This window comes from Saccharothrix sp. AJ9571 (genome assembly GCF_021725495.1).
Lineage (GTDB): Bacteria > Actinomycetota > Actinomycetes > Mycobacteriales > Pseudonocardiaceae > Amycolatopsis > Amycolatopsis magusensis.
In genome coordinates, this window is the sequence record NZ_CP091382.1 from 6,866,416 (window position 1) to 6,981,758 (window position 115,343).

Here is a 115,343-nt window from a genome sequence, read left to right on the forward strand (position 1 = left end):
GGCGGAGGTGTGGCGGCGACGGTTGGCCGGCGTGGCCGAGGCTGAACGGGAACAGATGTTGGTTGAGCTGGTCCGTACGCACGTGGCCGGTGTACTGGGCTTCACCGAGCCCGAGGCGATCGGGGCGGGTCGGGCGTTCGCCGATCTTGGTTTCGATTCGTTGACCGCGCTGGAACTGCGCAATCGCCTGAACACCGGCACCGGCCTGAGGCTCCCCGCGACTCTCGTTTTCGACTACCCCACGCCTACCGCCCTCGCCCGCTACCTGTATACCCGACTCGTCGGCTCCGACACCCGGCCTGCCGCACCGGCTGTGGTGGCCAAGTTCACCGAGGAACCGATCGCCATCGTGGGAATGGCCTGCCGCTTCCCCGGCGGAGCGAGTTCGCCGGAAGCGCTCTGGGAGCTGGTGTCCGCTGAGCGAGACGCGATTTCTGGGTTTCCGGACAACCGGGGCTGGGAGATCGCTGAATCCGAGAACGGTTATGCCCGTGTGGGTGGGTTCTTGTATGACGCGGTGGAGTTCGATCCGGGGTTTTTCGGGATTTCGCCGCGTGAGGCGTTGGCGATGGATCCGCAGCAGCGATTGTTGCTGGAAACGTCGTGGGAGGCATTCGAACGGGCCGGGATCGACCCGGAGTCGTTGCGCGGTAGCGCGACAGGGGTTTTCGCGGGCGTGATGAACCACGAACACGGCCTGCGCTCCTGCGTGATGCCGGAGGGTGTTGAGATGTACCTCCCCAGCGGGAACGCGGCGAGTATCGCTTCGGGTCGTATGTCCTATGTGTATGGATTCGAAGGTCCCGCGATCACGGTGGACACCGCCTGTTCTTCTTCTCTCGTGGCATTGCACCTGGCGATGCAGTCCCTCCGCCAGGGCGAATGTTCGCTGGCTTTGGCTGGTGGGGTGACAGTGCTGCCGACCCCCGCGATCTTCGCGGAGTTTTCTCAGCAGCGCGGGCTGGCGTCGGACGGCCGGTGTAAGCCGTTCGCCGATGCGGCTGATGGGGCTGGGTTCTCCGAGGGTGTTGGGTTGTTGTTGGTGGAGCGGTTGTCGGATGCACAGGCCAATGGGCATGAGGTTCTGGCTGTGGTGCGTGGTTCCGCGGTGAACCAGGATGGTGCGTCGAATGGGTTGACCGCGCCGAATGGTCCGTCACAGCAGCGGGTGATCCGCCAGGCGCTGGCCAACGCCGGGGTGTCGGCTGATCAAGTCGACGTCGTGGAGGCGCACGGGACGGGAACGACTCTCGGTGATCCGATCGAGGCGCAGGCGTTGCTGGCGACCTATGGTCAGGATCGGCCTGCGGATCGTCCACTGTGGCTCGGTTCGGTGAAGTCGAATATCGGCCATACGCAGGGAGCTGCTGGTGTGGCCGGGGTGATGAAGATGGTGCAGGCGATGCGACACGGCGTGCTACCGAGGAGCCTGCACATCGATGAGCCATCGTCGCACGTGGACTGGAGGGAAGGTTCGGTCGAGCTGTTGACCGAATCCCGGCGGTGGCCGGAGGCGGAGTGGCCGCGGCGTGCTGGTGTGTCGTCGTTCGGGGTCAGTGGCACGAACGCGCATGTGATCCTGGAGCAGGCGCCGCAACCGGAAGAGGTGCCGAATCCGGAGCAGGCTCCCGTCGAAGCGGAGTCGAGTCGTTACCTGGACGTGGTGCCGTGGGTGTTGTCGGCGAAGAGCGAGTCGGCGTTGCGGGAGCAGGCTGGGCGTTTGCGTTCTTTTGTGGATTCGCGGGGTGAGTTGCCGGCGGTGGATGTGGCGTTTTCTTTGGCGACGAAGCGGGCTGCGCTGGAGTACCGGGCCGCTGTCGTGGCCAGTGACCGGGACGCCTTCTTGAGGGGCTTGGATGGGGTGGCTGCTGGTGGTGCGCCGGTGGTGGCGGCGCACGGTTCTGGTGGTGTGGTGTTGGTTTTTCCTGGTCAGGGTTCGCAGTGGGCCGGTATGGCCCTGGAACTCATGGAATCGAGTCCGGTTTTCGCGGAGCGGTTGACGGAGTGTGCGGCGGCGTTGGAGCCGTTCGTGGACTGGTCCCTTCTGGATGTGCTGCGTGGGGTGGAGGGTGCGCCGTCGTGGGAGCGGGTGGATGTGGTGCAGCCGGCGTTGTGGGCGGTGATGGTGTCGTTGGCCGAGCTGTGGCGGGCGCATGGTGTGCGGCCGGCGGCGGTGGTGGGTCATTCGCAGGGGGAGATCGCGGCGGCGTGTGTCGCTGGTGCGCTGTCGTTGCAAGACGGGGCGCGGGTGGTGGCGTTGCGCAGTCAAGCGTTGCTGGCTTTGTCGGGTGCGGGTGGGATGGTGTCGGTGGCCGAGCCGGTGGCGCGGGTGTGGCAGCGGATCGAGCCGTTCGGGGGGCGTATTTCGGTGGCGGCGGTGAATGGCCCTGATTCGGTGGTGGTCTCGGGTGATGTGGGTGTGTTGGATGAGTTGATCGCCGCGTGTGAGGGCGAGGGTGTGCGGGTTCGCCGGGTTCCGGTGGACTATGCGTCGCATTCGTCGCATGTGGAGCAGATCCATGACGAGTTGCTGGATGTACTGGCACCGATTACGCCAACCTCTGGTGATGTGCCGTTGTATTCGACGGTGACCGGTGGGCTGGTCGATACCGCTGCTCTGGACGCTGAGTACTGGTTTCGGAATCTGCGGCAGACGGTGAAGTTCGAAGAGACCACGCGTGCGTTGCTGGCTGATGGGTATCGGGTGTTCGTGGAATCCAGCCCGCACCCGGTGGTCACGGTCGGAATCCAGGAAACCATCGACGACACCGGTATCGCCGCGGCGGCTATCGGCACACTGCGTCGTGATGATGGCGGGTTGGCCAGGTTCATGACCTCGCTGGGCGAGGCACACTCCCACGGTGTCGCCATCGACTGGACCACTTTCTTCGCCGGCACCGGCGCCCGCAAAGTGGACCTGCCGACGTATGCGTTCCAGCGGCAGCGCTACTGGCTGGATGCGGCGACGCAGGTCGGCGATGCCGGAGGCCTCGGGCTGACCGCGACCGAGCACCCGCTGCTGGGTGCGGCCGTTGGGCTGCCCGATTCGGATGGCGTGTTGTTCACCGGGCGGCTGTCGGTGGAATCGCAGCCGTGGTTGGCCGATCACGTGGTGTTGGGGCCGGTGTTGTTCCCCGGGACGGGGTTCGTTGAGCTCGCCTTCCAGGCCGGTGATCAGGTTGGTTGCGATGTGCTCGAGGAACTGACCCTGGAAGTTCCGCTGGTGCTACCGGACAAGGGCGGGGTTCAGGTCCAGGTTGTGGTCGGTGGCATCGAGGAGTCCGGTAACCGGACGCTGAGTGTCTACTCCCGAGCCGATAGCCACGCAGGTCTGCGGGAGGCGTGGACCCGGCACGCCACCGGTGTGCTGGGAACGGGAGCCGAGGCACCCTCGTTCGACTTCACGGCCTGGCCACCAGCGGGAGCCGAGCCGGTGTCACTGGAGATCGGTGACTTCTACGAGCGGTTCGCCGATTTCGGAATCCACTACGGCCCGAACTTCCAGGGATTGACGGCGGCCTGGCGCCGCGGGAACGAGACCTTCGCGGAGATCAGGCTTGGCGGGGATGCGGCCGCGGAGACGGGTTCGTTCGGGATCCATCCGGCGCTGCTCGACTCGGCACTGCATGCGATGGGTCTTTCCGCCGATGGGCAGGAGGGCGGCACGCAGCTGCCGTTCGCGTGGACCGGCGTCACACTGTTCGCTTCGGGTGCCTCGGAACTGCGGGTGAAGATCGTGTCGGCGGGTTCGGACGGAGTATCGCTGGAGATCGCGGACGGTGGCGGCACCCCGGTGCTGGCAGCGGATTCACTGGTTCTGCGTCCGGTGTCGGCCGAGCAGGTCCGCGCCGCGCGGCCGGACGGTGCCGGCTCGCTGTTCCGGTTGAGCTGGACGGACCTGCCGGGTTCCCAGCCGCCTGCGGGTGGGGCGGTCCGGCTGGCTGTGCTCGGCGAGCAGGTTGGCCGGCTCGAGAACTTGTTCGGCCTCGGCGACATCGAGGTCACCCAGCACACCGAGCTGGCCGCGGTGGCTGAGGTGCCGGATCTGGTGCTCGTCGAATGCGGGTCCGGCGGCAGCGCGACGGCCACCGCCGCGCACATCACCGCGCGACAGGCCCTCGCGCTGGTGCGGTCGTGGCTGGCGGACGAGCGGCTGACCGCCGCCCGGTTGGTGTTCGTCACGAGGGGCGCGGTGGTCACGGAGGACGGTGAAGACACCGGTGACCTGCCCGGCGCCGTGGTGTGGGGGCTCATCCGCTCCGCGCAGTCGGAACATCCCGGCCGGTTCGTCCTGCTGGACATGGATGACCACGACGCCTCGATCCGGGCACTACCAGCCGCGCTCACGCACGACGAGCCACAGCTCGCGCTGCGTGGCGGTACGGTCCGGGTGCCGAGGCTCGACCGGGTTCCGGTGCCGGAGACGCGGCCGACGGCGTTCGATCCGGACGGCACGGTGCTGATCACGGGCGGCACCGGCACCCTCGGCGGGCTGCTGGCCCGGCATCTCGTCGCGGAGCACGACGTGCGGCACCTGGTCCTGGCCAGCCGACGAGGCGATGCGGCGCCGGGCGTCGCCGAACTGGTGGCCGAGCTGGGCGAACTCGGCGCCGAGGTCACGGTCTCGGCCTGCGACGCGGCCGACCGGAAGGCCCTGGCGGATCTCCTGGCACGGATTCCGGCGGAGCATCCGCTGACCGGTGTGGTGCACACCGCGGGCGTCCTCGATGACGGCACGGTGGAATCGCTGACCTCGGCGCGGATCGACGCGGTGCTGCGTCCGAAGGTGGATGCGGCGCTGAACCTGCACGAACTGACCAGGGACCTCGAGCTCGGCGCATTCGTGTTGTTCTCCTCCCTCGCGGGTGTGCTCGGCTCTCCGGGGCAGGGCAACTACGCGGCGGCGAACGCCTTCCTGGACGCGCTCGCGCAGCACCGCCGGGCGCATGGCCTTCCGGCGCTGTCGCTGGCGTGGGGACTGTGGTCGCAGGTCAGCGAGATGACCGGCAATCTCGAAGGTTCCGATGTCGACAGGTTGCGGCGGTTCGGCATGACGGCGTTGTCCTCGGCGGAGGGCGTCGCATTGTTCGACGCCGCACTTGGTGCGGATGAGGCTGTCCTCGCCCCGGTGCATCTCGACGTCGCGTCGTGGAGGTCGCGGCCGGACGGGATTCCGGCAGTGTTGCGGGGGTTGGTGCGCGCCCCGTCGCGACGCACAGCGAAGGCCGGGGCGGGCTCGGCGGATGCTTTGCGGCAACGGCTTACCGGACTGGACGAGGCAGCCGAACAGGAGAAGGTGCTGGTCCAACTCCTGCGAGAGCAGGTTGCCGGCGTGCTCGGATTCGACACCCCGAACGCGGTGAACCCGGAGCGGGCGTTCACCGAAATCGGATTCGATTCGCTGACGGCGCTGGAACTGCGCAATGGTTTGAACGCGGCAACCGGGCTGCGGTTACCGGCCACCCTGGTGTTCGACTACCCCACGCCGAGCGCGCTCGCCAAGCACCTCCGGACGCAACTTGCCCCGGACATCTCCAGCGACACGGGCGAAGAGAAGGTCCGTCAACTGCTGCTGAACATTCCCATGACGCGCTTGCGTGACGCGGGGGTATTGGACACGCTGCTGGAACTGGCCGGCGTGCGTCCTGACTCGACTGAACCGGGCAAGTCCGCCGAGTTGGTTGATTCGGTCGATTCGATGGACGCCGGCAGCCTCATCGAGCTGGTGCTGCAGAACCCCGGCCACCAGGGCATTTGACGAGAAGGGTGGTTTGGCGATGACTGATCTCGAGGCCAAGGCCGTCGAAGCACTCCGACTGTCGGTCAAGGAAGCGGAGCGGCTTCGCGAGCAGAACCGGAAGCTCACCGCGGCGCTGCGTGAGCCGATTGCCATCGTGAGTATGGCTTGTCGTTTTCCTGGTGGGGTGGGTTCGCCGGAGGCGTTGTGGGATTTGGTTTCTTCGGAGAAGGACGCGATTTCTGGTTTTCCAGCGGATCGGGGCTGGGAAACGGATGATTCTGAGGGCGATTACGCCCGTGTGGGTGGGTTCTTGTACGACGCGGCGGAGTTTGATCCGGGGTTTTTCGGGATTTCGCCGCGTGAGGCGTTGGCGATGGATCCGCAGCAGCGGTTGTTGCTGGAAACCGCGTGGGAGGCTCTCGAGCGTGCGGGCATTGATCCGCGGTCGTTGCGGGGGAGTGCGACTGGTGTGTTCGCGGGTGTGATGTATCACGACTATGGCATGCGTTTGAGTGTGGTGCCGGAGGGCGTTGAGGCGTATCTCGGGAACGGGAACGCCGGGAGTGTCGCCTCGGGCCGGGTGTCGTATGTGTTCGGTTTTGAGGGTCCTGCGGTGACGGTGGATACGGCGTGTTCGTCGTCGTTGGTGGCGTTGCATTTGGCGGTGCAGTCGTTGCGGTCGGGGGAGTGCTCGTTGGCACTGGCCGGTGGCGTGACGGTGATGTCGATGCCTCATCTCTTTTCCGAGTTTTCGCGGCAGGGTGGGTTGGCGTCGGACGGCCGGTGCAAGTCGTTCGCCGATGCGGCTGATGGTGCTGGGTTTTCCGAGGGCGTTGGGTTGCTTTTGGTGGAGCGTTTGTCGGATGCGCGGCGCAATGGCCACGAGGTTCTTGCGGTGGTGCGGGGTTCGGCGGTGAATCAGGATGGTGCTTCGAATGGTTTGACGGCGCCGAATGGTCCTTCGCAGCAACGGGTGATTCGGGCGGCTTTGGCGAATGCGGGTTTGTCGGTGGATCAGGTCGATGTGGTGGAGGCGCATGGGACGGGGACGACTCTGGGTGATCCGATCGAGGCGCAGGCTCTGTTGGCCACCTATGGGCAGGATCGGTCTGCGGATCGTCCATTGTGGTTGGGGTCGGTGAAGTCGAACCTCGGTCATACGCAGGCGGCTGCCGGTGTGGCTGGTGTGGTGAAGATGGTGCAGGCGATGCGGCGTGGTGTGTTGCCGAAGAGCCTGTACATCGATGCGCCGTCGTCGCATGTGGACTGGTCTGCCGGTGCGGTGGAGTTGTTGACCGAAACGAGGTCCTGGCCGGAAGTGGGGCGGCCGCGTCGGGCTGGGGTGTCCTCGTTCGGGATCAGTGGCACGAATGCGCATGTGATCTTGGAGCAGGCGCCCGAGCCGGAGCCTGCCGACGAGTCACCGCGTCGTTCGCTGGGTGTGGTGCCGTGGGTGCTGTCGGCGAAGAGCGCGGAAGCACTGCGGGACCAAGCTCGTGCGTTGCGCGCACGGGTTCGGGGTGATGAGCATCTTTCGTTGGTGGATGTGGCGTACTCGCTGGCGATGACTCGGGCGGCGTTGGAGCATCGCGCGGCGGTGGTGGCCGGTGAACAGGACGGATTCCTGCGTGGCCTGGAGGCGGTTGCTGCGGGTGAGTTGTCCCATGGCGTGGTGCAGGGGTCTGCTCAGGGTTCTGGGGATGTGGTGTTTGTGTTCCCGGGTCAGGGGTCGCAGTGGGCCGGGATGGCGGCGGGGTTGTTGCAGTCGTCTCCGGTGTTTGCGGAGCGGTTGGGTGAGTGTGCGGCGGCTTTGTCCGGCTTTGTGGAGTGGTCGTTGGTGGATGTGGTGCGTGGGGTTGTGGGTGCGCCGTCTCTGGAGCGGGTGGATGTGGTGCAGCCGGTGTTGTGGGCGGTGATGGTGTCGTTGGCGCAGGTGTGGCGTTCGCATGGGGTGGTGCCGTCGGCGGTGGTGGGGCATTCGCAGGGTGAGATCGCCGCGGCCTGTGTGGCTGGTGGGTTGTCGTTGGAGGACGGGGCGCGGGTGGTGGCGTTGCGCAGTCAGGCGTTGACCGTTCTGGCTGGTCGTGGCGGCATGGTGTCGGTCGCGGAGCCGGTGGAGCAGGTGCGCGAACGGCTCGCTGCGTGGGGCGAGCGGGTGTCGGTGGCGGCGGTGAACGGGCCGTCTTCGGTGGTGGTGTCGGGTGATCCGGATGCGCTGGACGAGTTGATCACCGTGTGTGAGGGGGAGGGGGTTCGGGCTCGCCGGATTCCGGTGGATTATGCCTCGCATTCGGTGCAGGTGGAGCAGATCCACGAGAAGCTGCTGGAGGTCCTGGCTCCGGTGTCTCCGGTGTCGGCGTCCATCCCGATGTATTCGACGGTGACCGGTGCGCTGATCGACACCGCGAGCCTGGACGCGGAGTACTGGTTCCGCAACCTGCGGCAGACCGTGGAGTTCGAGCAGGTGACCCGCATGCTGCTCGCCGATGAGCGCCGGGTGTTCGTGGAGGTCAGTCCGCACCCGGTGTTGGTGGCCGGGTTGCAGGAGACCATCGAAGACGCCGATGTTCCTGCCGCGGCCATCGGGACGTTGCGTCGTGACGATGGTGGGTTGGACCGGTTCCTGCTCTCGCTGGGTGAGGCTCACGCTCACGGCGCCACGGTGGATTGGGAGACCTTCTTCGCCGGGACCGGCGCACGCCGGGTGGACCTGCCCACCTACGCCTTTCAACGGCAGCGGTACTGGTTGGACGCGGGTGCTCCGGCCGGTGATGCGCGGGGTCTGGGGCTGACCGCGGCGGAGCACCCGTTGTTGGGTGCAGCCGTCGGGCTGCCCGAATCGGACGGTGCGTTGTTCACGGGACGGCTGTCCGTGGAATCGCAGCCTTGGCTGGCTGACCACGCCGTCATGGGTTCGGTGTTGTTCCCGGGGACGGGGTTTGTCGAGCTTGCGTTGCAGGCTGGTGCGCGGGTGGGTTGCGATGTGGTGGAGGAGTTGGTGATCGAGGCTCCGTTGGTGTTGCCGGAGCGGGGTGGTGTGCAGGTTCAGGTCGTGGTCGGTGATGCCGGCGACTCCGGTAATCGGCCGTTGAATGTCTACACGCGACCGGACGACTTCGCCGCCGAGGATGCGCTCGCGCGGCCGTGGACTCGCCATGTCACCGGTGTGCTGGGTGCGGGGACCGAGGCGCCGTCGTTCGACCTCACGGCCTGGCCGCCAGTGGCAGCCGATCCGGTGGAAATCGGTGGTGCCTATGAGCGGTTGGCCGGCTTCGGGCTGGACTACGGTCCGGCTTTCCAAGGTCTGGTCGGTGTCTGGCGACGCGGAAGCGAGATCTTCGCTGAAGTCGCGTTGGGTGAGGATGCGATTGAGGAGAGTGGTTCGTTCGGGATTCACCCGGCACTGCTGGACGCCGCCTTGCACGCGATCGCGGTGAGCACGCCGGCGGACGCCGACGAGACCAGGTTGCCGTTTTCCTGGTCAGGTGTTTCGTTGCACGCGACGGGCGCGTCGGTGTTGCGGGCGCGGATTTCGCCTGCCGGTTCGGACGGTGTGTCGGTAGAGCTCGCCGATGGCGATGGGGCGCCGGTCGCGGTTGTGGAGTCGTTGGTGACGCGTCCGGTGTCGGCCGAGTTGCGGGCTGCGAGTTCTGGGAGTGATCACTCGTTGTTCCGGTTGGCGTGGGTTGAGCCGCCGGGTGTTGAGCGTGGTGGTGTGCCGGCGCGGTGGGGTGTGGTGGGTGGTCGGTGTGCTGAGTTGTCTGGTGTGGATGGTGTGGATGTTGTCGGTCATGGTGACTTGGCGGCGTTGGCCGAGGCTGGGGATGTGCCGGGGGTGGTGTTGGTCGAGTGTGGGTCGGATGGGGTGACTCAGGGTGTGGTGCGTGGTGTGCTGGGTGGGGTGTTGGGGTCAGTGCAGTCGTGGCTTGCGGATGAGCGTTTTACGGGTTCGCGGTTGGTGGTGCTGACGCGGGGTGTGGTGGATGGTGGGGATCTGGCTGGGGCTGCGGTGTGGGGTTTGGTGCGGTCGGCGCAGTCGGAGCATCCGGGTCGGTTTGTGCTGGTGGATGTGGATGGGAGTGCGGGGTCGTGGGCGGTGTTGCCGGCGGCGCTGGAGTTGGATGAGCCGCAGGTGGCGTTGCGCGACGGTGTGGTCCGGGTGCCCCGGTTGGAACGGGTCCCGGTGGTGCCGGGTTCCGGGGGTTCTGTCTCGGGTGGCACGGTGTTGATCACCGGTGGTACCGGGACCTTGGGCGGCCTGGTGGCGCGCCATCTTGTGGTGGCCCACGAGGTGCGGCACCTGGTGTTGACCAGCCGCCGCGGGAGGGAAGCACCAGGCGCCGGGGACCTGGTGGAGGAGCTGACCGGGCTGGGCGCCGAGGTGAGCGTGGTGGCCTGTGACGTGGCCGACCGGGACGCATTGGCCGGCCTGCTGGCACGGATCCCGGCGGAGCATCCGCTGACCGGCGTGGTCCACGCGGCAGGGGTGCTCGATGACGGGGTGGTGGAGTCCCTGACGCCGGAGCGGCTGGACACGGTGTTGCGCTCGAAGGTGGACGCGGCGCTGAACTTGCACGAACTCACCCGTGAATACGACCTGAACGCGTTCATCCTGTTCTCCTCGATGGCCGGACTCCTCGGCGGCCCCGGCCAAGGCAACTACGCCGCGGCGAACGCATTCCTGGACGCGCTGGCGTTGCGCCGCCGCGCGCAAGGGCTTCCCGCGGTGTCGCTGGCGTGGGGCTTGTGGGAGCAGGCCAGCGCACTGACCGGCGATGTGGACGTCGACCGGATGGCCGCTCACGGTGTGGCGCCCTTGACCACGGAGCAGGCACTGGCCCTGTTCGACACGGCTTTGGCGACGCGGGAGGGGGTGCTGGTTCCGGCTCGGGTGGATACGGCCGTGTTGCGGTCCAATGCTCGGATCCCGGCGTTGTTGCGTGGGCTGATCGGTGGATCGGTGCGGCGTGCGAGCAGGGCGGGGTCTGGTTCGGCGGGGACGTTGCGGCAACGGCTCGCCGGTCTGAGCGAGGCCGAGCGGGAACGGATGTTGATCGAACTCGTTCGCACCCAGGCGGCGGGCGTGTTGGGCTTCACCGAGTTGGACGCCATCGGGCCGGACCGGGCGTTCACCGGTCTGGGGTTCGACTCCCTGACCGCGCTGGAGCTGCGCAACCGCCTCAACACCGTTACCGGGCTACAACTTCCCGCCACCCTCATCTTCGACTATCCGAACCCCACCGTCCTCGGCAGGTACCTGCACATCCAACTCACCGGCACCGACACCCACCTGGCCACCGCAACCCCGGCCACGTCGGCGCGAGCCGATGAACCCATCGCCATCGTGGGAATGGCCTGCCGCTTCCCCGGCGACGTGCGATCGCCCGAGAGTTTGTGGGACCTGGTCTTCACGGGGAAGGACGCGGTTTCCGACTTTCCGGTGGATCGTGGTTGGGACGTCGAGCGGCTTTACACCGCGGATCCGGGAAATGGTGGTGCCGATTACCTCAGCGAGGGCGGATTCCTCTACGAAGCAGTCGACTTCGATGCCGCGTTCTTCGGGATCTCGCCACACGAGGCGTTGGCGATGGATCCGCAGCAGCGGTTGTTGCTGGAAACCGCGTGGGAGACCTTGGAGCGCGCCGGGATTGATCCGCGTTCGTTGCGGGGGAGTGCGACCGGTGTTTTCGCTGGCGTGATGTATCACGACTACGGTATGCGCGCTGGTGCGGTACCCGAGGGTGTCGAGGCGTATCTCGGCAGTGGTAGTGCGGGGAGTGTCGCGTCGGGCCGGGTGTCGTATGTGTTCGGTTTCGAGGGTCCTGCGGTGACGGTGGATACGGCGTGTTCGTCGTCGTTGGTGGCGTTGCATCTGGCGGCGCAGTCGTTGCGGTCCGGTGAGTGTTCGCTGGCACTGGCCGGTGGGGTGACCGTGCTGTCCAACCCCGGGCTTTTCGAAGACTTCTCGCGTCAGGGCGGGTTGGCGTCGGATGGGCGGTGTAAGTCGTTCGCGGAGTCGGCGGATGGTGCTGGCTTCTCTGAGGGTGTGGGTTTGTTGTTGGTGGAGCGTTTGTCGGATGCTCGGCGGAATGGTCACCAGGTGTTGGCGGTGGTGCGGGGTTCGGCGGTCAACCAGGATGGTGCTTCGAATGGGTTGACGGCGCCGAATGGTCCTTCGCAGCAGCGGGTGATTCGGGCGGCGTTGGCGAATGCGGGGGTGTCGGCTGATCAGGTCGATGTGGTGGAGGCGCATGGTACGGGCACGACTCTCGGGGATCCGATTGAGGCGCAGGCACTGTTGGCCACCTACGGTCAGGATCGGCCCGAGGATCGTCCTTTGTGGTTGGGGTCGATCAAGTCCAACGTGGGGCACACGCAGGCGGCTGCTGGGGTCGCTGGGGTGATCAAGATGGTGCAGGCGATGCGGCACGGGGTGTTGCCGCGGAGCTTGCACGTTGATGCGCCGTCGTCGCATGTGGACTGGTCGGCGGGTGCGGTCGAGTTGTTGACCGAAACGAGGTCCTGGCCGGAGGTGGGGCGCCCTCGGCGGGCTGGGGTGTCCTCTTTCGGGATCAGTGGCACGAATGCGCATGTGATCTTGGAGCAGGCGCCCGAGCCGGAGGCCACCGACGAGTCACCGGGTCGTTCGCTGGGTGTGGTGCCGTGGGTGCTGTCGGCCAAGAACGAGACCGCGTTGCGGGATCAGGCTCGTGCGTTGCATGCGCGGGTGCGGGGTGATGAGGATGTTTCGTTGGTGGACGTGGCGTACTCGTTGGTGACGACTCGGGCGGCGTTGGAGCATCGCGCGGTCGTGGTAGCGGCTGAACGGGACGGATTCCTCCGTGGCCTGGACGCGGTTGTGGGTGGTGAGCTGGCTGCTGGTGTGGTGCAGGGCTCGGCCACGGGTTCTGGGGGTGTGGTGTTTGTGTTCCCCGGGCAGGGTTCGCAGTGGGCCGGGATGGCGGCGGAGTTGTTGCAGTCGAGTCCGGTGTTTGCGGAGCGGTTGGGTGAGTGTGCGGCGGCTTTGTCCGGCTTTGTGGAGTGGTCGTTGGTGGATGTGGTGCGTGGGGTTGTGGGTGCGCCGTCTCTGGAGCGGGTGGATGTGGTGCAGCCGGTGTTGTGGGCGGTGATGGTGTCGTTGGCGCAGGTGTGGCGTTCGCATGGGGTGGTGCCGTCGGCGGTGGTGGGGCATTCGCAGGGTGAGATCGCCGCGGCCTGTGTGGCTGGTGGGTTGTCGTTGGAGGACGGGGCGCGGGTGGTGGCGTTGCGCAGTCAGGCGTTGACCGTTCTGGCTGGTCGTGGCGGCATGGTGTCGGTCGCGGAGCCGGTGGAGCAGGTGCGCGAACGGCTCGCTGCGTGGGGCGAGCGGGTGTCGGTGGCGGCGGTGAACGGGCCGTCTTCGGTGGTGGTGTCGGGTGATCCGGATGCGCTGGACGAGTTGATCACCGTGTGTGAGGGGGAGGGGGTTCGGGCTCGCCGGATTCCGGTGGATTATGCCTCGCATTCGGTGCAGGTGGAGCAGATCCACGAGAAGCTGCTGGAGGTCCTGGCTCCGGTGTCTCCGGTGTCGGCGTCCATCCCGATGTATTCGACGGTGACCGGTGCGCTGATCGACACCGCGAGCCTGGACGCGGAGTACTGGTTCCGCAACCTGCGGCAGACCGTGGAGTTCGAGCAGGTGACCCGCACGCTGCTCGCCGATGGGCGTCGGGTGTTTGTCGAGGTCAGTCCGCACCCGGTGCTGACGCCGGGCATCGAGGAGACCATCGAGGACACCGGGGCCGCGGCGGCGGCCGTGGGCACCCTGCGTCGTGACGATGGTGGGTTGGACCGGTTCCTGCTCTCACTGGGTGAGGCCTACACCCATGGCGCCACGGTGGACTGGAGCACGTTCTTCGCGGGGACGGGTGCTCGTCGGGTGGAGTTGCCTACTTATCCGTTCCAGCGGCAGCGGTATTGGTTGGAGGCGGGTGCTCCGGTTGGTGGGGTGGAGCCGGTGGAGGGGGAGTTCTGGCGGGCGGTGGAGCGGGTGGATGTTGACGCGGTGGTTGCGGAGTTGGCGGTGGATGGTGCTGAGGTGCGTTCGTCGTTGGATGTGGTGCTTCCGGTGCTGTCTTCGTGGCGGGAGCGGCGTCAGCAGAAGTCTGTTGTGGATGGTTGGCGGTATCGGGCGCGGTGGAAGCGGTTGGCCGATGCCGTGCCGGTGACCCCGTCGGGGACCTGGCTGGTGGTCGTTCCGGACTACCCCGACGACGAATGGACCGGTCGTCTGCTGCATGGGCTTGCCGAGCGCGGCGTGCGGACCCGGCAGATCGTGTTGCCGCGCACCGGCAGGGACCGCGCCGCGATCGCCGGACAGTTGCGCGCGGCTGCCGAGGATCAGGTGACCGGTGTGCTGTCGCTCCTCGCGTTGGACGAACTGCCGCATCCGGAGGCGTCTTCGGTGCCCGGCGGCCTGGCCGGCATCGTGGCTCTCCTGCAGGCGATCGGTGAGGTCGAACTCGGTGCCCGGATCTGGTCGGTGACCAGGAAGGCCGTGTCGGTGACGGCCTCGGACGCCGTCGAGAACCCGGTGCAGGCGCTGGTGTGGGGCTTGGGCCCGGTGGCGCGGCAGGAACTCCCGGACCGGTGGGCGGGCGTGGTGGACCTGCCGGACGACATCGACGACCCGATCGTGAGCAGGCTGTGCGAAGTACTGGCCGGTGCGGGCGATGAGGACGAAGTGGCGTTGCGGCACGACGGGGCCTTCGCCCGTCGACTGGTCAGGGCCGAACAGGCCGTGCCCACCGAAGGAGCGGGGTGGACTCCTAAGGGGACCGTGCTGGTGACGGGTGGCACCGGGGCGATCGGTGGCCACGTTGCCAGGTGGCTCGCCGGACGGGGTGCCGAGCACCTGCTGCTGACCAGCCGTCGCGGGCAGGAGGCGCCGGGAGCCGTGGAGCTGGCGGCCGAACTCACCGCCATGGGGACGAAGGTGACCGTTGTCGCCTGCGATGTGGCGGACCGGGACGCCCTGGCGGAGCTGCTGCTCCAGATCCCGGCCGAATACCCGCTGACCGCGGTGATGCACACCGCGGCGATGCTCGACGACAGCGTGCTCGATTCGCTTTCCGTCGACCAGATGGGCCGCGTGCTGCGGATCAAGGCGGAAACCGTGCTCAGCTTGCACGAGCTCACCCAGGACTTCGAGCTGTCCGCGTTCGTCCTGTTCTCCTCGGCCGCGGGTCTGATGGGCGGCGCCGGCCAGGGCAACTACGCACCGGGCAACTCCTTCCTCGATGCATTCGCCAGGTACCGGCGGGCCAACGGGCTGGTCGCCACCTCGGTGGCCTGGGGGCACTGGGCAGGCGGTGGTATCGGTGAGGGAGCGGTCGAAGAGGGTCTTCACCGCAGCGGTGTGCGCTCCATGGCACCCGACCTGGCGATCAAGGCCCTGCAACAGGTACTGGACGACGACGAGACCTTCCTCGCCGTGGCGGACATTGAGTGGGACCGGACGGTGGAGGTCGCGACCGGTGGATCGCTGAGCCCGATCCTCCGCGACATCCCCGAAGTCCGGCACCTGCTGGACCGCCCGGCCGACCCGAGCGGCGTGGTGGACTCGGACACGTTGGCCGAGCGCCTCGCGGGCCTGGGTGCGGCCGAACGGGAGCGAACAGTGCTCGATCTGGTGCGGACGGTGGTGGCCGCCGTGCTCGGTTATCCGACACCCGAAGACGTCGAGCCGAAACGCGCCTTCCAGGATCTCGGCTTCGACTCGCTGTCCGCGGTGGCGCTGCGGAACCGCCTGAACGGTATGACCGGCCTGAAACTGCCGGCGACCCTGGTGTTCGACTACCCGACGCCGTTGGCGCTCACCAAGCACGTCCTGACCGAGGTCACTGACAGCGAGGACGGGATGGAGGGCGACCGCGTGCTGCGCGAGCTCGACCGGTTGGACGGCGTCTTCGCGATGCTGAACGCGGACGGGCTCGAGGACGGCGCTCGCACGGACATCACGGCGCGGTTGAAGGGCCTGCTTTCGACGTGGAACCGGAAGAGCGAGAAGAACGAAAAAGGCTCTTCGGTCGGCGTTGCCGATTCCGCGACGGATGACGAACTCTTCAGCTTCATCGACGAGCGATTCGGAAAGTCATGAACAACGACGCGCGCTCTTGCTCCGTCACCAACCAGGAGGTGTTCTGATGGCGAACGACGAAAAACTCCGGGAATACCTCAAGTTCGTGACCACCGAATTGCAGGAGACGCACGAACGGCTGCGCGACGTCGAGGAGAAGTCGCGGGAACCGATCGCCATCGTGGCGATGAGCTGCCGGTACCCGGGTGGCGTCAGCTCGCCGGAACAGTTGTGGGACCTCGTCTCCGGAGAGATGGACGCAATCTCCGAATTTCCCTCGGATCGCGGCTGGGACACGGCGAAACTTTACCACCCCGATCCCGACAAGCCCGGCACGAGTTACGTGCGGGCCGGTGGATTTCTCGCCGGAGCGACCGAATTCGATCCCACTTTCTTCGGGATTTCGCCGCGTGAGGCGCTGGCGATGGATCCACAGCAGAGGTTGGTGCTGGAGACGTCGTGGGAGGTGTTCGAACGCGCCGGAATGGAACCCGAATCGTTGCAGGGCAGTGCTACCGGGGTATTCGTCGGAAGTAGCGGTCAGGACTACATGGGTCTGCTCTCGAACAGCGCGGAAGGTGCGGAAGGCCATGTCGTAACCGGGAACGTCTCCAGCGTGCTGTCCGGTCGGGTGTCGTATGTGTTCGGGTTCGAGGGTCCTGCGGTGACAGTGGATACGGCGTGTTCGTCGTCGTTGGTGGCGTTGCATTTGGCGGCGCAGTCGTTGCGGTCCGGTGACTGTTCGCTGGCACTCGCCGGTGGGGCGATGGTGATGGCGACCCCGGGGGTGTTTGTCGGGTTCTCGCGGCAACGCGCAGCCTCGCTGGACGGTCGGTGCAAGTCGTTCGCGGAGTCGGCGGATGGTGCTGGTTTCTCCGAGGGTGTTGGGTTGTTGCTGTTGGAGCGGTTGTCGGATGCCCGGCGGAATGGGCACGAGGTTTTGGCGGTGGTGCGTGGTTCTGCGGTGAATCAGGATGGTGCTTCGAATGGGTTGACGGCGCCGAATGGTCCGTCGCAGCGGCGGGTGATCCGGGCGGCTTTGGCGAATGCGGGGGTGTCGGCGGATCAGGTTGATGTGGTGGAGGCGCATGGGACGGGCACGTCTCTCGGTGATCCGATCGAGGCGCAGGCTTTGTTGGCGACCTACGGTCAGGATCGGCCTGAAGGTCGTCCGTTGTGGTTGGGGTCGGTGAAGTCGAATATCGGTCATACGCAGGCGGCTGCTGGTGTGGCTGGGGTGATCAAGATGGTGGAGGCGATGCGGCACGGGGTGTTGCCGAAGAGCCTGCACATCGATGCGCCGTCGTCGCATGTGGACTGGTCGGCGGGTGCGGTGGAGCTGCTCACCGAAGCAAGGCCCTGGCCGCAGGTGTCACGTCCGCTCAGGGCTGGAGTGTCCTCGTTCGGCATCAGTGGCACCAACGCGCATGTGATCTTGGAGCAGGCGGCGGAGCACTCGCCCACTGACGAGACGCCGGGTCGTCCGCTGGGTGTGGTGCCGTGGGTGTTGTCGGCCAGGACGCCGGATGCGGTGCGTGAGCAGGCTGGGCGTTTGGCAGCGCGGGTGCGGGGTGATGAGGGTCTGTCGCTGGTGGATGTGGCGTACTCGTTGGCTACTGGTCGTGCTGGGTTGGAGCATCGTGCGGCGGTGGTGGCCGGTGATCGAGACGAGTTCCTGCGTGGTTTGGACGCGGTTGCTGCGGGTGACTGGCCAGTAGCGGCGGCTGCCGGTTCTGGGGGCGTGGTGTTCGTGTTCCCTGGTCAGGGGTCGCAGTGGGTCGGGATGGCGTTGGGGCTGCTGGAGTCGAGTCCGGTGTTTGCGGAGCGGTTGGGTGAGTGTGCGGCGGCGCTGTCGGCGTTTGTGGATTGGTCGCTGCTGGATGTGGTGCGTGGGGTTGTGGGTGCGCCGTCTCTGGAGCGGGTGGATGTGGTGCAGCCGGTGTTGTGGGCGGTGATGGTGTCACTGGCCGAGGTGTGGCGCTCGTATGGGGTGGTGCCTGCGGCCGTGGTGGGGCACTCCCAAGGCGAAATCGCCGCCGCCTGCGTGGCCGGCGGGCTGTCGCTGGAGGACGGTGCGCGGGTGGTGGCGTTGCGTAGCCAGGCGTTGACTGTTTTGGCTGGTCGTGGCGGCATGGTGTCGGTCGCGGAGTCGGTGGAGCGGGTGCGTGAGCGGATCGTTGCGTGGGGTGACCAGATTTCGGTGGCGGCGGTGAACGGTCCGGCTTCGGTGGTGGTGTCGGGTGATCCGGATGCGTTGGGGGAGTTGATCGCGGCGTGTGAGGCGGGGGGTGTGCGGGCTCGCCGGGTTCCGGTGGATTATGCGTCGCATTCGGTGCAGGTAGAGCGGATCCGTGAGGAGTTGCTGGAAGTCCTGGCTTCGGTGTCACCGGTGTCGGCTTCGGTCCCGATGTATTCGACGGTGACCGGTGCGCTGATCGACACCGCGAGCCTGGATGCGGAGTACTGGTTCCGCAATCTGCGCCAGACTGTGGAGTTCGAGCAGGCCACCCGCGCGCTGCTTGCTGATGGACGTCGGGTGTTCGTTGAGGTCAGTCCGCATCCGGTGGTGGTGACCGGATTGCAGGCAACCATCGAGGACACCGGGATCGCGGCGGCGGCCGTGGGCACGTTGCGTCGTGACGATGGTGGGTTGGACCGGTTCGTGGCCTCGTTGGGTGAGGCCCACGCCCATGGTGCCGCAGTGGACTGGGAGACGTTCTTCGCTGGGACCGGCGCTCGCCGGGTGGACCTGCCTACTTATCCGTTCCAGCGGCAGCGGTATTGGTTGGACGCGGTCGCTTCGGCTGGTGACGTGCGTGGTTTTGGCTTGGGTGCGGCTGAGCATCCGTTGTTGGGTGCGGTTGTCGGGTTACCTGATTCCGGTGGGGTGTTGTTGACGGGGAGGTTGTCGGTCGAGTCGCAGCCGTGGCTGGCCGATCACGCTGTCATGGGTTCTGTGTTGTTTCCGGGGACTGGTTTTGTCGAGCTTGCGTTGCAGGCTGGTGCGCGGGTTGGTTGCGATGTGGTGGAGGAGTTGGTGCTGGAGGCTCCGTTGGTGTTGCCGGAGCGGGGTGGTGTGCAGGTTCAGGTCGTGGTCGGTGATGCCGGCGACTCCGGTAATCGGCCGTTAAATGTCTACACGCGACCGGAGGACTTCGCCGCCGAGGATGTGCTCGCGCGGCCGTGGACTCGCCATGTCACCGGTGTGCTGGGTGCGGGGACCGCGGCGCCGTCGTTCGACTTCACGGCTTGGCCGCCAGCGGGAGCCGAGCCGGTGTCGCTGGAGATAGACGACTTCTACGAGCGATTGGCCGGCTCTGGGTTGGACTATGGGCCGAGCTTCCAGGGTTTGACGGCGGTCTGGCGCCGCGGGAACGACATCTTCGCTGAAGTCGCGTTGGGTGAGGATGAGACTGAGCAGGGGGGTGCGTTCGGGATTCATCCGGCGCTGTTGGATGCGGCGCTGCATGCGACGGGTCTTGCTGCCGATGGGCAGGAGGGTGGGACGCGGTTGCCGTTCGCGTGGACGGGTGTCGCGTTGTTCGCTTCGGGTGCGTCGGTGTTGCGGGTGCGGATCTCGCCTGTGGGTTCTGATGGTGTGTCGGTGGAATTCACTGATGGTGAGGGCTTGCCGGTGGGGGTGGTCGGGTCGTTGGTGACGCGTCCGGTGTCGGCTGAGCAGTTGCGGGCCCGGGATGCGCACGACTCGTTGTTCCGGCTGGGGTGGGTCGAGTCGTCGGTTGTGGGGCGTGGTGGTGTGCCGACCAGGTGGGGTGTGGTGGGTGATCAGCTGGGGGCGTTGTCTGGTGTGGATGGTGTGGACATCGTCCGCCACGGCGACTTGACCGCGCTGGCTGAGGGTGGGGATGTGCCGGAGGTGGTGTTGGTTGAGTGCGTGGCGGACGGGATGAGTGGGGGTGTGGTGCGTGGTGTGCTGGGTTGGGTGTTGGGGGTGGTGCGGTCGTGGCTTGCTGATGAGCGTTTGGCGGGTTCGCGGTTGGTGGTGGTGACGCGCGGCGTGCTGGGTGGTGGGGATCCGGTGGGTGGTGCGGTGTGGGGTTTGGTGCGGTCGGCGCAGTCGGAGCATCCGGGTCGTTTTGTGCTGGTGGATGTGGATGGGAGTGCGGGGTCGTGGGGGGTGTTGCCGGCGGCGCTGGAGTTGGATGAGCCGCAGATAGCGATTGCTGATGGTGTGGTGCGGGTGCCGCGGCTGGAGCGGGTTCCTGTGGTGTCGGGCGAGGGCGATGCGGGGTTCGATCCGCGGGGCACGGTGTTGATCACGGGCGGTACTGGCACGTTGGGTGGCTTGGTGGCGCGGCACCTGGTGGTGGAGCACGGGGTGGTGCATTTGGTGTTGACCAGTCGTCGCGGGGTGGAAGCGCCTGGCGCGGAAGAGTTGGTGGCCGAGCTGACAACGCTGGGTGCTGAGGTGACGGTCGCTGCGTGTGATGTCGCCGATCGGGAGGCGTTGAACAGTCTTCTGGCGCAGATACCGGCAGAGCACCCGTTGACCGGTGTGGTGCACGCGGCGGGAGTGCTGGATGACGGTGTGGTGGAGTCGCTGACGCCGGAGCGGCTGGACACGGTGTTGCGCCCGAAGGTAAATGCGGCGTTGAACCTGCACGAACTCACCCGTGAGCATGATGTGAGTGCGTTCATCCTGTTCTCTTCGATGGCTGGCCTGCTGGGTGCTCCTGGTCAGGGCAACTACGCGGCGGCGAACGCCTTCCTGGATGCGTTGGCGTTGCGCCGTCGGGCGCAGGGGCTTCCCGCGGTGTCGCTGGCGTGGGGTTTGTGGGAACAGACCAGTGAGCTGACCGGCGATGTGGATACCGAGCGGATAGCCGCACACGGTGTGGCGCCGTTGGCCACCGAGCAGGCACTAGCCCTGTTCGACACGGCCTTGTCCACGCAGGAAGGGGTACTGGTTCCAGCTCGGATGGATATGGTCGCGTTGCGATCTACTACTCGGATTCCGGCGTTGTTGCGTGGCCTGGTGGGCGGACCGGTGCGGCGTGCGAGCAGGGCGGGGTCCGGTGCGGCGGGGTCGTTGCGGCAGCGGCTGGCCGGTGCGGGCGAGGCCGAGCGGGAACGGATGTTGATCGAGCTGATCCGTAAGCAGGTGGCGGGCGTATTGGGCTTCACCGACCCGAACACCATCGGGGCGGACCGGTCGTTCACCGAGCTGGGGTTCGACTCCCTGACCGCTCTGGAACTGCGCAACCGCCTCAACACCGTCACCGGACTACAACTTCCCGCCACCCTCGTTTTCGACTGTCCCACCCCCACCAAACTCGCCCATCACCTCCAAATCCAACTCGCCGGCACCAACAATCATCCAGCCACCGCAACCCCGGCCACGCTGGCACAACCCGACGAACCCATCGCCATCGTGGGAATGGCCTGCCGCTTCCCCGGCGGCGTGCGGTCGCCCGAGGACTTGTGGGAGCTGGTCGCCGGCGGGGTCGATGCGGTTTCCGCGCTCCCCGAGGACCGGAACTGGGACGTGGAGGGGCTGTACGACTTCGCGTCCGCGCCGGGCTACGAGGGAGTGAGCCGGGCCCGCGAGGGCGGTTTCCTGTACGACGCGGCGGACTTCGATGCTGACTTCTTCGCCATTTCGCCGCGTGAGGCGTTGGCGATGGATCCGCAGCAGCGGTTGTTGCTGGAAACCGCGTGGGAGGCGCTTGAGCGTGCGGGAATTGATCCGCGGTCGTTGCGGGGTAGTGCGACTGGTGTGTTCGCGGGTGTGATGTATCACGACTACGGCATGCGTTCGAGTGTGGTGCCGGAGGGTGTTGAGGCGTATCTCGGGAACGGGAACGCCGGGAGTGTCGCGTCGGGCCGGGTGTCGTATGTGTTCGGTTTCGAGGGGCCGGCGGTGACGGTGGATACGGCGTGTTCGTCGTCGTTGGTGGCGTTGCACCTCGCGACGCAGTCGTTGCGGTCCGGTGAAAGTTCGCTGGCGCTCGCCGGTGGCGTGACGGTGATGTCCAACCCCGGTATTTTCTCCGAGTTTTCCCGCCAGCGCGGTCTGTCGACGGATGGCCGGTGCAGACCGTTCGCGTCGGCGGCGGACGGCACCGGCTGGGGCGAAGGCGTGGGGCTCTTGCTATTGGAGCGGTTGTCGGATGCTCGGCGCAATGGTCACCAGGTGTTGGCGGTGGTGCGGGGTTCGGCGGTGAATCAGGATGGTGCGTCGAATGGGTTGACGGCGCCGAATGGTCCTTCGCAGCAACGGGTGATTCGTCAGGCGTTGGCCAATGCGGGTGTGTCGGCTGATCAGGTCGATGCTGTGGAGGCGCACGGGACGGGCACGACTCTGGGTGATCCGATCGAGGCCCAGGCGCTGTTGGCCACCTACGGTCAAGGCCGGCCAAGCGATCGCCCGCTCTGGATTGGGTCGATCAAGTCCAACATGGGGCACACCCAGGCGGCTGCTGGTGTGGCTGGTGTGGTGAAGATGGTGCAGGCGTTGCGGCATGGGGTGTTGCCCAAGAGCCTGCACATCGATGCGCCTTCCCCGCATGTGGACTGGTCCACCGGTGCGGTGGAACTGCTGACCGAATCGACGCCGTGGCCGGACGTGGAACGGCCTCTTCGTGCGGGCGTGTCGTCTTTTGGCGCGAGTGGCACGAATGCGCATGTGATCTTGGAGCAGGCGCCCGAGCCGGAGCCCGCCGACGAGTCACCGCGTCGTTCGCTGGGTGTGGTGCCGTGGGTGCTGTCGGCGAAGAGCGCGGAAGCAGTGCGGGACCAAGCTCGTGCGTTGCGCGCACGGGTTCGGGGTGATGAGCATCTTTCGTTGGTGGATGTGGCGTACTCGCTGGCGACGACCCGGACGGCGTTGGAGCATCGCGCGGTGGTGGTGGCCGGTGAACGGGACGAATTCCTGCGTGGCTTGGACGCGGTTGCTGCGGGTGAGTTGCCCCAGGGCGTGGTGCAGGGGTCTGCTCAGGGTTCTGGGGATGTGGTGTTTGTGTTCCCGGGTCAGGGGTCGCAGTGGGCCGGGATGGCGGCGGGGTTGTTGCAGTCGTCTCCGGTGTTTGCGGAGCGGTTGGGTGAGTGTGCGGCGGCGTTGTCCGGCTTTGTGGATTGGTCGTTGGTGGATGTGGTGCGTGGGGTTGCGGGTGCGCCGTCTGTGGAGCGGGTGGATGTGGTGCAGCCGGTGTTGTGGGCGGTGATGGTGTCGCTGGCGCAGGTGTGGCGTGCGCACGGCGTAGTGCCGTCGGCGGTGGTGGGGCATTCGCAGGGTGAGATCGCCGCGGCCTGTGTGGCTGGCGGGCTGTCGCTGGAGGATGGGGCCCGGATTTCCGCGTTGCGCAGTCGAGCCCTGCTGGCCCTGGCGGGCCACGGTGAGATGTTGTCGATCGTGGCGTCGGCGGAGTGGGTGCGGGAGCGGATCGAGCCGTTCGGCGAGCGAATCTCGGTGGCGGCGGTCAACGGCCCGAAGTCGGTGGTGGTCACCGGTGATCCGGTTTCCTTGCGGGAGTTCGAGCGCGTATTGCGCAAGGCGGGGGTGATGCGGTGGACGGTTCCCGGAGTGGACTTCTCGGCGCACTCACCGCATGTGGACGACGTTTACGACGTCGTGTCGCAGGCGCTGGCGCCGGTCACCCCGATGCCCGGTGATGTTCCGTTCTACTCCGCGGTGACCGGTGCGCTGATCGACACCGCAAGCCTGGATGCGGAGTACTGGTTCCGCAATGTGCGGCAGACCGTGGAGTTCGAGCAGGCCACCCGCGCGCTGCTCGCGGATGGGCATCGGGTGTTCGTGGAGGTCAGTCCGCATCCGGTGTTGGCCACCGGGTTGCAGGAGACCATCGAAGACGCCGATGTCCCTGCCGCGGCGGTCGGGACGTTGCGTCGCGATGAGGGTGGGTTGGATCGGTTCCTGCTCTCGTTGGGTGAGGCTCATGGTCATGGCGCCGCAGTGGACTGGGAGACGTTCTTCGCTGGGACGGGTGCCCGCCGGGTGGACCTGCCTACCTACGCCTTTCAACACCACCGTTACTGGCTGGACGCGGTCGCTCCGTCCGGTGATGCGCGGGGCCTGGGGCTGACCGCGACGGAGCATCCGTTGTTGGGTGCCGCTGTCGGGTTGCCTGATTCCGGTGGGGTGTTGTTGACGGGCAGGTTGTCGATCGAATCGCAGCCGTGGCTGGCCGATCATGCGGTGTTCGGGTCGGTGTTGTTCCCGGGGGTGGGGTTTGTCGAGTTGGCGTTGCAAGCCGGCCGTCAGATTGGCTGCGACGTTCTCGACGAGCTGATCGTGGAAGCCCCACTGGTCCTGCCGGAGCGGGGCGGGGTCCAGGTCCAGGTCGTGGTCGCCGATGCCGACGACTCCGGTAACCGGGCGCTGAACATCTATTCCCGACCGGACGGCATGGACGAACTGGCGGAAGCCTGGGTCCGGCGCGCCACCGGAGTGTTGTCCGCCGCGACCAGGGAGCCGTCGTCGGACCTGAACACGTGGCCGCCGGCGGATGCCGAGGTGGTGCCGGTGGACGAGGTGTACGACCGGATGTCCGCGTTGGGGCTCTACTACGGGCCGGCGTTCCAGGGACTGTCCGCGGTGTGGCAGCGGGACGACGAGATCTGGGCCGAGGTGAGGCTTCCGGAGGGTGTGGAACCGGGCTCGTTCGGAATTCACCCGGCACTACTGGACGCCGCGTTGCACGGGATCGTCGCCGGGAATGGCGGCACGGATACCGAGACCTCGGGCCAGGCGCGACTGCCGTTTTCCTGGTCAGGGGTGTCGCTGAGGGCGACCGGGGCTTCCGTTCTGCGGGCCCGGCTGTCGCCGAACGGGTCGGGCAGCGTGACGCTGGCGCTCACCGATGGCGATGGTGTGCCGGTTGCGGTTGTGGAGTCGTTGGTGACGCGTCCGGTGTCGGTCGAGCAGCTGCGGGCTGCGAGTCCTGGGAGTGATGACTCACTGTTCCGGCTGGGGTGGGTTGAGACGTCGGTTGTGGGGCGTGGTGTGCCGGCGCGGTGGGGTGTGGTGGGTGGTCGGTGTGCTGAGTTGTCTGGTGTGGATGGTGTGGATGTTGTGCGCCGTGGTGACTTGGCTGGATTGGCTGAGGATGAGGTGCCGGGGGTGGTGTTGGTTGAGTGTGTGGGGGGTGAGGTGGCCGGCGCGACCCGCACCGCGACCGGGGATGTCCTGGAGCTGGTGCAGTCGTGGCTTGCGGATGGGCGTTTTGGGGGTTCGCGGTTGGTGTTGGTGACGCGGGGTGTGGTGGGTGGTGGGGATCTGGCTGGGGCTGCGGTGTGGGGTTTGGTGCGGTCGGCGCAGTCGGAGCATCCGGGTCGGTTCGTGCTGGTGGATGTGGATGTGGATGGGAGTGCGGAGTCGTGGGCGATGTTGCCGGGCGTTTTGGAGCTGGATGAGCCGCAGGTGGCGTTGCGGGACGGTGTGGTGCGGGTGCCGCGGCTGGAACGGGTTCCTGTGGTGTCGGGCGGTGGTGGTGCGGGGTTCGATCCGCAGGGCACGGTGTTGATCACGGGTGGTACTGGGACGTTGGGTGGGTTGGTGGCACGCCACCTGGTGGTGGAGCACAGGGTGGCGCATTTGGTGTTGACCAGCCGTCGCGGGATGGACGCGCCGGGTGCGAGGGAGTTGGTGGCCCAGCTCGTTGAGTTGGGCGCTGAGGTGTCGGTGGTGGCGTGTGATGTGGCTGATCGGCAGGCGCTGACGAGTGTGCTGGCTGGGATACCGGCGGAGCATCCGTTGACGGGTGTGGTGCATGCGGCGGGGGTGCTGGATGACGGTGTGGTGGAGTCGTTGACGCCGGAGCGGCTGGACACGGTGTTGCGGCCGAAGGCGGATGCGGCGTTGAATCTGCACGAACTCACCCGTGAGCATGATGTGAGTGCGTTCGTCTTGTTCTCTTCGATGGCTGGGCTACTGGGTGGTCCCGGTCAGGGTAATTACGCGGCGGCGAACGCGTTTTTGGATGCGTTGGCGTTGCGCCGTCGGGCGCAGGGGCTCCCGGCCGTCTCCCTGGCATGGGGACGGTGGGAGCAGGCCAGCGAACTGACTGGCGGCTTGGCCGCAACCGACGTGGGACGGATGCAGCGCGCCGGAGTGGACGGCCTGTCCACGAAGGACGGTCTGGCGTTGCTCGACACAGCACTCGGACTCGACGAAGGGGCGCTGGCCGCGGCTCGGATCGACCTGCGTGCACTGCGGTCCGGTGAGCTTCCGACTTTGTTCCGCGGCCTGGTGCGCACCCGTCCCCGGAGCGCGGCCAAGTCCGGCGATTCGGCCGACGCCTTGCGGCAGCGGTTGGCCGGCGTGGGTGGTGTCGAGCGCGAGCGGATGCTGGTGGAGTTGGTGCGCAAGCACGTCGCGGGTGTGCTCGCCTTCACCACACCGGAGACCGTGCAGCCGACCCGGGCGTTCAGCGATTTCGGCTTCGACTCGTTGACCGCCCTGGAATTGCGGAACCGGCTGAACACGGCCACCGGACTGCGGCTTCCGACCACGCTCGTTTTCGACTACCCCACCCCGACCGCGCTCGCCAAGCACCTGCGTACCGAATTCGACGAGGACGAAGCGGTCGGCCAGGTCACCGGCCTGGTCGAGCTGAACCGGCTGGAAGCCGCGCTGGCCGGGGCAACCCCTGGCGAGACCGTTACCCAACGGCTCGAAGCGTTGCTGGCCAGGTGGAAAAAGGCCGAGGGCCGTGAGCGGATCACTGTCGACGAGGAAATCGAGCAGGCGAGTGATCAGGAGATCTTCGACCTCATCAACAAGGAACTGGACCTGTCCTGACCGGCCTGGCTGACTGAGCTTTCGTAGGAAGGGATTCACCATGCGCGTTCTGTTCGTGACTTCCCCCGGTGTCGGGCACACCTTCCCCACCGTGCCGACCGCGTGGGCGTGCCGGCTGGCCGGGCACGACGTCCTCCTCGCCACCGGCCACTACCGCGGCTACGACGAAACCCCAGCGAAGGCGGGCCTCCAGGTCGTCGACGCCGCACCGGACGTCGACTTCACCGGCGTGTTCAGCAAGGTCCTGCGGGATTCCGCCGATCTGGTCCCCCATCTGCACGAGCCGTCCGTCGCCACCGAAATCTCGATCCGGCTGTTCGCGGAGTGCAGCAGGAACATGCTGTTCGGCACCATGAAGCTCGCCGAGCGGTGGCGCCCCGACCTGGTCGTGCACACACCGATGGACGGCGCGGGTCCGCTGGTCGCCAGGAAGCTGGGTATTCCCTCGGTGATGCACGGCATCAACTTCGGTATCCCGATCGACATGAGCCGGTCGATGTACGAGCGGATGACGCAGGATTACGAGCGTTTCGGCGTCGTCCCCGGGGCACCGACCGCCTCGATCGACGTGGCGCCGCCGAGCATGCGCTCGAGCTATTCGCACGGGTGGCCGATGCGCTTCCAACCGTACAACGGTGGCGCGCTGATGCCGGAGTGGCTCTACACCCCGCCGAGCAAGCCGCGTATCACGGTCACCCTCGGCTCGGTCATCCCGCAGATGCTCGGTAGCGGCGCGCTTCGGCAGTTCGTCGCGGGCGCCGGGGAGATCGACGCCGAGTTCGTCCTGACGATCGGCAGTGCCAACCCGACCGAGCTGCGGGGGTTGCCCAAGAACATCCGCCTGGTCAAATGGGTGCCGCTGAACGCACTGCTGGCCACCTCGGATGCGGTGATCCACCACGGTGGTGCGGGCACCGCCCTGACGGTGATCGACGCGGGCCTGCCGCAGATCGTGCTGCCGCAGGCCGACGACCAGTTCCTCAACGCCGGCGCGATCAACAAGCGCGGCCTCGGCATGGTGGTGCGGCCTGGCGAGCTGGATGCCGAACAGGTGCACAAACTGTTGGCCGATACCGCGATGCGGGCCGAAGCCAGTAACGTCGCGGCGGAAGTGAAAGCGTTGCCAGGTGCCATCGAGGTGGTTCCGAAAATGGTCGAACTGGCCGGATAGCTGTCCGCGCCGGCGGTACCGCGAACAAGTGAACACCTTGCGAAACAGCGTTCGACACATCGGTGCTTGACCACGACTTCGACGGGATGATGGAGATGGCGGACGAGGAGAAGCTCCGGGAGTACCTGAAACTGGTTACGACCGAGCTCCGGCAGACGCGGAAGCGGCTCCAGCAGGCCGAGGAACCGGAACCGATCGCGATCGTGGGTATGGCGTGCCGGTTCCCCGGCGGTGTGAGTTCCCCCGAGGAGTTGTGGGACCTGGTTTCGTCGAAGAGGGACGCGATTTCCGGGTTTCCGGCGGATCGCGGCTGGGATGTTGAGCGCTTGTACCACCCGGATCAGGAAAATGTCGGTACCAGCTACGTCAACGAGGGCGGGTTCGTCTATGACGCGGCGGAGTTCGATCCGGGGTTCTTTGGGATTTCGCCGCGTGAGGCGTTGGCGATGGATCCGCAGCAGCGGTTGTTGCTGGAAACCGCGTGGGAGGCGCTCGAGCGTGCGGGGATTGATCCGCATTCGTTGCGCGGCAGTGCGACCGGTGTGTTCGCGGGCGTGATGTACCACGACTACGGCGTGCGGCCCGGTGGAGTTCCGGACGGCGCCGAGGCGTATCTCGGCAACGGTAGTGCCGGGAGTGTCGCGTCGGGCCGGGTGTCGTACGTGTTCGGTTTCGAGGGTCCGGCGGTGACGGTGGATACGGCGTGTTCGTCGTCGTTGGTGGCGTTGCACCTCGCGGCGCAGTCGTTGCGGTCGGGGGAGTGTTCGCTGGCACTCGCCGGTGGGGTGACTGTGTTGTCCAACCCCGCGGCGTTCATCGATTTCTCTCGTCAACGCGGTTTGGCGTCGGACGGGCGGTGCAAGCCGTTCGCGGAGGCTGCGGACGGTGCCAGCTTTTCCGAGGGTGTCGGGCTGCTGTTGGTGGAGCGGTTGTCGGATGCCCGGCGGAATGGGCATGAGGTGTTGGCGGTGGTGCGGGGTTCGGCGGTCAACCAGGATGGTGCGTCGAATGGGTTGACGGCGCCGAATGGTCCGTCGCAGCAGCGGGTGATCCGGGCGGCGTTGACCAATGCGGGTTTGTCGGCGGATCAGGTCGATGCCGTGGAGGCGCACGGGACGGGCACGACTCTGGGTGATCCGATCGAGGCGCAGGCGTTGCTGGCCACTTACGGTCAGGATCGGCCCGAGGGGCATCCGCTCTGTTTGGGGTCGATCAAGTCGAATATCGGGCACACGCAAGCGGCTGCTGGAGTCGCTGGTGTGATGAAGATGGTGCAGGCGTTGCAGCACGGGGTGTTGCCCAAGAGCCTGCACATCGATGCGCCGTCGTCGCATGTGGACTGGTCGGCGGGTGCGGTGGAGTTGTTGACCGAAACGAGGTCCTGGCCGGAGGTAGAGCGGCCCCGGCGCGCTGCGGTGTCCTCGTTCGGCATCAGCGGCACCAACGCACACGTCGTCCTGGAACAGGCGCCGGAGCTTCCGGTTGAGCAGGCACCGGGTCGTTCGCTGGACGTGATCCCGTGGGTGTTGTCGGCCAGGACGCCGGATGCGTTGCGGGCGCAGGCTGGGCGTTTGGCTGCGCGGGTGCGGGGTGATGAGGGTCTGTCCCCGGTGGATGTGGCGTACTCGCTGGCTACTGGTCGGGCTGCGTTGGAGCATCGTGCGGCGGTGGTGGCCGGTGATCGAGACGAGTTCCTGGGTGGTTTGGACGCGGTTGCTGGGGGTGACTGGCCGGTAACGGCGGCCTCGGGTTCTGGGGGCGTGGTGTTCGTGTTCCCCGGTCAGGGGTCGCAGTGGGTTGGGATGGCGGCGGGGCTGTTGGAGTCGTCTCCGGTGTTCGCGGAGCGGTTGGGTGAGTGTGCGGCGGCGTTGTCGTCGTTTGTGGAGTGGTCGTTGGTGGACGTGGTGCGTGGGGTTGTGGGTGCGCCCTCGTTGGAGCGGGTCGACGTGGTGCAACCCGTGTTGTGGGCGGTGATGGTGTCACTGGCCCAGGTGTGGCGTGCGCACGGTGTGGTGCCTGCGGCGGTGGTGGGCCATTCCCAGGGCGAGATCGCCGCGGCCTGTGTGGCTGGTGGGCTGTCGCTGGAGGATGGGGCCCGGATTTCCGCGTTGCGCAGTCGAGCGTTGACTGTTTTGGCTGGTCGTGGCGGCATGGTGTCGGTGGCGGAGTCGGTCGAGCGGGTGCGGGAGCGGATAGCTGCGTGGGGTGAGCGGCTCTCGGTGGCGGCGGTGAATGGCCCGGCTTCGGTGGTGGTGTCGGGTGATCCGGATGCGCTGGGCGAGTTGATCACGGCGTGTGAGGCGCAGGGTGTGCGGGCTCGCCGGGTTCCGGTGGATTATGCGTCGCATTCGATGCAGGTGGAGCGGATCCGTGAGGAGCTGCTGGATGTCTTGGCGCCGGTGTCGCCGGTGTCGGCTTCTGTCCCGATGTATTCGACGGTGACCGGTGCGCCGGTGGATACCGCGACCCTGGACGGCCAGTACTGGTTCCGTAACCTGCGGCAGACCGTGGAGTTCGAGCCGGTGACCCGCATGCTGCTCGCTGATGGGTATCGGGTGTTCGTGGAGGTCAGTCCGCATCCGGTGCTGACGTTGGGCATCGAGGAGACCATCGAAGACGCCGATGTCCCTGCCGCGGCGGTCGGGACGTTGCGTCGTGACGATGGTGGGTTGGACCGGTTCGTGACCTCGTTGGGTGAGGCCCACGCCCACGGTGCCGCAGTGGACTGGGAGACGTTCTTCGCCGGGACCGGTGCCCGCCGGGTGGACCTGCCTACCTATCCGTTCCAGCGGCAGCGGTTCTGGTTGGAGGCGGGTGCTCCGGCTGGTGATGCGCGGGGTCTGGGGCTGACCGCGACGGAGCATCCGTTGTTGGGTGCGGCTGTCGGGTTGCCTGATTCCGGTGGGGTGTTGTTGACGGGCAGGTTGTCGATCGAATCGCAGCCGTGGCTGGCCGACCACGCCGTCATGGGTTCCGTGCTGTTCCCGGGGACCGGGTTTGTCGAGCTTGCGCTGCAGGCTGGTGCGCGGCTGGGATGTGGCGTGGTGGAGGAGTTGGTGCTGGAGGCTCCGCTGGTGTTGTCGGAGCGGGGTGGTGTGCAGATTCAGGTCGTGGTCGGTGATGCCGCCGATTCGGGTAGTCGGTCGTTGAGTGTCTACACGCGACCGGAGGATGGTGCCGAGGATGCGTTGGCGCGGCCGTGGACCCGACACGCCACCGGAACCCTCACCCCTGACATCCCCGCCCTGGCATTCGACCTCGCGACCTGGCCGCCGGCGGGTGCTGAGGCGGTGTCGGTCGACGAGGTGTATGAGCGGTTGGCTGGGGTCGGTCTTGATTACGGGCCTGCCTTCCAGGGGCTTTCCGGCGTCTGGCGGCGTGGGGCCGACGTGTTCACCGAGGTGAAATTGCCCGGCGAGGCGGGTTCGGGGAGGTTCGGGCTACATCCGGCCTTGTTGGATACGGCACTGCACGGGATCACGGCTGGGGATTTCGTGAGCGGTGCGGCTGATGTCGCCCAGGCCCGGTTGCCGTTTTCCTGGTCGGGGGTGTCGGTGTTCCCCTCGGATGCGTCGGTGTTGCGGGTGCGGATTTCGCCTGCCGGTTCGGACGGTGTGTCGGTCGAGCTCGCCGACGGCGAGGGCCTGCCGATAGGGGTGGTCGGGTCGTTGGCGACCCGTCCGGTGTCGGCCGAGCAGCTGCGGGCGGTGAGTCCTGACGACGATTCGCTGTTCCGCGTGGCCTGGACCGAATCGTCGGTGGCCGGCGTGGACGCGGAGTTCGCGCGGTGGGCCGTGGTCGGCGATACCGCCGGTGTGTTGCGGCCGTTGGACGAAATGGCCGACGTGGAGATCACCCGGTGCCGCGATGTGGCTTCGCTGGCCGAGGGCATGGAGGTGCTGGAGGCGGCGCTGGTCGGGGTCGTCCCCACCGATCTGTTCAGCGGCGAGCTGACCAACGAGACCCACACCGCCACCGGAGATGTCCTGGAGCTGGTGCAGTCGTGGCTTGCGGATGAGCGTGTGGCGGGTTCGCGGTTGGTGGTGGTGACGCGAGGTGCTGTTGCGGCAGCGGCTGGTGAGGGTGTGGGTGATCTGGCTGGGGCTGCGGTGTGGGGTTTGGTGAGGTCGGCGCAGTCGGAGCATCCGGGTCGGTTTGTGCTGGTGGATGTGGATGGGAGTGCGGGGTCGTGGGCGGTGTTGCCGGCGGCGTTGGAGTTGGATGAGCCGCAGGTGGCGTTGCGCGACGGTGTGGTGCGGGTGCCCCGGTTGGAACGGGTTCCTGCGGTGCCCGGTGGTGTTTCCGGGGGCTTTGCCAAGGGTGGCACCGTGTTGGTGACGGGCGGTACTGGCACGTTGGGTGGGTTGGTGGCGCGGCACCTGGTGGTGGAGCACGAGGTGCGGCATCTGGTGTTGACCAGTCGTCGCGGAATGAGCGCGCCGGGTGCGGGTGAGTTGGCGGCCGATCTGACGGGGCTGGGTGCTGAGGTGTCGGTGGTGGCGTGTGATGTGGCTGATCGGCAGGCGCTGGCGAGTGTGCTGGCGCGGATTCCGGCGGAGCATCCGCTGACGGGCGTGGTGCATGCGGCGGGGGTGCTGGATGACGGGGTCATCGAGTCGCTGACGCCGGAGCGGTTAGACGCGGTGCTGCGGCCGAAGGTGGACGCCGCGCTGAACCTGCACGAACTCACCCGAGACCAGGACTTGGCCGCCTTCGTCTTGTTCTCCTCGATGGCCGGGTTGCTCGGTGGTCCTGGCCAGGGCAACTATGCGGCGGCGAATGCGTTCTTGGATGGGCTGGCGTTGCGCCGTCGGGCGCAGGGGCTTCCCGCTGTCTCCCTGGCGTGGGGTTTGTGGGAGCAGACCAGTGAGCTGACCAGCGATGTGGACGTCGACCGGATAGCCGCTCACGGTGTCATGCCGTTGACCACCGAGCAGGCACTGGCGCTGTTCGACGAGGCTTTGGCCGTGCGGGAGGGGCTGCTGGTCCTGGCCAGCCTGGACACCAACGCGCTGCGGGTGGCCGCGCAGGCCGGTGCGGCGCCCGCGATGTTCCGCAAGCCGGCCAGGAGAACCGCCCAGCAACCCACCGTCGACGGCGCGGAATCCCTCGTCGCCCGGCTGGCCGGACTGTCCACGGAAGACCAGCACGGGGTGCTGCTGGAAGTGGTGCGCACGCACACCGCCTCGATCCTCGGGCACAGCGGGGTGGAGGGGGTCGAACCGGGCCGGGCGTTCACCGAACTGGGGCTGGATTCGCTGACCGCGGTGGAACTGCGCAACCGGCTCAGCTGGGCCACCGGCATCTCCCTGCCGACGAGTCTGATCTTCAACCACCCCACGCCCATCGCGCTGGCGCGGCACCTGCGACCGCAGGTTCTGGCGGGCGGTCAGGAAGCGGTGGAGGGAGTACCGGCTGCGCAGGGTGCTGGCGACGGTTCGTCGGATGTGATCGCGTCGCTGTACCGGAGGGCCAACGAACTTGGCCGGTACGACGAGGGGTTCGACCTGCTACGGGCGGCCGCACGCCTGCGGCCGGTCTTCCGCGCCGGCTCGGCGGAGGCGCAGCAGCCGAGACTGGTGCGACTGTCCGGTGAAGACAGTCGGGCGAGCGTTTTCTGCTTCACCTCTCCCATGGTCGAGCAGAGCCCGTACCAGTACACCAGGTTCGCCGCCGCGTTCCGCGAGCTGCGCAACGTATCCGTGCTGCTGTCGCCCGGATTCGTCGGGGACGAACGGTTGCCGGCCACCCTTGACGACGTTCTCGAGGTCCACACGGAGACGGTGGCGCGGTCCGCGGCGGGTGCGCCGATCGTGCTCGTCGGGCATTCGGCGGGAGGCTGGTTCGCCCAGGCCGTCGCGAGCAGGCTGGAAAGCCTCGGCACCCAGCCCGCCGCGGTGGTGATCATCGATACCATCCTGCCGCGGAGTGAAATGGTCCCATCGCTGCGGGCGATGTGGGCGGACGACCAAGTCGAGCGCGAACGGCGGTTCGGGCAGTACGACCACGTGCAGCTGACCTCGATGGCCGCATACGCCGACCTGTTCCTGGAGTGGCAAGCGGACAAGATATCCGCGCCGACTCTCTTCGTTCGTGCTCTGACGCCGCCGGTTTCCGGTGAGCCGGAGGCGAACGCGGAAGAACTGCGAACTTCGTGGAAACTCGAGCACACCGCCGTCGACGTGCCCGGTGACCACTGGAACATGATGGACGAATTCGCCGGGTCCACCGCGCGGGCGGTAGAAGACTGGTTGTGCGGGATCGTGTTGCCGGACGATGACGGGTATGCGCACGACTGACCGGGTGGTCGAAGCAGACGGCCGAATCCCGTGGCCGACTCGAACAGCTATACAGCCTGGATGGTGGATCATTTCTGGGATATCGTGCCGGTAATCCGGTGATGTCACCACCCGAGGCTCGAAAGAAGCGGAAGCTGGGAGGCAGTGTGACCGATCCACGCGAGGCCGAGTCGATTCTGTGGGACGTCATCGTCATCGGAGCGGGTATGGGTGGGGGGACGATCGGCTACGAACTCACTCGACTCGGCCGGCGCGTTCTCTACCTCGAAAAGGGCCTTTCCGGCTTTTCCTCACCCGGCACGATCGCCGGAGTTTTCCCCGAGCAGACCTTCGACATAGCCGAGCTGACCGACGCCGAGCACCGCGATCGCCTCGCCCGTGCCGGGCGGAACACCGAGCAGGTCCTCGACACCACCCGGAAAGGAAAGCCGCAACCGTTCACGCCGACCATCGGATCCGGCACCGGCGGTTCCTCCGCCCTCTACGGAATGGTCACCGAGCGATTCTTCCGGGAGGACTTCGAGCCGCGCGCCGCGTTCGCCGACCTCGGTGACTCCAGCGTTCCGGAAGCCTGGCCGATCAAGTACGACGAAATGGCCCCCTGGTATCGGAAAGCCGAGCAGCTCTACCGGGTCCGGGGGGCAGCCGATCCGCTCCGCCCCGAGGACGACACCGACTCGCTGCGCCAGCCGCCCCCCATGACGGCCGCCAACGCCGAGATCGCCGAGTTCCTCACCGAACGCGGCATGCATCCCTACAACCTGCACGTTGCCTGCGAGTACAAGGACAACTGCCAAGCCTGTCAGGGTTTTCTCTGTGCCTCGAAGTGCAAGAACCATTCCGGCAACATCTGTGTCGAGCCCGCCGTGCGCGACCACGACGCCGCGCTGCTCGACCAGACCACCGTGGTCCGGCTGGAGGCGAGCCGGACGAAGGTGACCGGTGTGGTCGCCCGACGACACGGCGAAACGCTCCACCTCCGGGGAAAGGTGGTCGTTCTCGCGGCCGGCGCGCTGTGCACGCCCGTGCTCCTGCTCGACTCGAAATCCAAGGAATGGCCGCACGGCCTGGCCAACGACAACGATCTCGTCGGCCGCAACCTGATGCGCCACTTCATCGACCTTTTTCTCTTCCGCGTACGCGCGGCACCCGTGTCCGGTCAGACCAAGGAAATCGGAGTCAGTGACTTCTACCTGGGCGACGGCCGGAAGTTCGGTGCGCTGCAGTCGCTCGGGCGGGTCTTCCCGTATGAAACGCTGATGAACGGCAGCCGCCAGGGACGGCGCATCTTCGGTCCCTTCCGCCGGCTCGCCGGCAGGTACTGGAAACGCGAACTGGAGGATCGTGTCATCGTCATGGCGTCGATCGCCGAGGACCTGCCCTATGAACGAAACCGCGTCCTGCCGGGCTCCGGCAAGATGCTGCTCGAAATGCAGTACCGGGCCGGCGAAGCGGACCTGGAGCGGCACGGGAGTTTCATGCGAACGATCAAGACGGCGCTGGGGAAGTACCCCGGTTCGCGGATCTACCCGGTTCACCTGCCGGGGGCGCAGTCCAACGGTGTCTTCGGCCACGAGTGCGGCACCTGCCGCTTCGGTGATGACCCCGGGACCAGCGTGCTCGACCCCGACAACCGCGCCTGGGGCCTGGACAACCTCTACGTGGTCGATGCTTCGATGTTCCCTTCGAGCACCGGCATGAACCCCAGCCTCACCATAGCCGCCAACGCGCTGCGGGTCGCTCAGGTGGTGCAAGGCTCGTTGTAGTCGGGAGCGCGGACAACCGGAAGGAGACGATCTTGACTGATCGGGTGCGAATCGGTGTTCTGGGGGCAGCCCGGGTCGTGAAGCAGGCGCTGACGGACCCGGCGCGGAACGTGCCGGAGATCCTGGTGACGGCGATCGCGGCCAGGGACACCGGCCGAGCGCGTGAACACGGGGAGAAACTCGGTATCCGGAAAGTTCACAACAGCTACGAGGCGCTGCTGGCGGATCCGGACATCGACGCGGTCTACGTTCCGCTTCCCAACGCATTGCATGCGGTGTGGAGCACCAGGGCGATGGAGGCAGGCAAGCACGTTCTCTGCGAGAAGCCGATCACCAGCAACGAGGCCGAGGCTCGGCTGCTCTCCGAGGTCGCGACCAGGACAGGCCGTGTCATCTGCGAGGCGATGCACCCGCTCTACCACGGGCTCTTCGACCGGATCGCGGAGATCATCGCGGACGGCTCGATCGGTGAGATCCGGCATGTCGAGGCACAGGTGAGCTTTCCCGTGCCGAACAGCAAGGACATTCGCTGGCAGTACGAACTCGGCGGGGGTGCCGCTATGGATTTGGGCGTGTATGCGGTGTCGGTGCTGCGCGCGCTCGCCGGTATGGAACCCGTGGAGGTGACCAGGGCCAGGGCGAAGACCCGGGCGCCCGACGTGGACCGGTGGATGGATGCCCGCCTGCGCTTTCCCCACGGCGCGACGGGCCGGATCCGGACCGTGATGTGGGGCTGGCCGGTCCTCGCGATCAAGGGACGAGTCGAGGGATCCGCGGGCACGTTGACGGTGGTCAACCCGATCGCGCCGCAGGGGTTCAACAAACTCGTGCTGCAGGCGGGTGGGAAGAAGACCGCGGAGAGGGTGGCGAAGCAGCCGGACACCTACACGTGCCAACTGAAGGCGTTCGCCGGCGCGGTGCTGCGTGGTGAGCCCCTGCGGACCGGGCCTGAGCACTTCATCCCCACCATGGGGGTGATCGACGCGATCTACCGCCGAGCCGGTCTTTCGCCCCGCGGCACACCCCAGACCGCGCGCCACGAATGAAGCAGTTGCCAACAGCTCTACCAGACCGAGCGATGGGGAGAAGTGGTAATGGTCAATACGAAGTCAGGCCAACTGAGCCCGGCGGGCACCGGGACCGACGGCGACGAGGAAGCCGCGAAGACCAAGGCAGCGGTCTCTTCCACGTACGACATGATCGCCGCCAACTGGAATTTCGGTATTCTGTGGAACTGGGGATACCACGATCCCGGACTGCAGCAGGAACTCGAAGAGATCATTCCCGGTTTCAACAGTTTCGACACCGATGGTTTCTCTGAGCTGTTGTATTACTACGCGCTTCGCCAGGTTCCGCTGAGCATCGCGGACTACCGCGGCAAACGCGTGCTCGAGGTCGGCAGCGGTATCGGTGCCGGGCTCGCCTTCCTGTCTCGGGTGATCGACGGGGCGGAGATGTCCGGGATGGACATCTCCAAGACCGCGGTCGATCGGGCGAATGCACGTTATTCGCGTGGGAAGACGCTCTCCTTCACTGTTGGCGACGCCGAGTCCATGCCCTTCGACGATGGCGTTTTCGATGTCGTCGTCAACGTGGAGAGTTCGCATCTTTACCCGCGTCTGGACGGCTTTTTCAACGAGGTCGCACGGGTGCTCAAGCCCGGGGGGCACCTATCTATGGTCGATCTCTTCACCGATCAGCAGATGACCACCTTCGACAAGGCGGCGTCCGAATGCGGGCGGTTGGACTGGGTGGCGGAGAACGACATATCACCGCAGGTCAAGGCTTCCGTCCGGCAACGTATGACGGCGGGGAGCTACCTCCTCCGGTCTTTCTCGAAGGAGAAGATGTCACCGCTGAAGCGGGTAGTCGTCAAGCACGGCTTGATGGCGTCGCTCGGGGCGGCGTTCACCGGCGAAGCCAGTACGAAGCCGCTGGCGAAGTGGGCGCGGAAGGTGACCGGACTGTCCACGGTCGACACGGCACCGGTGCGGGCGTACCGCCACCACTTGGCGACCCGCATTCCCTGAGCTACCTTCATCAATCGTGCCCGGCCAGCCGCCACCGATGTTGGTGGGGCGTCAGGAAGAGAGGTCCGATGAGTGCAGCGCCCACCGAAATGGTCCCGGTGTGTCCTGCCGGTGAGCTGGCGTTGGACGAGCCCCGGGGAGTGGAGACCCCGTGGGGGCCGGTCGTGGTGGTGCGCGCCGCCACCGGTATCTACGCCGTGACCGATCGGTGCACGCACGACGATGTACCGCTCTCGGACGGTTTCGTCGATGGCGACACGGTGGAGTGCCCGGCGCACCTTTCCCTGTTCTGCCTGCGCACCGGGGCCGCGCTCACGATGCCGGCCACCGAGCCCGTCGAGACCTGGACGGTCGCGGTGATCGACGAGGTGATCTACCTGAAAGCTCGGCGATGACCCTGCCCCCGATCGATCGGGACGTCCTGGTTCTCCCGGTCGAACTCGCGATTTCCGTTACCCGTTGACCGCCCCGATTCCCTGAGGGAGTCTCCGCATGACCGCGTCCACCGAGCCCGTCATCTCCACCCAGGCATACCGGCCTCGTTCAGCCGATGCACCGGCGGTGCGGCCACCGCGTCGTGTCCAACCCTCGGTGCTGTACGAGGTCGAGCAGTTCCTGTACTTCGAAGCACGGCTGCTCGACGAAGCTCGCTACAACGACTGGTTCGACCTGATCGCCGACGACATACACTACTTCATGCCGTTGCGGCGTACCCGGCTGCACCGCGATCTGCTCGCGGAATCCAGTGGACTCGACGAGTTCAACCACTACGATGACAACAAGGGCACCCTGGCGCTCCGCGTGGCACGGCTGCAACAGCCAACGGCGTGGTCCGACAACCCACCGGCCCGCACCGTCCGGTCGATCACGAACATCACCGCCGAACCCACCGGCATGACGGACGAATACCTCGTTCGCAGTGTGTTCCGCCTCTACCGCAACCGGCTGGCCGACGACGTCGACTCCTTCTCGGGGCGGCGAACGGACACGCTGCGTGCCCATGCCGACCTGGGTTTTCAGATCGTCAACCGCACCATCCATCTCGCCGAGAGCGTGGTGCAGGCCAACAACCTCGGCCTGTTCTTCTGACAGCAGCCGATCCGACATCGACTTATGACGGGAGCGTGGCGCGGATGTATGCGGATCTGATCGATTTCGACAAAACCGGGACAGTCTCTGCTGACATCTTCCACTCGGAAGAAATCTATCGACGGGAGCTGAGCACGGTTTTCGCCCGCTCGTGGCTGTTCCTGGCGCACGAGTCGCAGCTGCGCTCGCCGGGGGACTTCGTCACCGCGACGATGGGCGAGGATCCGGTCATCGTCTCAAGGCAGCGCGACGGCGGCATCCGGGCCGTGCTCAACGTGTGCAGGCACCGGGGGATGCGGGTGTGCCGGCAGGAGCAAGGCAACACCAAACGGTTCACCTGCGCCTTCCACGGCTGGTCCTACGACACTTCGGGCTCGCTGGTCCAAGTACCGCGCGAGGACGAGGGCTACCACGGCAGGCTGGACAAGGCAGGCTGGTCACTGATACCGGTCACCCGTGTCGAATCCTACCGCGGCATGATCTTCGGCTCCTGGGATCCCGAAGTCGCCGACCTGGTGGACTACCTCGACACCGCCCGGCCCGCCCTGGATTCGTTCATCGACACGCTGGGCGGTGACATCGAGCTGGTCGGTCCGATGAAGTGGCGGGTCAAGGGCAACTGGAAGCTGCCGGCCGAAGGGTTCGCCACCGATGGCTACCACACCGACACCACGCACGCCTCCGCATTGCAGGCCATGGGAGGAATTCCCCAGCCGGACGGGAAGATCTTCCAGTATTCCAGCGATGCCGGGCACGGTGGGGCGATGGTCAACCTGTCCGGCGAACCCACGGTCGCGCACGCCACGGTTTTTCCCAATTTCTCCGTACTCGGGTTCGCCGGTCCGATCCGGTTGTGGCAGCCGCGTGGCCCCGAGGAGATGGAAATCTGGGCTTGGGTCGCTGTTCCGGTCGGACTCGACGCGGAGACCCGGCGGCAGAAACTCAACGGCATCACTCTGGTGTTCTCGACGTCTGGCATCTTCGAGAGCGACGACAACGAGAACTGGTCGGAGATCTCCGTGGTGGGCCGGGGGTTCGCCGCTCGCAGTACCCCGCTGAACTACCAGATGGGCATGGGCTTCGAGGACCCCACCGGAGCCGAGATCCCCGGCTTCGACGTCCGCACCGGGCACCTGTTCAACGACATCGGTGCCCGCGGTTACTACACCCGCTGGGCGCAGCTCATGGACGGAGCCGAACTCAAACTCACACCTTCGGCGCCACCGCCGAGCCCCGGAATGCCCGAGGCCACCTGATCCCACGCCTCCGCGAGCACACGGGCAAGCCGAACGGCTGGTGTTCACACGTACGAGATTTCGATCGGCAGGCGCCCGTCCTGCCGATCGAACCGTTCTCTCGTCACTTCTGACGCCTGTCGCCGAGCCGGGTCACGAGGCTCTTCGGCCCGAGCAGGTTCGTGTGTTCGTGGAATTCCGCTCGAACCAGTTGCAAATCGGGGTACCGGGCGAACAGAGTCTCCAACGCGATCCGGGTCTCCAACCTGCTCAACGGGGCGCCGATGCAGAAGTGGATCCCATGCCCGAAGCCCAGATGAGGGTTGGGGTTGCGGGTGATGTCGAACACCTCGGGCTGCTCGAATTGCTGCTCGTCGTGGTTGGCGGCCACGGTCCAGGTCGCGACCACGGTTCCGGCCGGGATGTCGAGGCCGCCCAGCGTGACCGGTTTCGTGGTCAACCGGTAGGTCGTGGCCGTGGGCGGGAAGTAGCGGACCGCCTCCTCGATGGCCCCCGGAATGGCGGAGGGATCGGCGCGCACCGCGGCCCCCGCGGCTGGGTTCTCGTGCAGGAGCCGGACGGTGTTGCCGAGTACCAGCGTCGTACTGATGTGGCCGGCCATCAGCAGCACAGCCGGGATGCTGAACAGTTGCCGGTCGGTGAGCCGTTCACCGTCGATCTCGGCCGCCAGCAAGCGGCTGACCAGGTCGTCGCCCGGCTGTACCCGTCTGCGGTGGATGTAGGTGGCGAAGTAGTCCAGCATCTCGGATAACGTCGCGTCCATTGACTCCAGCGACACAGCCTCCTCGTGGATGCTGCCGCGCGGGTCCGCCGCGAGGAGTGTGTCCGCCCAGCCCTGGATCAGTGGCCGGTCCGTGGTGGGCAGGCCCAGTAGTTCGGTGATGACGAAGACGGGGAGTGCGTGGAACAGTACCTCGACCAGGTCGACTTCGTCGTTGCCGGCTGCGTTGTCCAGCAGTTCGTCCGTCAGCTGGGCGATCCGCGGCGCTAGCCGCTGCACGGCGCGCGAGGAAAAGCCTTCGCCGATAAGGGTGCGGAGTTTGCGGTGGTACGGCGGATCGACGACGCCGACGTGCCCTTCCACCAGGCTCGGCCCGTCGGCGCCGGCGGGCATCTGTGAGCTGAAGTCCGAGGAGAAGGTGGCCGGATCCAGCAGTACGCGTTGTGTTTCGCTGTAGCCGAACACGTGACAGATCCCGGAGTTGTCGTACTGTACGCGACCGGCGTGTCGGGTTTCCGCTGCCCATTTCAACAATTTCCGGCCCCCATCGGAATTGTCCGGGGGCTGCGTGATCGACGGCTGGTTCATGATTTCCTGAAAGAATTGCTCACTGTGGACTCCTCCAGCTGTGGAGCTTCGGACTTGGCTGTCATCCTAAGGGGAACGGCCTCGCCGCGCAGTCACTGTTCATTGGTGACAGTTGAGCTGAACGACGGTTCGAAAGTAAGGTGGGTCTTATGTTACCGGATCGCAGTGAGTTCGCCTCGATCCGGCCATGAGGGCGGTGGGGAGCGGCTCGCCTCGACTTCTGGCGTCGACGCTGGAGCAGGGACTCTCGGCTCACGACCGTGCCGGGTGCGGTCTCGGCTGGCGCGGCGGCTCGTGCGACCACGGCGGCGCGGGTGATCGACGAGGCGCCGGCGCCGGCGCCGGCGGTGGAGCATCGCCGGTGAGGAAGCTGGCCGCGCAGTCGCCACCACCGTGCCCGCCTGCCGCTGAGGAACCGGTGCCGGCTCCGAAACGGCGTCGCCGAGGGCCGAGGCAGGGGTCCGCCGCTCGGCGGCGTCCCGCGAGGGCGGTACGGCTGGGCTTCCTGGTGGCGCGCGGTCGCCGACGGCTGTCAGAAGGCGGAGATCTCGCGGCGACCAGGAAGGCCCTGGCCTGCGGCTTGCACTCGTCCGATATGGCGCTTGCCATCCCGGGCGAACCAGGATACGCGCGGCCTGACCAGTGGTATTCCTGTGTTCGCACAGGCGTTCATCGCTCACTGAATCGCCCGAACGGACGAGTCATTCATCACTGGTTGCGGTGGAGAGTTTTCCGCTGCTAGGGTTAGTTTGTTGGTTTACGCCGAAAGTGTAAGAAAATAAACTGGGGTCCAGTCGTATGCCGAGCTCGCCGTAGCGCTTTTTTCAGGTCTGAGAACCTTTCCGTGTTGTTGACCGGAATGTGGAGCCCGACTCGGGTGACCATTTGTTCCCTTGTCCTTCCTGTCCTGATATCCGAATACCTTATGGAGTGCTGATGGTGCAGCCGGGTCGCCCGCCGGGGGGCGTGGTTCGTGTTGAGTCCGGGGCGTGCGCGGATTGGGTGCAGGCCGAGTTGGCGGGTTGCCCGGTGGACCTGGTGGAGGTCGCCGGCTTGTCGGCGTCGGGATGGGTGCGCAGCGGGGGTGCGGACGACGCCCACATCGGCCTGCTCGCGGAAGCGGAGGCGGAATTGCCGCCGATCGTCGTACACGATCCGTCCATGCGGATCATCGACGGAGTGCACCGGGTGCGCGCCGCCGTGGAGCGGGGTTGTTCGCGAATTGCCGCAGTGCGTTATTCGGGCAGCGAGGAGGACGCTTTTGTGCTGTCGGTGTGGCTGAACCGGGCGCACGGGCTGCCGCTGGGCCGCGGTGACCGGCGGGCGGCGGCCGAGCGGATCCTCGCCTCACACGGACACTGGTCGGACCGCCGGATCGCCGCGGCGGTCGGACTGGCCGCGGGCACGGTGGCCGGCTTGCGCGAGTGTTCGACTGGGCAGAGCGATCAGTTGGACAGGCGGGTGGGCCGGGACGGCCGCGCCCGGCCGGTGAACGCGGCGGTCGGCCGCCGCCTGGCCGGGAAACTGCTGGTGGAGGAGCCGGGCGCGTCGCTGCGCTCGGTGGCTCGCCGAGCCGGGGTCTCGCCCGCGACGGTGCAGGACGTGCGGCGGCGGCTGCGGGCCGGGAACGATCCGGTGCCCGCGCAGCGGCGCGGGTCCCGGCCCGCACCGCCGCGGCCAGGGCAGTCCTGGGTGGTTTCGGCCGCGGAGATGCGCCGGGCGCTGGAGCAGATGAAGCGGGATCCGGCGCTGCGCTTCAGCGAATCCGGCCGGATGCTGCTGCGGTGGCTGGACCGGCACGCCACCGGCATCGCCGAATGGGGCCAGCTGGTGCAGGCGGTGCCCAGCCACTGCCGGGCGCTGGTGGCGGAGTTCGCCAGGGTGTACGCGGCGGCCTGGGCGGATCTGGCCGGTTCGCTGGAGGACAGCGGTTCGGCCGGATTCGAAGTCGCCCAGGGCTGAGGAGAACCATGCTTCACCTGATCCCGCTGACCGGTGCCACCGCCGCGGAACTCGAGGACCGCACCGCCGCGCTGGTCACCGAGCTGGAGACCGCCGCCGGCGGGCCGGCCGCGGTGGCCAAGGCGATGCCGCTGGACCCCGCGCACCGCCACCGGCGCTGCGTGCTCGCCTACGACACCGCGCACGCGCTCGCCACCGTCCGAGATCGGGACACCCGCTGGCTGCTGACCCGGTCACCGGCCGACGACGAACCGGCCACCGCGACGCCGTCGGTGGCGGTGTTGTTCGCCGGATTCGGCAAGCTGTCGGTGGTGCGCGGGTCCGATTTGTACGACCGGCTCGGCCGGTTCCGCGCGGTGGCCGACCGGCTCAGCGACCTGCTCGTGGCCGAGTTCGGCGTGGACCCCCGGCAGGCCATGTTCGCCCCCGCCGACGACCCCCGGTCCGCGGAGTACGAGGAACTGCTGCGCCGCAACACGATCGGGCACCCGGCGCTGTTCGTGCTGGAGTACGCGCTGCTGCGGGTGTGGCAGGACTGGGGCGTCGAACCGGCGACGATGCTGTCCCACAGCCTCGGTGAGTACGTCGCCGCCACGGTCGCGGGCGTGCTCGACGCCGAGGACGCACTGCGGCTGATCGTGCGCCGTGCGCTGATGGTGGACGAACTGCCGCAGGGCCGGATGCTCGCGGTCTCGCTGTCCAGGGAAGAGCTGGAACCCTACCTGCGCGAAGGGCTCTGGCTGGCCGCGACGAACGGGCCGGACGTGAGCATCGCCGCTGGCGGCACCGCCGACACCGAGGAGCTGCGCGCCCGGCTGACCGCGGACGGCATCCGCTGCGGGCTGCTCGACACCACCCACGCCTTCCACACGCCGAAGCTGGAGCCGGTGCGCCCGCGCCTGGTCGAACTGGCCGCGTCGATGACCAGGAAACCACCGCGCCTGCGGTACGTGTCGTGCCTGACCGGTACCCGGCTGAACCCGCGCCAGGCCACCGATCCCGAGCACTGGGGGCGCCACATGTGCTCGCCGGTGTTGTTCAACGAAGGGCTGCGCGCGCTGTGGCGCCGCCCGCCCGGGGTGGTGCTGGAGATCGGGCCCGAGCAGACAGCGCTGAACATGGCCACCCGCTTCCTCGCGTCGAGCGGCGCCGAACCGGCGCCCGTGGTGGCTTCGCTGGCGCCGTCGCCGTATTGGGAGTCCGACACCGACAGCCTGCTGGCGGCCGCCGCCCGCCTGTGGCTGGAAGGCGTGCCGGTGAACTGGGACGCGATCCGGTCCGACCGGGCCGCAGCGGAGCGCTGAGTACCGGAGAACTGAGAACAGGAGTGCACGGCATGGCCGGATCGACCCGCAATCCCTGGGTGCTCACCCCGCAGCCACGGCCCGGCGCGGCACTGCGGCTGATCTGCCTGCCGCACGCCGGCGGCGGCGCGGCGGCCTACCGGGACTGGCCGGGCTGCTTCAGCAGTGACGTCGAGGTCAACCTGGTGCAGCTGCCCGGCCGCGAGAACCGGATGTTCGACACCCCGCACTCCCGGATGGACACCCTGGTCCCGGCGCTGGCCGAGCACCTCGGCTCGCTCACCTCGGGCCGGTACGCGTTGTTCGGGCACAGCATGGGCGCGCTGGTGGCGTTCGAGCTGAGCCGGTACCTCGGCGCGGACCGGCGGCCGGAGGTGCTGATCGTGTCCGGGCACCACGCCCCGCACCTGGAGCGCACCGGCCCGCACCGGCACGCGCTGTCGGAGGCCGAGCTGGTCGACGCGCTGCACGAGCTGGGCGGGCTGTCCCCGGAAGTGCTCGACAACCCCGAATACCTGAAGCTGGTGCTGCCCACCGTCCGCGCCGATCTGGCCGTGGTGGAGGAGTACGCGTGGCCGGGCGGTGAACCGCTGACCCACGACCTGGTCGCGCTGGGCGGGGCCGATGACCGGATGGTGCCGCCCGCGGACCTGCGCGCGTGGGACCGCCACACCACCGCGCGGTTCACCCACCGGATCTTCCCCGGCGGGCACTTCTACCTGCAGGACCAGCTCGTCGACGTGATCGACGAGGTGCGCCGCGCGCTCGTCCCGGCGGACCAGCGCGCGACGCGGTAGTCAGCGTTCTTCCAGCGAACGGGCCAGCTCGCCCGCGGTTTCGGCGAGCAGGAGGTCGGCGAGCGCGATCGGCAGCCCGGTCGCCCGCCGCAGTTCCGCGGCGACCCGGTTCATCCGCAGCGAATCGCCGCCGAGCTCGAAGAAGTTGTCGCCCATGCCGACCGCGTCCACGCCGAGCACCGCCTGCCAGGTCTCCGCGACCAGCTTCTCGGCCGGGGTGACCGGGGCGGGACCCGACTCGGTCACCGGCTCGCCGGGTACCGGCAGCGCCGCGGTGTCCACCTTCCCGTTCGGGGACAACGGCAGCGCCGGTAGCTGGAGCAGCGACGACGGCACCAGGTGGGCGGGCACCCGCTCGGCCAGCCACGCGCGGAGCGCGGTCAGGTCCACCTCGCCGGTTTCGGGCACCACGTACGCGAGCAACCGGGCGCCGCCCGCCTGGTCCGGCACACCGAGCGCGGCGGCGGCACGGACCTCCGGATGCGCGCCGAGGCAGGCTTCCAGTTCACCGGGCTCGACCCGGAACCCCCGGATCTTCACCTGCCGGTCGGCTCGGCCGCAGAACTCCAGCGCGCCCTCCGGTAGCCGCCGCACCAGGTCGCCGGTGCGGTAGCGCCGCGTGCCGTCCGGACCGGCCACGAACCGGGTGGCCGTCGCGCCCGGCCGGTCGTGGTAACCACGGGCCAGGTTCACCCCGCTCACGTAGAGCTGGCCGATTTCCCCGTCCGGCACCGGAACGAGCTTGTCGTCCAGCACGTGCGCGGTGACCCCGGACAGCGGCCGCCCGATCGGCACCGTGTTCCGGCCGTCCGCGGCCAGTGCGCCGAGGCCGGGCTGGAGGGTGGTGAAGGTGGTGCACTCGGTCGGGCCGTAGCCGTTCACCAGCCGCGTTCCCGGCGCGAGCGCGGCGGCCTGGCGGACGACGTCGGCGCGCACGGTGTCACCGCCGGCGAACAGCAGGCGCAGCCCGCCGGGCAGCCGCTTCTCCGCGGTCACCAGCTCGTGGAACAGCCCCGCGGTGAGCCACGCGACGCTGACCTGCGCCCACTCCAGGAACTCGAGCAGCTCGCCGGTGCCCAGCGCACCGGGCGGCGCGATGGCGAGGGTGGCGCCGCGGGTGAGCGCGCCCCAGACCTCGAAGGTGGAGGCGTCGAAGGCCAGCGGCGCGTACTGCAGGACCCGGTCGCCCGGCTCGATGCCGAGGCCCGGCTCGGTCACCAGGTTCACCACGGCCTCGTGGGTGGCGACCACGCCCTTGGGCACGCCGGTGGAGCCCGAGGTGTAGACCAGGTACGCGGAGTTGCCGGGCAGCGGTGCCTCCGGAACCGCGCTGTCCACAGTGTCCAGTTCGGCGGTGCCGGTGAGCACGAGCCGCGCACCCGAGTCGGCGAGCACCCGATCCCGGTGCGCGGGCGGGTGACCCGGATCCAGCGGGACGTAGAAACCACCGCACTTCAGCACGGCGAGCATCAACACCACGGCTTCGGCGCCGCGCGGGACCTGGAGCGCGACGGGGATCTCGCGGCGCACCCCCTGCGCGGCCAGCGCGCCGGCCAGCTCGTCCGAGCGGGTCTTCAGCGCGGCGTAGGTGAGCGTGCCGCCGGGATGCCGCAGGGCGATCGCGTCAGGAGTGACCGCGGCCTGGCGGTCGACGAGTTCGGGCACGGTGTTGCCGGTCATCGGACCACCTCCGGTTCGGCCGCCGGGCGAAGGGTTTCGCCGACGAGCTGGCTGAGGAAACGCAACTGGGTGTGGTCGGCCACGGCGCCGTACACCGTGCCGATCCGGCTGCTCGCGCCGGTCGCGACGGCGGGCAGCACGCGGGGCAGGTCGGCGAGGTCGACCTTGCTCACCCCGGGCAGGGCGCGGACGGCGCCCGCCCCGCTGACTCGCCGCACCACCCTCGCCCCGTCGGGCGGCAGCACGAAGTACTGGAAGGACACCCGGTCCCAGCGCGGCCGGTCCGGGGCGGCGCCGGTGCCGAGCGCGGCCAGCAACGCCAGCCGGATCAGGTCCGGGCCACCGGCGCGGCGGACCAGATCGGCCACGTGCCCGCCGAGCCGCCCGTTGACCTCGATCAGCCGCGGCCCGGCCGCGGTGAGCTTGAGTTCGGTGTGCGTGAGGCCGTGCCGGAGCCCGAGCGCGGCGAGCGCGCGCCGGGTCAGGTCCTCGATCTCGGCCCTCAGATCGCCAGGGAGATCCGCCGGGACGAACATGCCGGTCTCCCGGAACCCGGTGGTGAGCGGGAACTTCCCGGTGACCGCGAGCGGCACGGTGGCGCCGCCGGAGGTCAGCGACTCCACACTGACGTAGTCGCCCCACGCGCCGAGCGGTTCGCCGACCAGGTATTCCTCCAGCACCAGGTTTTTCTCCGCACCGGCGAGCAGGCGCCCGGCCAGTTGCCTGCCTTCCTCGGGGGAGCTGATCAGGTAGGTGTTCCGGCTGGAGCCGCCGACCGCGGGTTTGAGCACCGCGGGCAGGCCCACCGCGGTGAGCGCGGCTTCGAAGTCGTCCGGGGTGTCGACGCGCGCGATGCGGGTGGTGTCCACACCGGCCGCCGCGAACGCGGCCCGCTGGGCGGCCTTGTCGGTCAGCCGTTCCGCGGTTGCCTTGTCCTGGTAGGGAAGTCTCAGCAGTTCGGCCAGTTCGGCGGTGCGCCGGAGCTGGTACTCGGCGAAGGTGACGATCCCGGCCACGTCCCGCCGCCGCAGCTCCGCGGCGGTGCGCCGGGTGTCCCAGCCGGTGGTGTCGAGGGTTTCGCCGAGGTCGGCGAGCAGGCCGGCCACCTCGGCCGGGTGCTCGTCGGCCCGGTCGTAGACGAAGAGCGGGGTGCACAGCCCCCGCGCGGCCCGCAGCACGTCGGCGGGCCCGGCAGAGCCGAGGTCGTAGACGACTGCGAGCCGGGGCGGTGCGGACATAGTTCACTCCCGTGCGCTTTTCTGGGGGATTTGCCCGGCCGACTCTATCGGCGTTCCCCGGTTCTTGTCATGGACCGGGAAAGGCGGGAAATGGCTGGCCGATGAACACGATTGCCCGATCGCGGGGTGTGGTGCGATGGTCCGTTCCATGGCCGATGCGTTGATGCGTAGATTGGTTCCCGACGAGGTGTGGGAATTGGTGGAACCGTTGTTGCCGAAAGCCCCGAAACGCCCGCAGGGCGGCGGCCGGGCCCGGGCCGAGTCGCGCCGGGTGTTCGCCGCGGTGGCGCTGGTGCTCAGCGGGCAGACCTCGTGGCGGTCGGTGCCGCCCGCGTTCGGGGTGGCCGTGCCGACCGCGCACCGCTGGTTCGCGCGGTGGACCGTCGCCGGGGTGTGGGACCGGCTCGCGCTCGCCGCCGAAAGCCCGGAAATCGATCCCGAGCTGGCCGAATGGCTCAGTGTGCTGGTGGAAGCCGCGGTGCGCCGTGCCGGGGCGACCGACCAGCGGAGCCTGTCGGCGATGGCTGCGGGCGCACCGGCCGAGGTGCCGGTGCGGCTGACCGCCACGGTGCCGTGCGGGGATGTCCAAATGAGACGGCGCGAGGCAGAGCACGTCCGCGTCGCGGTCTGAGCCGACCTGCGGAAATGCGCCCCGTCAATGGTGTCTTGGATCGCCGCCGGCCGTGTTCGACGCGGCTTGCGCCCGCGCTTTCCGGTGGTAGTGTCGACGCCGTCCGGTGGTCGTCGGTTGCAGATCACCGGCATTTTCCTTACCGGCGCGGCCGCATCTGTTCCCTTTGTCGGCGCGCAATTCATGGTTCGGTTTGTTCCCATGCTTGCGGCACTAATACCTCGGAGGTTGCTGGCGTGTGCGGCGGTCGGATGGAGCTTGCCGATCCGGAACTGGGCGGCGTGCCGCGTTTCGACATCGCGCGGGCACGGGCGGAGACCACCGGCTGTGCCGGGGTGATCCATCTGAACAACGCGGGTTCGGCGCTGATGCCGGGGCCGGTGCTGGACCGGGTGGTCGGGCACCTGGAACTGGAAGCGCGGATCGGCGGTTACGAGGCCGCCGAACTCGCCGAGTCGGCGGTGCTCGGGGTCTACGAGTCGGCGGGCGCCCTGCTCGGCTGCCTGCCCTCGGAGGTCGCGCTCACCGAGAACGCCTCGCGCGCCTGGCAGGCAGCGGTGCAGGCGGTCCCGCTGTCGGCGGGGGACCGGATCGTGGTCGGCGCGGCCGAGTACGTGAGCAACCACCTGGCGCTCCAGGCGGTCCGCCAGGCCACCGGGGCCAGGGTCACCGTGGTGCCGGACGACGAGCACGGCCGGTTCGACCTCGAGTTCTTCCGCGAAGTGTTCGACGAGCGCACGAAACTGGTGGCGCTGACCCACGTGCCGGTCTACGGCGGGCCGGTGAACCCGGTGCGCGAGGTGGGCAGGCTGCTCCGCGACGCACCGGCGTTCTACCTGGTCGACGCCTGCCAGACGGCTGGGCAACTGCGGCTGGACGTGGCCGACATCGGCTGCGACCTGCTGACCACCGCGGGCCGCAAGTACCTGCGCGGCCCGCGCGGCACCGGGCTGCTCTACGTGAACTCGGCGAGGATGCCCGAACTGCGCGGCGCCTGCCTGGACACCCGCGGCCTGCGGTGGTCCGGCAACGGTGAGGTCAGCGCCCGCCAGGACGCCAGGCTGTTCGAGAGCTGGGAGGCCAGCTTCGCGGTCCGGCTGGGCCTCGGCGCGGCCATCGACTACGCGCTGGACTGGGGCCTCGACGCGATCTGGGACCGGATCCTGCTGTTGTCGGCTCGGCTGACCGAACGGCTGGGGTACGTGCCGGGGGTGCTGCTGCCGGACGACGCCGGGGTGGCGCCGAGCGGGCTGGTCCGGTTCCGGCTCCCTGACGGCGATCCGCACCACATCCGCCGGGAGCTGCGGCGCGCCGGGGTGAACGTCTCGGTGTCCGAGCGCGAGCTGGCGCCGCTGGATCCCGCGCAGCGCCACGAAACCGCGCAGCTGCGCGCCTCGGTCCACTACTACAACACCGAAGACGAGATCGACCGCTTCGGTGACGCACTCGAACTGCTGCTCAAAAAAGACGCCTGAGAACAGGGGAAGACTCGATGGAGCAAGGAACCGGGCTGGAGATCGCCGTGGTCGGCCTCGGCGGCAGGTTTCCCCAGGCGCCGGACGTCGCGCGGTTCTGGTCCCTGCTGTGCGCCGGTGCCGAAGGCGTCCGCGAGCTGACCGACGACGAGCTGCACGAGTCCGGTGTGGACAGTACGGAAGCCGAGTCCGCCGGGTACGTTCGCGCGGCCGCGGTGGTCGACGGGGAGGACCGGTTCGATGCCGGTTACTTCGGCTGCACCCCGCGCGAGGCCGCGCTGCTCGACCCGCAACAGCGCCTGTTCCTGGAATGCGCGGCGGAGGCGCTGCAGTCGGCCGGGCACGATCCGGACCAGGAACCGGGCGCCATCGGCGTGTTCGCCTCGGTCAGCGTCAACGAATACGGCCTGCGCAACGTCTACCCGCACCGCGGTCTCGACGACGTGGTCGGTTACCTGCAGAAGTTGCTGGCCAACGACAAGGACTTCATCGCCAGCCGCACCGCGTACAAGCTCGGCCTGCGCGGGCCCGCGGTGACCGTGCAGACCGCGTGCTCCAGCTCGCTGGTCGCGATCCACCTGGCGTCCCAGTCGCTGCTGGCGGGGGAGAGCGATCTGGTGCTGGCCGGCGGCAGCACGGTCCGGGTGCCGCAGCGGATCGGGTACCACGGCGGGGAGAACGGCATCGCCTCACCGGACGGGCACTGCCGCCCGTTCGACAAGCTGGCGGCGGGCACCATTCCCGGCAACGGCGCCGGGGTGGTGGTGCTGCGCCGCCTGCAGGACGCGCTCGACGACGGCGACCCGATCCGCGCGGTGATCCGCGGTTCGGCGATCAACAACGACGGCGCGGCGAAGATCGGTTACACCGCGCCGAGCGTGACCGGGCAGGCCGAGGTGATCCGCGCCGCGCTGGCCGCCGCGGAGGTGCACCCGGACACCGTCGGCATGGTGGAGGCGCACGGCACGGCCACGCCGCTGGGCGACCCGATCGAGGTCACCGCGCTGACCCAGGCCTACCGGTCGGCGGGCGCCACCGGCGCCGGGTACTGCGCGCTGGGCTCGCTCAAGGGCAACATCGGGCACCTCGACTCGGCGGCGGGTGTGGCTGGGGTGATCAAGGCGGTGCTGGCGGTCGAAGCGGGTGTGATCCCGCCGAGCCCGCACTTCACCGAGCCGAACCCGGAGATCGACTTCGACGGCAGCCCGTTCTACGTGAGCACCGGCTTGCACGAGTTCCCCGGCCACGGTCCGCGCCGGGCCGCGGTCAGCTCGTTCGGCATCGGTGGCACGAACGCGCACCTGCTGCTGGAGCAGCCGCCCGCGAGGGTGGCGCACAAGCGGGGGCGTGCGGCCGAGACGATCGTGGTCTCCGCGCGGTCGGCCGCCGCGCTGGCCCGGTCGAGCGAGCGGCTCGCCGAACACCTGGCCACGCACGACGGGCTGAACCTGGCCGACGTCGCGCACACGCTGCAGACCGGCCGGACGGCGATGACGCACCGGCGAGCCTTCAGCGCCCATGACGTCGAGGAGGCCGTGCGCGCGCTGCGTGATCCCGAGGCGGGCACCACGGCCGAGGCGGGAGACCGCACGGCGTCGGTGGCCATGCTGTTCCCCGGCCAAGGCAGCCAGTACGCGGGCATGGGCAGCGGACTGCACGCCGAGGAGCTCGCGTTCCGCGAAGCGCTGGACGACTGCGCGAGCCTGCTGGACTTCGATCTGCGCGCGCTGCTGTTCACCACCGGCGACGAAGCGGCGGAACGCCTGGGGCGCACCGAATTCACCCAGCCCGCGTTGTTCGCCGTGCAGTACGCGATCGCGCGGTTGTGGGAGTCGCGGGGGGTGCGGCCGGCCGCGATGCTCGGGCACAGCATCGGTGAGTTCGTCGCCGCGCACCTGGCGGGAGTGTTCAGCCTCGAAGACGCGCTGCGGCTGGTCGTCCGGCGTGGCGAGCTGGTGCAGCGGATGCCGGGCGGGGCGATGCTGGCGACCCGGCTGCCCGCCGCCGAACTGGCCACCCTGCTCGACGGTGACCTGTCGCTGGCGGCGGACAACGGCCCGGCCGATTCGGTCGCCTCCGGTCCGGTGGCGGCCGTCGAAGCCCTGCGGGACCGGCTGACCGAGCGCGGCGTGCGCACCCGGTTCCTGCGCACCGCGCATGGTTTCCACTCCTCGCTGGTGGAGCCGGTGCTCGACGAGTTCCGCGCCGCGTTCGACGGCGTCGAGCTGCACGCGCCCCGAATCCCTTACGTCACCAACGTGACCGGCACCTGGGTGCGGCCGGAGGAGGCGACCGATCCCGCGCACTGGTGCCGCCACCTGCGGGGCACGGTGCGCTTCGCCGAGGGCGTCCGCGCGCTGCGCGAGGAGGTCGGCGGCGTGCTGCTCGAAGCCGGGCCGAGGCGGACGCTCAGCTCACTGGCCGCCGCGCAGACCAGTGCCGAAGGCGTGGTGCCCACGCTGCCCGCCGCCGATCCCGGGACCGAGGGCGCGCAACTGGCCGCCGCCACGGGCGCGGTCTGGGCCGGGGGAGTGCCGGTCGACTGGGCCGGGCTCCGCGGTGCCGAACGCCGGTCCCGGGTCGAGCTGCCCACCTACCCGTTCGAACGGCGGCGGTACTGGATCGACCCGCCGGAAGACACCGCGCGGCCGGACGGCCCGCAGGTCCGGACCTGGGAGTCGGGCACCGCACCCGCCGAGGGCGGCCCGTTCCTGCTCCTGGCCGACGACCCGCTCACCGCAGAACTCTCAACCGCCGCCGTGGCCACAAATCCCGACGACGTCGAGGCGGCCGCACGCGAACACGGCCCGCTGCGCCTGGTGACGTCGGCGGCGCCAGAACGCTACGAGAACCTGAACGCGGACGGACTGCTCACCGGCATCACCGTGCTCACCCACGGCGGACTCGCGGTGGAGAGCGCCGACCGCGCGAAGGAATCCGCGGTCACGCTGGCCGCCATCGGTGCGCACCGCGTGGTGGACGTGGACCGGCTCCCCGCCGGTGGACGCCGCCGAGCGGCCGTGCTGCGTTCCCTGATCGCCGACGCCTCGGCCGCCGAGGGACCGGATGTCGTGGCGTACCGCGGAGAACAGCGGTACGTGCCGGGCCTGCGGCCGGTTGGCGCCACCGGCTCGGGCTGGATGCGGGCCGGGACCACCTTCGCCGTGGCAGGCGCCCGCGGGCCGCTCGCCGACGTCCTCACCGACGTCACAGTCCGTCCTGCCGCCGAACTGGACACCGCCGACGGGGTGTTGTTCGAGGGCGCCCCAGCCGAGGACGTCGAGCAGATCGCGCGCGAACTGCTCGAGACCGCCGCCCGGCTGGACGCGGAATCCGTGCTGCTGGCGCTGCCGTGCACCACCAGCCAGGAACGGGTTTTCGCCCGGCGCCTCGGCATGTTCGCCCAGGACGCGGACGTGCACTGGATCGTGCTGGAGTGGGACGGCGAACGTCGTCCGGCCGAATGGGCCGCCGCGCTGGCCACCACCCGCGCGACGACGCTGAGCGCGTCCGCCCCCGCCGTGGCATGGCTGGACACCGGCGACGAAGCCGAAGCGCCGGTGGTGACGCCGAAGCGGACCGCCACCGAAGAACAGGTCGCCGGGCTGATGGCGAACCTGCTCGGCGTCCCGGATGTGGGTCTGCGCAAGGACTTCTTCGCGCTCGGCGGGCATTCGCTGCTGGCCACCCAGCTGGCCGCCCAGCTCACCGACCGCTTCGGCGTGGAGCTTTCGGTGCGGGACCTGCTCACCGAGCCGACGGTGGCGGGTATCGCCACCGTGCTCGACGGCCTGCGCGCGGCACCTGCCGGGCACGCGCTCCCGGAGCTGTGCCCGACCCCCGCCGACGGTCCCGCTCCCGCGTCCTCGACCCAGGAAAGCCTGTGGTTCCTCCAGGAGCTCGATCCGGACAGCGCGTTCTACGTGATGGCCAACGACGTCTGGCTCACCGGCGAACTCGACATCGGCGCCCTGCGCGCGGCACTGGACGAGTTGGTCCGGCGGCACGAAACCCTGCGCACCGCGATGCCGCTGGCCGATGGCCGGCCGGTGCAGGTGGTCGGCCCGCCGCGGGCGCAGCCGCTGCCGGAGCTGGATCTGTCCGCGTTCCCAGACCCCGAGGCCGAGGTAGCGCGGATCGCCGCCGAGTTCTGCCGCGAGCCGTTCGACCTGCGTGGGGGCGATCTGCTGCGGACGCGGCTCCTGCGCCTGTCGCCGACGCGGCACGTGCTGCTGGTCTCGACCCACCACATCGTCTCCGACTACTGGTCCAGCGGCCTGCTGTTCCACGAGATCTTCCGGTTGTACGAGTCCTTCGCGGCCGGTCGCTCGCCGGAGCTGCCCGAACTGGCCGTGCAGTACCGCGACTACGCGCGTTGGCAGGCCGCGGCGCACGAGGGCCACCACCTCGACGACCAGATCGCGTACTGGAAGCGGCGGCTGGCCGGCGCCGCGCCCCTGCTGGAACTGCCCGCCGACCGCCCGCGTCCCGCGGTGCAGAGCCGCCGCGGCGGCTGGCAGGAGTTCTCGCTCAGCCCGGCGGCCACCGAACGCCTCAAGGAACTGGGCCGGGAGTCCGGCGCGGCGCCGTTCATGGTGCTGCTGACCGCGCTGAAGGCCGTGCTGCACCGCTACACCGGCCGCGAGGACCTGCTCGTCGGCACGTTCAACGCCAACCGCACGAAGGCCGAGCTGGAGCCGGTGATCGGGCTGTTCGCCAACACGCTGGTGCTGCGCACCGAGGTCGGCGGAGAGCTGAGCTTCCGCGAACTGCTGGCCAGGGTGCGTGACACCTGCCTCGGCGCTTACCAGCACCAGGACGTGCCGTTCGAACGGCTCGTCGACGAGATCGCGCCCGGCCGCGACCTCAGCAGCAACCCGCTGTTCCAGGTGATGCTGGTGCTCGAATCCGCCCCGGTGGGCGAGATCGGCGCCAGCGGGCTGGAAGTCGACGTCCGCGCGCTGGACAACAACACCGCGAAGTTCGACCTGCTGTTCATCGTGTTCCCCGGAGAAGAGCGCGGCGCGTTCCACGGCCTCGTCGAGTACAACGCCGACCTCTTCGACCGCGAAACCGTGGAGCGGATGGCCGGGCACTTCACCACCCTGCTCACCGCCGCCGTCGAAGCGCCGGACACCCCGGTCGGTCACCTGCCGCTGATCAAGGGTGCCGAGCAGGCCCTGCTCACCGAGTGGGCCGGGAACCCCGACCCCGAGCCCGCCGAGGAAACCCTCGTCGACCTCTTCGAGCGCGAGGCCGCCGCGAACCCCACGCGAGCCGCGGTGCGCACCGCGGACACGACGCTTTCCTATGGCGCACTGGACGAAGCGGCCAACCGGCTCGCGCGGCGGCTCGCCGAACTCGGCGCCGGGCCGGAAGCACCGGTCGCGGTCTGCCTGCCGCGGGACGAGCACCTGGTCGTCACGCTGCTCGCGGTGCTCAAAGCCGGATCCGCCTACGTCCCGCTCGACCCGGCCTACCCGGCCGAACGGCTGAGCTTCATGCTCGCCGACTCCGGCGCGTCCGTGGTGGTCACGACCGAGGCGAACGCGGCGGCGCTCGACGGCTCACCCGCTTACGTGCTCCGGCTCGACGACCCGGCCGAGGCGATCGGAATCGCCGGGCACGCGGTCACCGCGCCCCCGCGGCGGCTCACCCACCGGTCGGCGGCCTACCTGCTCTACACCTCCGGCTCGACCGGTCGGCCGAAGGGCGCGATCACCGAGCACGGCGGCCTGCGGGTACTGCTGGACTGGGGCCGCGGCCTGTTCGGTGACGACCTGCTCGCCGGCATGCTCGCGTCCTCGTCGGTCTGCTTCGACTCGTCGGTGTGGGAGTTGTTCCTCCCGCTGTGCCACGGCGGCTGCGTGGTGCTGGTGGAGAACGTGCTCGCGTTGCCCCGGCTGCCCGAGCCGGTGGCCGCCGGGGTCCGGATCGTCAACACCGTGCCGTCGGCCGCCGCCGAACTGGCCAGGACCGGCGGGATCCCGCGCGGGGTCGAGGTGGTCGGCATGGCCGGGGAAGCGCTGCCGAACGCGGTGGTCACCGACCTGCACCGGCTGCCGGGCGTGCGCCGGGTGCTCAACCTGTACGGGCTGACCGAGGCGAGCGTCTACTCGACCTTCGCCGACCTGCCGGGCGGACCGGAGGACGGCAACGCCACCATCGGCGGTCCCGTGCCGGGTGTCCGCGTCTTCGTGCTCGACGGCAACCTGGAATCGGTGCCGCTCGGTGTGCCGGGTGAGCTGTACGTGGCCGGACCGGGTGTCGCCCGCGGTTACCACGACCGGCCGGGGCTGACCGCCGAGCGGTTCCTGCCGGATCCTTCGGGCACGCCGGGATCGCGCATGTTCCGCACCCGCGACCTCGCGCGCTGGCGGCCGGACGGCACGCTGGAGTTCCTCGGGCGCGCCGACCACCAGGTCAAGGTCCGCGGTTTCCGGATCGAACTCGGCGAGGTCGAATCCGCCCTGCGCAGCCGGGCCGGGGTGCTCGAAGCGGCGGTCACCACGACCACCGAACGGGGTGGCACCCAGCTCGCCGGGTTCTACGTGCCGGACGGCGAGGACCCCGGTGAGGACGCGATCCGGGCCGCGCTGCGCGAGATCCTGCCCGAGTACATGGTGCCCGCGCACCTGCGGCGCCTCGCCGCGCTGCCGCGCACGCCGAACGGCAAGTTCGACCGCGGCGCGCTGCCCGAGGTGTCCGCGCCCACCCATGGCGGTGGCCGTGGTGCCGCGCGGACCGCGGCCGAAGAGGTGGTCAGCGGGATCTGGGCCAAGGTGCTCGGGGCCGGTGAAGTCGGGCCGGAGGACAACTTCTTCGCGCTCGGCGGTGACTCGCTGCGCAGCCTGCGCGTGCTGGGCCTGTTGCGGGAGCGGGGGTTCGCCCTCGAACTGCAGGACCTGTTTCGCTGCCAGACCGTGGCCGAGCTGGCCGCCGCGCTCGAACACGGCGGCCGGGCGCCCGAGCCGACCGCGCCCTTCGACCTGGTGTCCGAAAAGGACGGTGAACTGCTGCCGTCCGGGCTGGCCGACGCCTACCCGATGGCCGCGGCGCAGGCGGGCACGCTCTACCACAGCACGATCGACCCGAACACGCCGATCTACCACGACCTGATCGGCTACCACGTCCGTGCGCCCTATGACGAGCAGGCGCTGGGCGCGTCGCTCGCCGCGGTGGTCCGGCGGCACCCGGCGCTGCGCACCTCGTTCGACCTGGTCACCTACAGCGAGCCGATGCAGCTGGTCTGGGCCGAAGCGGAACTGCCGCTGGAGTTCGGCGATCTGCGCGAGTTCGCCGACGCCGAGCAGGAGGAGCGGATCGAGGCGTGGATGGAGGAGGAGAAGACCCGCGGCTTCACCTGGACCCGCGCGCCACTGGCCCGGATCAGGGTGTTCCGCCGGGCGGCGGACCGCTTCACCATCGTGGTCAGCTTCCACCACTCGATCCTCGACGGCTGGAGCATCTCGACCCTGTTCGGCCACTGGCTCGGCGACTACCGGCGCCGCCTGCGGGGTGAGCCCGGTGGTCTGGACGAGCGGGACACCGGTGCCTACCGCGAGTTCGTCGCGCTGGAACGCCGTGCCGCCCGCGACCCGGAGCAGCGGGACTACTGGTACCGCAAGACCAGCGCGCTGCCGTCGCTGCGCCTGCCGGAGACCGCGGGCACGGTGGCCGGACCGCGTGGCGCGGCCCGCCAGTACCTGCTGGACGGCGGCGTCGCCGACCGGCTGCGCGAGGCCATGCGGGCCGAAGGACTCACGGTCAAGTACGCCTGCCTCGCCGCGCACCTGTGGGTGCTCGGCCAGGTGACCGGGCACGCCGAGGTCTACACCGCGCTCGCCGCGAACGGGCGGCCACCGCAGTCGGGCGTCGCCGAGGAATGCGGGCTGTTCGTCAACGGCGCGCTGGTGCGCACCACCCTCGCCGACGGCAGCTGGACCGACCTCGCGCGCACGGTGTTCGACGCCGAATGCGAGCTGATGCCCTACCGGCACTTCCCCTACGCCGAGGTGCACCAGCTCGCCGGGGCGGGCCTGGCCGTGGAGACCGGCGTCAACTTCGTCCGCTACCTCGCCTACGAATCGTTGGCGGACAAAGAAGACGTGCACGTGCTCGATTCGACCCTGTTCGAGGAGACCGAGTTCCCGTTCGCGGTCTACTTCGTCGCGGACCCGCAGAACGCCGAAATCCTCATCCGGGTCCAGTACGACGGGCACCGCTTCGGCGCCGACTGGATCGACGAGGTCGCCGGGAAGTACCTAACCGCGCTGGAGCGGTTCGCCGCCGACCCCGCGGCGCCCTACGGCAGGCCGACCGGGCTCACCGACCGGGTGGCCGAGCGGTTCGGGCTGCCGCCGGGCGGGATCGAGCGGATCTCCGCGTTCACCCCGGTGCAGCGCGACCTGTACCTCGAACACGCCGCCCGGCCCGACGTCGGCGCGTTCATCCCGGCCTTCTCGCTGGACCTCGGGCCGGACGGGGACGCGGACCGCTGGCGTGCCGCCGTGCGATCGGTCACCGCGGCCGAGGAGCTGATGCGCTCCGCCCCGGTACTGCTCGACGGCGAACCGGCGCTGGCCGTACTCGCCGCATCCGATGTGGACTGCCCGCTGCTCGACGTGCGGGAGGCGGCCGAGCAGCCGTACGGCCTGCTCGACGCGATCCCCGAGCACGCGCAACGGCCCTACGCCCCGGAGGGCGAGCCGTTGATCCGGCACCTGCTGGTCCGCGACGAGCACGGGCACCTGCAGGCGGTCGTCGGCGCGCACCACGCGGTGATCGACGGGCCGTCGGTGCCGCTGATGTTCCGGCGGCTGGTCAACGCCTACCACGGGACGTCTTCGGACCGGAATGCCACCGAGTCCTTCCTCGACCGCGTGCCCGAGATCGCCGCACGCTTCGACCGCCCGGAAACGCTGGACTACTGGCGTGACCTGGCCGCGAGTTCGGCGGCGCTGGAGATCCCGCCGGTGCCCGAGGGCGACGGCCGGGCCGTGCTGCGGCCGATGGCCTCGCTGGAAGGCGACGACCTGGCCGCGCTCCGCACCTGGTGCGAGGCCAACGGGCAGCGGCTGCCGGGCTTCCTGCTCGCGTTGTTCGCCGCCTTCGCCGGCCGGCATTCGGCGGGGGAGGACGACTACTTCGTCTACACGCTCGCCGGTGGCCGGCCGCCGGAACAGGCTGATTCGCTCGGCTGCTACCTGCACGTCCTGCCGGTGCACGTGCCCCGGCCGGAGCCGGCCGAATCGGCGGCCGAGTACGCCGCGCGCTTCCGGCAGCGGCGGCGGGACGCCCGTGGGCACGAGGCCGTCTCCGCTTTCCAGCAGCGCCGGATCCTCCCCGAGGACAACCTCCGGTTCGTCTTCAACTTCCTGCCCGCCAATCTGGTCGCGAAGGTGGGTGGCGACGTCGCGTACGCCACCTACGAGGACGTGCCGTTCGACGAGGCGCACCTGACCCTGCGCGAGTACGACGACCACATCGAACTGCTCTTCCAGTGCGCGCCGGATCTGCTGTGGGGTGAGCACTTCGCCGCCGCGTTCGTCCGCTTCGCGGTCGCCGCGGTCTCCGGCGGCCCGTTGTCCGCGGTGCCGTCGGTGCACGGTGAAGCCGAAGCCTGGCTACGGCAGGTCAGCGCCGGTGCCGCGGTCGAACCGGGGTGGGACACGGTGCTGGAGTGGGTCGAGCACACCGCGGCGGCCCAGCCGGACACCGTCGTCCTGGCCGAAGGGGACCGGCAGCTCACCCACCGCGAATTGGGCGAGCAGGCGAACCGGCTGGCCCGCGGGCTGGTCGCGCTCGGTGCCGGGCCCGGCGAAGTGGTCGCCGTGGCGGTGCCGAGGTCGGCCGAACTGGTGGTCTCGCTGCTGGCCGTGGTCAAGACCGGTGCCGCGTTCCTGCCGGTCGACCCGGAACTGCCCGCCGAGCGGGTGGCGATGATGATCGGCGACGCCGGGGCGAAGCTGGGCCTCACCGTCACGGGCACCCTGCCGGTCCTGCCCGAGCTGAAGTGGCTGGTGCTCGACGACGCGTCCGCGTCGGCACGCCTGGCCGAACTGCCTTCGCACGACGTGAAGCCGGAGATCTCCGGCCGGACGCCGATGTACGTGTTGTTCACCTCGGGGTCCACGGGACGGCCGAAGGGCGTGGTCGTCGAGCACCGCGGTGTGGTGAACCGGCTGCACTGGATGCAGGAGGAGTTCGAGCTGACCGGCGCTGACGTGGTGGCGCAGAAGACACCCGCCGGGTTCGACGTCTCGGTCTGGGAGTTCTTCTGGCCACTGGTCGCCGGGGCGCGGCTGGAGGTGCTGCCGCCCGGCGCCCACCGCGATCCCGGTCAGCTGGTGAAGGTCGTCCGCGCCGCCGGGGTTTCGGTACTGCACTTCGTGCCCTCGATGCTGAGCGTGTTCGCCGAAGATCCCGAAGCACCGGAGTGCACGAGCGTGCGTGACATCGTGTGCAGCGGCGAGGTCCTGCCGGGTTCGCTGCGGGACCGGGTGGCCGAGGTGCTGCCGACGGCTCGCCTGCACAACCTGTACGGGCCGACCGAGGCTTCGATCGACGTGACGCGCTGGGCGTGTGCCGAGGATTCCGGACCGTCGGTGCCGATCGGCCGGACCGTGCCGAACACGTGGCTGCACGTGGTCGACGCGGCGGGCAGGCTGGTGCCGCCCGGGGTGGCAGGCGAACTGTGCATCGGCGGGGTGCAGGTGGCGCGCGGGTACGCCGGGCGCCCCGGGCTGACCGCCGAACGGTTCGTGCCGGACCCCCACGGCCTTCCGGGAGCCCGGGTGTACCGCACCGGGGACCGCTGCCGGTGGCGGGCGGACGGCGCGCTGGACTACCTCGGCCGCGACGACGGCCAGCTCAAGATCCGGGGTCAGCGCGTGGAACTGGGCGAGATCCAGGCCGTGCTGGCGCGGCACGAGGACGTCCGGGAGGCGGTGGTCCGGGCCCGCGACGGCGGGCGCGGTGAAGGCGACGTGCTGCTCGACGCCTACCTGGTGCCCGCCGGCGCCGAACTGTCCACTGAGGACGTCCGGGCACACGCCAGGGTGGTGCTGCCGGGGTACATGATCCCGGCCACCTGGACCGTGCTGGACGCGCTCCCGGTCACCGCGAACGGCAAGCTGGACCACCGCGCGCTGCCTGCCCCGGACGACGTCACCGAGAGTTCGGCCGCGGTGGTGCCCGCCACCGAGCTGGAGGCGACGATCGCGGCGGTGTGGGCGGAGACGCTGGACCGCCCGGTACCCGGGGTGACGGACAACTTCTTCGATCTGGGCGGGCATTCCCTGTTGCTGCTGCGGGTGCACGCCAAGCTGCAACGGGCCCTGGACCGTCCACTTCGGATCGTCGATCTGTTCAGCCATCCGACGGTGCGCGCGCTGGCCGCGCACCTGGGCGGCGGGGACGGCGGCGAGCCCGCCGCGCGACCGCGGGCGGGCAGGCGGCGGGCCGCCGCCGAACTGCGGCAGAAGCGACTCGGGGCCAGGGGCGCGCGATGAACGACGGAATGACTACGAGACGGTCAGGTGAGGTTTGTGAGTGATCCGGTAGACGCGATCGCGGTCGTCGGCATGAGCTGCCGGTTCCCGGGCGCGGACGACCCCGAGCGGTTCTGGGCCAACCTGACCGCGGGCGTGGAGTCGATCTCCACCTTCGACCCGGCCGAGCTGCGGGCCGCCGGGGTCGATCCCGCCCTGCTGGAGCACCCGGGCTTCGTGCCGCGCGGCGGGGTGCTCAGCGACATCGACCGGTTCGACGCCGCCTATTTCGGGTACAGCCCGCGCGAGGCCGAGCTGATCGACCCGCAGCAGCGGCTGTTCCTCGAATGCGCGGCGAACGCGCTCGACGACGCCGGTTACGACCCGGCGCGCTTCGACGGCGTGGCCGGGATCTACGCCGGGGTCGGGCTCAGCTCGTACATGTGGAACAACATCTACCCCAGCGAGAGCGAACTGGCCGACGTCAGCCAGATGCAGATGATCCTGTCGGTGGACAAGGACTACCTGGCCACGCGGGCGGCCTACAAGCTCGACCTGCGCGGGCCCGCTGTGACCGTGCAGAGCGCCTGCTCCACCTCGATGGTGGCCATCCACCTGGCCTGCCAGGGCCTGCTCACCGGTGAGTGCGACATCGCGCTGGCAGGCGGGGCTTCGCTGATCCTGCCGGAGGTCCGCGGGTACGTGTACGAGGAGGGCGGCGTGCTCTCCCCGGACGGGCACTGCCGCTCCTTCGACGCCGACGCCAAGGGCACCGTGCCCGGCAGCGGGGTCGGCGTGGTGGTGCTGAGGCGCCTGGAGGACGCGCTGGAGGACGGCGACGTGATCCACGCGATCGTCCGCGGTTCGGCGATGAACAACGACGGTTCGGCGAAGGTCGGCTACACCGCGCCCGGCACACGCGGGCAGACCCAGGTGATCACCGACGCGATCAGCGCCGCCGGTGTGGACGTGGACACCATCGGCTACGTCGAGACGCACGGCGCGGCCACCCCGCTCGGCGACCCGATCGAGATGACCGCGCTCGCCGACGCCTTCCGCGCGCTCGGTGCCGACCAGGGGCGTCCCTGCGCGATCGGCTCGCTGAAGTCGAACATCGGGCACCTCGACTCGGCGGCCGGGGTGGCCGGCTTCATCAAGTCGGTGTTGATGGTCAAGCACGGCAAGGTCCCGCCGAGCCTGCACTTCCGGGCGCCGAACCCGAACATCGACTTCGCCTCGATGCCGTTCTACGTCAACCGCGAACTCGGCGACTGGCCGGTGACCGGGGCACCGCGCCGGGCGGGCATGAGCTCGTTCGGCATCGGCGGCACCAACGCGCACATCGTCGTCGAGCAGCCACCGCCACCGCGGCGGCGGGCGCCAGGGGGTGGGGAGCAGCCGATCCTGCTCTCCGCGCGCACCCCCGCCGCACTGGAGCGGGCCACCGACCGGCTGGCCGAGCACCTGCGGGCGCACCCGGAGCTGGATCTGGCCGACGTGGCGGGCACCCTCGCCACCGGCCGCCGGGTGCACGCCCACCGCCGGGCCGTGGTGGCGGCCGACACCACGGGCGCGGCGAAAGCGCTGGAAAGCCGGTCACCGGAGGTGTTCACCTCGGCCGGGCCCGCCGGGAGCCGATCGGTGGTGTTCCTGTTCTCCGGCGTCGGTGACCAGTACGTGAACCTGGGCGCCGGGCTGTACCGGGACGAGCCGGTGTTCCGCGCCGAACTCGACCGGTGCGCCGAACTGTTCACCCCGCACCTCGGATTCGACCTGAGGGAGCGGTTGTTCGACACCGCGGCCGAACCCGGTGAGCTGCCCGCCGACCCGTTCGCCCGGCTGCTCCAAGAACGCGAGGCGGGGCCGCTCGACGAGACGATCGTCGCGCAACCGCTGCTCTTTGCCGTCCAGTACGCGATGGCGCGGTTGTGGATGCACTACGGCGTGCGCCCGGACGCCCTGCTCGGCTACAGCGTCGGCGAGTACGTCGCGGCCGCCATCGCCGGGGTGTTCTCGCTAGCGGACGCCACCTGGCTGGTGGCCCGCCGCGCGCGGCACATCGGCGGCCTCCCCGGCGGCGCGATGCTCGCGGTGATGAGCGCGGCCGAGCGGGTCGAGCCGCTGCTGGGCGACCGGCTGTCACTGTCCGCTGTGGACGCTCCTTCGCTGTGCGTGGTCGGCGGCCCGGCGGAGGAGGTCGACGCGCTCGCCGAACGCCTGCTTGCCGACGGCATCGCCGGCCGCCGCGTGCCCGCCGAGCACGCGTTCCACACGTGGATGATGCGCCCGCTGGAGGAAAGCCTGCGCGCCGATTTCGACGGGGTGAGCCTCAAGGCGCCGGAGATCCCGTACCTGTCCAACGTCACCGGGCAGTGGGTCACCCCGGCCGAGGCGACCGATCCCGGGCACTGGGCCCGGCACAGCGTGGCCACCGTTCGCTTCGCCGACCAGGTCGAGGCGATGTGGCAGCTGACCGCGCCGGTGGTGGTCGAGCTGGGGCCGGGCCGCGCGCTGGGCAGCCTGCTCGTGCAGCACCCCGGCCGCGCCGACGACGGCCTCGTGCTGGCCACCTCGCCCGCCGCGCACGATCGCGCGGACGACCGGACGGTCCTGCTCGAAGCGCTGTCCAGGGCCTGGCTCGCCGGGGTCGAGGTGGACTGGCCGAAACTGCGTCCGAGCGGTGAGTGGGGGCGGGTGAGCCTGCCCGGCTACCCGTTCGAGCGCAACAGCTACTGGCTGTCCGCGCGGGCGCCGGGCAAGGCCGTCCCGGTCCCGCGGGCCACCGGCAGGCAGGCCGATCCGGCGGACTGGTTCCACCTGCCGAACTTCTCCCGCGGCCTGCCGCCGGAGGCCGCGGCGGACGCGGCGGCCGGCGAGACCTGGCTCGTCGCCGGGGACGCCGAGTCGATCGCCGGTGAGGTCGCCGCGCGCTCGGCCGCCCGGGTGATCCGGGTGAACTGGGGCGAGGCGTTCATCGACCACGGCGGCGACCGGTACACGCTTGATCCCGGCGACCTGGACGGCTGGCTGACCCTGCTCCGGGGGCTGAACGCGTCCGTGCCCGGCCGCGTGGTGTTCGGTGCGGACGGCCCGCAGTGGGACTTCACCGCGTTCCACGGCCTGGTACTGCTGATGCGCGCGTGGACCGAATGCGGACTGGTCGACGACGTGGAGATCGGCGTGCTGTCGGTGTCCGGGCTGGCCGTGTCCGGGGAGACCGAGGTACGGCCGGAACGCGGCATGGTGGCGGCGCTGTGCCGGGTGATCGGCCAGGAACTGCCGCAGGCGCGCTGCCGGTTCATCGACACCGCCCCGGCGGTCTGGGCCCGGCAGCGCGAACGGCTGCTGACCCGCCTGCACGCGGAAATCGTGGCGGGTGCGGATGATTGTGTCGCCTACCGCGGTGACACCCGCTGGGTGCGCGGCTTCGTGCCGGCCCGGCTGGAGGCCACCGGTGCCACGCGCCTGCGTGACGGCGGGTGCTACCTGGTTTCCGGCGGGCTCGGCCGGATCGGCGCGGTGATCGGGGACCTGCTGGCCACCCGCAAGGCCCGGATCGGCGTGATCCGGCGTTCGGTGGTGCCCGCCCGCGACCAGTGGGACGACTACCTGGCGAAAACCGATCCGGACGACTCGGTCGCCGCGGAGATCACCACGATCCGGCGGCTGGAAGCGGCGGGCGCCACGGTGGCCACCGCCTCGGCCGACGTCGCCGACGAGGAGGCCTTCACGGCCGCGGTGTCGCGGCTGGAACAGGAACTCGGCCCCTTCGATGGCGTGTTCCACGTGGCCGGGGTGGTGACCGCGGACGGCGTGGTGCCGCTGGCCGAGGCGACGCCGGAAAGCGCGGAACCGCACCTGGCCGCGAAAGCGCGGGGCGTGCGGGTGCTGGCCGGGGTGTTCGCCGGGCGGGAACTCGACTTCGTGCTGCTGTGCTCGTCGATCGCGTCGGTGCTCGGCGGGATCGGGTTCGCCGCCTACGCCGCGGCCAACCTGTACACCGAGTTGTTCGCGGCCGGTAGGTCCGCCGCCGACGGGACTCCGTGGACGGCACTGGCCTGGGAGGGCTGGACCGTCGAAGGCGACGACGACGCCGCAACCACCCTGCGTGAGTACCTCATCGACGAGGACGACGCGATGGGCGTGCTGGACCGGGTGCTCGCCGGGAGCCTGCCTGCCCAGCTGGTCAACTCGACCGGCGACCTGGGATCCCGGTTCGACCAGTGGTCCGGCGACGGTGACGGCGGTGAGCCCGCACCCCGCCACGGGGGCGGGCACGCGCGCCCGGACCTGCAAACCCCTTACGTGGCCCCCGCCACCGACACCGAGAAGCTGCTCGCCGGGGTGTGGGCGGGCCTGCTCGGCATCGACCGGGTCGGCGTGCACGACAACTTCTTCGAACTCGGCGGCCACTCGCTGCTCGGCACCAGGGTGATCTCGCGCGTGCTGAAGGAACTGCGGGTCCAGGTGCCGCTGCACACCCTGCTGACCAGCCCGACGGTGGCCGAACTCGCCGCCGCGGTGGCGGAACTGAAGGCCGCGCCGGCGGCGCCGTCGATCACCCGCGTCGACCGCGGTGGTTACCGGCAGCGCCGCGAAGCGGCCGAGCCGACAGGAGCGATGACCCAGTGAGCGCGGAGAACGAGCAGATCCACCGGTTCCCGGCGTCCTTCGCCCAGCGGCGGCTGTGGCTGGTCCAGCAGGTCGATCCGGGCAACCCGTTCTACCTGATCCCGATGGGGATGCGGTTGCGCGGTGAACTCGACGTGCCCGCGCTGCGGCGGGCGCTGGCCGCCGTGGTCGACCGGCACGAGGCGCTGCGCACCGGGTTCGCCGTCGAGGACGGCGAGCCGGTGCAGGTGGTGCGTGGCCGGGTGGACGTGCCGCTGCCGGTGACCGATCTGCGCCAGCACGCCGATCCGGAGGCGGAGCTGGCCCGGCTGGAGGCCGAACTCGGCTCGCGCCCGTTCGACCTGGCCGAGCCGCCGCTGCTGCGCGCCCTGCTGGTCCGGTTGGGTGAGGCCGACCACCAGTTGCTGATCACCATCCACCACATCGTGTGCGATGCGTGGTCGCAGGACATCTTCTTCCGCGAGCTGGGCGAGTGCTATGCCGCCTTCGCCAGGAACGAGACGCCCGAACTGCCCGAACTCGCCGTGCAGTATCCGGATTTCGCGATCTGGCAACGGGAGCTGGCCGACACGCCGGAGTTCGCCCGCCAGCTGGACCACTGGCGCGAGCACCTGCGCGACGCGCCCCGCCTCTCCGCGCTGCCCCTGGACCGGCCGCGCCAGGCCAAGCGGGACCACCGCGGTGCCTGGCACGACTTCGTGGTCCCCGCCGAAGTGCTCGACGAGCTGCGCGCGCTGGCCAGAGCGCACAACTGCACGCTGTTCATGGTGGTGTTCGCGGCCTTCTCGGTGCTGCTGTCGCGTTCGGCGGGCCAGGACGATCTGGTGATCGGCTCGCCGATCACCGGCCGGGGCCGCCCGGAACTGGAGGACCTGGTCGGGTTCTTCGTCAACACGCTGCCGCTGCGCGCCGACCTCTCCGGCGATCCGGCGTTCACCGATCTGCTCGCCAGGGTGCGCCGGACCTGCCTGGACGGGGTGGCCAACCAGGACGTGCCGTTCGAGAAGCTGGTCGAGGAGCTGGCGCCGGACCGCGACCCCAGCCACGACCCGCTGTTCCAGAACATCCTGGTGTTCCAGGGACCGGCGAGCGCCGAGGTCGGCGTCGGCGACCTCTCCCTGGAGTACCAGGGGAAGAACAACAACACGGCGAAGTTCGACCTGTCGCTGTACGCGGGCGAGGCCGAGGACGGGCTGCGGTGTTCCTTCGAATACGCCACCGCGTTGTTCGACCCCGAGACCGTCGAACGCCTCGGCCGCCGCTTCACCACGTTGCTGGCCGGGATCACCGCGGATCCCGGCACCCGGCTGTCCGCACTGCCGCTGCTGGACGACGGCGAGCGCGATCGCCTGCTGGAGTGGGGGCAGCGCGGCTGGCCCGAGGTGCCGGTGCCGGAAGCCACCCTGCCGGAACTGGTGCTCGAGTCCGATCCGGACTCCACTGCGGTGTGGCACGAGGACCGCGTGCTGACCTACCGCGAGCTGGAACGGGAATCCGGGCGCCTGGCCCGGCGCCTGCGGGCGGCCGGGGTCGGGCCGGACGTGCGCGTCGGCGTGTGCCTGCCGCGCACCCCGGACCTGGTGATCGCGTTGCTCGCGGTGCTGCGGGCCGGAGGTGCCTACGTGCCGCTGGACCCGGAGTACCCGGCTGAGCGGCGGCGGCTCATGCTCACCGACGCGGAAGCTCCCGCGCTGGTGACCGACGATCCCGGCGCCTTCGACGGCTACGACGGACAGGTGCTCGCGGTCGGCGGCGATGGCGTGGAGGCGCCACTGCCGGAAACGCCGCCGTCCGGGCAGAGCGCCGCCTACGTCATCTACACCAGCGGCTCCACCGGCCGTCCGAAGGGGACGGTCATCTCCCACGACGCGGTGCGGCACCTGTTGTCCTGGGGCCGGGACCTGCTCGACGACGACGAACTGGCCGGCGCGGTCGCGACCTCCTCGGTCTGCTTCGACGCTTCCGTGCTCGACCTGTGGGTACCGCTGGCCTTCGGCGGCCGGGTGGTGCTGGTGGACAGCGCGCTGCACGTCGGCACGCTGCCGGAAGAGGCGGCCGCGATGGCGCGGTACTTCTTCGCGGTCCCCTCGGTGGTCGGTGAGCTGCTGCGGGCCGGGAGCCTCCCCGACGGCCTGCGCACCTACATCGCCGGGGGCGAGGAACTGCCCGCGACCACCGCGCGCGCCATGTTCGACGCCGGTGCCCACCGGGTGGTGAACGTGTACGGCCCCACCGAAACCACGGTTGTCGCCACCAGCCTGGAACTGACCGCCGGCGAGCAGCCGGACGTGCACCTGGGTCAGCCACTCGGCCACGCCAGGGTCTCCGTGCTCGACGAAACGGGCGCCCTCGCGCCGACCGGGGTCTTCGGTGAGCTGTACATCGCCGGTCCGGGGGTCGGGCTCGGCTACCTCGGCAATCCGGCGCTGACGGCTTCGCGGTTCGTGCCCGATCCCTTCGGTGAGCCCGATGAAACCGCGGCGCGCAGCGGCTCCGTGGGGGGCGGTGGCCGGGTGACGGGCGGGCGGATGTACCGCACCGGCGACGTGGTGCGCTGGCGGTCCGACGGTGGACTGGAGTACCGGGGCCGGGCCGACCACCAGGTGAAGATCCGCGGGTTCCGGATCGAGCTGGGCGAGGTGGAAGCGGCGCTGGCCGAGTTCCCCGGCGTCACCGAATCGGCCGCGAAGGTGGTCACCACCGAGGCGGGGGAGCGGCTGCTGGCCGGGTACCTCACCGGAGCCGTGGACACCGACGCGGTGAAGGCGTTCCTGCGCGAACGCCTGCCCGCCTACCTGGTGCCCGGCGTGCTGGTCCGGCTGGACGAGCTGCCGCGCACGGTCAGCGGGAAACCCGATCGCTCGCGGCTGCCGGAACCACGGCCCGCCGCCCGCTCCGACGCCAAGCGGGTGGCCCCGCGCAACCGGATGGAACGGCTGGTTCTCGGCATCTGGCAGGACGTGCTGTCCCGACAGGACGTCGGCCCGCACGACAACTTCTTCGACCTCGGCGGGCATTCGCTGCTGCTGATCCGCATGCACACCGCGCTGACCGAGGCGTTGCCGGTGACCGTGCCCTTCGCCGAGCTGTTCCGCCACACCACCGTCAGCACACTCGCGGCCTACCTCCGCGAACTCACCGAACCGGCCACGCCGAAAACCGCCCCGAAGGAGGAAGAACCGGTGCGCAGCAGCGAGAACCCGAGCGGCACCGACATCGCGGTGATCGGCATGGCCTGCCGGTACCCGGGCGCGAGCAGCCCGGAGGAGTACTGGCGGGTGCTGCTCGACGGCCTCGAAACGATCACCACCGCCACCCCGGACGAGATCCGCGCGGCGGGGTTCGGCGACGACGCCTTCGCCGAGGACTTCGTGCCGCGCGGCGGCGCGCTCCAGGGAATCGAGTACTTCGACGCGGGCTACTTCGGCTACAGCCCCAGCGAAGCGGAGTTGATCGACCCGCAGCAGCGGCTGTTCCTGGAGTGCTCGGCCGAGGCGCTGCAACGCGCCGGGCACGACCCGGAGCAGTTCGAGGGCGGCATCGGCGTCTACGCCGGGGTCGGGCACAGCGATTACATGTGGCACAACACCTTCGTCAACCAGGAGACGGTGCCGAACTCCAACGGCGCGCACCTGCTGATCTCCTGGGACAAGGACCACCTGGCCACCCGGGTGTCCTACAAGCTGAACCTGCGCGGCCCGGCGATGACCGTGCAGACCGCGTGCTCCACCTCGCTGGTGGCCACCCACGTCGCGGCCCGTGCGCTGCTCGCCGGTGAATGCGACATGGCGCTGGCCGGTGGTGCGTCGATCCTCATCCCGAACGTCGGCTACAAGTGGGTCGAAGGCGGGATCTTCAGCCCGGACGGGCACTGCCGCCCGTTCGACGCGGCTTCGCAGGGCACGCTGCCGGGCAGCGGCGTCGGGGTGGTGGTGCTCAAGCGGCTGGCCGACGCGCTCGCCGACGGCGATCCGGTGCACGCGGTGATCCGCGGTTCGGCGATCAACAACGACGGTTCGGCGAAGGTCGGCTACACCGCGCCGGGCGTGGCCGGGCAGGCGGAGGTGATCCGCAAGGCGCTGGCCGCGGCGGGCACCGAACCGGGCAGCATCGGGCTGATCGAGGCACACGGCACCGGCACGGTGCTCGGCGACCCGATCGAGGTGACCGCGTTGACCCAGGCGTTCACCGAGCACGGCCCGCTGCCGCCGGCGTCGTGCGCGCTCGGCTCGGCCAAGTCCAACTTCGGCCACCTCGGGACCGCGGCCGGGGTCGCCGGGCTGATGAAGGCGGCGCTCGCGGTGGAGCACGGCGTCGTGCCGCCGTCGCTGCACTTCGAACGCCCGAACCCGAACACCGATCTCGACGGCAGCCCGTTCTTCGTCAGCAGCGAACCGGCCGCCTTCCCCGGTGACGGCCCACGCCGCGCGGGCGTCACCGCGCTCGGCATCGGCGGCACCAACGCCCACGTCGTGCTGGAGCAGCCACCGGCGCGACAGCCGTCGACGCCGGGCCGGGGCTGGCAGATCCTGCCGCTCTCGGCGCGCAGCCGCGGCGCGCTGGACACCGCGACCAAGGAACTGGCCGACCACCTCGCCGGCACGCCGGACACCGACCTCGCCGACGTGGCGTACACGCTGCAACTCGGCCGGACCGCGCTGGACCAGCGCCGGGTGGTGCTGGCCAAGACCACCGCCGAGGCCGCCGAGCTGGCGCGTGATGGTGGTGAGGAGTTCCTGCGGGTGCGCGAAAGCGGTGACGCGCAGAGTTCCTGGACGCTCGTGCTGCCGGGTGCTTTCCCGGTCGCGCCGGGCAGGCTGGCGAAGCTGTACTGGCGGCTGCCGGTGATCCGGTCGGCGGTCGACGAATGCTGCGAGCTGCTCACCCCGGGCCTCGGTGCCGACCTGCGCGAGTCGGTGTTCCTGGCACCCGCCGGCGAACCGGTGGAGCCGCGGTTCGAGCGGTCCGCGCGGTTCGTCACGCTCTACGCCCTGGCCCGCGGCCTGACCGAACTGGGCCTGCGGCCGGACGAGATCGCCGCGTCCGGCGCCGGTGAGCTGGTGGCCGCGTGCCTGACCGGCGTGCTGGACCTGCCGCGGGCGGTGTCCGTGCTGCTGGGCCAGGGCGCGCCGGAGATCGGTGCCGCGCCGGAGACGCCGTGGAGTTCCGTGGCGTGCGACGGTTTCGTCACCGAGGACGAACTGGCCGATCCTGAGTTCTGGACGGACGGCATCTGGGCCGGTGGCGACTTCGGCGAGGTGCTGGAACCGCTGCTGGACGACCCCGCGCAGGTGCTGGTGGTGGCCGGGGCGACCGCCTCGGTGCCGGGCTGGGAACCGCCGTCGGGTGAGCTGGTCGAGGTGCTGCCGGAGGACTCGGCCGACGCCGAGTACGACTTCGCCGCGGCGCTGGGCAGGCTGTGGCTTTCCGGGACCGTGGTGAGCTGGCGGTCGCTGTTCGAGGGGCAGCGGCGGGCGCGCCTGCGGTTGCCGACCTATCCGTTCGAACGGCGCCGCTACTGGCTGGAACCGCCCGCGGAGGTCAAACCGTCGGCCATCGCGGTACCGGCGGGGGAGCGGGTCACCGATCCGGCCGACTGGTTCTACGCGCCCTCGTGGAAGCGCGCCGCCCGCCCGGCGGCGACCGGCACCGGGGGCACCTGGCTGGTGGCCGGAATGGACACGATCGCCGGTGACGTCGCCGAACTCGGTGCCGACCGGGTGATCCCGGTCCACTGGGGACGGTCGTTCGCCGATCTCGGCGAGGACGGCTACCTGGTCGACCCGGAATCGCCCGCGGACTGGGAAAGCCTCACCGCGGCGTTGCGGGAGGCGGGCGAGACGCCGGACCACATCGTGCACGGCGCCGGGGTGATGGACGACGACGCCGCTGCCGGTGGTTACGACTCGTTCCTCGCCGTGCTGTTCCACGCCAGGGCGCTCGCCAAGGCCGGGGTCACCGGTGTGAACCTGTCCGTGCTCACGGTCTCCGGGCTCGCCATCGCCGACGAGCCGCGCGTGCTGCCCGAACGCGGCATGATCTCCGGACTGCTGCGCGTGGTCGCGCAGGAGGTGCCGGGCCTGCGCTGCCGGTTCGTCGACGCGGGTCCGGTGGGGACCGGGAAGCGGCGTTCGCGGTTGCTGGGCAGGCTCGCCGCCGAACTGCTCGCCGGGGACGAGCCGTGCGCCGCCTACCGCGGTGAGCACCGCTGGGTGCCCGGCCACGTCGCGGTTCCCCTGCCGGAAGCCGGCTCCTCGATGGTGCGGCCCGACGGCTGCTACCTGATCGTCGGCGGGCTCGGCCGGATGGGCACGGAGATCGCGCGGGTGCTGGCCGGGGCCCGGATCGGCCTGATCCGGCGTTCGGCCCCGGCCACCGACGAGATCCGGGTGATCCAGGAACTGGAGTCCGCCGGTTCGGAGGTGGCCGCGATCGCCGCCGACGTCGCCGACGAGGCCGCGTTCAGCGACGCGGTGGCCCAGCTGGAGGAGCGGCTCGGTCGGTTCGACGGCGTTTTCCACGCCGCCGGGGTGGTCTCCGGTGACCGGCTGGTCCCGGTGGCCGACGCGACCGCCGAATCGGCCAGTGCCCACCTCGCCGCCAAGGCCGACGGTGCCGCCGTGCTGGCCAGGGTGTTCGCCGGGCGGGAGCTGGACTTCGTGTTCCTCTGCTCGTCGATCTCCTCGGTGCTCGGCGGTGCCGGTTTCGCCACCTACTCGGCCGCGGCCGTCTACGCCGAACTGTTCGCCGCGCGCCAGTCGATGGCCGGGGAGACGCCGTGGATCGCGGTCGCCTGGGACAGCTGGCGGAACACCGGCAAGCTGGGCCTGGACGGCGGTGAGGCGCGGGAGGTGCTGCGCCGGGTGTTCGCCGCCGATCCGCTCCCGCAGCTGGTGGTGTCCACCGGGAACCTGCCCGCGCGGATCGCCGAAGCGGCGGGTGGCCCGGAAACCGGTGGCACGGCTCAGGAAACCGGTGAAACCGTCTACCCCCGGCCGGACCTCGCCACCGAGTACCTGGCCCCGCGCGACGAGACCGAACGCCGGATCGCCGGGCTCTGGCAGGGGCTGCTCGGCATCGACCGGGTGGGCGTCCGGGACAACTTCTTCGAGCTGGGCGGGCATTCGCTGCTGGCGGTCCGCCTGGTGAGCGCGTTGCAGGCGGAGTTCGGCGACACCACGGTTTCCCTGGCCACCGTGCTCAAGGCGACCACGGTGGAGCTGCTCGCCGGGGCGGTCGCGGGCACCCCGTCCGGCGGGGACGCCTCCTGTGTGGTCCCGGTGCGCACCACGCCGGGCGCACCGAAGTTGTTCCTGGTGCACCCGCTCGGCGGCACGGTCCTCTGCTACCACGCGCTGGCCGGTCAGCTGGCCCCCGAGTGGTCGCTGTACGGGTTGCAGTCGCCGTCGGTGTCCGGCAACGGCCCGGCTGGGCCGTTCTCGGTGCCGGAACTGGCCGCCCGGTACGTCTCCGACCTGCGTGCCGAGCAGCCAGAGGGCCCCTACCACCTCGGCGGGTGGTCACTCGGCGGCGCGATCGCCTACGAGATGGCGCGGCAGCTGACCGCCGCCGGGCATCGGGTGGCCGAAGTGGTGATCATGGACGTCGAGCCGCCCGACCCGGACCAGCCGGTGCGCACCACCGAGGCCGAGATCGTGCTGGCCCTGCTCGACGCCCGCGACCTCGCGGTGACCGACCTTCCCGAGCCGGGCACCGGCACGGTGGCCGAGCGGATGCGCGCCTACGCCGACTGGGCTGGTGAACGCGGGCTGGTCAAGCCCGGTCCGGACACCGACCGGCTGGTGCGGTTGTTCGTGGCCGCGCACCACAACCTGACCGCCTGGCAGTCTTACCGGCCCGAGCCCTACCCCGGGCGCGTGGTCTTCCTCCAGGCTGAGGAGAGCGGCGCGGATGGCGCGGACTGCTACGGCTGGCGGTCCTACGCGAGCGCGATCGAACCGCACAAGGTGCCCGGCGGCCACGAGACCATGCTGCGCGAACCGCACGTAGCCACGGTGGCGAAGGTGCTGTCCGGATCGCTGGTCGAACCGTGACGGGGTACGACTGCCGGCTGATCGGCTGGGGCGCGCTGCTGGTGGAAAGCGCCGAGCTGCTCACCGCGCGTGGGCACCGGGTGACCGGCGTGGTCACCCGGTACCCACCCGCGCTCGACTGGGCTCGCGAGCACGGCGTGCCGGTGGCGACCCGCCTCGACGAGCTACCCGGCCGCCCGGACTACCTGTTCAGCATCACCAACGACGTGGTGCTCCGGGACGCGGACCTGGCGCTGCCCCGGCGGATGGCGATCAACCTGCACAGCTCGCTGCTGCCCAAGTACGCGGGTGTGCACCAGACGACGTGGGCGCTGCTGCACGGCGAAACCGAACACGGTGTGACCTGGCACGAGATGGTCGCCGAGGTCGACGCGGGCCGCATCCTCAAGCAAGCCGGGTTCCCGGTCGAACCCGGCGACACCACGCTCGCGCTGGACGTGCGCTGCCACGAGTACGCGTTGCTGTCGCTGAAGGAACTGCTGGACGACCTGGAGTCGGACGCGCTCACCCCGATCGCGCAGGATCCCGCCGAGCGCACGTACTTCCCGGCCCGGCGGTTGTTCCCGGACGGTGGCCTGGTCACCGGCGAGCAGACGGCGGCGGAGCTGGACCGCTGGTGCCGGGCGGGCGAGTTCGGCCGGTTCGACAACCGGTTCGGCAGGCCACGGCTGGTCGTCGGCGACGAGGCGTTCCTGGTCACCGGGCTGCGGCCGCGGCCGGGACCGGTCGAGGCCGAGCCGGGCACGGTGCTGGACACCGAGCCGGAGGTGCGCGTGAGCACCGTGGACGGGGCGGTCGAGCTGACCAAACTGTCCACTGTGGATGGCGAGGCGGTGTCGCCGGATGCGGTGCTGAGTGCGGGTGACCGCCTTGGCGCGCCGAAGGAGGAGTTCACCCGCTGGTTCGAGGAATGGGCACGCCGCGAAGGCGCCTGGCTCGACCGGCTCACCACGTGCACCGGCGTTCCGGACCGGGTGGTTCGTCCGCTGTGGACGCCCTCGCCGGTGACGCGGGGGACCACGCTGGTCCGGCGTGCGCTGGTGGACCGGCTGCGCGACCCGGCGACCGAGTTGCTGACCGCCTGGCTGGCCTGCCTCGGCACCCGGTACGGGACCGTCCGGTACAGCGACGACGACCGGCGGGCGGCGGTGGCCGGGCTGGAGGCACTGGTCACCAGGGACGTGCCCCTACCCGTCGAGCTGCCGCCGGAACTCGGCTTCGCCGGGGCGACGGCCGCGGTCGGACGGGCACTGGCCGGACCGCGCGGCAGCTACCTCCGCGACCTCCCGGCGCGGTACCCGCTGCACGGCCTGGCGAACCGGCCGATGCCGCTCGCGCTCGCGGTCAGCACCACCGGCGCCCGGCTCGACCCGGCGCCCGGCACCGCGGCGGTGCTGGTCATCGATACCGCGACCCCGGCGTTCCACTTCGCGGTGACCGAGCACCTCGGGCCACCGCGCGAGGTGGTCCGGGAGTTCGCCGGGCTGGCGCAGTCGGTGCTGACCCTGATCGAGGCGGTCGTGGAACGGCCCGCCACCCCGCTCGCCGCCCTGCGCTGAGCGGCCCACCCGAAGCGAAGGAGAAGGACATGGCTTTCGAGGACGACGACCGCACGACCGTCTACACCGTGGTGGTCAACGACGAGGAGCAGTACTCGATCTGGCCGCGCGAGCGCGACCTGCCCGCCGGCTGGCGCGACGCGGGGTACCACGGGCTCAAGACCGAATGCCTCACCCACATCGAAGGCGTCTGGACCGACATGCGCCCGCTGAGCGTGCGCCGCCAGATGGACGGCGTGGCCTGAGCCCGGAATCCCCCAGTGAGGAGTCCCCTGCGATGAACCTGTCCTTCGGTCAGGAACGCCTGTGGTTCACGCATCAGCTCGACGCCACCGGGCACGCGCAGAACGTGCCGGTGGCCGTCCGGGTCCGCGGCGAACTCGACGTCGCGGCGCTGACCAGGGCGTGGGCGCGTGTGGTGGCCAGGCATGAGGTGCTGCGCACGGTCGTCCGCGCCGACCACGGCGAGCCGCGCCCGGAGCTGCTGGACGCCGCCGACGTCGCCGCGGTCCGGACGGGCGACCCGTCGCGGGCGGCAGAGGAGCTGCGCGCGGAGGCGGCCTACCGCTTCGACCTGGCCGCCGAGCCGCTGGTGCGGGTCACCGTGTGGCGGCTGGGGGAGCGCGACCACCTGATCGGCGTCGTGCTGCACCATCTCGTGTGCGACGCCTGGTCGCTGTCCCTGCTGTTCGACGACTGGGCACGCGCCTATCGCGGCGAGGAACTTCCGCCGCCACCGGCCGCCGGGTATGCGGATTTCGCGGCCACGCAACGGGAAAACGACGCGTTCACGGAACAGCTGGAGCACTGGACGTCGACGCTGGCCGACGCGCCGGCGGACACCGGCCTGCGGCCCGATCGGCAGCGCACCGGGGCCCCCTCGTTCCGCGGCGCGCAGCTGCGGTTCACCTTGCCCGGTGAGGCGGCCGGGCGGGTGAAGGACCTCGCGCGTGCCCAGCGGTGCACCCCGTTCATGGTGCTGCTGGCCGCTTTCCAGGCGGCGCTGGGCGCACGGACCGGGGCCGAAGACGTGGTGACCGGTACGCCGATGGCCGCCCGCACCGATCCCGACTTCGAGCGGGTCGCGGGGTACTTCCTGAACACGCTCCCCATCCGGGTTTCCCTGGCCGGTGATCCGGACTTCCGCACCTTGCTCGGCCGCGTCCGCGAAGCCTGCTTCGGCGCGTACCGGCACCAGGACGTGCCGTTCGAGAAACTGGTCGACCGGCTCCGGCCGGATCGCGCGTTCGGCGCGAACCCGTTCTTCCGCACCATGCTCGTGGTCCGGGACGAAGGCGCGGAACTGGCGTTGCCCGGTGCCGAGACCGAGGTCTCGTTCGTGCCGAACGGCACCGCCAAGCTCGACCTGACCCTCTACCTGTCCGAACAGGACGGTGAACTGACCGGGGAACTCGAGTACGACACCGATCTCTACGACGAGGACACCGTGCGCGCCTTCGCCGCGCACTTCGGCAGGCTGCTCGACGCGGTGACGGCGAACCCGGACGGCAAGCTGTCCGCGGTGCCGGTGCTCGACCCCGCCGAAACCCGCCGGGTGCTCGACTGGGGCACCGGCGAGCGGACGGATCCGGGCGACGCCTCGCTCACCGAGCGCTTCGCCGAGGTCGTGCACCGCCGGCCCGACGCCATCGCCGTGGTCTCCGGCGAAGAACGGCTCTCCTACGCCGAACTGGACCGGCGCGCGGACCGCGTGGCGAAAGTGCTGGCCGCCCGCGCGAAGGGCTCGGTGGTGGCCGTGGCGCTGCCGCGGTCGGCGGAGCTGATGGTCGCGCTCTGGGGCGTGCTGAAGGCGGGTTTGGCCTACCTGCCCGTGGATCCCGAGCTCCCGGCCGAGCGGATCGCGGCCATGCTCGCCGACGCCGGTGCGACGACCGGACTGACCCTCACCGGGCTCCGGGACGACCTGCCCGGCGAAGGGTGGCTCGCGGTCGACGACCTGCCCGAGGACGCGGCCGCCGTGGGCGAACGCCGCGACCGGGCGCTGTACGTCATGTTCACCTCCGGCTCCACGGGACGGCCGAAGGGCGTGGTCGTCGAGGAACCCGGGGTGGTCAACCGCCTCGACTGGATGCAGCGCGCGTTCGAGCTGACCGTGGACGACGTCGTGCTGCAGAAGACGCCGATCGGCTTCGACGTGTCGGTGTGGGAGCTGTTCTGGCCGCTGATCACCGGCGCCCGGCTGGTGCTGGCCGAACCCGGCGGGCACCGCGATCCCCGCTACCTGGCCGGGCTCATCCAGGACGAAGGCGTGTCCGTGCTGCACTTCGTGCCGTCGATGCTGGGCGTGTTCGCCGAGGAGCCGTCGGCGGCGGGCTGCACGAGCGTGCGCGACATCGTGTGCAGTGGTGAGGTCCTGCCGGGTTCATTGCGGGATCGGATGGCCGAGGTGCTGCCGGGGGCGCGGCTGCACAACCTGTACGGACCGACCGAAGCCTCCGTGGACGTGACCTGGTGGCCGTGCGGTCGCGAGCGCGACCCCGACGTCCCGATCGGCTTCGCCGCGCCCAACACCCTGCTCTACGTCACCGACGCCTGGGGCCGCCTGCTCCCGCCAGGGGTCGACGGCGAACTGTGGATCGGCGGCGTGCAGGTCGCCCGCGGTTACGCCGGGCGACCGGACCTGACCGCCGAACGGTTCGCACCGGATCCTTTCGGGCCTGCCGGAGCGCGGATGTACCGCACCGGCGACCGCTGCCGCTGGCGCGCCGACGGAAGCCTCGCCTACACCGGCCGCGGTGACCGGCAGGTGAAGATCCGCGGCCTGCGCGTCGAGCCCGGGGAGATCGAGGCGGTGCTGCGGGCGCACCCGTCGGTGCGGCAGGCCGTGGTGCTCGCCCGCGACGACGGCCGGGGTTCCCTGCGCTTGGACGCCTACGTGATGCCCTCGACCACGGTCGACTCGGCCGAACTGCGGGCGTTCGCGCGATCGAGGCTGCCGGAACAACTGGTGCCCGCGTCCTGGACTTCGGTGGAAACCGTGCCGGTCACGGCGAACGGGAAGCTCGACGTCTCGATGCTGCCGGATCCCGAGCCGCCGGAGACGGCCGTCGCGTCAGGTGTGATGACCCCGCTCCAGGAGACCCTGTGCGGCATCTTCGCCGGTGTGCTCGGGGTGCCCGAAGTGGGCATCCACGACGATTTTTTCGCGCTGGGCGGGCATTCCCTGCTGGCGACCAGGCTGGTCAGCCGGATCCGGCCGGTGCTCGGCGCGGACGTGCCGATCCGGGTGTTGTTCGAGGCGCCGACCGTCGCCGCGCTCGCCCCGCGCATCGCCGAGTACCGCACCGACGACACCGGACTGACCGCCGTGCCACGGCCGGAGCGCGTGCCGCTGTCCTCGGCGCAGCGCCGGTTGTGGTTCCTGCACCACGCGTCCGGGCCCAGCGCGGCCTACCACATGCCGCTCGCTTTCCGGCTCCGTGGCGAACTGGACGTCGACGCTCTCGAGCAGGCGCTGGCCGACCTCGCCGCGCGGCACGAAAGCCTGCGCACGATCTTCCCGGAAACGGATGGAGAACCGGAACAGCTCGTGCTCGCCGACGCCCGGCCCCGGCTGCACACGGCCGAAGTCGATCCCGCCGACCTCACCACGGCACTGGAAACGGCCGCGCGCGAGAGTTTCGACCTGGCGGCCGAGCCGCCGTTGCGCGCCTACCTGTTCACCACCGCGCCCGGTGAGCACGCGTTGCTGCTGTCGCTGCACCACATCGCCGGGGACGGCTGGTCGCTGGCACCGCTGTGCCGTGGCCTGGCCACCGCTTACCGCGCGCGGCTGGGCGGCCAGGCACCGGACTGGGAACCGCTCCCGGTGCAGTACGCCGACTACACGCTCTGGCTCGACCGCGACACCGCGGCCGACGCTGAGGTCGCGTACTGGCGCGAAAGGCTGGCGGGCGCCCCCGACCAGCTGACCCTGCCGATGGCACGACCACGGCCGGAACGGGCGAGCCAGCGCGGCCGCACCGTCGAGTTCACTTTGGACGCCGACTTGCATGGCGCCCTGGCCGAGGTGGCGCGACGGCACCGCTGCACCCTGTTCATGGTGCTGCACGCCGGGCTCGCCGCCCTGCTGACCCGGCTCGGCGCCGGGACCGACCTGCCGCTGGGCAGCCCGATCGCCGGCCGGACCGACGAGGTGCTCGACGAACTGGTCGGCTTTTTCGTCAACACGCTGGTGCTGCGCACCGACACCGCGGGCGACCCCACTTTCGCCGAACTGCTGGACCGCGTCCGCGAAACCGATCTGGCCGCCTACGAACACCAGCGGGTGCCGTTCGAGCGGCTGGTCGAAGAACTGAACCCGGTGCGCTCGACCGGGCACCACCCGCTGTTCCAGATCATGTTCGTGCTGCAGAACGCGGGCAGTGCGGCCCTGTCATTGTCCGGTGTGGACAGTGAGCCGATCACCGTGGCCACCGGCACCTCACGGTTCGACCTGGTGTTGAGCCTGACCGAGCGGCCGGGCACCGGCGGGCTCGACGGCGACATCGAGTTCAGCACGGACCTGTTCGACGCCGCCGACATCGACCTGCTGATCCGGCGCTGGCGGCGGCTGCTGCGCGCGCTGGCCGCCGACCCGGGGCAGCGGATCGGCACGCCCGACGTGCTGACCGAGGACGAGCGGCACCGGCTGCTCGTCGAGTTCAACGACGTGGGCCGCGAGGTGACCACGGCGAGCGTGGCCGAGCTGTTCGAGGAACAGGCCACCGCGCTGCCCGAAGCCACCGCGCTGGTCCAGGACGACGCGTCGATGACCTTCGCCCAGCTGGAGCGGACGGCGAACCGGTTCGCCCACCATCTGATCGAGCAGGGCGTCGGCACCGAAGACGTGGTCGCGCTGCTCCTGCCGCGCTCCTTCGAACTGGTCGCCGGGATCCTCGGTGTGCTCAAGGCGGGCGCGGCCTACCTGCCCATCGATCCGGAGTACCCGGCCGACCGCGTCCGCTACATGATCGACGACAGCACGCCCCGGCTGGTGCTGACCGCGCCCGGACTGGAACACCTGGTGCCCGGGGGATCCCCGCGACTGGTGGTCACCGGGCCGGGCACGCTCCACGCACTGTCCGCGAGGGACACCGCGCCGTCCGACGCGGACCGCGTGCGCCCGGCGCTGCCGGGCAATCCCGCCTACGTCATCTACACCTCGGGGTCCACCGGACGGCCCAAGGGCGTGGTGATGCCGACCTCGGGCATCGTCAACGTGCTGGACTGGCACCGCGCCACCCTGCGCGGCGGCCCCGGCTGGCGGACCGCGCAGTTCACCGCGATCAGCTTCGACTTCTCGGTCCAGGAAACCCTGGTCACCCTGCTGATGGGCAAGGCGCTGGTGATCCCGGGCGAGCAGGTCCGCCGGGACCCCGACGAACTGGTGCGCTGGATCGACCGGCACCGGGTGAACGAGCTTTTCGCGCCCCGGCTGGCGATCGAGGCGATGATCGAGGCCGCGACCGCGCAGGGCAGCGAGCTGGACTCGCTGACCGACGTGCTCCAGGGCGGCGAGGCGTTCATGGTCACCGACGCGATCCGGGAGTTCTTCCTCGCGCACCCCGATCGGCGGGCGTACAACTTCTACGGCCCCACCGAAACCCACGCCGCCACCGCGCACCTGCTCGACCCCGCGCCCGGCAGCTGGCCGCACCGCGTGCCGATCGGGCGGGGACTGGGCAACATGCGCATGTACGTGCTCGACGCGGGGTTGCGGCTGACCGCGCCCGGGGTGCCCGGTGAGCTGTTCATCGCCGGCCCGCAGGTCGCGCGCGGCTACTTCGGCAGGCCGTCGCTGACCGGGGACCGGTTCGTGCCCGACCCGTTCGGCCCACCCGGCTCCCGGATGTACCGCAGCGGTGACCTGGTGCGCTGGACCCCCGAAGGTTTCCTCGAATACCTGGATCGGATCGACGACCAGGTCAAGATCCGCGGGTTCCGGGTGGAACTGGGCGAGATCCAGGCCGCGCTGACCGCGCATCCCGAGGTGGGCGAAGCGGCGGTCACCGTGCACACCGACGAGGGCGGGAGCAGGCTGGCCGGGTTCGTGGTACCCAGGAACGGCGCCGTCGACCTGCCCGCGGTCCGCGCCTTCCTCGGCGACCGGCTGCCGGAGTACATGGTGCCCGCGGTGCTCACCGAGGTGCCGGGCCTGCCGCGCACCCCGAGCGGCAAGCTCGACCGCCGCGCGCTGCCGGTGCCCGATCGCGCCCGTCCCGGCGGGGACAGCGGGTACGTCGAGCCGCGTGACCGGCTGGAGCGGATCGTCAGCGAGGTGTGGGGCGAACTGCTCGGCATCGAACGCGTGGGCGTGCGCGACAACTTCTTCGACCTCGGCGGGCATTCGGTGGTGCTGCTGAAGCTGCAGAGCAGGCTCAGCGCGGCCACCGGGGTCCGGCTCGGGGTGGTGGAACTGTTCCGGCACACCACGGTCACCGCGCAGGCGCGCGCCATCGCGGCGGCCGGCCGAGGCACCGAGGACACCGCGCCCGCCGAATCGGAGCGGACGACCGACGAGCTGGGCGCCCGCGCCGCGGCGGGCCGCGCCCGGCTGGCGCGGCGGCGGAGCCGGGCATGAGCGCGCCCGAGCCCCGGCGCTGGTGGGTGCTGTTCGCCCTGTGCCTGACGCTGTTCATGACCGTGCTGGACAACACGGTGGTCAACGTCGCGATCCCGTCGATCATCGAGCAACTCGGCGCGACCACCGCGGACATCCAGTGGGTGGTGAACGCCTACACCGTCGCGGTCGGTTCGCTGGCCGTGGCCGCGGGCGGGATCGCCGACCGCATCGGCTACCGGGCTGTGTGGCTGATCGGGCTGGCGTTGTTCGCCGGGTTCTCCGTGCTCGCGGTGACCGCTACCGCGCCGGCGCAGCTGATCGTGGCCAGGGCGGGCATGGGGGTCGGCGGCGCTTGCGTCATCCCGGCCACGCTCGCCGTGCTCACCCGGGTGTTCTCCGAGGAGGACCGGCCGCGCGCGATCGGCATCTGGACCGCGGTGGCCGCGGGCGGGCAGGCGCTCGGACCGCTGGTCGGCGGGGTGCTGCTGGACCGGTTCCCGTGGCAGGCGGTGTTCGCGCTGAACATCCCGATCGCCGTGCTGTGCCTGGTCTTCGCCCGGTCCTGGGTGCCGGAGTTCCGCGGGCCGGGCGGGCGGCGGCCGGACGTGGCAGGCGCGCTGCTCTCGGCCGCGGCCATGATCGGCATCGGCTGGGCGATCATCGCCGCGCCGGGCCGGGGCTGGACGTCCCCCGAGGTGCTGGTGGCGCTGGTGCTCGGGGTGTTCCTGCTGCTGGCCTTCGTCCGCCACGAGATGCGCACGCGCGATCCGATGCTGGACATGGCGTTGTTCCGGGTGCCCGCGTTCCGGCTGTCGGTGGTCACCAGCCTGCTCGCGGCCTTCGGCCTGGCCGGGTCGATCTTCCTGCTCACCCAGCACCTGCAGCTCAACTTCGGCTACTCGCCGCTGGACGCGGGGATTCGCACGCTGCCGATGGCCGCCGGGCTGCTGATCTGCGGCAGCCTGGTCAGCGCCCGCGTCGGTGCCCGGCTCGGGGCCGCGCGCGGGATCACCACCGGGATGGCGCTCGCCGCCGCCGGACTGGCCACCATCGCGCTGGTGCCCTCGTCGGCGGGTTATCCGGTACTGGCACCCGGGCTGCTCGCCGCGGGCTGCGGGCTCGGCATCGCCGGGCCGCTGGTGGCGAACGCGCTGCTCGGCTCGGTGCCGCCTGAACAGACCGGGGCGGCCTCGGGCGTGCAGGGCATGTTGCACGAAACCGGCGCTTCCCTCGGGGTGGCGGTGCTCGGCGCGGTGAGTGCCGCGCTGTTCACCTGGCGCCTGCCCGGCGATCTCGAAGCGGGGTCGCTGGCCGAGGCGCTCGGCCGCGCGGAGTCCGGCGGCCAGGCCGAGCACGCGCGCTCGGCCTTCGCCGGGGCGATCTCGGCGGCTCAGCTCACCGGGGCCGGGCTGGTCCTGCTCTGCGGGGTGGTGGCGTGGTTCCTGCCCCGGACCGAACCGGCCGTGGCGGCCGGGCGACCGACGAACACCGGAGGACAGCAGTGAGCACACCACTGGCCGACAGGACCGCGATCGTTTCGGGGTCCAGCCGGGGCATCGGGCGCGGCGTCGCCGAACGGCTGGCGGCCGAAGGCGCCGCGGTCGTGGTCAACGGCATGGACAAGCGCGCGGTGGACGACACCGTGGCGGCGATCACCGAGGCGGGCGGTGCCGCGGTGGCGTGCGTCGGTGATGTCACCGCGGACGGGTTCCCCGAGCACTTCGTGCAGACCGCGGTCCGCGAGTTCGGCTCACTGGACATCGTGGTGAACAACGCCGGTTTCCCGTGGGACAACGTGATCCAGAAAACCACCGACGAGCAGTGGGACACCGTGCTCGACACGCATCTGAAAGCGCCGTTCCGCATTCTGCGCGCCGCCCAGCCGGTGCTGCGGGAGCAGGTCCGCGAGGACGAGGAAAAAGGCCGCCGGGTGCACCGGAAAGTGGTGAACGTTTCCTCGATCGCCGGGGTTTTCGGCAATGTCGGGCAGGCCGGGTACGCCTCGGCGAAAGCGGGCATCTTCGGGCTGACCAAAACCCTGGCCAAGGAATGGGGCCGCTACCGGGTCAACGTGAACTCGGTGGCGTTCGGGCTGATCGACACCCGGCTGATCCGCGCGGTCGGTGAGAACGGCACGATCACCGTGGGGGAGCGGGAGATCCCCATCGGGATCAACGAGGAGGTGCTCGAGCGGATCCGGTCGACCGTGCCGCTGGGCCGGTTCGGCACGGTGGCCGAGGCGGCCGGCTCGATCTACCTGTTCTGCGGGCCCGATTCCGATTACGTCACCGGGGAGGTGCTGACCTGCGGTGGCGGGGTCACCATTTGACACACCGGATTCGTGTCATCGGGTGCGCATTCCTTGAACGGCGTGCCGTGGGACTGGTAATTTCGGGATGAATCGGCCATTTTCCTCGGAGTTTCGCTCGCCCCCGATATCGGTCAGAAGGAGCTTTGCCATGTCCACAGGAATTCTCGGCGCCGCCGGTTATCTGCCGCCCCGGGTGGTCGGCAACGACCAGGTGGGTGCCTGGGTCGGGCAGGAGCCGGACTGGATCCTCGAACGCACCGGCGTGGTCGAGCGGCACTACGCCGCCGACGACGTGTCCACTTCGGACATGGCGTGCATCGCGGTGGAGAAGCTGTACGAGGGCTGCCAGGAGAAGCGCGCCAGCGTGGGCGCGGTCATCCTGGGCACCAGCACACCGGACCACAACTTCCCGTCCACCGCGGCGATCGTGCAGGGCCGGATGGGGCTGGGCCGGGCGTTCGCGTTCGACCTGAGCGCCGCGTGCTCCGGGTACGTGTTCTCGTTCGTGATGGCGCATTCGCTGCTCACTGCCGACCCGAACCTGGACGAGGTGCTGGTCATCGGGTCGGACACCATCTCGAAGGTGCTCTACAAGCCCGACCGCAAGACCGTCACCGTGTTCGGCGACGGCGCGGCCGCCACCCGCGTCGGCCGGGTCCCCGACGGTTACGGCCTGCTCGCGCACTCACTGATCACCGACGGGTGCAACGCCGATTTCGTCGGTCAGCCCGCCGGTGGCAGCCGCCGCCCGCTCGACGCGGAGACGGTGGACTCGCGTGAGCGGTACATGGTGATGAACGGGCGCCCGGTGCGCGAGTACTTCGAGGACGTCGTGCCGAAGCTGGTGCACGAGGTGGCCGAGCAGGCCGGGGTCTCGCTGGACCAGATCGACCACTTCGTCTTCCACCAGGCCAACCCGCAGATGCTGGCCGACTGCATCGAGACGATGGGGCTGGACCCGGCGAAGTGCCCGGTCCCCGGGGTCTACAGCGGGAACACCGGTTCGGCGTCGATCCCGCTGGTGCTGAGCCAGCTGGAGGCCAAGCGGGGTGACCTGGTGATGATGGCGGCGATCGGTTCCGGCATGACCGCGGGCGCGGCCGTGCTGCGCTGGTACTGAGTGGAGGGTGGTTGTCGCGGTGGAACGGCTTCCGGTTTTTGTCTACGGGACCCTGCGCAGCGGGCAGCGCAACCACGGGCTGATCGCCGAGCGGGTGGCCGAGCGGTTCCCGGCCAGGGTCAGCGGGCTGGGCCTGTTCGGGGATCGGATCCCGTTCGCGCTGGAACGTCCGGGGCAGCAGGTGATCGGTGAGCTGATGGTGCTCACCGAGGCCCACTACGAGGCGGCGATGGCCGACTTGGACCGGCTGGAGCGGTACCACCCGGACCGCCCCGGCGACTGCCTGTACACCCGGGTGACCCGGCCGGTCGCCTACCTGGCCGCGAACGGCGAGTGGGCGGAGGTGCCCGCCTGGCTGTACCTGACCGGGAAGGCGGCGGCGGGGCGGTACGACGAGAACGTGCCGATTCTGGGTGGGGATTGGGTGGCTGTTCAGGTGTGATTGCGTGGTCCATCCCGGTTCTTCAGTGTGACGACGGCGAAGGCCCCGATGTCAAGGCGGGAAGAATGCCTTGACATCGGGGCCTTCGCCGTGTTTTGGGCTGTGAACCGGGGATGGGGAAGGGCTGGGTGGGTAGGTGGTCCGGTTTGGGCGCCCGGCTTCCGGTTTGGTGCTCGGCTCGCTCTGGCGAGTGTCGGGCCCGCGGGGTCAGGCGGGGTGTGGGGGGCGGATGCCGCGGAATTCCCAGTCGCCGCCTTGGGCGGTGGAGAGGACTTGTTCGGATTCGGTGGGTTGGGCGCCGATCGGGCCGGTGACCGGGACCGGGCCGGTGACCACGGTGTTCCGCAGGACGCCCAGGCCGTCCGCCGAGACTTCGACGGTGTCACCTGGCTGGATCGGGCGGGAGTTCGCCGGGGTGCCGGTCAGCAGGACGTCCCCGGGGTGCAGGGTGATCAGCCGCGCGATGTCCGCCACCAGGTAGTGCATGTCCCACGTCATCTCGTCCGTGGTGCCTTCCTGGACCACCTCGCCGTTCACCCGCGTCCGCAGCCACCGGCCGCGTGGATCCCAGCCTTCGACCAAGCCCGGGCCCAGTGGGCACAGCGTGTCCGCGCCTTTGACCCGCAGCATCGAGCCTTCGTCGGTGTCGCGGAAATCGTGCAGACCCAGGTCGTTGGCGAGGGTGTACCCCCGGATGTACGCCGGTGCCTCGTCCACGCTGATGTTGCGTGCGGTCCGGCCGATGACCACGGCGATCTCACCCTCGTAGTTCAACCACTTGCACCCCTCGGGCCGGACCACGTGGCCGTTGTGCCCGGTCAGGGTGGACACCGGCTTGTGGAAGTAGGTGGGCGCCGAACGCGGTTTCGCGCGAAACTCCTCGAAACGGCTCCGGTGGTTCAGGTGCACGGCGATGATCTTGCTCGGGGTGACCGGAGGGAGGTGTATCGCGTCGTCCACAGCCACCGTGCGCCCGTCCGGGGCGCGTAGCTCATCACCGAAGCGGCGGACCTCGACGGGAGTGCCGTCCAGCAGGATTCTGCGGTATTCGGTGGTCATCGGGTTGCTCCTGTCCATCCGCCGGCCGGCCGGTCGAACCACAGGTGGACCTGACCGGTGCCGATCGCGTTCTCGTATTCGCTGTAGCGCCGCGCGGGGGCGGTGCAGTCCTGTTCGCCGAGCGCACCGGCCAGCATCAGGTAGTGCGCGAACCCGGCTTCCGGCTTGAACCGGAGGAAGTCCGGCATGGTGGCCAGCACCTTCGCGTGGTCACCCGACTCGAGCCAGTCGATGCGCTCGGCGTCGGCGACCACCGCCTCCGGGCTGTGGATGTGCTCGGCGTCCGCGGCTTCGTGGTCACGCAGTTCGCGCAGTGGGTGGAACCGGTGGCTGAGCGCACCCGAGGCGATCAGCAGCACCCGCCGGTCGGTGGCCGCGATCGCGCCGGCGAGCGCCCGGCCCAGCCGGAGGTGGTCTTCGGCGTCACCGGTCTGACACACGCCGATGCTCAGCCAGCGCTTGCCGGGAGCTCCGAGATAAGACCACAGGTTCAGGGTGGCATAGGAAACCGGCAGGCAGGGGTCGTCGATCGGGGTGATCCAGGTGCCGTGGGCATCGGCGCGGGCGGCCAGCGCGTGTGCCAGCTCCGGGTCGCCGGGGAAGTCGTACGGGATCCGGCTCATGCCGCGCGGCAGTTCGTCCGAAGTGAACAGTCCGACGCGGCAGGCGTGCGAAGCGACCACGAACTCCACCGTGGTCGCCCAGTGGGAGTCGAAGACGACGACCGTGTCGTACTCGGCGGTCTCGAACACCTCCGTCCGCAGCCTGCGCAACCCGGTGACCAAAGTGGACTCTTCGCCGTGGTTGAGTTCCCGGCGCACCTGTTCGGGCAGCATGATCGTCGGCACGTGGGACAGCAGCCCGCCGCCGGCTATCTCACCCATCTACACCCATCCCTTCGGACTGGTCACGGTGTTCTTGACGTCGCAGAAGAAGTCGAAGCTCCAGGTGCCGCCCTCCCGGCCGATCCCGGAGCGGCGGGCACCGCCGAACGGTGCGCGCAGGTCGCGCACGAAGAAGCAGTTCACCCAGACCGTGCCCGCGGTCAGCGCGGCGGACACCCGTTCCGCCCTGGCCGGGTCGCCGGTGACGACGGTGGCCGCCAGCCCGAAGCGCGTGTTCCCGGCGAGCGCGACGCCCTCCTCCTCGGAATCGAACTCCTCCAGCGTCAGCACCGGCCCGAACACCTCCTCGCGCAGGATTTCCGCACCCGCGGTCGCGTCGGCGAGCAGCGTGGGCCGGTAGTAGTTGCCGCCGAGATCGGTGTTCGGCCCACCGCCTTCGAGCACCCGGGCACCTTCGGCCACCGCCCGCCGGACGAAACCGTCGACGCGCTCGACGTGGTCGGGGTGGATGTTCGGGCCGAGGTCGGTCTCGGGCAGGCGGGGATCACCCTGGCGCAGGCCGCGGATGGCGGCCCGCAGGCGCGAGGTGAACTCCGCCGCGATGGGGGAGTGGAGAAGGATCCGGGTGGCGGCCAGGCAGACCTGGCCCGCGTTGTCGAACTGCTCGGCCGCCAGCTCGACCGCGAGGTCGAGGTCGGCGTCGTCGAAGACCAGCAGCGGTGACTTGCCGCCCAGTTCCATGGACACCGGCGTGAGGTGGTCCGCGGCGGCCATCGCGATGCGCCGGGCGGTCGGCTCCGAGCCGGTGAAGCTGATCCGCCGGACGTCCGGGTGCGCGCACAGCGGCGCGCCCGCCTCGGGGCCGAGCCCCTGCACCACGTTGAACACCCCGTCGGGCAGTCCGGCGCCGGCGGTGATGTCGGCCAGCAGGGACGCGGTCATCGGCGACCACTCGGCAGGCTTGAGCACCACGGTGTTGCCCGCGGCCAGCGCCGGGGCGATCTTCCACGACGCCAGCATCAGCGGCGCGTTCCACGGGGTGATCAGCGCGCAGACCCCGGCGGGGTCCCACGACACGCGGTTGCGGTGCCCCCGGGTGTCGAAGTCGGGGTGGGCCAGCTCGCCGGTGAGCCAGTCGGCGAAGAAGCGGAAGTTGTGCGCCACCCGCGGCATCACGCCGAGCAGGTGCGAGCGCAGCAGGGCCCCGTTGTCCTCGGTCTCGACCGCGGCGAGTTCCGGCGTGCGGCGCTCCACCTCGTCGGCGATCCGGTGCAGCACCTCGGCCCGCCGCGCCGGATCGGTCCGGCGCCACTGCTCGAACGCGGTGGCCGCGGCCCGCACGGCACCGTCCACTTCGGCCGGCCCACCACGCGCGAACTCCCCGAGCGGGCGCCCGTCGATCGGCGACCAGGAGGTGAAGCGCTCGGTGGATTCGACCCGTTTCCCGCCGATCCAATGCCCGGTGTCGACCGGGGTTCCGGAAACCGTCGTAACCGGCATGTAGCTCCCTCGCACGAATTGTGGGTGGATGGCGTCGACGTTATCCGCGCGCTGCCGCTACGGCAATCAACTGCGCCGGGAGTGCTGGCCATCCGAGACAGCCGGTCGCCAATGGAGACAGTTTTCCCATGGCTAGGCCTCTTCTGGCTCGCTACGCTGAAACGAGATCGCGGACGACGCGCCGGCCACCGTGGTCATTCCTGCCTCTGTCTCACCATTTCCCGGAAAGGCGATGGTTCATCGTGGAGAACGCCGGAACGGTGCGGATCCAGTATCCCGACCTGATCGGCACCGAACGCGGCCGCGATCTGCCGTCGGAGGTATTCGATTCCCTTTCCGGCGGACTGCACTTCTGCCGCGCGGTCTACTACACCACCACCCAGGGCGGCACGCTCGACGGTGAGCACTCGCTGTCCGACGGCCTGCCGGACGTGGTGTTCCGGCCGGACCGCTCGACCTTGGCCCCAATGCCGTGGGAACCCGGTTACCAGTCCTGCCTCGGCGACATGCTCGACCCGGCGACCGGACTGGCGATCGGGGAATGCCCGCGCGGGGCGGTGAAAGCGGCGGTCCAGCGGCTCTCCGGACTCGGCAGCCGCGCGGTGATCGGGCCGGAACTGGAGTTCTTCGTGCTCTCCGGCCAGGATGGTGCCTGGACCCGCTACGGGGATTCCTCGGGCAATGTCTACCGCGTCGGGCACCGCGGTGATCCCGACGGGCTGGCCCCGGCGCTGCTGACCATGCTGCGCGCGGCCGAACTGGACGTCACCGCGGTCAACCACGAGTTCGCCGCCGGGCAGTTCGAGGTCAACCTCGGCCACTCGACCGCGCTGGACGCCGCCGACCGCGCCTTCCGGTTCAAGCACGCGGTGCGCGAGTTCGTCGCCCGGCGCGGGCTGACCGCGACCTTCGTCGGCAAGCCGTTCAACGAGGAGGGCGGGTCGGGCTTCCACCTGCACCTGTCCCTGCTCGACGAGCACGGCCGCAACCAGTTCGCCGCCGCCGGCGCGCCCGCGGGACTGTCGGCCACCGCGCGGCACGCCGTCGGCGGCATCCTCCGCCACGCCCCGGCGCTGTGCGCGCTGCTGGCGCCCACGGTGAACGCCTACCGCAGGCTCGGCCCGGACACGCTGGCCCCCGCGCTGGCCGACTGGGGCATGGACAACCGCTCCACGATGGTGCGCGTGCCTCCGGAGCGCGGTGCCGCCACCCGGCTGGAGGTGCGCCTCGGTGACGCCGCGGCGAGCCCGTACCTGGCCGTGGCCGGGGTGCTGGCCGCGGTGGCGCTGGGCATCGAGGGCCGCGTGGAACCACCCGACCCGACCAGCGGCTACGGCTACGACGGCACCCGCGCGCCCGCGCTGCCGGAAACGCTCGACGCCGCGCTGGACGCGCTGGTCGCCGACGACGAGTTCGCCGACGCGGTCGGCAAGGACCTGGTGGCCGCCTTCGACCGGGTCAAGCGCGACGAGACGGCCCGCTTCCGGCGCTGGGTGACCGACTGGGAGCTGCGTGAGTACCTGCCGCACCTGTGACGCACTCCCGAGACCGAGCTGACGAGGATTCCCGATGCGCCTGGACGAGGTGGACCTGTCCGATGTGGACCGATTCCTGGAGCCCGAGGCCCCGTGGCGGATGTTCGACGTCCTGCGCGAGCAGAGCCCGGTGCACTGGCAACCCGAAGCGGCGCCGAACAGCGGGTTCTGGGCGGTCACCCGCTACCACGACCTGGTCGCGGTCAACCGCGACGCGGCGACCTTCACCTCCGAGCAGTTCACCAACCTGGAGGAGGTCACCGATCCGGCGCTGCGGGATCGGCGGCGTTCGCTGATGGAGACCGACGGCGAGCGGCACCGCGCCATGCGCCTGCTGCTCAGCCGTGAGTTCAGCCCGAAGCTGGTCTCGCAGTACGCGGTGTTCCTGCGCGGGCTGACCGCGTCCACCTTGGACAAGGCACTGGCCGCGGACTCGTTCGACCTGGTCGCGGAGATCGCCGCCGAACTGCCGATCATGGTGCTGGCCCGGCTGATGCTGGACGTGCCCGCCGAGGACACCGGCAAGCTCATCGCCTGGGGCAACCGGATCATCGGCAACAACGACCCCGACTGCGCCGACGTGCTGCTGGAGAGCGAGGACAGCGAGCGCTACAAGCACGTCCCGTTCCGCAGCCCGGCCGCGCTGGAGATCTTCGAGTACGGCCGGGAACTGGCCGGGAAACGCCGTGGCGGCACCGGCACCGACCTGGTCAGCAGGCTGGTGAACACCGTGCCCCGCGACGGGCTCCCGCTCACCCCGACCGATTTCGACAACTACTTCCTGCTGCTGGTGGTCGCGGGCAACGAGACCACCCGGCACGCCATCTCGGCCGCGGTGCACGCGCTCGCGGAGAACCCGGCGCAGTGGTGGCGGCTCAAGGAGGATCCGTCGCTGGTGGACACCGCGGTGGAGGAGTTCCTGCGCTGGTCGTCGCCGGTCTACCACTTCCGCCGGACCGCTACCCGGGACACCGAGATCAGCGGGCAGCGCGTGCGCGAGGGCGACAAGGTGGTGCTGTGGTTCGCCTCCGGCAACCGCGACGAGGCCGCCTTCGAGAAGCCGTACGAGTTCGACGTGGGCCGCAAGCCCAACGAGCACCTGACCTTCGGGCTCGGCGGCCCCCACTTCTGCCTCGGTGCCGCACTGGCCCGCCTCGAACTGCGGATCCTGTTCGAGGAGTTGCTGGCCAGGGTGGAGCAGATCCAGCTCGCGGGCCCGGTGACCCGGCTGCGGTCCAACTTCGTCAACGGGATCAAGACGCTGCCGGTGACCGTCACCAGGTGAAGCTCGTCGAAAGGCTGGACACGGTGGATCTTCCCTATTGGATCGGGCGTGCGGTCGAAGGGCACGGGCAGTGGACGTCGACCTTCGCGCCGTACGCGCGGCACCCCTCGCTGGAGATCAGCGACGACCGCTTCAGCACGGTCTTCGAGAACTACGAGAAGCTGCTGCACGGCAACTACCCGTTCTTCCACCCGCGCTACATCGGGCAGATGCTCAAACCACCGCACGAGGCCGCGGTGGTCGCCTACCTCAGCGCGATGCTGATCAACCCCAACAACCACTCCTCCGACGGCGGCCCGGTCACCGACCGGATGGAGCGCGAGGTGATCGACCAGCTCGCCACCATGTTCGGCTTCGACGGCCACCTCGGGCACCTCACCTCGAGCGGCACGATGGCGAACCTGGAGGCGCTCTACGTCGCCCGCTGCCTGCACCCGGACCGGGGCGTGGCCTACAGCTCGGCCAGCCACTACACGCACGAGCGGATGACCCGGCTGCTCGGCATGGACTCCTACGCGGTGCCCGCCGACCGGTACGGCCGGATGGACCTCGACGCGCTGGAGGACCTGCTGCGCACCGGGAAGGTGGGCACGGTCGTGTTCACCCTCGGCACCACCGGTGTCGGTGCCATCGACCCGCTGGCCGAAGCGATGGACCTGCGTGAGCGGTACGACGTGCGGTTCCACGTCGACGCCGCGTACGGCGGGTTCTACTCGGTGCTCGCGGGCACGCACGGGCTGGACCCGGCGCCGTGGGCGGCGATCCGCGACTGCGACTCGGTGGTGGTGGACCCGCACAAGCAGGGCCTGCAACCCTACGGCTGCGGTTCGGTGATCTTCGCCGACCCCGCGGTGGCGAAGTTCTACGTGCACGACTCGCCGTACACCTACTTCACCCCGGCGGACCTGCACCTGGGCGAGATCAGCCTGGAGTGTTCGCGGGCCGGCGCCGCGGCCGCCGCGCTGTGGTTCACCTTCCAGCTGCTGCCGCCGACCGCGGACGGGCTCGGTGAGGTGCTCGCGGCCAACCGGCGGGCCGCGCTGCGCCTGGCCGGGTTGATGGCGGACTCGGACCGGCTGCAACTGCACCAGGAACCCGATCTGGACATCGTCACCTATTTCCCCCGGATGACGGGGGCATCGCTGTCCGGGATCGACCGCGAGTGCGCGGCGATGCTGGAGGCCGGCATGCACGACGGCGCCGACCCGGTGTTCCTGAGCCTGATGCGGATCGACCGCGACACCTTCGCCGAACTGCACCCGGCGGTGCGGCCGGACGCGAAGGCCACCCGGATCCTGCGCAGCGTGCTGATGAAACCCGAGTCCGAGACCTATGTGGACGAACTGCACCAGCGCCTGGAGCGGCTGGGTGCGAGTCAGTGGAAAGAGGGCTGAGATGACCGAGACCACAGCGGCCGCCACGCACCCGGGGCCGCCACCGCCGCTGACCGACGGCGGCGCGGCACAACTGGAGTGGCTGCGGCGGATGCGGGCCGAGGAACCGGTGCACCGCGACGAGCACGGGGTGTTCCACATCGTCCGGTACGACGACGTGCGGCGGGTCGCCAGTGATCCCGGGGTGTTCTCCTCCGGGCTCAACCGCGACGTGCTCGGCGCGGAGGACATCACCCGCGGCAACCCGGCGTGGACCGACCCGCCCGACCACCGCAGGCTGCGGGCGCTGGTCGGCCAGGCGTTCACCCGGACCAACGTGCGCGAATACGAGCGGCGCACCTACGAACTGGGCAACGCGCTGCTCGACGAACTCGACGGCCAGGACCGGTTCGACCTGGTGGAGAAGTTCGTCTGGCCGCTGCCCGCGATGCTGATCGCCGAACTGCTGGGGGTACCGGTGTCGGATCGCCAGCTGTTCCTGAGCTACGCGGACAAGCTCGCGTCGCTGCAGGTCGGCGATCCGACCGACGACGAAGAGGGTTACGGCGGCATGATGAGCCGGGTCACCGGCGAGATCCGCGGCTACCTGACCGAGCAGTACCGGAGCAGGCTGGCCGCCCCCGGCGACGACCTGATCAGCAAACTCGCCGCGGCCGAGGACGACGGCAGCAGGCTGGACGAGGACGAGGTCGTCAACATCTGCCTGGCGCTGCTGTTCGTCGGGCACTTCAGCACCAACGGGCTGATCGGCAACATGCTGCTCTGCCTGGACGAGCACCCCGAGGTGGCGGCCCGCCTGCGCGCCGACCGGAGCCTGCTCCCGGCCGCGGTCGAGGAAGTGCTGCGGTACCGGCCGTCGGGAACCCGGTTCATGCGGGTGACCAGCCAGGACACCGAGGTGGCCGGCACCCCGATCCCGGCGCGGTCGCTGGTGATGCTGTGGTTCTCCTCGGCCAACCGCGACGAGCGGCGCTTCGAGCGGCCCGACGAGTTCGACATCGGCCGCACGCCCAACGGGCACATCAGTTTCGGGCACGGCATCCACTTCTGCGTGGGCGCCCCGCTGTCCCGAATGGAGGCGGCGGTCTCGGCGAACCTGCTGTTCGACCGCTTCGCCGACCTCCGCATCGAAAGCGGTGACCCGCTGCCCTTCTACGAGCAGGGCATGTGGGCGCCGCGGCGGATCCCGGTGGCGGTGCGCCGGGCGTGACCGGGGCGCGGAGGCGACCCTGAGACCCAAGGAGAGGAACGAAATGGCCGAGACCGAAGAGAAGAAGCGCGAAGAAGGCAACTTCATCAAGAACTACATCAACGACATCCTCGGCAGCACCAAGGACCTGGTCGAGCGGGACAAGAACACCATCTTCCTGTACCTGGCCAGCATCGTGCGCAGCACCGAAGGCGTCATCGACCGCGTGCTGCAGGAGGTGGAGTACGCCGAGAACGACATCTGGGGTTCGATCAAGGCGCCGGTCAGCAGCGGGGACAACACCGCGCACATCAACGAGCTGACCGAGCTGAAGGCCTCGCTCGACGACCTCAACGCGAAGATCGACAAGCTGTCCTCGGCCAAGCTCTACACCGACCGCGACGACAGCTGACGTTCGCCTTCCGCGATCAGGGCCCCGATCCCGCGCCTGGGATCGGGGCCCTTCGCGTGTGCCGTGACAGAGGAAGGCCCCGCTCCCAACGGAAGCGGGGCCCACGGAACGCGCGGGGCTCAGCCGACCGGAGCGCTGTTCTTCTCGATGAAGGCGGCGATGTCCCCGATGGACCGGAAGTTGTCCAGGGTGAGGTCGCCGCCGCGCACCGCGATGCCGAACTCCTTCTCCAGCCAGACCACGATCTGCACGGCGAACAGCGAGTTCAGGTGCCCGCCGGCGAACAGGTCCTCGTCGTCGGGCAGGGTCTTGCCGCCGAGGTGCGCGGTGATGTACTCACGCACCGTGGCCAGGTGGTTCTCCATGGGTGGCACCTTTCGCTCAGGCGTATTCGTAGAAACCGCGACCGCTCTTCACCCCGTGCAGCCCGGCGTCGACCAGCCGGGTCAGCAGCGGGCACGGCCGGTACTTGCTGTCCCGCAGGCTGTCGTGGATCACCTCCAGCGACAGCAGGACGGTGTCGAGGCCGATCAGGTCGGCGGTGGCCAGCGGCCCCATCCGGTGCCCGAAGCAGTCCTTGAACAACCGGTCGATGTCGGCGGCCGAATCGGCGACGCCCTCGTGCAGCAGGAAGATCGCCTCGTTCACGGTCAGCATCATCACCCGGTTGGTGACGAAGCCCGCCGCGTCGTTGACCACGATGCTGTCGCGACCCACCTTGCGGAACAGCGTCTGGGTCCGCTCCACCGTCTCGGCCGAGGTGTGCGTCCCGCGGATCACCTCGACCAGCGGCTTGAGCGGTGCGGGATTCATGATGTGCGTGCCGATCACCCGGTCCGCCCGCTCGGTGCGTCCCGCCAGCCGGGTGATCGAGATGGCCGAGGTGTTCACCCCGATCACGCAGTGCGGCGGGCAGATCGAGTCCAGCTGCGGGTACAGGGCCTCCTTGACCTCCCGCTTCTCGGTGACGTTCTCCACCACGAAGTCGCTGTTCTTCAGGTCGTGCGGATTGGCGGAGAACACGATGCGATCGGTCACCTCCGCCGGGTCCAGCCGCGGCAGGGAGGCGTCGACCAGCGGATAGCATGCGACGTTCCGCTCGATCAGCTCACGGGACCTGGTCAGCGCCGCCTCGGCGGTGTCGACCAGCACCACCTGGTGCCCGGCCGCGGCGAACAGGTGCGCCACCCCGGTGCCCATCGTGCCCGCACCGACCACCCCGATGTTCTCTTTGTCAGCCATCACAGCCTCACCCTCGGATTCGTCTCGATTCGCACGTCCGCCGGCCACCCGGCCGGGTCCAAGCCGTGGCGGCACAGGAACGCGTAGGTCAACCGCTCCAGGCCGATGCCCGCGCAGCCGGTGATCACCGGGCCGGGTCCGCCGTCGTGCGGCCGGATGCCGAACGACCTGCCGAAGAAGTCGTCGTGGAAGTTGAACGAGGCCGCGGCGAGGGTCCGGTCCGGTCCGATCGGCAGCCGCAGTTCGTACTTGAGTTCCAGCATCCGCTGCGACCACGCCCGCTGCGGGGACTCGACGCTGCCGAAGAACGGGTCGTTGCCGACCTCGCAGTGCCCGCCCAGCCCCAGTTCCGTGGCGAACGCGGTGGTCAGCTCCAGCATGCGGCGGCGCTGGTCGAGCACCCGCTCCCGCGTGCCGAGGAAGACGATCTCGCGGATGGTGAAGTCCCACAGGCGTTCCAGCGAGCGCCAGTACCGCGACTCGTGGCGGAAGGACTTGCCGCGCGCGGTGATCACCAGGCCGGGGGCGGGCAGCGGCTGGTCCTGCAGGTGCCGGTAGGTGTGGTAGCACATGGTCGGCGGCAGGCAGTGCGAGGTGTCGCCGCAGTAGTCCAGCAGGCCGGGCAGCTCGCCGTCACCGGCCTGGACGTCGGTGAGGAAGCCGCGGTAGTTGTCCGCGTCCGCGTGCAGCCGGGTGACCAGCATCAGGAAGTGCGGGAACGAGGTGAAGTACCCGCACCGGCGCATCGTCTCGGTCGCGATCAGCGTCGGGTACCGGTACTGCCGCGCGCCGAACTCGGCGGCGACCAGGTTCGTCAGCCGCCGGTCGAAGTACTCCATCAGCGCGGTGACGGCCGGGCCGAGCGCGAACTGCCCCGGTCCCATGTGGACGAGTTCCCCCGAGGCGAGCAGTTCCTCGGCGACGTCGTGCACCTCGCCGGCGTGGGGCGAGGTCCAGACGACCCGCGGCGGCCCGGCGCGCTGCGGGCGGACCTCCTCGTCGGCCATCCGGTTGACCTTGGCCGCCAGCTCGGCGGCATCGGCGGGGCCGTCGGTGCTGAGCACCACCTCGGTGAGGTCGCCGCCGTGCCCTGGCAGTTTGAAGTCCACAATGGACTCGGACAGGAAGTAGATGCGCTGCGCCAGTTCGCCGGCCAGTTCGGCGGGGAGCGGTTCGGTCAGCGCGATGTGGTGTTCGGCCATGGGTGCCTCCTCGGCGGTAGCGCTCAGCTGGGCACGCCGAGCAGGCTGGCGACGATGTCGCGCTGGATTTCCGAGGTGCCGCCGTAGATCGTGCCGCCGAGTGCGTCACGGAGCTCGCGTTCGACGCCGAAATCGGTGAGGTACCCGCGGGCGCCGTGCAACTGGACCGCGTCGAGCATGGAACTGAGGTGGCTTTCGCTGATCGCCAGCTTGGCGATCGCGGCGTCCAGCGGCGCCAGGTGGCCTTCGCGCTTGCGCCAGGCGACCTTGTACAGGGCCAGCCTGGCCAGCTCCAGGCGGACCTTCATGTCGGCGATGCGGTGGCGGACCGCCTGGTTCGTGCCGATCGGCCTGCCGAACTGCACGCGGTCGCGGGCGTGGGCGACGCAGTCGTCGAGCACCCGGTCCATCACGCCGATCTGGCTGGCGAACAGCAGGCTGCGCTCCCAGTCGATGGAGCTGGTGAACAGGTTGAACCCGTTGCCCTCGGCGCCGAGCAGGTTGGCCGCGGGCACCCGGCAGCCGTCGAGTTCCACCTGACCCATCTCGGTCGACCGCAGCCCGGCCTTGTCCCAGCTGCGGCTCACCGATACCCCGGGCAGGTCCTTGGTCACCACGAACGCGGTCAGGGCGCCGGCCGCCGGGGCGTCCGGGCCACCGGTGCGGGCGAAGGTCAGGAAAACGTCGGCGACCGGAGCGTTCGAGATGAAGGTCTTGGTGCCGTGCAACACGTATTCGTCGCCCTCGCGCACGGCGGTGGTGCGCATGCCGAGTACGTCCGAGCCGGATTCGGGCTCGGTCAGCGCGTGCGCGCCGATCAGCGAACCGTCGGCCAGTCCCGGCAGGAAGCGCTTCTTCTGCTCCTCCGTGCCGTGCTCGACCAGGTAGACCGCGCACGCCCAGAGGTGGTTGTTCAGCGCGAACACCAGGCCGTTGTCCCGGCAGCCGTACCCGAGCGCCTCCAGCCCGACGGCGATGGTGACCGGGTCGAGCCCGGAACCGCCGTAGCCGGTGGGGATCGGCCAGCCGGTCAGGCCGAAGGCCGCGCACTTCTTCCACGAGTCCCGGTCCAGCCGGGCCTGCCGGTCGCTCTCGGCCGCCGCTTCGCTCAGCTCGGTCCTGGCGAACCGGATGACCGACCGGCGCAGTGCCGCTTGCTCGGCAGTGATGCTGAAGTCCACCGAAGGATGCCCTCTCGTCCGCAGGTTGGGGAGTTACGCAGGGTTCCGGTCGCGCTCGCGGGCGGCCAGCGGCCGCACCAGCATTTCCGTCCGCAGTTCGACGATCAGGCGGTGCAGCGCGGCCGGATGCTCTCCGGTGAGCCACTCGTCCGCCGCCGCCAGGTTCTCCGGCGTGAGTTCCCAGCCGGGGAAGAGGTGGACCACCGCGGGCAGCGCGCGCTCGCTGGACCGCCGCGCCCAGAGCTCGCCGATCTCCGCGAAGTAGCGGGCGCCGTACCCGGCCAGCAGCTCGCGCTGCGCGGGGTGGCGGAAACCGCCGATGACGGCGTCGCTGACGGCGTTGGGCAGTTCGTCGTCGCTCAGCGCCCGCCGCCATGCCTCGGCTTTGGCTTCCGGGGTGGGTCGCAGGGCGCGGGCGCGTTCGGCCTGGCGGCGGCCCGCGGCGGTGTCGTCGAGTTCGAGTGCCTCGTCGATTTCCTTGTCGCCGGAACGGCCGTGGGCGACCAGGGCTTGCAGCAGCCGCCAGCGCAGGTCGGTGTCCACGGTCAGCCCGGCCAGCGGTGCGGTCCCGTCCAGCCAGCCGGACAGGTGGTCGAGCAGCGCGTCCTCCAGCGGGGCCGCGGCCAGCGCGTTGACGAAGGTGAGTTGCCGGTCGGAGCCCGGTTCGGCGCCGGCGGCCAGCTGAAGCAGCACGCGGGTGAACTCCGGCCAGCCGTGCTGCCGCGCCCAGCCGGGATCGGCGTAGGAATCGAGCGCGGTCCGCGCCTGGGTGAGCAGCGCTTCCACCACGCTCAGCTCGGTCTCGGCGGCGATGCCCCCGGCCACCAGCTTGACGTAGTCCCGGGCGCGGAACTCGGCCGTGCGGGTCATCTCCCAGGCCGCCGACCAGCAGAGGCTGCGGGGGAGCGGGTCGGTGATGTCGGCGATGCGGTCGATCAGCGTGGTCAGCGACCGCGGGTCCAGGCGCAGGCTGCAGTAGGTCAGGTCGTCGTCGTTGACCAGCACCAGCTCGCCCGCCGGAACGCCGGTGAGTTCGGGGACCGGGGTCAGCCCGCCGGTCACGTCCAGCTCGATCCGGTGGGCGCGTGCCAGTTTCCCGGTGTCGCCGGAGCGGTAGACACCGATGGCGACCCGGTGGGTCCGGCGCTCACCGGCCCCGGGCTCGGCGCCGCTCTGCTCGACGGCGAAGCTGGTGAACCGGCCTTCGCCATCGACTTCGTACCGCGGCCGCAGGGTGTTCAGCCCGGTGGTTTCCAGCCATTGCGCGCTCCACCACGACAGGTCGCGGCCGGAGGCTTCTTCGAGCGCGGCGAGCAGGTCGGCGAGCGTGGCGTTGCCCCAGGCGTGCTTGCCGAAGTACAGCCGCAGCCCGGCGAGGAAGTTGTCCTGGCCGACGTAGGCGACCAGTTGCTTGAGCACGCTCGCGCCCTTGGCGTAGGTGATGCCGTCGAAGTTCACCTCGACCGCGTGCAGGTCCACGATGTCCGCCGCGATCGGGTGTGTCGACGGGAGCTGGTCCTGCTGGTACGCCCAGGCTTTTTCGACGTTGGCGAAGCTGGTCCAGGCGTTGCGGTACTCGGTGGCTTCGGTCAGGGCGAGCACGCTGGCGAAGGTGGCGAAGGACTCGTTGAGCCAGAGGTCGTCCCACCAGCGCATGGTGACCAGGTCGCCGAACCACATGTGCGCCATTTCGTGGAGCAGGGTCTCGGCACGGCGCTCGTAGGCGTAGTGCGTGACGCGTGACCGGAACACGAAGTCTTCGAGGAAGGTGACGGCGCCGGCGTTCTCCATCGCGCCCGCGTTGAACTCCGGCACGAAGAGCTGGTCGTACTTGCCGAACGGGTACGGCGTGCCGAACTTCTCGTGGTAGAAGGCGAAGCCCTGCTTGGTCTCGGTGAACAGCCGCTCGGCGTCGAGGTGCTCGGCCAGCGAGGCGCGGCAGTAGAGGCCCAGCGGGATCTCGCCGTGGCTGTCGACGTAGGTGTCGTGCCACGAGGCGAACGGGCCCGCGACGAGCGCGACCAGGTAGGTCGACAGCCTGCCACTCGGGGTGAACACCGTGGTGACCGCGCCGTTCGCGGCCGGACGGGTGGCAGCGGGGGTGGTGTTGCTGACGACCGACCACTCGGCGGGCGCGGTCACTTCGAGTTCGAAGCTCGCCTTCAGATCGGGCTGGTCGAAGCAGGCGAACACGCGCTTGGCGTCGGCGGTCTCGAACTGCGTGTAGAGGTAGACGCTCTCGTCGACCGGGTCGACGAAGCGGTGCAGGCCCTCGCCTGTGTTCATGTACCGGCACTCGGCGTGCACCACGAGTTCGTTGGTCTCGGCCAGTTCGGGCAGCGCGATACCGTCCTCTTCGCGGTAGCCGGAGACGTCGAGCGGGGTGCCGTTGAGCGTGGCGGAGTGGACCCGGTCGGCGATCAGGTCGATCCAGCTCGACGCGTGCCGGGAACCGGTGAACCGGACCGTGGTGGCCGAGGAGAAGGTCGGGCCGCCGGTGAGGTCGAGCGTGATCCGGTACGACTCGACGGCCAGCAACGCCGCGCGCTGCTCGGCCGCGACGCGGGACAGGTTGGGACTGGCCACGGAAAACCCCTCGCTCGTGCGGTAGGCGGTAACCGTCAAACTAGCGAGGGGAAAGCGTGCGGAAAACGTCGTTCATTGAACGCCAAATGAGACGCGGAAAACCGAGCGGAATGCGATTGAACGGCGTTTCTCAGCGACGGGCGTGCTGTGCCAGCAAACGCGCGACGGCCCAATCCTGGGCAGCCACCCCGACCGATTTGAACACCGTGCGCCCTTTTGCCTCCGGGGGCGCCGACAACGCGTCCCCGAGTTCGAGCACGTCACCGCGTCGCAGCAACCCGTTGTCCAGCGCGTGCCGGATTTCCCCGGCTTCCCCGGCCGCGGCGAACTGGTCGACCAGCACCACCGACGCGGTGCCCAGCAACTCGGCGGGAAGCTCCCGCATGGATGGGCGGAACGAGCCGATCGCGTTGACGTGCACGCGTTCCGGTAGCGCGGAAAGCTCGAACAGGGGATCGGCGGACGAGGTCGCACAGCACACCACGTCGGCGGTGGCCACCGCGTCGGCCGCGTTCTCGGCGACCCGCAGGCGCACGTGCGGGAACTCGGCGGCCAGGGTGTCCAGCAGCGGGCCCATCCGCCGCGCACTCCGGTTCCACACGCTCAGGTCGCGGATTTCCCGGACCGCCAGTACCGCGCGGACCTGGTCAGCGGCCTGTGCTCCGGCCCCGAGCAGGGCGAGCCCGGTGGCGTCCGGTGCGGCGAGCAGATCCGTCGCGACCCCCGCCACGGCGCCCGTGCGCAGGGCGGTGACCGCACCGGCCTCGGCGGTGAGCTGGCCGCCGTCGTCCGTCCACACCAGAGTCGCGACGATGGCCGGGTCGCGGTCGAGCACCACGCCCGCCGTCTTCACCACGGCCGCGCCGCTGGGGGCGTGGTGCGCGGTCATCACCAGTACCGCCTGCTCATCGGTGCCGAAGACGAGCCGGGGTGGCTGGGAGAAGTGCCCGGCGGCCAGGTCGGCGAACGCCTCGCGGACCGCGTCGACGGCCGCGGGCATGCCGACCGCCGCGCGGACGTCGGCGGCGCTGTAGTTCCCCAGTGCGAGCATGGCTTCCTCTTTCAGATGTGCCAGCCTCTTTCAGACTTGCCAGTCGCGCAGCACCGCTTCGTGGTGCGCACCGGGCGGCGGGGGCGCGGCGGGCGTCCCGGTGCCGGTACGGGAGAACTCCGGCGCCGGGGCGGGCTGGCGGATCCCGTCGCGGGTGAAGAACCGGCCCCTGGCCTGGTGGTGCGGGTGCTCGGCGACCTCGTCGAGCGAGAGCACCGGGCTGACGCAGGCATCGGTGTCTTCGAAGACCTTCGTCCAATGGTCACGCGGGTGCGCGGCGAACGCGCCGGCGAACCGGGCGCGCAGCACCGGCCAGCCGTCACGGTCGGCCTGGCCGGGCAGGTCTTCCCCGGCCAGGCCGAGCCCGTCGAGCAGGGCGCGGTAGAACTGCGGCTCGATCGCGCCGACGGCGACCCAGCGGCCGTCGCGGCAGGTGTAGGTGTCGTAGAAGGGGGCCCCGCCGTCGAGCAGGTTGTCCCCGCGTTCGTCCTGCCAGGAGCCGTAACCCCGCAGCATCCAGATCATCTGCATGAGCAGCCCGGTGCCGTCGACCATCGCCGCGTCGACCACCTGACCGAGCCCGGAGCGCTCCCGCTCCCACAGCGCCGCCAGCACCCCGGCGACCAGGAACAACGAGCCACCACCGAAATCGCCGACCAGGTTGAGCGGGGGCGCGGGGCGCTCGCCGGTGCCGATCGCGTGCAGCGCGCCGGTCAGCGCGAGGTAGTTGATGTCGTGGCCGGCGCGGTCGGCGAGCGGGCCGGTGCGGCCCCAGCCGGTGATCCGGCCGTAGACCAGCCGGGGATTGCGGGCGTGGCAGTCCTCCGGGCCGAGGCCGAGGCGCTCGGCGACGCCCGGCCGGAACCCTTCGAGCAGCACGTCCGCGCGGTCGGCGAGGCGGCGCACCAGGTCGAACCCGCCGGCCGACTTCAGGTCCGCGACCAGCGCTCGCTTGCCGCGCAGGAGGTGGTCCGGCCGGCCGCCGGTGAGGTCGAACCCCCCGCCGGGCCGGTCCACCCTGACCACGTCGGCGCCGAGATCGGCCAGCAGCATCGCGGCGTGCGGCGCGGGCCCGAGTCCGGCCAGTTCGAGGACACGGAGTCCGGCCAGCGGCCCGGGCGGTGCGCTCACGGCTCCTCCTCGCGGCGGGCGATGCGGTAGGTGATCACCCTGCCATCGTTCCTGGCCGAGTCACCCGCCGTGTCCAAAATGGATGGACAAATCACGGTGACCATTCTACCTGCCGGTGGATCACTCGGACGAATCGGTCATTCGCGGGCACGACAACGCTGCGCGGGGGAGCGCCGCGTTGTTGCGGAGGCGAGACTTCCGTTGCTAGGCTCGGATTGTCAGTATGCCTTGACGTGGTGGGGCCTGGGGGTCGTCTGCCGATTGCACACCACTATTACGTCCGCCCGTTTCATTGAACCATGAATTCCAGAATTCTTCCGTGAACCGATTATTCCTGTGGGGTGCTGATGGTGCAGCCGGGTGGCGGCGTTCGTGGTGCGTCGGGGGCCTGCGCGGACTGGGTCCGCGCCGAGCTCCAGGGGTGCCCGGTGGAACTGGTCGCGGTCGCCGACCTGTCGGTCTCTGGCTCGCCACGGCGCGCGGGCGAGGACGGAGCGCACGTGGAGTCGCTGGCCGAAGCCGACGGCGAACTGCCGCCGATCCTGGTGCACGGCCCGTCGATGCGGGTGATCGACGGCGCGCACCGGGTGCGCGCCGCGCTGGTGCGCGGGAGCACGCACATCCGGGCGCGGTGCTACGGGGGCGGCGAGGCGGACGCGTTCGTGTTGTCGGTGTACCTGAACACCACGCACGGCCTGCCCCTGGCCAGGGCCGATCGGCGGGCGGCGGCGCAGCGGATCCTCGCCTCGCACGCGCACTGGTCGAACCGGCGGATCGCGGCGGCGGCCGGGCTGGCGGCGGGCACGGTCGCGGCGCTGCGCGAGCGTTCGACCGGCCAGGACGAGCAGTTGAACGGGCGGGTGGGCCGCGACGGCCGCCGCAGGCCGGTGAACGCGGCGGTGGGCCGCCGCCTGGCCGGGAAACTGCTGGCGGAGGAACCGGAGGCCTCGCTGCGCTCGATCGCGCGGCGGGCCGGGGTCTCGCCGGCGACGGTGCAGGACGTGCGGCGGCGGTTGCAGGCCGGGGACGACCCGGTGCCCGCGCAGCGGCGGGCCCATCAGCGGCCTGCCGCCGGGGGCCGGGCGTGGCAGGTGTCGGCGGCGGAGCTGCGGCGGTCGCTGGAGCAGCTGAAGCGGGATCCGGCGCTGCGGTTCAGCGAGACCGGCCGGGGCCTGCTGCGGTGGCTCGACCGGCACGCCGGGGGCATGGAGGAGTGGGCGCAGCTCGCCCGGTCGGTGCCGGGCCACAGCACCTCACCGGTGGCGGACTTCGCGCGGATGTACGCGGCGGCGTGGTCGGATCTGGCGGCTTCGCTGGAAGACGACCGTCCGGCGGAGCTGGGCGTGGCGCAGTACTGAACACCGGAACGAGGAAGGCGCTGACGATGAGCAATCCGTTCGACCAGGAAGACGGCGTGTTCCTGGTGCTGGTCAACGACGAGGGACAGCATTCGCTGTGGCCCGCCTTCGTCGGCGTGCCCAGTGGCTGGACCAAGGTCCACGGTGAGGCGAGCCGTCAGGAGTGCCTGGACTACGTCGAGGCCAACTGGACCGATCTGCGGCCCAAGTCCCTGATCGAGGCGATGAGCCGCGCGGAGTGACCACCCCCTGATCCGCTGAATCCGTGCGCGAGCCGACTGCTGCGCCGCCACCACCGTGCGCCTGCGAGCCGGCCGATGAGCCGAGCGACGAGAACGGTCTCGTGCCGCACCCGCCCACCCGGACAACACTTTGGTGCGAACGGCGTACCGGCCTGATGCCCTTGGCCTGGCCGTGCGCCACGCTGGGGAGGTCACCGGTGGGGTGCCGAACGCATCGCCACGCATGACGACGACCGCCGCCGGGCGTACATGGGGGGAGGCGCTGCGCCACCTCGGTCAGGCGATCGGCGATGGCGTTGACCGGACGACCTTCGTGCCCACCCCCAAGCCGAGACCCCGCGGCGACCTTCACCGCACCTACGTGCTGAGGAGCACCGTGACCACCCCTGCTTACCGTGACCCGTCGTTCCCGATCGAGGAGCGGGTGGAAGACCTGCTCGCGCGCCTGACCCTGGAGGAGAAGGCCGGGCAGCTGACCCAGTTCTTCTACCTGGGCGACCTCGGCGAGGTCCCGGGGGATCTGGACATCGACTCGCTGCCGCCCGAGCACCGCGCCTACGTGGACCAGCCTCGGATGGTGGAGGCCGCCGTGAGCCGTGGCACCGCCGGGTCGGTGCTGTTCGTCAAGGACCCCGCCACCGCCAACCGGCTGCAACGCCTTGCCGTGACCGAAGCCCGCCACGGCATCCCGCTGATCTTCGGGTACGACGTGATCCACGGTCTGCGGACGATCTTCCCGGTGCCCATCGCCCTGGCCGCGAGCTGGTGCCCGCCGACGATGGAGCAGGCGCAGGCGGTCGCGGCACTCGAGGCGCGCGCGGCGGGTATCCACTGGACGTTCGCACCGATGATCGACATCGCCCGCGACCCGCGCTGGGGCCGCATCGTCGAAGGAGCAGGCGAGGACCCCGTGCTCGGTGCGGCGGTCGCCGCCGCCCAGGTGCGTGGTTTCCAGGGCGACCTCGGTGAGGGCCACGTCCTGGCCGGTCCCAAGCACCTGGCCGGGTACGGCGCCCCTCGTGGCGGCCGTGACTACGACGACGTCGAGATCTCCGACTCCGAGCTGTGGAACGTGTACCTGCCGCCCTTCCGCGCGGCGGTGCGGGCCGGAGCGGGCAACGTCATGAGCGCCTACATGGACCTCAACGGCGTCCCCGCCTCCGGCAACCGCTGGCTGCTCACCGACGTGCTGCGCGACGAACTCGGCTTCGAAGGTTTCGTCGTTTCGGACGCCAGCGCCGTGCGCAACCTCGAGACCCAGCACTTCGCGGAAAACCTCACCGATGCCGGCGCTCGCGCGGTGGCGGCCGGTCTGGACATGGAGATGACCATGTTCGACCCCGCTTTCGCCCACCTCCCGGAGGCGGTCGCCGGCGGCATGGTGTCCGAGCACAGCATCGACCAAGCCGTGCGCCGGGTGCTCACCGCCAAATTCCGCCTCGGCCTGTTCGAGAATCCGTACGCCGACGAGGACCGGGCCGCAGTGACGCTGTCCGCGACCGAGCACCGCGAGACCGCCCGCACCGCGGCCGAACGCACGATGGTGCTGCTGAGGAACACCAAGCACACACTGCCCTTGCGCGCCGACGCCTTGACCTCTGTCACGGTCATCGGCGAACTCGCCGACAGCAAGCGCGACACCCTCGGCCCATGGGTCTTCGCCCACGACACCGCCGAAACCGTCACCGTCCTGGAAGGACTGCGCGCCCGCCTGGGCGACGCGGTGACCGTGCGGCACGCACCCGGAGCTGGAATCCCCGCCCGCACCTACCCCTCCATGTTCGACCGGATGGACCCCACCGTCGCCCGGACCGCCGACGACCATGACGACGACGCCGAGATCGCTCGCGCGGTCGAGCTGGCCGCGGCGAGCGACGTGGCCGTCGTCGTGGTCGGGCAGCGGCAGAACCAGATCGGCGAAAACGCCTCGACGAGCACCCTGGACCTGCCCGGCCGGCAGCTCGAGCAACTCCAGCGGGTCGTCGCCACCGGCACCCCGGTGGTCCTCGTGGTGATGTCCGGGCGGCCGCTGGACCTGCGCTGGGCGGACGAGCACGTCCCCGCGATCGTCCAGGCCTGGTACCCCGGCACCCGGGGCGGCGACGCCGTGGCGTCCGTCCTGTCCGGCGACGTCTCCCCGGCTGGCCGGCTGCCCTTCACCTGGCCGCGGCACGTCGGTCAGGTGCCGATGGTCTACGCACACCACCGGACCTTCGCGCCGCAGGATCAGGACAAGCGATATTGGGAAGAGGAGAGCACGCCGCTCTACCCGTTCGGGCACGGGCTGTCCTACGCTGACTTCGCGTATTCCGGCCTCCGGCTGGGCAGCGAATCCATCACCGTCGGCGAAACCACGACGGTGTCGGTCGACGTCACCAACACCTCCGACCGCGACGCCGACGAGGTCGTCCAGCTCTACGTGCACCAGCGCTACGGCAGCTCGTCCCGGCCGGTCCGTGAACTCAAGGGCTTCGAACGAATCCCGGTACCGACGGGGGAAACCCGCACGGTGACCTTCGAACTCGGGCCCGACCAACTGCGCTACTGGAGCGCCGTGACACGCGGCTGGGTGCAGGACCCGACCACACTGGACGTCTGGGTCGGCGGCGATTCAACGGCCGACCTGGCCGCGGTTCTCGACATCAAGGCTTGAGCACCCTCTCATGTCCACCTCATCGCAGTTCACGGTGGGGCAGTGGCTGTCCGACCCGCGGAGCAACGCGGCCCTCGGACGCCTGCTGGCGCGGACCGGTGCCGCACCGGCCTGGTAAGAAGTCTCACCCCGGACCGGTTCGCGGACAAGATCGTCATCGTCATCGTCGGCAACCACCAGCAAGCCATCGACCGCTACCGCGAAGCGCTCGCCGGGTTCCGCGACCTCGGATTCACCTCCGAACTGGTCATCGTCCTGGACCACCTCGGCCAATCCCACCTCGCCCTCGCACAACACGACCAAGCACGCACGGCATGGGAAGAGGCCCGGACCCGGATCTCCCCAGTCCCCTGATAGCGAAGTTCTCGTGACCGCTCACCCCCGCGCGAGCCGCGCATCACTCCCCGCCGTCCTGGCATTCGGTGACCACCGCGGCCGGGTGGGGGTTGAGGGCCGGCTACGCGTGGAGCCGGCGCCAAGGAGCGGCTTTGATTCCGACCCCGGGGTGATGTGCGTCGCATGGTGTCAGGTTTTTCTTCGACGCGGTGTCTTGTGCTCGAACCCAGGGAGAGAAGGACACCATGAGCAAGAACATCGAGGTGGCCGTGGTCGGCGGCGGATATGCCGGTGTCATGGCGGCCAATCGCTTGACGCAGCGCGACGACGTGACGGTGACCGTGGTCAATCCGCGTCCGGTCTTCGTTCCGCGGCTGCGCCTGCATCAGCTGGTGGGCGGGACCCATGATGCGGTCGTCGACTTCACGGAAGTCCTCGCCGAGGGCGTCCGGTTGGTCGTCGACAGCGCGACACGGATCGCTTCGGCTGAGCGCAGTGTGACTCTGGCCGAAGGCGGGAGTCTCGGCTACGACTACCTGATCTACGCGGTGGGCAGCGGCAGTGCCGGCCCGCGGGTGCCGGGCGCGGCCGAGTTCGCTTATCCGATCTCCACGTTGGAGGCGGCGCGGCTACTGCGGTCAGTGCTCGACGACACGCCCGTGACGGCCGCGGTGACGGTCGTCGGAGGCGGGCCGACCGGTATCGAGACCGCCGCGGAGCTGGCGGAACAGGGCCGCACCGTCACACTGGTCTGCGGCGGTGTCCTCGGACCGTACCTGCACCCCCAAGCCCGGCGCACCGCCCGCAAATACCTCGCCAAGCTGGGGGCCGAGGTGGTGGAAGGCTCGGAGGCGTCGGTCACGGCGGTGACACGCGAGGCGGTGGAACTCGGTGATGGCCGCACGGTGGCGAGTCAGGTCACCATCTGGACCGCGGGCTTCGGCGTGCCCGACCTGGCGGCCGAGAGCGGGTTGCACACCGACTCCGCCGGGCGCCTGCTCACCGACGAAACGCTGACCAGCATCGACGATGAGCGCATCGTCGCCGCGGGTGACTCGTCAGCACCATCCGACCTGCCCTTCCGGATGAGCGCCTACGCCGCGGGCTGCCTGGGCGCCCATGCCGCCGACACCGTCCTGAATCGGATAGGGGGTGAGCGGCCGGCCCCGATCGACCTGTCGTTCCCGGCCATGTGCCTCAGCTTCGGCCGCCGCACCGGGATCTTCCAGCTCGGCCGGAAGGACGACACCGCGATGCGGATCTACTTCAGCGGGCTCATGGGCAGGACGCTCAAAGAATTCTCCTGCGCCGCCAGCGTCAAACACCTGGTCACCGAAGCACGCAAGCCCGGCTCGCACTCCTGGCCCAAGGACGGCAAGCACAGGCCGCAGCTGCTGCAGGCCCAGCACCGCGACGCGCACGCAACCCACGGCCGCTGACGGAAGAGGACTCCATGGACACCACGGGCGGTCCCGGCGCGCAGCGGCGGGCCGGCAGCGAAGCAGCGAGCCTCAACAGCGACGAACACGACACCGTCGACGCCACGCAGGCCTTTGTCGCACACCGCAATCTGCTGTTCACCGTCGCCTACGAACTGCTCGGATCAGCCGCCGACGCCGAAGACGTCCTGCAGGACACCTGGCTGCGATGGGTGAAGGTCGATGTGACCGACGTGCGCGACCAGCGCGCCTACCTGATGCGAATCACGACCCGGCAGTCACTCAACCGGCTGCGCTCGATGAAACGCCGCAGGGAGGCATACGTGGGCTCCTGGCTACCGGAGCCACTGCTCACCGCACCGGATGTGGCCGCCGATTTCGAACTCGCCGAAAGCGTGTCGATGGCGCTGATGCTCGTTCTCGAGACCCTGACCCCGACCGAACGAGCGGTGTTCGTGCTGCGAGAAGCATTCGGGATCGGCTATGACGACATCGCGGCCGCGGTCGACAAGAACCCCGCTGCCGTGCACCAGATCGCCCACCGTGCCCGCCGCCACGTCGAAGCTCGCCGGCCGCGCCGCGCGGTCACCGCACAGCAAGCCCGGGCGGCCCTCGAAGCTTTCCAGCGAGCGCTCGAAACCCGGGACCTGCAGGGCCTGCTCGACGTACTCGCCCCCGACGTGGTCGCGATCAGCGACGGCGGTGGCATCAAGCAGGCCACCCCGCGTCCGGTTGTCGGAGCCGACAAGGTGGCCCGGTTCATCGTCGGCGGCCTCACCAGGAACGACGTGCCGCTCACCGTCGAGCCGACCGTGCTCAACGCCGGCCCGGCACTGGCTCTGCACGTCGGCGGTCAACTCGACGGCGTCATCGTGATCCATGTCGAGGACACCCGCATCACCGGCCTGTACTACGTCCGCAACCCGCAGAAACTGACCCACATCGACTCCGCGACCCCGCTCACCCTGCGATGACCACCGGTCACGGCCCGACTGTTCGAGGAGCAGACATGACCCCGCGGGCACCACTCGCCACCGGCACACCTCCGTCACGCTGGCCGGCGGTGGCCGGAGTCGTCGTCCTGCTCACGGCGATCACGAGCATATTGCTCGTCGCGTTCGCCTGGCCGTCGGTGCGGTCGTCGGTGCACGATGTGCCCATCGCTGTCGCCGGGCCGGCCGGCGCGGTCGCGCAGATCCGTACCGCACTCGACCAGCGTCTGCCGGGCGGCTTCGAAATCACCGAAGTCGCCGATACCGAAGCGGCGAACCGACTTGTCCGCGACCGGCAGGTGTATGGGGCCATAGACCTCAGTTCCGGCACCCCGCGGGTCATCGTCGCCTCCGCCGCCAGCACCGCGGTAGCCCAGACCCTGCAGACCATGGCGACCGGCCTCGGGCAGGCGGGCGGGCCCGGCACACCGGTCACCGTCCGCGACCTCGCCGCCCTGCCCGCCGACGACCCGCGCGGCGCCGGCCTGGCCGCAGGCGCACTGCCACTGGTCATGGGCGGACTGCTCGCCGCGGTGCTGCTGACCAAACTCGTCCACGGCACCGTCCGGCGGATCACCGGGGCACTCGCCTTCGCGGCCACCGGCGGCCTCGCGGTGGCGGCCATCCTGCAGTTCTGGCTCGGCTCTCTGAGCGGGTCCTACCCAGCCAACACCGGCGCCATCGCCCTGACCGTCGCGGCGACCTCCCTGACCGTCCTCGGGCTGGAATCCTTGCTCGGTTACGCCGGAATCGGGATCGGCGCCGTGGTCATGATGCTCATCGGCAACCCACTCTCTGGTACGGCGACCGCACCCGAAATGCTGCCTGGCTGGTCCGGCACGCTCGGCCAGCTGCTGCCCCCCGGAGCAGGTGGCCGGTTGCTGCGATCGACCGCCTTCTTCGACGGCCGCGACACCACCCACGCCGTCACCGTCCTGCTCGCCTGGACCGCGCTCGGTGCGGCGCTCTGCGTGGCCGGCGGCCTGCGTACGCGCCGGGCCGCCAACGCCGAAACCGGGTCTCGGAAACCCGTACACCACCGGCCGACCTCACCTCAGCACCCCACAGACCCCTCGAATCCTGAACCTGTCAGGAAGCGCCGGTGGGCCTAGCCTGCGGTGGTGCACCGCCGGTGTGGGCGCCGGATCACCACGCCGCCCGCGCATTGTGTCGTGGTAGTTGTTCGGCCTCACGTCGTGCTGATGGACATCCGGATACTGACCACCTTCGACCTCGACGCATACGTCTACGGCGACGGTCACACGACCATGAGCTGTTCTCGTCGCCGCGGTGGAATTCGGGGGCCGTTTGCCGCCAGTCCTGCCGAGCTGCCGAACGCGGCCTCGGCGAACTGTTCGGGTACGGCCGGGAACTGGTCGCCCGCAAGCGGAACGAACCCGGCGACGACGTGATTTCCCGGCTGTGCGCGACCGAAGGCGTTTCCGACGACGAGGCCGCCATGATGTCCATGGCACTGCTGCTCGCCTGGCACGAGACCACCGTGGTCCAGATCGGCCTCGGCGCCTTGCTGCTGCTGGCCAACCCGGAGCAGTGGCAGGCACTGGTCGACGATCCGGGACTGGCGGGCAACGCCGTCGAGGAAGTACTGCGGCACCGGGCAAAGGCGGCGGTGGTATCCCGCGCTACGCCCGCACCGACCTCGACATCGGCGGCGTCACAGTCCGCGCCGGTGCTGCTCGACAACGGAGCCGCGAACCACGATCCCGCGGTGTTCCCCCGACCCGGATCGGGTCGACCTCACGCGCGCGGCCGGAGCCCACCCGAGCTTCGGGCGCGCCACCCGGTTCCCGCGACTGCGCCTGGCCGTCGACGTGGACGAACTGCGGCTGCGGCGCGATGTGCTGACCGGTGGACTGGTCGAGCTCCCGGTGCGATGGTGACGGCCATGAGCGCCCGATCGATCCGCCATCCCGTCTTCGCCCGGCTCTACCCGGTGCTGGCCAAGGCGATGGAACGCGGCGGCATGGCCGAACACCGGCAGACCCTGCTCGACGGGCTTTCCGGGACCGTGGTCGAAGTCGGTGCCGGGGACGGCATGAACTTCGGGCACTACCCGCCGGAGGTCACCCGGGTGCTGGCCGTCGAACCGGAACCGCGGTTGCGGACCCTCGCCCGGTCGGCCGCCGCGCGGGCGCCGGTGCCGATCGAGGTCGTCGACGGCCTCGCCGACCAGCTACCGGTAGGCGACGGTGGTGCCGACGCGGTCGTGACCTCCCTCGTGCTGTGCTCGGTCGCCGACCCCGCCGCGGCGTTGCGGGAGTTCCGCCGCGTCCTGGCCCCTGGTGGCCGGTTGCGGTTCCTCGAACACGTCCGCGCCGACACCTCCGGCCTCGCCCGCGTCCAGCGGCTGATGGACGCGACCATCTGGCCGCGCCTGGCCGGTGGCTGTCACACCGGCAGGGACACCGTCACCACGATCGAGCACAACGGCTTCCGGATCGAGCACCTCGAGAAGTTCCGGTTCCCCGACGCCGCGACACCCACGTCGTTCCACGTGCGTGGCATCGCGGTGCCCGGGTCACGCACCTGAGGTCAGCTCGGTGAACCGCTGCAGGTAGAGCGGCCAGCCACCCTCGGAGGCCACGCCGTCACGCCCGCGCTCCCAGCCCGCGCCGTGGCGGTCCAGATGGCGGTGCTCAAGCTCGACCCGGGTCCGGTCCGGCCCGTCGGCGATGAAGCGCACTTCGACCTCGCTGCACCGGGCAGGATCGCTTTCGAGCTGCCACTGGGGATCGATGTCCCAGCTGATCACGAACCGGTGCGGCGGCTCGAACACGAGCACCCGCGCCCACCGGCACACCGACCCGTCCTCGCCGCGGTCGTAGACCGAGCCGCCCACACGGGTCTCGAAGACCGTTTCGGCGATCGGCACCGCCAGCAGGTTGTGCTCACGGGGCTTGATCCGGTCGAACTTCTCGGTGAACACGGCGAAGGCGCGTTCGGCCGGGATGGCGACCTCGATCTCGCGCCGGATGGATGTCCCGGCGGACGTACTGGTCATGGTTACTCCTGTTCCTCTTCTGCTAATCGCTTGAAGTTCTCCAGCGCCTTGCCCCAGAACTCGTCCAGTTCCTCGCGCAGCGTCGCCAGGCCCTGCAGGTCGACCTCGTAGATGCGCCGCGTGCCCGCAGGGCGGGCACGCACCAGGCGCGCCTCCTTCAGCACCCGCAGGTGCTGTGACACCGCCGGCCTGCTGATGGGCAGCTCCTCGGCGATCTCGGTGACCGAACGCGGCCGCTCGGCAAGGCGTTTGAGGATCTGGCGCCGGCTCGGGTCTCCGAGGGCGGTCCACGCCTCATCTACGTAAGCGGTCACTTACGTAAGTTACGACTTACGGATCCTGGACGTCAAGGGCTGCCACTGTCAAACTTGGCGGAGACGAACCACAAGACCGCTGCGACCTGGGCACGCCGACCATTCCGACAGTGGGCAACCCGCCGCACAGCGATAGTTCGTCGGACCTCCCGACACGCTAGTTCGTTGACTGTCGGCACTCGGCTGACTGGTGACCGCGAACCGCGTGGAGGTGAATCGTGACGGTCGAGCGCTCGGTGCTCCAGCCGATGCCGCTATCCGGGCGAAACTGCGCGACGCCGGGATCGGGGAGCAGGCCGCTTTTGTGGCTGCCGCGGACCTGCGCGTGCTGTTGGCCCGGGTGACCGAGTTGCAGCGGGCGAAACGCCGCCACCGGCCCGAAGCGGCTGATCTCCCGTTGCTCGTCGTGCGTGCGCAGGACGGGCACTGGCCACTCGCGCAGTTCGACCGGTGGCGTTCGTCGTCCCCGGGCGCCGAGGTGCTCCACCTGCCCGGTGACCACCGGTCCGTCCTGGACTCGAACGGCGCGCGTGCCATCGCGGACCGGATCGCGGCT

The 115,343-nt window shown here is 69.8% G+C and carries 56 protein-coding genes (2 of these 56 only partly in view); 40 read left to right on the top strand and 16 right to left on the bottom strand.

Going from position 1 to position 115,343, the window contains the following annotated elements; translation table 11 throughout:
* The 11 genes from L3Q67_RS31685 to L3Q67_RS31735 form a co-directional block, all read left to right on the top strand.
* Nucleotides 1-5,758, top strand: the final stretch of a protein-coding gene (locus L3Q67_RS31685) for a type I polyketide synthase (protein ID WP_499185098.1). 9,521 nt of this gene lie to the left of the window's left edge; the window shows 5,758 of its 15,279 coding nt (coding positions 9,522-15,279); the start codon falls outside the window, past its left edge; it ends in the stop codon at nt 5,756-5,758.
* 13 nt (nt 5,759-5,771) lie between these two features.
* Nucleotides 5,772-15,878, top strand: coding sequence for a type I polyketide synthase (locus L3Q67_RS31690; protein WP_499185099.1), 10,107 nt, complete (start codon nt 5,772-5,774; stop codon nt 15,876-15,878).
* A 46-nt stretch (nt 15,879-15,924) separates the two neighbouring features.
* A complete protein-coding gene (locus tag L3Q67_RS31695) occupies nt 15,925-26,637 on the top strand; it encodes a type I polyketide synthase (RefSeq protein ID WP_499185100.1) in 10,713 nt (3,570 codons plus the stop codon).
* Nucleotides 26,638-26,677: 40 nt separating this feature from the next.
* Nucleotides 26,678-27,808: a glycosyltransferase family protein gene (locus tag L3Q67_RS31700; RefSeq protein WP_499185101.1), complete on the top strand. Its 1,131-nt coding sequence runs from the start codon at nt 26,678-26,680 to the stop codon at nt 27,806-27,808.
* A 62-nt stretch (nt 27,809-27,870) separates the two neighbouring features.
* Nucleotides 27,871-34,107, top strand: coding sequence for a type I polyketide synthase (locus L3Q67_RS31705; RefSeq protein WP_499185102.1), 6,237 nt, complete (start codon nt 27,871-27,873; stop codon nt 34,105-34,107).
* Between the two features lie 146 nt (nt 34,108-34,253).
* On the top strand, nt 34,254-35,873 hold the full coding sequence (locus L3Q67_RS31710) for a GMC family oxidoreductase (protein WP_499185103.1): 1,620 nt from the start codon (nt 34,254-34,256) through the stop codon (nt 35,871-35,873).
* A gap of 77 nt (nt 35,874-35,950) precedes the next feature.
* Nucleotides 35,951-36,919, top strand: coding sequence for a Gfo/Idh/MocA family protein (locus tag L3Q67_RS31715; RefSeq protein ID WP_499185104.1), 969 nt, complete (start codon nt 35,951-35,953; stop codon nt 36,917-36,919).
* Between the two features lie 48 nt (nt 36,920-36,967).
* Nucleotides 36,968-37,903, top strand: coding sequence for a class I SAM-dependent methyltransferase (locus tag L3Q67_RS31720; RefSeq protein ID WP_499185105.1), 936 nt, complete (start codon nt 36,968-36,970; stop codon nt 37,901-37,903).
* Between the two features lie 68 nt (nt 37,904-37,971).
* A complete protein-coding gene (locus tag L3Q67_RS31725; protein ID WP_499185106.1) occupies nt 37,972-38,298 on the top strand; it encodes a non-heme iron oxygenase ferredoxin subunit in 327 nt (108 codons plus the stop codon).
* 97 nt (nt 38,299-38,395) lie between these two features.
* Nucleotides 38,396-38,992, top strand: coding sequence for a nuclear transport factor 2 family protein (locus L3Q67_RS31730; RefSeq protein ID WP_499185107.1), 597 nt, complete (start codon nt 38,396-38,398; stop codon nt 38,990-38,992).
* Nucleotides 38,993-39,036: 44 nt separating this feature from the next.
* Entirely contained in the window at nt 39,037-40,248 is a 1,212-nt protein-coding gene (locus L3Q67_RS31735; RefSeq protein WP_499185108.1) for an aromatic ring-hydroxylating oxygenase subunit alpha, read from the top strand.
* 103 nt (nt 40,249-40,351) lie between these two features.
* On the opposite strand, the gene L3Q67_RS31740 is transcribed toward L3Q67_RS31735, so the two are convergent.
* Nucleotides 40,352-41,557: a cytochrome P450 family protein gene (locus L3Q67_RS31740; RefSeq protein WP_499185109.1), complete on the bottom strand. Its 1,206-nt coding sequence runs from the start codon at nt 41,555-41,557 to the stop codon at nt 40,352-40,354.
* Between the two features lie 936 nt (nt 41,558-42,493).
* Here L3Q67_RS31740 and L3Q67_RS31745 point away from each other — a divergent pair.
* Genes L3Q67_RS31745 through L3Q67_RS31755 form a run of 3 tightly spaced genes read left to right on the top strand, consistent with a single transcriptional unit; the run spans nt 42,494 to nt 45,620 of the window.
* Entirely contained in the window at nt 42,494-43,519 is a 1,026-nt protein-coding gene (locus L3Q67_RS31745) for a ParB/RepB/Spo0J family partition protein (RefSeq protein WP_499185110.1), read from the top strand.
* An 8-nt stretch (nt 43,520-43,527) separates the two neighbouring features.
* The gene (locus L3Q67_RS31750; RefSeq protein ID WP_499185111.1) at nt 43,528-44,823 is read left to right on the top strand and encodes an acyltransferase domain-containing protein; all 1,296 of its coding nucleotides are present in this window, start codon (nt 43,528-43,530) and stop codon (nt 44,821-44,823) included.
* Between the two features lie 32 nt (nt 44,824-44,855).
* On the top strand, nt 44,856-45,620 hold the full coding sequence (locus L3Q67_RS31755; RefSeq protein ID WP_499185112.1) for a thioesterase II family protein: 765 nt from the start codon (nt 44,856-44,858) through the stop codon (nt 45,618-45,620).
* Here L3Q67_RS31755 and L3Q67_RS31760 read toward each other — a convergent pair whose 3' ends face one another.
* Together L3Q67_RS31760 and L3Q67_RS31765 are read right to left on the bottom strand one after the other, a co-directional pair.
* A complete protein-coding gene (locus tag L3Q67_RS31760) occupies nt 45,621-47,300 on the bottom strand; it encodes a non-ribosomal peptide synthetase (protein ID WP_499185113.1) in 1,680 nt (559 codons plus the stop codon).
* The gene (locus tag L3Q67_RS31765) at nt 47,297-48,538 is read right to left on the bottom strand and encodes an ATP-grasp domain-containing protein (protein WP_499185114.1); all 1,242 of its coding nucleotides are present in this window, start codon (nt 48,536-48,538) and stop codon (nt 47,297-47,299) included. The genes L3Q67_RS31760 and L3Q67_RS31765 overlap by 4 nt, the downstream gene beginning before the upstream one ends.
* Before the next feature lie 163 nt (nt 48,539-48,701).
* On the opposite strand from L3Q67_RS31765, the gene L3Q67_RS31770 reads away from it, so the two are divergent.
* The 12 genes from L3Q67_RS31770 (at nt 48,702) to L3Q67_RS31825 (ending at nt 86,819) form a co-directional block, all read left to right on the top strand.
* The gene (locus L3Q67_RS31770; protein WP_499185115.1) at nt 48,702-49,169 is read left to right on the top strand and encodes a transposase; all 468 of its coding nucleotides are present in this window, start codon (nt 48,702-48,704) and stop codon (nt 49,167-49,169) included.
* 251 nt (nt 49,170-49,420) lie between these two features.
* A complete protein-coding gene (locus L3Q67_RS31775) occupies nt 49,421-50,644 on the top strand; it encodes an aminotransferase class V-fold PLP-dependent enzyme (protein ID WP_499185116.1) in 1,224 nt (407 codons plus the stop codon).
* Nucleotides 50,645-50,661: 17 nt separating this feature from the next.
* Complete coding sequence (locus tag L3Q67_RS31780; protein ID WP_499185117.1) at nt 50,662-62,157, top strand: type I polyketide synthase; 11,496 nt, start codon at nt 50,662-50,664, stop codon at nt 62,155-62,157.
* A 36-nt stretch (nt 62,158-62,193) separates the two neighbouring features.
* Nucleotides 62,194-66,768: a type I polyketide synthase gene (locus tag L3Q67_RS31785; RefSeq protein ID WP_499185118.1), complete on the top strand. Its 4,575-nt coding sequence runs from the start codon at nt 62,194-62,196 to the stop codon at nt 66,766-66,768.
* Nucleotides 66,765-74,822 (top strand): hybrid non-ribosomal peptide synthetase/type I polyketide synthase, encoded by an 8,058-nt coding sequence (locus L3Q67_RS31790; RefSeq protein WP_499185119.1) that lies wholly within the window; start codon nt 66,765-66,767, stop codon nt 74,820-74,822. Before L3Q67_RS31785 ends, L3Q67_RS31790 begins: the two co-directional genes overlap by 4 nt.
* Nucleotides 74,819-76,381, top strand: a complete 1,563-nt coding sequence (locus tag L3Q67_RS31795; protein WP_499185120.1) for a formyltransferase family protein — start codon at nt 74,819-74,821, stop codon at nt 76,379-76,381. The genes L3Q67_RS31790 and L3Q67_RS31795 overlap by 4 nt, the downstream gene beginning before the upstream one ends.
* A gap of 29 nt (nt 76,382-76,410) precedes the next feature.
* A complete protein-coding gene (locus tag L3Q67_RS31800; RefSeq protein WP_499185121.1) occupies nt 76,411-76,626 on the top strand; it encodes an MbtH family protein in 216 nt (71 codons plus the stop codon).
* 32 nt (nt 76,627-76,658) lie between these two features.
* Nucleotides 76,659-82,964, top strand: coding sequence for a non-ribosomal peptide synthetase (locus tag L3Q67_RS31805; protein WP_499185122.1), 6,306 nt, complete (start codon nt 76,659-76,661; stop codon nt 82,962-82,964).
* Nucleotides 82,961-84,451, top strand: a complete 1,491-nt coding sequence (locus L3Q67_RS31810; protein ID WP_499185123.1) for an MFS transporter — start codon at nt 82,961-82,963, stop codon at nt 84,449-84,451. The genes L3Q67_RS31805 and L3Q67_RS31810 overlap by 4 nt, the downstream gene beginning before the upstream one ends.
* Nucleotides 84,448-85,275, top strand: a complete 828-nt coding sequence (locus L3Q67_RS31815) for an SDR family NAD(P)-dependent oxidoreductase (RefSeq protein ID WP_499185124.1) — start codon at nt 84,448-84,450, stop codon at nt 85,273-85,275. The genes L3Q67_RS31810 and L3Q67_RS31815 overlap by 4 nt, the downstream gene beginning before the upstream one ends.
* Nucleotides 85,276-85,405: 130 nt before the next feature.
* Nucleotides 85,406-86,377 (top strand): 3-oxoacyl-ACP synthase III family protein, encoded by a 972-nt coding sequence (locus L3Q67_RS31820; protein ID WP_499185125.1) that lies wholly within the window; start codon nt 85,406-85,408, stop codon nt 86,375-86,377.
* Between the two features lie 19 nt (nt 86,378-86,396).
* Nucleotides 86,397-86,819 carry a gamma-glutamylcyclotransferase family protein gene (locus tag L3Q67_RS31825; RefSeq protein ID WP_499185126.1) on the top strand — a complete coding sequence of 141 codons (423 nt, stop codon included), beginning with the start codon at nt 86,397-86,399 and terminating at the stop codon, nt 86,817-86,819.
* A 207-nt stretch (nt 86,820-87,026) separates the two neighbouring features.
* On the opposite strand, the gene L3Q67_RS31830 is transcribed toward L3Q67_RS31825, so the two are convergent.
* The 3 genes from L3Q67_RS31830 to L3Q67_RS31840 are packed head-to-tail and all read right to left on the bottom strand — an operon-like array spanning nt 87,027 to nt 90,223.
* Complete coding sequence (locus L3Q67_RS31830) at nt 87,027-87,878, bottom strand: fumarylacetoacetate hydrolase family protein (protein ID WP_499185127.1); 852 nt, start codon at nt 87,876-87,878, stop codon at nt 87,027-87,029.
* A complete protein-coding gene (locus L3Q67_RS31835) occupies nt 87,875-88,762 on the bottom strand; it encodes a class III extradiol ring-cleavage dioxygenase family protein (RefSeq protein WP_499185128.1) in 888 nt (295 codons plus the stop codon). The genes L3Q67_RS31830 and L3Q67_RS31835 overlap by 4 nt, the downstream gene beginning before the upstream one ends.
* Nucleotides 88,763-90,223, bottom strand: a complete 1,461-nt coding sequence (locus L3Q67_RS31840; RefSeq protein ID WP_499185129.1) for an aldehyde dehydrogenase — start codon at nt 90,221-90,223, stop codon at nt 88,763-88,765. It abuts the gene before it with no gap.
* Between the two features lie 242 nt (nt 90,224-90,465).
* On the opposite strand from L3Q67_RS31840, the gene L3Q67_RS31845 reads away from it, so the two are divergent.
* From L3Q67_RS31845 to L3Q67_RS31865, 5 genes are read left to right on the top strand one after another with little or no spacing between them, the layout of a single operon-like run.
* Entirely contained in the window at nt 90,466-91,758 is a 1,293-nt protein-coding gene (locus L3Q67_RS31845; protein ID WP_499185130.1) for a glutamine synthetase family protein, read from the top strand.
* A 34-nt stretch (nt 91,759-91,792) separates the two neighbouring features.
* A complete protein-coding gene (locus tag L3Q67_RS31850) occupies nt 91,793-93,043 on the top strand; it encodes a cytochrome P450 (RefSeq protein WP_499185131.1) in 1,251 nt (416 codons plus the stop codon).
* Between the two features lie 23 nt (nt 93,044-93,066).
* Entirely contained in the window at nt 93,067-94,437 is a 1,371-nt protein-coding gene (locus L3Q67_RS31855) for a pyridoxal phosphate-dependent decarboxylase family protein (RefSeq protein ID WP_499191688.1), read from the top strand.
* A 1-nt stretch (nt 94,438) separates the two neighbouring features.
* Entirely contained in the window at nt 94,439-95,647 is a 1,209-nt protein-coding gene (locus tag L3Q67_RS31860) for a cytochrome P450 family protein (protein ID WP_499185132.1), read from the top strand.
* A gap of 43 nt (nt 95,648-95,690) precedes the next feature.
* Entirely contained in the window at nt 95,691-96,038 is a 348-nt protein-coding gene (locus tag L3Q67_RS31865; RefSeq protein WP_499185133.1) for a hypothetical protein, read from the top strand.
* Between the two features lie 119 nt (nt 96,039-96,157).
* On the opposite strand, the gene L3Q67_RS31870 is transcribed toward L3Q67_RS31865, so the two are convergent.
* From L3Q67_RS31870 to L3Q67_RS31900, 7 genes are all read right to left on the bottom strand, one after another.
* Nucleotides 96,158-96,403 carry an acyl carrier protein gene (locus tag L3Q67_RS31870; RefSeq protein WP_499185134.1) on the bottom strand — a complete coding sequence of 82 codons (246 nt, stop codon included), beginning with the start codon at nt 96,401-96,403 and terminating at the stop codon, nt 96,158-96,160.
* A 16-nt stretch (nt 96,404-96,419) separates the two neighbouring features.
* Nucleotides 96,420-97,280: a 3-hydroxyacyl-CoA dehydrogenase family protein gene (locus L3Q67_RS31875; protein ID WP_499185135.1), complete on the bottom strand. Its 861-nt coding sequence runs from the start codon at nt 97,278-97,280 to the stop codon at nt 96,420-96,422.
* Nucleotides 97,280-98,482, bottom strand: a complete 1,203-nt coding sequence (locus L3Q67_RS31880; RefSeq protein ID WP_499185136.1) for a class-II aminoacyl-tRNA synthetase family protein — start codon at nt 98,480-98,482, stop codon at nt 97,280-97,282. Before L3Q67_RS31880 ends, L3Q67_RS31875 begins: the two co-directional genes overlap by 1 nt.
* A gap of 23 nt (nt 98,483-98,505) precedes the next feature.
* Nucleotides 98,506-99,663 carry an acyl-CoA dehydrogenase family protein gene (locus tag L3Q67_RS31885; RefSeq protein WP_499185137.1) on the bottom strand — a complete coding sequence of 386 codons (1,158 nt, stop codon included), beginning with the start codon at nt 99,661-99,663 and terminating at the stop codon, nt 98,506-98,508.
* A 33-nt stretch (nt 99,664-99,696) separates the two neighbouring features.
* Nucleotides 99,697-102,249: a M1 family aminopeptidase gene (pepN, locus tag L3Q67_RS31890; RefSeq protein ID WP_499185138.1), complete on the bottom strand. Its 2,553-nt coding sequence runs from the start codon at nt 102,247-102,249 to the stop codon at nt 99,697-99,699.
* A gap of 130 nt (nt 102,250-102,379) precedes the next feature.
* Entirely contained in the window at nt 102,380-103,300 is a 921-nt protein-coding gene (locus L3Q67_RS31895) for an ornithine cyclodeaminase family protein (protein ID WP_499185139.1), read from the bottom strand.
* Nucleotides 103,301-103,330: 30 nt separating this feature from the next.
* Nucleotides 103,331-104,431, bottom strand: coding sequence for a CaiB/BaiF CoA transferase family protein (locus L3Q67_RS31900; RefSeq protein ID WP_499185140.1), 1,101 nt, complete (start codon nt 104,429-104,431; stop codon nt 103,331-103,333).
* Nucleotides 104,432-104,778: 347 nt separating this feature from the next.
* Here L3Q67_RS31900 and L3Q67_RS31905 point away from each other — a divergent pair, with 347 nt between their 5' ends.
* From L3Q67_RS31905 to L3Q67_RS31935, 7 genes are all read left to right on the top strand, one after another.
* Nucleotides 104,779-105,789, top strand: a complete 1,011-nt coding sequence (locus L3Q67_RS31905) for a ParB/RepB/Spo0J family partition protein (protein ID WP_499185141.1) — start codon at nt 104,779-104,781, stop codon at nt 105,787-105,789.
* A 26-nt stretch (nt 105,790-105,815) separates the two neighbouring features.
* Entirely contained in the window at nt 105,816-106,031 is a 216-nt protein-coding gene (locus L3Q67_RS31910; protein ID WP_499185142.1) for an MbtH family protein, read from the top strand.
* Between the two features lie 376 nt (nt 106,032-106,407).
* Nucleotides 106,408-108,684, top strand: a complete 2,277-nt coding sequence (locus tag L3Q67_RS31915; protein ID WP_499185143.1) for a glycoside hydrolase family 3 protein — start codon at nt 106,408-106,410, stop codon at nt 108,682-108,684.
* A 42-nt stretch (nt 108,685-108,726) separates the two neighbouring features.
* A complete protein-coding gene (locus L3Q67_RS31920; RefSeq protein ID WP_499185144.1) occupies nt 108,727-109,038 on the top strand; it encodes a tetratricopeptide repeat protein in 312 nt (103 codons plus the stop codon).
* Between the two features lie 227 nt (nt 109,039-109,265).
* Nucleotides 109,266-110,459 carry an NAD(P)/FAD-dependent oxidoreductase gene (locus L3Q67_RS31925; protein WP_499185145.1) on the top strand — a complete coding sequence of 398 codons (1,194 nt, stop codon included), beginning with the start codon at nt 109,266-109,268 and terminating at the stop codon, nt 110,457-110,459.
* A 14-nt stretch (nt 110,460-110,473) separates the two neighbouring features.
* A complete protein-coding gene (locus L3Q67_RS31930) occupies nt 110,474-111,433 on the top strand; it encodes a sigma-70 family RNA polymerase sigma factor family protein (protein WP_499185146.1) in 960 nt (319 codons plus the stop codon).
* Between the two features lie 35 nt (nt 111,434-111,468).
* Nucleotides 111,469-112,563: an ABC transporter permease gene (locus tag L3Q67_RS31935; protein ID WP_499185147.1), complete on the top strand. Its 1,095-nt coding sequence runs from the start codon at nt 111,469-111,471 to the stop codon at nt 112,561-112,563.
* 146 nt (nt 112,564-112,709) lie between these two features.
* On the opposite strand, the gene L3Q67_RS31940 is transcribed toward L3Q67_RS31935, so the two are convergent.
* Nucleotides 112,710-113,066, bottom strand: a complete 357-nt coding sequence (locus L3Q67_RS31940) for a hypothetical protein (RefSeq protein ID WP_499185148.1) — start codon at nt 113,064-113,066, stop codon at nt 112,710-112,712.
* A gap of 291 nt (nt 113,067-113,357) precedes the next feature.
* Between L3Q67_RS31940 and L3Q67_RS31945 the strand changes: the two genes are divergently transcribed.
* Nucleotides 113,358-114,002, top strand: coding sequence for a class I SAM-dependent methyltransferase (locus L3Q67_RS31945; RefSeq protein WP_499185149.1), 645 nt, complete (start codon nt 113,358-113,360; stop codon nt 114,000-114,002).
* Here L3Q67_RS31945 and L3Q67_RS31950 read toward each other — a convergent pair.
* Nucleotides 113,991-114,473, bottom strand: a complete 483-nt coding sequence (locus tag L3Q67_RS31950; RefSeq protein ID WP_499185150.1) for an SRPBCC family protein — start codon at nt 114,471-114,473, stop codon at nt 113,991-113,993. The two genes, L3Q67_RS31945 and L3Q67_RS31950, sit on opposite strands and share 12 nt — an antisense overlap.
* A 2-nt stretch (nt 114,474-114,475) precedes the next feature.
* Nucleotides 114,476-114,787 carry an ArsR/SmtB family transcription factor gene (locus L3Q67_RS31955; protein ID WP_499185151.1) on the bottom strand — a complete coding sequence of 104 codons (312 nt, stop codon included), beginning with the start codon at nt 114,785-114,787 and terminating at the stop codon, nt 114,476-114,478.
* 190 nt (nt 114,788-114,977) lie between these two features.
* On the opposite strand from L3Q67_RS31955, the gene L3Q67_RS31960 reads away from it, so the two are divergent.
* On the top strand, nt 114,978-115,343 hold the 5' portion of the coding sequence (locus L3Q67_RS31960) for a hypothetical protein (RefSeq protein ID WP_499185152.1). The gene runs 108 nt beyond the window's last position; 366 of the gene's 474 nt are visible here — the first part of the coding sequence; it begins with the start codon at nt 114,978-114,980; its stop codon lies off the right edge, out of view.

Bases quoted from the DNA above. Each gene is read 5' to 3' on its own strand.
- L3Q67_RS31695 (WP_499185100.1), top strand. From the start codon at position 15,925: ATGGCGAACGACGAAAAACTCCGGGAATACCTCAAGTTCGTGACCACC.
- L3Q67_RS31700 (WP_499185101.1), top strand. From the start codon at position 26,678: ATGCGCGTTCTGTTCGTGACTTCCCCCGGTGTCGGGCACACCTTCCCC.
- L3Q67_RS31720 (WP_499185105.1), top strand. From the start codon at position 36,968: ATGGTCAATACGAAGTCAGGCCAACTGAGCCCGGCGGGCACCGGGACC.
- L3Q67_RS31725 (WP_499185106.1), top strand. From the start codon at position 37,972: ATGAGTGCAGCGCCCACCGAAATGGTCCCGGTGTGTCCTGCCGGTGAG.
- L3Q67_RS31730 (WP_499185107.1), top strand. From the start codon at position 38,396: ATGACCGCGTCCACCGAGCCCGTCATCTCCACCCAGGCATACCGGCCT.
- L3Q67_RS31735 (WP_499185108.1), top strand. From the start codon at position 39,037: ATGTATGCGGATCTGATCGATTTCGACAAAACCGGGACAGTCTCTGCT.
- L3Q67_RS31740 (WP_499185109.1), bottom strand. From the start codon at position 41,557: ATGAACCAGCCGTCGATCACGCAGCCCCCGGACAATTCCGATGGGGGC.
- L3Q67_RS31745 (WP_499185110.1), top strand. From the start codon at position 42,494: ATGGTGCAGCCGGGTCGCCCGCCGGGGGGCGTGGTTCGTGTTGAGTCC.
- L3Q67_RS31750 (WP_499185111.1), top strand. From the start codon at position 43,528: ATGCTTCACCTGATCCCGCTGACCGGTGCCACCGCCGCGGAACTCGAG.
- L3Q67_RS31755 (WP_499185112.1), top strand. From the start codon at position 44,856: ATGGCCGGATCGACCCGCAATCCCTGGGTGCTCACCCCGCAGCCACGG.
- L3Q67_RS31760 (WP_499185113.1), bottom strand. From the start codon at position 47,300: ATGACCGGCAACACCGTGCCCGAACTCGTCGACCGCCAGGCCGCGGTC.
- L3Q67_RS31765 (WP_499185114.1), bottom strand. From the start codon at position 48,538: ATGTCCGCACCGCCCCGGCTCGCAGTCGTCTACGACCTCGGCTCTGCC.
- L3Q67_RS31770 (WP_499185115.1), top strand. From the start codon at position 48,702: ATGCGTAGATTGGTTCCCGACGAGGTGTGGGAATTGGTGGAACCGTTG.
- L3Q67_RS31775 (WP_499185116.1), top strand. From the start codon at position 49,421: ATGGAGCTTGCCGATCCGGAACTGGGCGGCGTGCCGCGTTTCGACATC.
- L3Q67_RS31780 (WP_499185117.1), top strand. From the start codon at position 50,662: ATGGAGCAAGGAACCGGGCTGGAGATCGCCGTGGTCGGCCTCGGCGGC.
- L3Q67_RS31800 (WP_499185121.1), top strand. From the start codon at position 76,411: ATGGCTTTCGAGGACGACGACCGCACGACCGTCTACACCGTGGTGGTC.
- L3Q67_RS31805 (WP_499185122.1), top strand. From the start codon at position 76,659: ATGAACCTGTCCTTCGGTCAGGAACGCCTGTGGTTCACGCATCAGCTC.
- L3Q67_RS31810 (WP_499185123.1), top strand. From the start codon at position 82,961: ATGAGCGCGCCCGAGCCCCGGCGCTGGTGGGTGCTGTTCGCCCTGTGC.
- L3Q67_RS31820 (WP_499185125.1), top strand. From the start codon at position 85,406: ATGTCCACAGGAATTCTCGGCGCCGCCGGTTATCTGCCGCCCCGGGTG.
- L3Q67_RS31830 (WP_499185127.1), bottom strand. From the start codon at position 87,878: ATGACCACCGAATACCGCAGAATCCTGCTGGACGGCACTCCCGTCGAG.
- L3Q67_RS31835 (WP_499185128.1), bottom strand. From the start codon at position 88,762: ATGGGTGAGATAGCCGGCGGCGGGCTGCTGTCCCACGTGCCGACGATC.
- L3Q67_RS31840 (WP_499185129.1), bottom strand. From the start codon at position 90,223: ATGCCGGTTACGACGGTTTCCGGAACCCCGGTCGACACCGGGCATTGG.
- L3Q67_RS31850 (WP_499185131.1), top strand. From the start codon at position 91,793: ATGCGCCTGGACGAGGTGGACCTGTCCGATGTGGACCGATTCCTGGAG.
- L3Q67_RS31860 (WP_499185132.1), top strand. From the start codon at position 94,439: ATGACCGAGACCACAGCGGCCGCCACGCACCCGGGGCCGCCACCGCCG.
- L3Q67_RS31865 (WP_499185133.1), top strand. From the start codon at position 95,691: ATGGCCGAGACCGAAGAGAAGAAGCGCGAAGAAGGCAACTTCATCAAG.
- L3Q67_RS31870 (WP_499185134.1), bottom strand. From the start codon at position 96,403: ATGGAGAACCACCTGGCCACGGTGCGTGAGTACATCACCGCGCACCTC.
- L3Q67_RS31875 (WP_499185135.1), bottom strand. From the start codon at position 97,280: ATGGCTGACAAAGAGAACATCGGGGTGGTCGGTGCGGGCACGATGGGC.
- L3Q67_RS31880 (WP_499185136.1), bottom strand. From the start codon at position 98,482: ATGGCCGAACACCACATCGCGCTGACCGAACCGCTCCCCGCCGAACTG.
- L3Q67_RS31895 (WP_499185139.1), bottom strand. From the start codon at position 103,300: ATGCTCGCACTGGGGAACTACAGCGCCGCCGACGTCCGCGCGGCGGTC.
- L3Q67_RS31905 (WP_499185141.1), top strand. From the start codon at position 104,779: ATGGTGCAGCCGGGTGGCGGCGTTCGTGGTGCGTCGGGGGCCTGCGCG.
- L3Q67_RS31910 (WP_499185142.1), top strand. From the start codon at position 105,816: ATGAGCAATCCGTTCGACCAGGAAGACGGCGTGTTCCTGGTGCTGGTC.
- L3Q67_RS31925 (WP_499185145.1), top strand. From the start codon at position 109,266: ATGAGCAAGAACATCGAGGTGGCCGTGGTCGGCGGCGGATATGCCGGT.
- L3Q67_RS31930 (WP_499185146.1), top strand. From the start codon at position 110,474: ATGGACACCACGGGCGGTCCCGGCGCGCAGCGGCGGGCCGGCAGCGAA.
- L3Q67_RS31935 (WP_499185147.1), top strand. From the start codon at position 111,469: ATGACCCCGCGGGCACCACTCGCCACCGGCACACCTCCGTCACGCTGG.
- L3Q67_RS31945 (WP_499185149.1), top strand. From the start codon at position 113,358: ATGAGCGCCCGATCGATCCGCCATCCCGTCTTCGCCCGGCTCTACCCG.
- L3Q67_RS31950 (WP_499185150.1), bottom strand. From the start codon at position 114,473: ATGACCAGTACGTCCGCCGGGACATCCATCCGGCGCGAGATCGAGGTC.